At 63.0% G+C, this 112,610-nt stretch carries 113 protein-coding genes and 2 pseudogenes (2 of these 115 cut by a window edge); 58 read left to right on the forward strand and 57 right to left on the reverse strand.

Features of this window, described 5'->3' with window-relative positions; all coding sequences use genetic code 11:
- The 5 genes from NATTI_RS0110980 to NATTI_RS0111010 form a co-directional block, all read left to right on the forward strand.
- A protein-coding gene (locus tag NATTI_RS0110980) for a phosphate signaling complex PhoU family protein (RefSeq protein ID WP_006089488.1) crosses the window boundary here: on the forward strand, positions 1-65 show its final stretch. The gene continues 940 nt to the left of window position 1, outside the view; 65 of the gene's 1,005 nt are visible here — the last part of the coding sequence; its start codon lies off the left edge, out of view; its stop codon occupies positions 63-65.
- Positions 66-171: 106 nt separating this feature from the next.
- Positions 172-864: a metallophosphoesterase family protein gene (locus NATTI_RS0110985; protein ID WP_006089489.1), complete on the forward strand. Its 693-nt coding sequence runs from the start codon at positions 172-174 to the stop codon at positions 862-864.
- 11 nt (positions 865-875) lie between these two features.
- Positions 876-3,137 (forward strand): polyphosphate kinase 1, encoded by a 2,262-nt coding sequence (ppk1, locus tag NATTI_RS0110990; RefSeq protein WP_006089490.1) that lies wholly within the window; start codon positions 876-878, stop codon positions 3,135-3,137.
- 300 nt (positions 3,138-3,437) lie between these two features.
- A complete protein-coding gene (locus NATTI_RS0111000) occupies positions 3,438-3,656 on the forward strand; it encodes a hypothetical protein (RefSeq protein WP_006089491.1) in 219 nt (72 codons plus the stop codon).
- Positions 3,657-4,277: 621 nt separating this feature from the next.
- The gene (locus NATTI_RS0111010; protein ID WP_006089492.1) at positions 4,278-4,505 is read left to right on the forward strand and encodes a DUF7511 domain-containing protein; all 228 of its coding nucleotides are present in this window, start codon (positions 4,278-4,280) and stop codon (positions 4,503-4,505) included.
- Between the two features lie 128 nt (positions 4,506-4,633).
- Here the strand turns inward: NATTI_RS0111010 and NATTI_RS0111020 are convergent, their stop codons facing one another.
- The 12 genes from NATTI_RS0111020 to NATTI_RS27485 form a co-directional block, all read right to left on the reverse strand.
- Complete coding sequence (locus NATTI_RS0111020; RefSeq protein ID WP_006089493.1) at positions 4,634-5,728, reverse strand: ABC transporter permease; 1,095 nt, start codon at positions 5,726-5,728, stop codon at positions 4,634-4,636.
- A 1-nt stretch (position 5,729) separates the two neighbouring features.
- The gene (locus NATTI_RS0111025) at positions 5,730-6,725 is read right to left on the reverse strand and encodes an ABC transporter permease (RefSeq protein ID WP_006089494.1); all 996 of its coding nucleotides are present in this window, start codon (positions 6,723-6,725) and stop codon (positions 5,730-5,732) included.
- A 61-nt stretch (positions 6,726-6,786) separates the two neighbouring features.
- Positions 6,787-8,613, reverse strand: coding sequence for an ABC transporter substrate-binding protein (locus tag NATTI_RS0111030; RefSeq protein ID WP_241434291.1), 1,827 nt, complete (start codon positions 8,611-8,613; stop codon positions 6,787-6,789).
- A gap of 174 nt (positions 8,614-8,787) precedes the next feature.
- Complete coding sequence (locus NATTI_RS0111035; RefSeq protein ID WP_006089496.1) at positions 8,788-9,849, reverse strand: PHP domain-containing protein; 1,062 nt, start codon at positions 9,847-9,849, stop codon at positions 8,788-8,790.
- Between the two features lie 276 nt (positions 9,850-10,125).
- Entirely contained in the window at positions 10,126-10,380 is a 255-nt protein-coding gene (locus NATTI_RS0111040) for a hypothetical protein (RefSeq protein ID WP_006089497.1), read from the reverse strand.
- Entirely contained in the window at positions 10,377-12,668 is a 2,292-nt protein-coding gene (locus tag NATTI_RS0111045) for an ABC transporter ATP-binding protein (RefSeq protein WP_006089498.1), read from the reverse strand. The genes NATTI_RS0111040 and NATTI_RS0111045 overlap by 4 nt, the downstream gene beginning before the upstream one ends.
- Before the next feature lie 174 nt (positions 12,669-12,842).
- Positions 12,843-13,478, reverse strand: coding sequence for a YIP1 family protein (locus NATTI_RS0111055; protein ID WP_006089499.1), 636 nt, complete (start codon positions 13,476-13,478; stop codon positions 12,843-12,845).
- A 28-nt stretch (positions 13,479-13,506) separates the two neighbouring features.
- On the reverse strand, positions 13,507-13,716 hold the full coding sequence (locus NATTI_RS0111060) for a hypothetical protein (RefSeq protein WP_006089500.1): 210 nt from the start codon (positions 13,714-13,716) through the stop codon (positions 13,507-13,509).
- Between the two features lie 9 nt (positions 13,717-13,725).
- A complete protein-coding gene (locus NATTI_RS0111065) occupies positions 13,726-14,514 on the reverse strand; it encodes a PHP domain-containing protein (protein ID WP_006089501.1) in 789 nt (262 codons plus the stop codon).
- A gap of 16 nt (positions 14,515-14,530) precedes the next feature.
- The gene (locus NATTI_RS0111070; protein WP_006089502.1) at positions 14,531-15,262 is read right to left on the reverse strand and encodes a 2-phosphosulfolactate phosphatase; all 732 of its coding nucleotides are present in this window, start codon (positions 15,260-15,262) and stop codon (positions 14,531-14,533) included.
- Between the two features lie 107 nt (positions 15,263-15,369).
- On the reverse strand, positions 15,370-16,197 hold the full coding sequence (locus tag NATTI_RS0111075; RefSeq protein ID WP_006089503.1) for a DUF7260 family protein: 828 nt from the start codon (positions 16,195-16,197) through the stop codon (positions 15,370-15,372).
- 360 nt (positions 16,198-16,557) lie between these two features.
- On the reverse strand, positions 16,558-16,770 hold the full coding sequence (locus NATTI_RS27485; RefSeq protein WP_161606821.1) for a TOBE domain-containing protein: 213 nt from the start codon (positions 16,768-16,770) through the stop codon (positions 16,558-16,560).
- Positions 16,771-17,096: 326 nt separating this feature from the next.
- On the opposite strand from NATTI_RS27485, the gene NATTI_RS0111080 reads away from it, so the two are divergent.
- From NATTI_RS0111080 to NATTI_RS0111140, 13 genes are all read left to right on the forward strand, one after another.
- Positions 17,097-17,744, forward strand: coding sequence for a hypothetical protein (locus tag NATTI_RS0111080; RefSeq protein ID WP_241434294.1), 648 nt, complete (start codon positions 17,097-17,099; stop codon positions 17,742-17,744).
- Positions 17,745-18,076: 332 nt separating this feature from the next.
- Positions 18,077-18,466, forward strand: a complete 390-nt coding sequence (locus NATTI_RS0111085; protein ID WP_006089505.1) for an ArsR/SmtB family transcription factor — start codon at positions 18,077-18,079, stop codon at positions 18,464-18,466.
- A gap of 97 nt (positions 18,467-18,563) precedes the next feature.
- The gene (locus NATTI_RS27325; protein ID WP_006089506.1) at positions 18,564-19,019 is read left to right on the forward strand and encodes a RidA family protein; all 456 of its coding nucleotides are present in this window, start codon (positions 18,564-18,566) and stop codon (positions 19,017-19,019) included.
- A gap of 66 nt (positions 19,020-19,085) precedes the next feature.
- Positions 19,086-20,297 (forward strand): ACR3 family arsenite efflux transporter, encoded by a 1,212-nt coding sequence (arsB, locus tag NATTI_RS0111095; RefSeq protein ID WP_006089507.1) that lies wholly within the window; start codon positions 19,086-19,088, stop codon positions 20,295-20,297.
- 6 nt (positions 20,298-20,303) lie between these two features.
- The gene (locus NATTI_RS0111100) at positions 20,304-21,215 is read left to right on the forward strand and encodes a universal stress protein (RefSeq protein ID WP_006089508.1); all 912 of its coding nucleotides are present in this window, start codon (positions 20,304-20,306) and stop codon (positions 21,213-21,215) included.
- 149 nt (positions 21,216-21,364) lie between these two features.
- Positions 21,365-21,742, forward strand: coding sequence for an ArsR/SmtB family transcription factor (locus NATTI_RS0111105; RefSeq protein ID WP_006089509.1), 378 nt, complete (start codon positions 21,365-21,367; stop codon positions 21,740-21,742).
- Between the two features lie 264 nt (positions 21,743-22,006).
- A complete protein-coding gene (locus NATTI_RS0111110; protein ID WP_006089510.1) occupies positions 22,007-24,826 on the forward strand; it encodes a molybdopterin-containing oxidoreductase family protein in 2,820 nt (939 codons plus the stop codon).
- On the forward strand, positions 24,823-25,686 hold the full coding sequence (locus NATTI_RS0111115; RefSeq protein WP_006089511.1) for a 4Fe-4S dicluster domain-containing protein: 864 nt from the start codon (positions 24,823-24,825) through the stop codon (positions 25,684-25,686). Before NATTI_RS0111110 ends, NATTI_RS0111115 begins: the two co-directional genes overlap by 4 nt.
- The gene (nrfD, locus tag NATTI_RS0111120) at positions 25,683-27,044 is read left to right on the forward strand and encodes an NrfD/PsrC family molybdoenzyme membrane anchor subunit (protein ID WP_006089512.1); all 1,362 of its coding nucleotides are present in this window, start codon (positions 25,683-25,685) and stop codon (positions 27,042-27,044) included. Before NATTI_RS0111115 ends, nrfD begins: the two co-directional genes overlap by 4 nt.
- Complete coding sequence (locus NATTI_RS0111125; RefSeq protein ID WP_006089513.1) at positions 27,041-27,235, forward strand: hypothetical protein; 195 nt, start codon at positions 27,041-27,043, stop codon at positions 27,233-27,235. Before nrfD ends, NATTI_RS0111125 begins: the two co-directional genes overlap by 4 nt.
- A gap of 109 nt (positions 27,236-27,344) precedes the next feature.
- A complete protein-coding gene (locus NATTI_RS0111130) occupies positions 27,345-27,974 on the forward strand; it encodes a TorD/DmsD family molecular chaperone (protein ID WP_006089514.1) in 630 nt (209 codons plus the stop codon).
- On the forward strand, positions 27,967-30,078 hold the full coding sequence (locus tag NATTI_RS0111135; RefSeq protein WP_006089515.1) for a hydrogenase iron-sulfur subunit: 2,112 nt from the start codon (positions 27,967-27,969) through the stop codon (positions 30,076-30,078). The genes NATTI_RS0111130 and NATTI_RS0111135 overlap by 8 nt, the downstream gene beginning before the upstream one ends.
- 85 nt (positions 30,079-30,163) lie before the next feature.
- Positions 30,164-31,447: an Mrp/NBP35 family ATP-binding protein gene (locus NATTI_RS0111140; protein WP_006089516.1), complete on the forward strand. Its 1,284-nt coding sequence runs from the start codon at positions 30,164-30,166 to the stop codon at positions 31,445-31,447.
- 103 nt (positions 31,448-31,550) lie between these two features.
- Here the strand turns inward: NATTI_RS0111140 and NATTI_RS0111145 are convergent.
- Positions 31,551-31,978: pseudogene (locus tag NATTI_RS0111145) on the reverse strand (arsenate-mycothiol transferase ArsC).
- 285 nt (positions 31,979-32,263) lie between these two features.
- Here NATTI_RS0111145 and NATTI_RS0111155 point away from each other — a divergent pair.
- The 5 genes from NATTI_RS0111155 to NATTI_RS0111175 are packed head-to-tail and all read left to right on the forward strand — an operon-like array spanning position 32,264 to position 35,277.
- The gene (locus NATTI_RS0111155) at positions 32,264-33,496 is read left to right on the forward strand and encodes a translation initiation factor IF-2 subunit gamma (RefSeq protein ID WP_006089518.1); all 1,233 of its coding nucleotides are present in this window, start codon (positions 32,264-32,266) and stop codon (positions 33,494-33,496) included.
- Between the two features lie 16 nt (positions 33,497-33,512).
- Positions 33,513-33,905 carry a PIN domain-containing protein gene (locus NATTI_RS0111160; protein ID WP_006089519.1) on the forward strand — a complete coding sequence of 131 codons (393 nt, stop codon included), beginning with the start codon at positions 33,513-33,515 and terminating at the stop codon, positions 33,903-33,905.
- Positions 33,906-34,475 carry a DNA-directed RNA polymerase gene (locus tag NATTI_RS0111165; protein WP_006089520.1) on the forward strand — a complete coding sequence of 190 codons (570 nt, stop codon included), beginning with the start codon at positions 33,906-33,908 and terminating at the stop codon, positions 34,473-34,475.
- A gap of 2 nt (positions 34,476-34,477) precedes the next feature.
- Positions 34,478-34,675, forward strand: a complete 198-nt coding sequence (spt4, locus tag NATTI_RS0111170; RefSeq protein ID WP_006089521.1) for a transcription elongation factor subunit Spt4 — start codon at positions 34,478-34,480, stop codon at positions 34,673-34,675.
- Positions 34,676-34,677: 2 nt separating this feature from the next.
- Complete coding sequence (locus NATTI_RS0111175) at positions 34,678-35,277, forward strand: GTP-dependent dephospho-CoA kinase family protein (RefSeq protein WP_006089522.1); 600 nt, start codon at positions 34,678-34,680, stop codon at positions 35,275-35,277.
- Between the two features lie 33 nt (positions 35,278-35,310).
- Here the strand turns inward: NATTI_RS0111175 and NATTI_RS0111180 are convergent, their stop codons facing one another.
- From NATTI_RS0111180 to NATTI_RS0111190, 3 genes are all read right to left on the reverse strand, one after another.
- Positions 35,311-36,696, reverse strand: coding sequence for a cryptochrome/photolyase family protein (locus NATTI_RS0111180; RefSeq protein ID WP_006089523.1), 1,386 nt, complete (start codon positions 36,694-36,696; stop codon positions 35,311-35,313).
- A gap of 150 nt (positions 36,697-36,846) precedes the next feature.
- On the reverse strand, positions 36,847-37,842 hold the full coding sequence (locus tag NATTI_RS0111185) for a fumarylacetoacetate hydrolase family protein (RefSeq protein ID WP_006089524.1): 996 nt from the start codon (positions 37,840-37,842) through the stop codon (positions 36,847-36,849).
- The gene (locus tag NATTI_RS0111190; RefSeq protein ID WP_006089525.1) at positions 37,839-38,663 is read right to left on the reverse strand and encodes a cyclase family protein; all 825 of its coding nucleotides are present in this window, start codon (positions 38,661-38,663) and stop codon (positions 37,839-37,841) included. Before NATTI_RS0111190 ends, NATTI_RS0111185 begins: the two co-directional genes overlap by 4 nt.
- 126 nt (positions 38,664-38,789) lie before the next feature.
- Between NATTI_RS0111190 and lrp the strand changes: the two genes are divergently transcribed.
- The 3 genes from lrp to NATTI_RS0111205 all read left to right on the forward strand — a co-directional run bounded on the left by lrp (position 38,790) and on the right by NATTI_RS0111205 (position 42,155).
- Positions 38,790-39,251, forward strand: a complete 462-nt coding sequence (lrp, locus tag NATTI_RS0111195) for an HTH-type transcriptional regulator Lrp (protein ID WP_006089526.1) — start codon at positions 38,790-38,792, stop codon at positions 39,249-39,251.
- Between the two features lie 276 nt (positions 39,252-39,527).
- Positions 39,528-40,616: a geranylgeranyl reductase family protein gene (locus NATTI_RS0111200; protein WP_006089527.1), complete on the forward strand. Its 1,089-nt coding sequence runs from the start codon at positions 39,528-39,530 to the stop codon at positions 40,614-40,616.
- Positions 40,617-40,721: 105 nt separating this feature from the next.
- Positions 40,722-42,155, forward strand: coding sequence for an MATE family efflux transporter (locus NATTI_RS0111205; protein ID WP_006089528.1), 1,434 nt, complete (start codon positions 40,722-40,724; stop codon positions 42,153-42,155).
- Here NATTI_RS0111205 and NATTI_RS0111210 read toward each other — a convergent pair whose 3' ends face one another.
- Complete coding sequence (locus NATTI_RS0111210) at positions 42,156-43,367, reverse strand: NAD(P)/FAD-dependent oxidoreductase (RefSeq protein ID WP_006089529.1); 1,212 nt, start codon at positions 43,365-43,367, stop codon at positions 42,156-42,158. It lies immediately after the preceding gene.
- A 250-nt stretch (positions 43,368-43,617) separates the two neighbouring features.
- On the reverse strand, positions 43,618-44,895 hold the full coding sequence (locus tag NATTI_RS0111215) for an FAD-binding oxidoreductase (RefSeq protein WP_006089530.1): 1,278 nt from the start codon (positions 44,893-44,895) through the stop codon (positions 43,618-43,620).
- A 354-nt stretch (positions 44,896-45,249) separates the two neighbouring features.
- On the opposite strand from NATTI_RS0111215, the gene NATTI_RS0111220 reads away from it, so the two are divergent.
- Positions 45,250-45,441, forward strand: coding sequence for a hypothetical protein (locus tag NATTI_RS0111220; protein ID WP_006089531.1), 192 nt, complete (start codon positions 45,250-45,252; stop codon positions 45,439-45,441).
- 7 nt (positions 45,442-45,448) lie between these two features.
- Here the strand turns inward: NATTI_RS0111220 and NATTI_RS0111225 are convergent, their stop codons facing one another.
- Entirely contained in the window at positions 45,449-46,789 is a 1,341-nt protein-coding gene (locus NATTI_RS0111225; RefSeq protein WP_006089532.1) for a TIGR00341 family protein, read from the reverse strand.
- A gap of 81 nt (positions 46,790-46,870) precedes the next feature.
- Positions 46,871-47,290, reverse strand: a complete 420-nt coding sequence (locus tag NATTI_RS0111230; RefSeq protein ID WP_006089533.1) for a hypothetical protein — start codon at positions 47,288-47,290, stop codon at positions 46,871-46,873.
- A gap of 112 nt (positions 47,291-47,402) precedes the next feature.
- On the opposite strand from NATTI_RS0111230, the gene NATTI_RS0111235 reads away from it, so the two are divergent.
- A complete protein-coding gene (locus NATTI_RS0111235) occupies positions 47,403-48,221 on the forward strand; it encodes a helix-turn-helix transcriptional regulator (protein ID WP_006089534.1) in 819 nt (272 codons plus the stop codon).
- A gap of 114 nt (positions 48,222-48,335) precedes the next feature.
- Positions 48,336-49,166, forward strand: a complete 831-nt coding sequence (locus NATTI_RS0111240; protein WP_006089535.1) for a methyltransferase domain-containing protein — start codon at positions 48,336-48,338, stop codon at positions 49,164-49,166.
- A gap of 75 nt (positions 49,167-49,241) precedes the next feature.
- Here NATTI_RS0111240 and NATTI_RS0111245 read toward each other — a convergent pair whose 3' ends face one another.
- The 4 genes from NATTI_RS0111245 to NATTI_RS0111260 all read right to left on the reverse strand — a co-directional run bounded on the left by NATTI_RS0111245 (position 49,242) and on the right by NATTI_RS0111260 (position 51,512).
- Entirely contained in the window at positions 49,242-49,577 is a 336-nt protein-coding gene (locus NATTI_RS0111245) for a hypothetical protein (RefSeq protein WP_006089536.1), read from the reverse strand.
- A 158-nt stretch (positions 49,578-49,735) separates the two neighbouring features.
- Positions 49,736-49,978, reverse strand: coding sequence for a hypothetical protein (locus NATTI_RS0111250; RefSeq protein ID WP_006089537.1), 243 nt, complete (start codon positions 49,976-49,978; stop codon positions 49,736-49,738).
- A gap of 103 nt (positions 49,979-50,081) precedes the next feature.
- Complete coding sequence (gene ygfZ / locus NATTI_RS0111255) at positions 50,082-51,173, reverse strand: CAF17-like 4Fe-4S cluster assembly/insertion protein YgfZ (protein WP_006089538.1); 1,092 nt, start codon at positions 51,171-51,173, stop codon at positions 50,082-50,084.
- Positions 51,174-51,212: 39 nt separating this feature from the next.
- Positions 51,213-51,512: a DUF6432 family protein gene (locus tag NATTI_RS0111260; protein WP_006089539.1), complete on the reverse strand. Its 300-nt coding sequence runs from the start codon at positions 51,510-51,512 to the stop codon at positions 51,213-51,215.
- A gap of 138 nt (positions 51,513-51,650) precedes the next feature.
- Here NATTI_RS0111260 and NATTI_RS0111265 point away from each other — a divergent pair, with 138 nt between their 5' ends.
- Together NATTI_RS0111265 and NATTI_RS0111270 are read left to right on the forward strand one after the other, a co-directional pair.
- Positions 51,651-52,688 carry a DUF7093 family protein gene (locus NATTI_RS0111265; RefSeq protein WP_006089540.1) on the forward strand — a complete coding sequence of 346 codons (1,038 nt, stop codon included), beginning with the start codon at positions 51,651-51,653 and terminating at the stop codon, positions 52,686-52,688.
- Between the two features lie 179 nt (positions 52,689-52,867).
- Complete coding sequence (locus NATTI_RS0111270; RefSeq protein WP_006089541.1) at positions 52,868-53,257, forward strand: DUF5611 family protein; 390 nt, start codon at positions 52,868-52,870, stop codon at positions 53,255-53,257.
- Between the two features lie 168 nt (positions 53,258-53,425).
- Here NATTI_RS0111270 and NATTI_RS0111275 read toward each other — a convergent pair whose 3' ends face one another.
- Positions 53,426-53,881, reverse strand: coding sequence for a hypothetical protein (locus NATTI_RS0111275; RefSeq protein WP_019991822.1), 456 nt, complete (start codon positions 53,879-53,881; stop codon positions 53,426-53,428).
- An 85-nt stretch (positions 53,882-53,966) separates the two neighbouring features.
- On the opposite strand from NATTI_RS0111275, the gene NATTI_RS26530 reads away from it, so the two are divergent.
- The gene (locus NATTI_RS26530) at positions 53,967-54,134 is read left to right on the forward strand and encodes a hypothetical protein (RefSeq protein ID WP_006089543.1); all 168 of its coding nucleotides are present in this window, start codon (positions 53,967-53,969) and stop codon (positions 54,132-54,134) included.
- Between the two features lie 712 nt (positions 54,135-54,846).
- On the opposite strand, the gene NATTI_RS0111285 is transcribed toward NATTI_RS26530, so the two are convergent.
- Complete coding sequence (locus NATTI_RS0111285) at positions 54,847-56,382, reverse strand: heme-binding protein (protein ID WP_006089544.1); 1,536 nt, start codon at positions 56,380-56,382, stop codon at positions 54,847-54,849.
- 170 nt (positions 56,383-56,552) lie between these two features.
- Between NATTI_RS0111285 and NATTI_RS0111290 the strand changes: the two genes are divergently transcribed.
- Positions 56,553-57,191 (forward strand): PadR family transcriptional regulator, encoded by a 639-nt coding sequence (locus tag NATTI_RS0111290; protein WP_006089545.1) that lies wholly within the window; start codon positions 56,553-56,555, stop codon positions 57,189-57,191.
- 228 nt (positions 57,192-57,419) lie between these two features.
- Here NATTI_RS0111290 and NATTI_RS0111295 read toward each other — a convergent pair whose 3' ends face one another.
- The 3 genes from NATTI_RS0111295 to pyrH form a co-directional block, all read right to left on the reverse strand.
- On the reverse strand, positions 57,420-59,249 hold the full coding sequence (locus tag NATTI_RS0111295) for a site-2 protease family protein (protein WP_006089546.1): 1,830 nt from the start codon (positions 59,247-59,249) through the stop codon (positions 57,420-57,422).
- A gap of 71 nt (positions 59,250-59,320) precedes the next feature.
- Entirely contained in the window at positions 59,321-60,985 is a 1,665-nt protein-coding gene (gene lysS / locus NATTI_RS0111300; RefSeq protein WP_006089547.1) for a lysine--tRNA ligase, read from the reverse strand.
- On the reverse strand, positions 60,982-61,707 hold the full coding sequence (pyrH, locus tag NATTI_RS0111305; protein WP_006089548.1) for a UMP kinase: 726 nt from the start codon (positions 61,705-61,707) through the stop codon (positions 60,982-60,984). The genes lysS and pyrH overlap by 4 nt, the downstream gene beginning before the upstream one ends.
- Positions 61,708-61,892: 185 nt before the next feature.
- Here pyrH and NATTI_RS0111310 point away from each other — a divergent pair, with 185 nt between their 5' ends.
- The 3 genes from NATTI_RS0111310 (at position 61,893) to NATTI_RS0111320 (ending at position 64,733) form a co-directional block, all read left to right on the forward strand.
- Positions 61,893-62,747, forward strand: coding sequence for a molybdopterin synthase (locus NATTI_RS0111310; RefSeq protein ID WP_006089549.1), 855 nt, complete (start codon positions 61,893-61,895; stop codon positions 62,745-62,747).
- 251 nt (positions 62,748-62,998) lie between these two features.
- Positions 62,999-63,244, forward strand: a complete 246-nt coding sequence (locus NATTI_RS0111315; protein ID WP_006089550.1) for a DUF7123 family protein — start codon at positions 62,999-63,001, stop codon at positions 63,242-63,244.
- Between the two features lie 325 nt (positions 63,245-63,569).
- Positions 63,570-64,733, forward strand: coding sequence for a site-2 protease family protein (locus tag NATTI_RS0111320; protein WP_006089551.1), 1,164 nt, complete (start codon positions 63,570-63,572; stop codon positions 64,731-64,733).
- An 18-nt stretch (positions 64,734-64,751) separates the two neighbouring features.
- Here the strand turns inward: NATTI_RS0111320 and thiL are convergent, their stop codons facing one another.
- Positions 64,752-65,648, reverse strand: a complete 897-nt coding sequence (gene thiL, locus NATTI_RS0111325) for a thiamine-phosphate kinase (protein WP_006089552.1) — start codon at positions 65,646-65,648, stop codon at positions 64,752-64,754.
- Positions 65,649-65,842: 194 nt separating this feature from the next.
- Between thiL and NATTI_RS0111330 the strand changes: the two genes are divergently transcribed.
- The 4 genes from NATTI_RS0111330 to NATTI_RS0111345 all read left to right on the forward strand — a co-directional run bounded on the left by NATTI_RS0111330 (position 65,843) and on the right by NATTI_RS0111345 (position 67,953).
- Entirely contained in the window at positions 65,843-66,295 is a 453-nt protein-coding gene (locus NATTI_RS0111330) for a 30S ribosomal protein S19e (protein WP_006089553.1), read from the forward strand.
- A gap of 104 nt (positions 66,296-66,399) precedes the next feature.
- Entirely contained in the window at positions 66,400-66,756 is a 357-nt protein-coding gene (locus tag NATTI_RS0111335; protein ID WP_006089554.1) for a DNA-binding protein, read from the forward strand.
- Positions 66,756-67,349: a DUF7411 family protein gene (locus NATTI_RS0111340; RefSeq protein ID WP_006089555.1), complete on the forward strand. Its 594-nt coding sequence runs from the start codon at positions 66,756-66,758 to the stop codon at positions 67,347-67,349. Before NATTI_RS0111335 ends, NATTI_RS0111340 begins: the two co-directional genes overlap by 1 nt.
- 217 nt (positions 67,350-67,566) lie before the next feature.
- On the forward strand, positions 67,567-67,953 hold the full coding sequence (locus NATTI_RS0111345) for a hypothetical protein (RefSeq protein WP_006089556.1): 387 nt from the start codon (positions 67,567-67,569) through the stop codon (positions 67,951-67,953).
- A gap of 44 nt (positions 67,954-67,997) precedes the next feature.
- On the opposite strand, the pseudogene NATTI_RS27410 reads toward NATTI_RS0111345, so the two are convergent.
- Both NATTI_RS27410 and NATTI_RS0111350 read right to left on the reverse strand, forming a co-directional pair.
- A pseudogene (locus NATTI_RS27410) lies at positions 67,998-68,144 on the reverse strand (ATP-binding protein); the annotation flags it as partial.
- Positions 68,096-68,668: an integral membrane sensor signal transduction histidine kinase gene (locus tag NATTI_RS0111350; protein WP_241434295.1), complete on the reverse strand. Its 573-nt coding sequence runs from the start codon at positions 68,666-68,668 to the stop codon at positions 68,096-68,098. The pseudogene NATTI_RS27410 and the gene NATTI_RS0111350, both read right to left, overlap by 49 nt.
- Positions 68,669-68,835: 167 nt before the next feature.
- On the opposite strand from NATTI_RS0111350, the gene hisS reads away from it, so the two are divergent.
- A complete protein-coding gene (gene hisS / locus NATTI_RS0111355; protein WP_006089558.1) occupies positions 68,836-70,134 on the forward strand; it encodes a histidine--tRNA ligase in 1,299 nt (432 codons plus the stop codon).
- A 220-nt stretch (positions 70,135-70,354) separates the two neighbouring features.
- On the opposite strand, the gene NATTI_RS26060 is transcribed toward hisS, so the two are convergent.
- On the reverse strand, positions 70,355-70,492 hold the full coding sequence (locus tag NATTI_RS26060; RefSeq protein WP_019991824.1) for a hypothetical protein: 138 nt from the start codon (positions 70,490-70,492) through the stop codon (positions 70,355-70,357).
- Between the two features lie 96 nt (positions 70,493-70,588).
- On the opposite strand from NATTI_RS26060, the gene NATTI_RS0111365 reads away from it, so the two are divergent.
- Positions 70,589-72,094 (forward strand): sulfatase-like hydrolase/transferase, encoded by a 1,506-nt coding sequence (locus NATTI_RS0111365; protein WP_006089559.1) that lies wholly within the window; start codon positions 70,589-70,591, stop codon positions 72,092-72,094.
- 276 nt (positions 72,095-72,370) lie between these two features.
- Here the strand turns inward: NATTI_RS0111365 and NATTI_RS0111370 are convergent, their stop codons facing one another.
- A complete protein-coding gene (locus NATTI_RS0111370; protein ID WP_006089560.1) occupies positions 72,371-72,814 on the reverse strand; it encodes a desampylase in 444 nt (147 codons plus the stop codon).
- The gene (locus NATTI_RS0111375) at positions 72,811-73,770 is read right to left on the reverse strand and encodes a cobalamin-binding protein (protein ID WP_006089561.1); all 960 of its coding nucleotides are present in this window, start codon (positions 73,768-73,770) and stop codon (positions 72,811-72,813) included. Before NATTI_RS0111375 ends, NATTI_RS0111370 begins: the two co-directional genes overlap by 4 nt.
- Before the next feature lie 153 nt (positions 73,771-73,923).
- Here NATTI_RS0111375 and NATTI_RS0111380 point away from each other — a divergent pair, with 153 nt between their 5' ends.
- Positions 73,924-74,139: a hypothetical protein gene (locus NATTI_RS0111380; protein WP_006089562.1), complete on the forward strand. Its 216-nt coding sequence runs from the start codon at positions 73,924-73,926 to the stop codon at positions 74,137-74,139.
- On the opposite strand, the gene NATTI_RS0111385 is transcribed toward NATTI_RS0111380, so the two are convergent.
- A complete protein-coding gene (locus NATTI_RS0111385; protein WP_006089563.1) occupies positions 74,123-74,431 on the reverse strand; it encodes a hypothetical protein in 309 nt (102 codons plus the stop codon). The genes NATTI_RS0111380 and NATTI_RS0111385 overlap by 17 nt on opposite strands.
- A gap of 30 nt (positions 74,432-74,461) precedes the next feature.
- Here NATTI_RS0111385 and NATTI_RS0111390 point away from each other — a divergent pair, with 30 nt between their 5' ends.
- A complete protein-coding gene (locus NATTI_RS0111390; protein ID WP_006089564.1) occupies positions 74,462-75,181 on the forward strand; it encodes a YIP1 family protein in 720 nt (239 codons plus the stop codon).
- Positions 75,182-75,280: 99 nt separating this feature from the next.
- On the opposite strand, the gene npdG is transcribed toward NATTI_RS0111390, so the two are convergent.
- Positions 75,281-75,949: an NADPH-dependent F420 reductase gene (gene npdG / locus NATTI_RS0111395; protein WP_006089565.1), complete on the reverse strand. Its 669-nt coding sequence runs from the start codon at positions 75,947-75,949 to the stop codon at positions 75,281-75,283.
- A 113-nt stretch (positions 75,950-76,062) separates the two neighbouring features.
- The gene (locus NATTI_RS0111400) at positions 76,063-76,320 is read right to left on the reverse strand and encodes a hypothetical protein (protein WP_006089566.1); all 258 of its coding nucleotides are present in this window, start codon (positions 76,318-76,320) and stop codon (positions 76,063-76,065) included.
- Between the two features lie 142 nt (positions 76,321-76,462).
- Between NATTI_RS0111400 and NATTI_RS0111405 the strand changes: the two genes are divergently transcribed.
- The 3 genes from NATTI_RS0111405 to NATTI_RS0111415 all read left to right on the forward strand — a co-directional run bounded on the left by NATTI_RS0111405 (position 76,463) and on the right by NATTI_RS0111415 (position 79,406).
- Positions 76,463-77,500, forward strand: a complete 1,038-nt coding sequence (locus NATTI_RS0111405; RefSeq protein WP_006089567.1) for an LLM class flavin-dependent oxidoreductase — start codon at positions 76,463-76,465, stop codon at positions 77,498-77,500.
- 83 nt (positions 77,501-77,583) lie between these two features.
- Positions 77,584-78,492: a hypothetical protein gene (locus NATTI_RS0111410; protein WP_006089568.1), complete on the forward strand. Its 909-nt coding sequence runs from the start codon at positions 77,584-77,586 to the stop codon at positions 78,490-78,492.
- Between the two features lie 80 nt (positions 78,493-78,572).
- Positions 78,573-79,406 (forward strand): glycerophosphodiester phosphodiesterase, encoded by an 834-nt coding sequence (locus NATTI_RS0111415; RefSeq protein ID WP_006089569.1) that lies wholly within the window; start codon positions 78,573-78,575, stop codon positions 79,404-79,406.
- A gap of 12 nt (positions 79,407-79,418) precedes the next feature.
- On the opposite strand, the gene NATTI_RS0111420 is transcribed toward NATTI_RS0111415, so the two are convergent.
- The gene (locus NATTI_RS0111420) at positions 79,419-80,024 is read right to left on the reverse strand and encodes a hypothetical protein (RefSeq protein WP_006089570.1); all 606 of its coding nucleotides are present in this window, start codon (positions 80,022-80,024) and stop codon (positions 79,419-79,421) included.
- Positions 80,025-80,129: 105 nt separating this feature from the next.
- Positions 80,130-81,740: an FAD-dependent oxidoreductase gene (locus tag NATTI_RS0111425; protein ID WP_006089571.1), complete on the reverse strand. Its 1,611-nt coding sequence runs from the start codon at positions 81,738-81,740 to the stop codon at positions 80,130-80,132.
- 152 nt (positions 81,741-81,892) lie between these two features.
- Here NATTI_RS0111425 and NATTI_RS0111430 point away from each other — a divergent pair, with 152 nt between their 5' ends.
- Positions 81,893-82,339 carry a response regulator gene (locus tag NATTI_RS0111430; RefSeq protein ID WP_019991826.1) on the forward strand — a complete coding sequence of 149 codons (447 nt, stop codon included), beginning with the start codon at positions 81,893-81,895 and terminating at the stop codon, positions 82,337-82,339.
- Positions 82,340-82,478: 139 nt separating this feature from the next.
- On the opposite strand, the gene NATTI_RS0111435 is transcribed toward NATTI_RS0111430, so the two are convergent.
- The 3 genes from NATTI_RS0111435 to NATTI_RS0111445 all read right to left on the reverse strand — a co-directional run bounded on the left by NATTI_RS0111435 (position 82,479) and on the right by NATTI_RS0111445 (position 84,863).
- Entirely contained in the window at positions 82,479-83,354 is an 876-nt protein-coding gene (locus tag NATTI_RS0111435) for a TIGR01548 family HAD-type hydrolase (RefSeq protein ID WP_006089573.1), read from the reverse strand.
- 371 nt (positions 83,355-83,725) lie between these two features.
- Positions 83,726-84,385, reverse strand: a complete 660-nt coding sequence (locus NATTI_RS0111440; RefSeq protein ID WP_006089574.1) for a metalloprotease family protein — start codon at positions 84,383-84,385, stop codon at positions 83,726-83,728.
- 70 nt (positions 84,386-84,455) lie between these two features.
- On the reverse strand, positions 84,456-84,863 hold the full coding sequence (locus tag NATTI_RS0111445) for a UPF0146 family protein (RefSeq protein WP_006089575.1): 408 nt from the start codon (positions 84,861-84,863) through the stop codon (positions 84,456-84,458).
- A gap of 39 nt (positions 84,864-84,902) precedes the next feature.
- Between NATTI_RS0111445 and NATTI_RS0111450 the strand changes: the two genes are divergently transcribed.
- The gene (locus NATTI_RS0111450) at positions 84,903-85,424 is read left to right on the forward strand and encodes an archaemetzincin family Zn-dependent metalloprotease (RefSeq protein ID WP_006089576.1); all 522 of its coding nucleotides are present in this window, start codon (positions 84,903-84,905) and stop codon (positions 85,422-85,424) included.
- A 39-nt stretch (positions 85,425-85,463) separates the two neighbouring features.
- On the opposite strand, the gene NATTI_RS26970 is transcribed toward NATTI_RS0111450, so the two are convergent.
- The 9 genes from NATTI_RS26970 to NATTI_RS0111500 all read right to left on the reverse strand — a co-directional run bounded on the left by NATTI_RS26970 (position 85,464) and on the right by NATTI_RS0111500 (position 95,003).
- The gene (locus tag NATTI_RS26970; protein WP_019991827.1) at positions 85,464-86,201 is read right to left on the reverse strand and encodes a response regulator transcription factor; all 738 of its coding nucleotides are present in this window, start codon (positions 86,199-86,201) and stop codon (positions 85,464-85,466) included.
- Positions 86,198-86,398, reverse strand: a complete 201-nt coding sequence (locus tag NATTI_RS0111460; protein ID WP_006089578.1) for a hypothetical protein — start codon at positions 86,396-86,398, stop codon at positions 86,198-86,200. The genes NATTI_RS26970 and NATTI_RS0111460 overlap by 4 nt, the downstream gene beginning before the upstream one ends.
- Before the next feature lie 93 nt (positions 86,399-86,491).
- Complete coding sequence (locus NATTI_RS0111465) at positions 86,492-88,306, reverse strand: ribosome biogenesis/translation initiation ATPase RLI (RefSeq protein ID WP_006089579.1); 1,815 nt, start codon at positions 88,304-88,306, stop codon at positions 86,492-86,494.
- Positions 88,307-88,308: 2 nt separating this feature from the next.
- On the reverse strand, positions 88,309-88,638 hold the full coding sequence (locus NATTI_RS0111470) for an EMC6-like membrane protein (protein ID WP_006089580.1): 330 nt from the start codon (positions 88,636-88,638) through the stop codon (positions 88,309-88,311).
- Positions 88,639-88,718: 80 nt separating this feature from the next.
- Positions 88,719-88,865, reverse strand: a complete 147-nt coding sequence (locus NATTI_RS26975) for a hypothetical protein (protein WP_241434296.1) — start codon at positions 88,863-88,865, stop codon at positions 88,719-88,721.
- Between the two features lie 166 nt (positions 88,866-89,031).
- Positions 89,032-89,706 (reverse strand): hypothetical protein, encoded by a 675-nt coding sequence (locus NATTI_RS27635; protein WP_241434297.1) that lies wholly within the window; start codon positions 89,704-89,706, stop codon positions 89,032-89,034.
- An 84-nt stretch (positions 89,707-89,790) separates the two neighbouring features.
- Positions 89,791-90,315: a DUF7344 domain-containing protein gene (locus NATTI_RS0111485; RefSeq protein ID WP_006089583.1), complete on the reverse strand. Its 525-nt coding sequence runs from the start codon at positions 90,313-90,315 to the stop codon at positions 89,791-89,793.
- Between the two features lie 804 nt (positions 90,316-91,119).
- Positions 91,120-94,245, reverse strand: coding sequence for a DUF7289 family protein (locus NATTI_RS0111495; RefSeq protein WP_161606823.1), 3,126 nt, complete (start codon positions 94,243-94,245; stop codon positions 91,120-91,122).
- A 167-nt stretch (positions 94,246-94,412) separates the two neighbouring features.
- Complete coding sequence (locus NATTI_RS0111500; RefSeq protein WP_006089586.1) at positions 94,413-95,003, reverse strand: hypothetical protein; 591 nt, start codon at positions 95,001-95,003, stop codon at positions 94,413-94,415.
- Positions 95,004-95,406: 403 nt separating this feature from the next.
- Between NATTI_RS0111500 and NATTI_RS0111505 the strand changes: the two genes are divergently transcribed.
- From NATTI_RS0111505 to NATTI_RS0111525, 5 genes are all read left to right on the forward strand, one after another.
- Positions 95,407-95,931, forward strand: a complete 525-nt coding sequence (locus NATTI_RS0111505; RefSeq protein WP_241434298.1) for a hypothetical protein — start codon at positions 95,407-95,409, stop codon at positions 95,929-95,931.
- Between the two features lie 190 nt (positions 95,932-96,121).
- On the forward strand, positions 96,122-96,904 hold the full coding sequence (locus NATTI_RS0111510) for a hypothetical protein (protein ID WP_241434299.1): 783 nt from the start codon (positions 96,122-96,124) through the stop codon (positions 96,902-96,904).
- Between the two features lie 341 nt (positions 96,905-97,245).
- Positions 97,246-98,391 (forward strand): hypothetical protein, encoded by a 1,146-nt coding sequence (locus NATTI_RS0111515; RefSeq protein WP_006089589.1) that lies wholly within the window; start codon positions 97,246-97,248, stop codon positions 98,389-98,391.
- Positions 98,392-98,515: 124 nt separating this feature from the next.
- A complete protein-coding gene (locus NATTI_RS0111520) occupies positions 98,516-99,685 on the forward strand; it encodes a signal peptidase I (RefSeq protein ID WP_006089590.1) in 1,170 nt (389 codons plus the stop codon).
- Positions 99,686-99,868: 183 nt separating this feature from the next.
- Positions 99,869-101,044: a DUF5305 domain-containing protein gene (locus NATTI_RS0111525; RefSeq protein ID WP_027119129.1), complete on the forward strand. Its 1,176-nt coding sequence runs from the start codon at positions 99,869-99,871 to the stop codon at positions 101,042-101,044.
- A gap of 13 nt (positions 101,045-101,057) precedes the next feature.
- Here NATTI_RS0111525 and NATTI_RS0111530 read toward each other — a convergent pair whose 3' ends face one another.
- Positions 101,058-102,287 carry an RNA-guided endonuclease InsQ/TnpB family protein gene (locus tag NATTI_RS0111530; RefSeq protein ID WP_006089592.1) on the reverse strand — a complete coding sequence of 410 codons (1,230 nt, stop codon included), beginning with the start codon at positions 102,285-102,287 and terminating at the stop codon, positions 101,058-101,060.
- A 3-nt stretch (positions 102,288-102,290) separates the two neighbouring features.
- A complete protein-coding gene (locus NATTI_RS26075; protein WP_006089593.1) occupies positions 102,291-102,449 on the reverse strand; it encodes a DUF2080 family transposase-associated protein in 159 nt (52 codons plus the stop codon).
- A gap of 479 nt (positions 102,450-102,928) precedes the next feature.
- Here NATTI_RS26075 and NATTI_RS0111540 point away from each other — a divergent pair, with 479 nt between their 5' ends.
- Positions 102,929-103,222, forward strand: coding sequence for a MarR family transcriptional regulator (locus NATTI_RS0111540; protein ID WP_006089594.1), 294 nt, complete (start codon positions 102,929-102,931; stop codon positions 103,220-103,222).
- Positions 103,223-103,270: 48 nt separating this feature from the next.
- The gene (locus NATTI_RS0111545) at positions 103,271-103,675 is read left to right on the forward strand and encodes a hypothetical protein (RefSeq protein ID WP_027119130.1); all 405 of its coding nucleotides are present in this window, start codon (positions 103,271-103,273) and stop codon (positions 103,673-103,675) included.
- Between the two features lie 146 nt (positions 103,676-103,821).
- On the opposite strand, the gene NATTI_RS0111550 is transcribed toward NATTI_RS0111545, so the two are convergent.
- Together NATTI_RS0111550 and NATTI_RS0111555 are read right to left on the reverse strand one after the other, a co-directional pair.
- The gene (locus NATTI_RS0111550) at positions 103,822-104,718 is read right to left on the reverse strand and encodes an NAD+ synthase (RefSeq protein WP_006089596.1); all 897 of its coding nucleotides are present in this window, start codon (positions 104,716-104,718) and stop codon (positions 103,822-103,824) included.
- A 230-nt stretch (positions 104,719-104,948) separates the two neighbouring features.
- Positions 104,949-106,826: a PINc/VapC family ATPase gene (locus NATTI_RS0111555; RefSeq protein ID WP_006089597.1), complete on the reverse strand. Its 1,878-nt coding sequence runs from the start codon at positions 106,824-106,826 to the stop codon at positions 104,949-104,951.
- A gap of 194 nt (positions 106,827-107,020) precedes the next feature.
- On the opposite strand from NATTI_RS0111555, the gene NATTI_RS0111560 reads away from it, so the two are divergent.
- Both NATTI_RS0111560 and NATTI_RS0111565 read left to right on the forward strand, forming a co-directional pair.
- Positions 107,021-108,658 (forward strand): globin-coupled sensor protein, encoded by a 1,638-nt coding sequence (locus NATTI_RS0111560; RefSeq protein WP_006089598.1) that lies wholly within the window; start codon positions 107,021-107,023, stop codon positions 108,656-108,658.
- Between the two features lie 87 nt (positions 108,659-108,745).
- The gene (locus NATTI_RS0111565) at positions 108,746-109,861 is read left to right on the forward strand and encodes a PAS domain-containing sensor histidine kinase (protein WP_006089599.1); all 1,116 of its coding nucleotides are present in this window, start codon (positions 108,746-108,748) and stop codon (positions 109,859-109,861) included.
- On the opposite strand, the gene NATTI_RS0111570 is transcribed toward NATTI_RS0111565, so the two are convergent.
- On the reverse strand, positions 109,808-112,610 hold the 3' portion of the coding sequence (locus tag NATTI_RS0111570) for an ATP-binding protein (protein WP_006089600.1). 551 nt of this gene lie beyond the right edge of the window; the window shows 2,803 of its 3,354 coding nt (coding positions 552-3,354); its start codon lies off the right edge, out of view; the stop codon is at positions 109,808-109,810. The two genes, NATTI_RS0111565 and NATTI_RS0111570, sit on opposite strands and share 54 nt — an antisense overlap.

Genomic DNA, 112,610 nt, shown 5'->3' on the forward strand with positions numbered 1-112,610 from the left:
GCCAACTGGCCGAGATCGGACTCACGATCGGCGAGACCGGGATCGAAACGGGACTCGAGTCGTGACGTGCCGGGACGGCGAGACACAGTCGGTACACAGTTCTCTATAGTGCTACTGAGTGATCATATAAACGGTTTATTTCTCATTTCGTGATCGGACTAGCGAGAACACGTGACGGTCACCAACCCACCGTCGGAAACGCAGGTATCGTTCGATCATCGCCGGATCGATCTCGAGGCGTACGACAGCGTCTACGTCGTCGGTGACGTCCACGGCTGCCTCGATGCGCTCGAAACGCTTCTTTCGACGCTCGATCTCGGCGAGAACGATCTTGCAATTTTCGTCGGCGACCTGGTTCGGAAGGGACCGGAGAGCGAGGCGGTCGTCGATCGAATCCGAGCGTCGCCACAGCTGATGTCGGTCCGTGGTAACAACGAGCAGAAACTCATCGACGGAACCGCGACGCTGGAAGAATTCGGTCCGTCTGCGCAGGCCTATATCGAATCGCTTCCAGTTGCAATCTCTTGGGACGGCGGACTCGTCGTTCACGGCGGCATCGAACCGAGTCGACCGTTCACGGCTCACTCGAGCGAGGAGCTCCTTACGATGCGAGCTCCCGACGGCGACGGTTACGATGGACCGTTCTGGTTCGATGAGTACGATGGCAATCCGCGGGTGTTCTTCGGTCACACGGTTCTCGAACAGCCGCTGGACGGCGAACGGACAGTGGGTCTCGATACGGGCTGTGTCTACGGCGGAAGTCTGACCGCGTACGACGTTCGACGCGAGGTGTTCGTGAGCGTGCCGGCGGACGAACACGTAAACCGAGACGAGGAGAAAATCGTCGCTACCGGAGGGCGTTGATCGAGAGAAAAATGTCAGACAACGAGTCAGGCGGGAGGTCCGAAGACGGTAGCGAGACCGAATCGCATCCGCAAACCGAGGATTACGGCGGCTCCGGCGGCGACGAACTCATGTTTCGGCAGTCTGAAGATGCGATCGAAGCGGTACTCGGCGCGCAGACCGAAATACGCGAGCACGCCGAACTGCTGATCGACGGCCAGGGGGAAGCTTCTGACATCGATCTTACGGCATCAGAGTACTACCTCAACCGTGAACTCAGCGAACTCGCGTTTCAACGGCGCGTTCTTCACGAAGCGCTCGATCCGGAGCAGCCGTTGTTAGAGCGGGTGAAGTTTCTCGCAATCGTCACGACCAACCTCGACGAGTTCTTCCGCAAGCGAATCGGCGGACTGAAACAACAGATTGCAGCGGGAGTTTCCGAGAAAACACCGGACGGCCGTACACCGATCGACCAATGGACGGCGGCCCTCGAGGAGTCGCGACGGATACTCGAGCGACAGAGTCGGTGTTATCGCGAGGAGATCCGTCCTGCACTGAACGACGCCGGAATCGAGATCATCGAGATCGAATCGCTGACCGCCTCCGAACGAACCGAACTGCGTGCGTACTTCGAGCGATCGATCCTGCCGACGCTGACGCCGTTGACGTTCGACCCTGCCCAGTCGTTCCCGTTTATCTCGAACCAGAGCCTCTCACTCGCCGTTTTGACTCAAGAACAACCGGATGCCGACTGCACCTTCTCCAGAGTGAAGATCCCGCGGAACCAGGTCCGGTTCGTCCGGTTCGAGGGAGAATCTCGGTACGTTCCGCTCGAGGAGATCGTCCGGTCGAACCTCGATCTCCTCTTTCCGAACGTCGAAATCGTCGACTCTGCACTGTTTCGAGTCACCCGAAACGCCGAAGTTCGACGCAACGAGGAGGTCGCCGAAGACCTGATCGAGATGGTCGAGGAGGTCCTTGAGGAACGGCGATTCGCGACTGCAGTTCGACTCGAGATCGAGCGTGACGCACCAGAGCAGATCCTCGATATCGTCACGCGAGAACTCGATCTCGATGACCGTGAGGTGTTCGAACTCGACGGACCCCTCGACTACCGAGACTTCACGGAACTCGTGGACCTGGATCGGAGCGATCTGAAGCTTCCCGACTGGACTCCACAGATCCATCCACGGTTCGATAACTGTAGCGACGAGACGAGCGTCTTCGACGTGATTCGCGAACGCGACGTCCTCGTCCACCACCCCTATCACGCGTTCGAGGGCACCGTCCAACGGTTTCTCGAGGCGGCGGCGCACGATCCCAACGTGTTAGCGATCAAGGCCGTGATCTACCGGACCGCGAGCGACTCACAGATCATCGAGAGCCTTCTCGAGGCCGCTCGAAACGGCAAACAGGTCGCCGTTATGGTTGAGCTCAAAGCTCGGTTCGACGAGAAGAACAATCTCGAGTGGGCGAAGAAACTCGAGGAGGAAGGTATTCACGTCGCCTACGGGACGATCGGCTACAAAACGCACGCGAAGACGTCACTCGTCGTGAGGCGGGAAGACGACGACGTTCGACTCTACTCCCACATCGGGACCGGTAACTACCACTCCGAGACGGCCAAGCGCTACGAGGACCTCGGACTGTTGACGGCCGACCGAGACATCGGTCAGGACCTCGTCAAGCTTTTCAACTACTTTACGGGTCACTCGATGCACAGCGAATATCGGACGCTGCTCATCGCCCCCGGGAACATGCGCGACCGGTTTACCGAACTACTCCGGGACGCAACCCAGCACGCGCTCCAGGGGGGCGACGTTCGTCTCGTCGCCAAAATGAACCGCCTCGAGGATCCCGCGCTCGTCCGAGCGCTCTACCGAGCCTCGATTGCCGGCGTCGATATCGACCTTATTGTCCGAGACGTCTGTCGGCTCCGTCCCGGTCTTGAGGAGGTCAGCGAGACGATCAACGTTTACAGTATCGTCGGTCGGTTCCTCGAGCACTCGCGGCTGTTCTACTTTCAGACAGGCGACGACGAACGCTACTACATCGGCTCGGCCGATTGGATGACGCGTAACCTCGACAGCCGCGTCGAAACCGTGGCGCCAATTGAGGAACTACGCCTGCAGAACAGGCTTCAGTCGATACTCGAGACGCTGCTGTCGGACACCCAAAACCGGTGGAAGATGCAGTCTGACGGCACCTACGAACGGTGTCGGTCGTCCGACAGCGAGAACAGAACGGACGCTCACGAGACGTTCATGCGAAGTTCGCGGGACGCAGTTCGTTGACTTCCCATGATAATTCCACAGCAACGACGGAGTATCCACTCTACCCGGCCGGTTCCGGGGACTAGAGACGGTGTTTGCAGACGATCGAGGTACGGTGTGCTACACCCGGCTCGGGAACGCTCCGTACCGCTCCTAGAAATTTCCTTATAGCGACACGTGGTCGAGACGGATGCGTGGTGTCTTACCGGACGAACGAGTCGGCGGCCAGCGATTTCCGCCCGGCGGAGTCGTCGATCCCGAAGTGTTCGATACGCCCGCGAACCGAGAGCCACGCCATCCCCTCCAGCGGTCCACTCCACAATGTCTGAACGCTCCACGACGGCAGATCGGGTGACAGCGATCGACCCGTCCACGACGGCCAGCCGATCCACACCGGTCGATGAGACGACGGCCTGTCCGCTGTGTGCGTACACCGCCGACAGCCGGAAAGATGTCTACACGCACCTGCTGACCGGCCACCGAAAGAGTGCGATCAGCGACCTGCTCCTCGAGTCCCGCTCGGCGGAGACGACTCGCTGATCCGCTTACGCGATACGCTGCCCCTTCCTGACGTGACGCGTCGCGGATCGACGCGTCACGCGCTGATCCATGGCGACTGAACAGCGTTTCGGTCGCCACTCACTTTCGAGGCTCAGTCGCTCGAGGATCGGAGTCGGAGACGACGGCTGTTCGCGCTCACTCGTAGATCGAAAACTCGCCGGAGCCACACGGACTCGTTTTTCACGAACCGATCGGCCTGAGAGTATCGTCCGGCAGTTCGCGCGACCAGCGGGCTCCGACAGCGATCACAGACGACCAACAGTCGCGGGTACTCGTGTATGGTAGGTATCCGTACCGGAGCGATGGATGGAACCGGGCATAAATCGAACTAGGAGTCGACCAGAGGGCTACGGAGCGCTACGGATCGAGTCGACTGTTCGAGGGGGATCGCCGCGTCCTCGCGACCACCCGCTCACGCGGTACCGGAGTGCTCTCGAGCGGCGGACGGTGGGCCGGCGTTTGTCCCGTCCGATCGTACCGGTGGAGTACCGGGTTGTACGAATCCCTCGACACCGATACGGAGTGCTCGGTACGGCAACTAGCAGCGGTTTTGTACGTTCTGACAGTACCGCTAGATACTCGGTCGAGGTTACAATTCCAATGAGCAATTCATCACGCGGCTGCGACGACCGAACAGTGCGACAGCGACTCGAGGCAGCCGCAATCGATGCGGATCACGTTCCCGCGCTCGAGTGCGTCATCGTTCGATACCGAACTCAGGCGGATCGGTGTACGATCACGCCGCGGGAGTGTCCCGAAGACGAACAGACGACCACTTGGCTGTCTACCGATCTGTCGGCCGTCGTCGACCTCGATAGCATGCGGTAGCGATCGGTTTCTGGGTGGCTCGAGGCGCACTCGTCCGCGACGGTTCGTTGATCGGGACCGTCCATCGGACCTCACAGCCGTTTCGTGTCTCACGATCGGTCGATACGCAGTTCCGGCAGTGACGACGGTCAGTTGAAACCGGTTCCGGTCTCGTTTACTCGTTCATTCTGTGCCCCTTCCGTTCGTTCGGTTCGATGTTTCTCGCGGACGCGAGGGTTGAACACGCGGTCGGACGACTGCGCAAGCAGGATGAGCCCCATCGAGAGTACGATGATGGCGAGCGTCGGAACGAGTATCCAGTGGAGAAGCCCGACGCGGTACATGGCTCCGCCATCGTAGGCCGCCCGAAGCGTGATCCCCCAGTTCGTGTCCTCGAAAGGGAGGACCCCGATGAAGTACAGTCCGGCGGCCGAGAAGATCACGTTCCGCATCGCACTGACGAAGTTGACGGCGATGTACGGCAACAGTGCGGGGAGGACGTCCTTGAGAACGATCGGTCCCGTTGGGATGCCGATCGTCCGCGAGGCCTCGATGAACGATTCGTGACGGAGCTGTAAGACCTGCGAGCGGACCGCTCGAGCGAGGCCGGCCCAGGCCGCGACGGTCAACAGTACGCCGAGCGTGAACGGGTTCGACGGTTGGAAGATGACCGCCAGAACGATCACGAGCGGAAGACCAGGGATGTTGATGAAGATATCGGTGACGCCGCTGAGGACGGTATCGACGGTACCGCCCTTGTAGCCGGCGACGGTCCCGAACGCCGTCCCGACGACGATCGTAAACAGGCCGCCGGTAAGCATCATCTGTAGCATCGGCCGCGTCGAGTGAACCATCTCGGAGAACAGGTCGCGTCCCATCGGATCGGTCCCGAGTGGGTGTTCGAGGCTCTGGAACCAGGCTACTCGGTGCGGTGCGTCGTTCACCGACGTCGGTTCGACGAGGAGGGGACCGACGAGACCGACGAGGAGGTACGTGGAAACGATCGCGAGACCGGTGACCGCTCGCCAGTCACGTCGCATCGTCTCCCAGGGCTCGAGGACGAACGTACGGAGGTGTCTGCCGGCGGCCCGTCTCTTCGCCGGAGAGCTGTCGTCGGCGGGCGTGGCCGCCAGCACGTCGAGCGGATCGCTCGCGCCGTCGATCGCTCCGGAGCCGTCGGTCACAACGGGTTCCGAAGCAGAACGGTTCGACTGGTTGTGATCGGAATCTTCGTTTGCGCGCATGTTAGAGCTCCTCTCCGGAGGCGTCGATTCGCGGATCCAGTTTCGGATAGGTGAGGTCGGCGATCAGCAGTGCGACGACGACGGCAACCGTAATGACCATGAACACGCCCATCATCAGCGGATAATCGCGCGTGTTCACCGATTCGGCCATGTAGTAGCCCATCCCCTGATAGCCGAAGACCATCTCGAGGATGATGACGCCGCCGAAGATGTTCCCGATGGAGATCATGAATCCCGTGTACATCGGGAGGACGGCGTTTCGAACAACGTACTGGGTAATGATCGTCCGATCGGGGAGTCCGCGGAGTCGAGCGACCCGGATGTAGTCCGCGCCGAGGACGCGGATACTGTTCCCGCGCATGGAAAACGAGGCGATCGACCCCGAGAGCACGATCGAGAGCGTCGGCAGGGTGGCGTGGTGGATAACGCTCCTGATGAACGGCCAGTTGAACCCCGGCGTGAGTCCCGATCCGACGCGGCCCGACGTCGGAAAGTAGCCGGTTCGGTACGAGAGCGCGATGAGCAGGAAGATCGCGAAAACGTAGTAGGGAATCGAGCCGGCGAGCATGCCGTAAGACGTGAGCCCCACGTCGATCTTCGATCCCTCGTAGTACGCCATCACCGAGCCGAGCACGATTCCGACGAAGAAGCTGAAGAACAGTCCCCAGCTGACGATAAAGAGCGTCCACGGGAGCGACACCGCGATCAGCTCGTTGACGCTCTGGCCGTACCAGATCGACTGCCCGAGGTCCAACTGGTGGACGTTGATCATGTAGTCGACGAACGCGACGTGAATTGGGTCATCCGGATGCATGTTCATGAACCGCTCGACCTGCCGGTCGATCTCCGCGGACGACATGCCGCCCTCGTCTTCAAGCCGCGCACGAAGGATGTCTCCCGCGTTCCCCGGAAGGACTCGAGTGAACACGAACGACAGCACCAGAACGGCATACACCGTCAGAATCGCCTGTAAAACCCGTCTACTGTACCAGTTCATAGCGTACCTCGTGTGAATATCATCGGGGACTGCGTATCGGATCGGTACAATTGGGTGTGGGTTACTCGACGGACCAGACGATCTCCTCCGGCAATCGGAACCACTCACCCTGGTGGGCCAACCGGACCGAGGGGTGGTCGTAGTCGACGTCGAATCGATCGGTTGCCAGCGCCTCGACGTCCTGTAACGAGGCGATGAGGATGCTCGGCACGGTCTGGTTCCAGACCCAGGCGGCTTCGATCAGGTACTCGCCCCAGTCCTCGTCCGACGCGTCGGCCGGCGTCGAGAGGAACCGACTGTACGCGTCCCGGTGATCCCAGTCGTGACTGTCGCCGTCGGCGTCTCCAGGCGGCCACGGTACCTCGAACGTTCGCGGCGTGTGCTGTCTGTCCTCGAGCCGCACCCAGTCGTTGAGGTGGCTCGGCAGCGTACGGACGCCGGTCGTGTCCGTCTTGAAGTCGTACTCGCCGCCGCGTCGTCGCTCGCTTTCGGCACCGCTGTCGACGGCGTTGATCGTCACGTCCCAGCCGAACGCCGACAGTTCACTCTCACAGATCTGCGCGATGTCGAGGCGGATGTCCTGCCGAGAGAGGATCTGGATCGTCGCCTGCTCGCCGGGATCGCTGTTGGCATCGCCGTTCTCGCAAACGACAATCTCCTCGCTCTCGTCGTAGCTGTAATTCTCTGAGGCGTCGATGAGTTCCTTAGCTCGGTCTTCGTCGTGATCTCGGGTCTCGAAGTCGACGTCGTCGAGCATCGCGAGGAACTCGTCGGACTGGCCCTCGACGATCTCGTCCGGAAGGCCGTCCCAGGGGAACTCGAGCGGTTCGTAGCCGTAGGGCATCGCCGAAGTGAATGCGTCGCGATCGAACGTGTACTCGATGGCTTTCCGGATGTTAACGTCCCACGTCGGACGGGTGTCGCCGTGCAGGTCGTGACCGTTGTTGAACTTGAGGACAGCTTGTCGGAGCTGGTCCTGCCCGTAGTAGTCGTAGTCGTCAGGCATGAGGCCCTCGTCCTCCGGCTCGACCGGCATTCCCACGTCGGTGTAGTCGATCTGTCCCTCGATGAACGCCAGAAACTCGTCCTCGTGGTAGTCGAGGCGCATCCCCGTGAAATCGAGCGTTTCGGCCGCGAAGTGATCGTCGAATCGCTCGAGGGTCAACGACGTATCGGAGTGTTCGACGTACTCGACCGGTCCGTTTCCGACCGGCGGGTAGAACTGATCTTCGTCGTTGGTAAACTCCTCCCACAGTTCGAGCCACTCGTCGCTCGTCGCGTCGACCGACCCGAGCTCGTCGTGCCAGTCGGCGTGCCGGGTTCGGTTGGCGGCGTACGGTTCGCGGACCAGCGAATCAGTCGCCCAGAACCGGCTCTGCGGGATGTCGTCGCGGAACACCATCGTCGCGGTCTTGTCGCTCTCGACGACGAACCCGTCGTCCTCGAGCAGCCCGCTCTCGCGGGCACCGTCGGCTTCCTGTAGCCAGAAGTGATAGTCGAAGCCGATCGAGACGTCTTCGGTCGTCACCTCGTCGCCGTTGTGCCAGTACCAGTCGTCGCGGTACTCGAGCCAGAGCTCGTTGCCGTCGATATCGTAGTCCGCGACGCCTTCCGCGTGGAGTTCGTCGGTGTTCGGCGTGTAGACGAACGCGCTCGAGTAGAGGAAGTCGTCGGCAGCGACCGAGAGGACGTCGTTGTAATAGTTCCAGCTGTAGTCCGCAGAGAGCGGCTCGTTGATTGCGCTCACGATCGTTCCCTCGTCGTCGTCGAGGTGTGGGTCGTCCGTGCTGTCAGCACAGCCTGCAAGCATCGCGAGTCCGCCGGCAGCGAATCCAGTCTTTGCAACCAGCTCCCGACGGGTGTACCGCCGATTTGCGTTAGGAGACACAGGCTGAGATTCGCGAACTGCATAAAGAGAGCTTATATGATATGTCTGGATCTCTCGGGAGACGACCGGCTGTCCGCATAGCACTGTATAGCCCCCTCCCTGACACTCGTGTGTACGTATCCCACGGGTGGCTATAGTGAGGCGGGCTCCGCTTGGACAGTCCTCGAGACCGACTCAAAGTCGACAGTCGTGGGCGGCGTCGAGGAAGAACGGCTGCGTACAGGTAACGGCGCCGTTAGCCGCCGAGACCTCCGCTCGGATCGACGATGCGTCGACGTCACCGGCGGTGGTCTCGGATCCTCGGTCGACGGAGGCGCCATCCGCGATCCAGGTGATCGACTCGGCGGCGGGCGCGCGAATGCGAATGCGATCGTCGTCGACGTCGATCCGATCGATCGGCGGTGCCTCGCCGTCGCCGTCGTACTGGACGTAGCTGCGACCGGCACGGAGCGCATCGAGGACGCTGGTCGGCGAGCAGTCTTCAAGCACCAGTACCGTCCGCGAGCGGTCGAACCGTTCGGCACCCGCCGGGCGCCGTTTTGCGTGATAGTCATCGTTCGCGAACGCCCAGATCGGTCGCTCGGTACCGAGTTCGCAGAGGAGTTCATCCCAGATTGCCCGGCAGTTCGGGTAGCGATCGCGGGCGTTGAACGCCTCGAGTCCGAGCAGCCCGGCCGTCCGTGCGAAGAGGTCGACGTACGATTCCAGGTCGTCCGGATCCGCCGGATCAACGTACTTGCCCGGGTGGGGAAGGAAGGTGACGCCACCCCGTTCCTCCACGTCTGTCGCGACCGTCTCGAGCGGCTCCTCGTGGCCGTAGCCAAGCGCCGTCCCGAGGTTCACGATGTCGTGTAACCCCTCGAGTCCGCCAAACGACCCCCTGAGTTCGGCTCCTTCGAGTGCGGCCATTCCGAGTGCGTCGGGATCGACTCCCCACCGCGTCCACGGCCAACTCGTTTCCTCGAGACCGTCGAAGTAGGGCTCTCCTTTGTGTTTCGTTCCGTCAACGTAGTACTCGTGTTCGGTTACAGCGAGCACAGTGTACCCCGCGTTTCGGTACTTCTCTACGACAGTGGCCGGAGACGGTCGCGTCTCCTCGAGGACCGCGTCGTGGGCCGGCTCGTGGGCGTCGGAGTCGGAATCGATGCGATTCCGCGGTTCGTGCAGGTGAAGTTGGGCGCGGTGGTGGTCGGTTAGATTCCAGTCGATATCGTCGTACGGGCTCGTAACGCTCATCCACCGAAAGCTTCCGCTGCAGCGGTTAAATTCGACCGTTTTTGAATAGAAATAAGATCGTTTCTCACAGGAGATCGCTATAGTACTCTGTACTCGCTGTCCCCGCTGATCGTCGAGCGGTTTCCCCATCGCTCGCGCGTCGTCGTGCGTACGAACGATCGTTAGTGGTGAGTCGCACGCGTTGGTGCAGGTCGTCGTCGGTGGTTCCGGTACTGGCACACACTGCAGTTGGCCCCGGAATCCACCATCGGTCACCGATCAGCACCCGACGATGGCCTACGAACGAGACCAGCGGACGACCAGATACCACGTCGTTCCGAAAACGAGCAGAAAGGTTCCCCAGACGGCCATGAGGGCCGGCCAAACGCCGTACTGAAGCAGATACGCGACGGTCACGACACAGATTCCCGCGACGACCAGCAACAGGGAGACCGACGACGTAACCGGTTGTCCCACGCTTCGCAGCCGATCGCCAAGCCGTCGGATTCGCTCGAGGAGCCCGAGTGCACTCGACGGTAGTTCGATCCTCATCGCGGTTCCTCCGCGGTGCTGGCGCTGTCGCTATCGTCTGACTCCGTCTCCAGCGGCGGGCTGTCCCAGTAGTCGTGGTCGTCGATGGGCCTGAAACACCGCGTTGTGCCGCCGCACGCACCATCGGTTGCCTCGAGGGACGGCGTCCGTGCGGTACAGATTTCGCGGGCGTACTCACACCGGGTACGGTAGCGACAGCCGCTCGGCACGTTCGTCGCGTCCGGGACGTCGATGCCGCCGACCGGTGGGTCGGTGGGTTCGTCGTCCGGATACAGCTCTGGGGTCGCCCAGCGGAGCGCCTGCGTGTAAGGATGTTGTGGATTCTCGAGCACCTGATCGGGGGTTCCGATTTCGACGAGTTCGCCGAGGTACATTACGCCGATCCGGCCGCCGGTTTTTCCGGCCATGTAGCGGGCGTTCGCGAGATCGTGAGAGACCATCAGGAACGACGTCCCGAACAGGTCCTGGAGTCTGATCAGCAGGTCCATGATCTCGACGCGCAACGAAACGTCGAGCGCGCTGACCGGCTCGTCGGCGAATATCAGATCGGGGTTCGTGAGGAACGCCCGAACCAGCGCGACGCGCTGTTGCTCGCCGCCGCTCAACTGGTGTGGATACCGTTCGAGGTAATCCTCCGGCGGTGTGATCCCAACCTCCCGGAGCAGGGTCGTGAGTATCTGGCGTCGCTCGGTGGCGGTTTTGTCGCCGCGCCAGCGTTTCAACGGTTCAGCCAGGATTCCCGACATTTTCCGATTCGGATTGAGGGCGCTGCCGGGGTCCTGGTGGACAATCTGGAGATTTCGGCGGATCTCTCCCCACGGAATTTCGACGTCGCCGAACCGTCGCCGCGCGTTCCAGATATGCTGTCCCCGGTACTCGACTCGACCGGCCGTTGGCTCCTGGAGCCCGATCGCCGTCTTTCCCAGCGTGGACTTCCCGCAGCCGCTCTCGCCGACGATAACGAGTACATCGTCCGCATAGATGTCGAGCGAAACGCCGTCGACGGCGCGGACCGGAGACGAGGTCCCAAAAAATCGGTCCAACAGCCCTCGTTCGTCAGTCCGAAAGTGGACGTCGACGTCGTCGAGCGAGACGAGCGGCGTCTCGGAACGAGAGCCGGTCTCCGTCTCCGGACGGACAGCTCTCGCCGTCCCCTCGGCTCCCGGGGAGACCGACTCCGCGCCCGAACGGGTACCAGTCGGTTCGGTCCCGTCATCGATTCCGGCGAGCGAAACGACGTCCGCGGCGTCCTTCCAGTGATGGCACCCGACGCGGTGGTTCGCGTTGACCCGGTCGAACTGCGGCTCGTCGCGGCGACACTGCTCGCTCGCGAGCGGGCACCGCGGAGCGTACGAACAGCCTGCGGGCGATTCGACCGGATCGGGTGATCGTCCGTTGATCGGTGCCATCTCCTCGAGTGGAAGCGTCAGATTCGGCGACGCGGTGAGCAACGCTCGCGTGTAGGGATGACTCGCCGCCTTCAGGACCTCGTTCGTCGGCCCGAGTTCGACGATATCGAACGCGTACATGACGGCGAGTCGATCCGCGAACCCCGAGAGCAAAGCAATATCGTGCGTAATGAACACGATCGTGAGATCGTACGTCTCCTTCAGTTCGGACAGCAGTCTGATGATCGACTGCTGCATCAACAGATCGAGCGCCGCCGTCGGCTCGTCCATCACGAGCACGTCCGGCTCGAGGACGAGACTCAGCGCGATGAGGGCCCGCTGTTTCATCCCGCCGCTCAGTTCGTGGGGATGCGCATCGAACACCCGCTCAGGGTCGAGAGAGAGATCCTCGAGGATCCCCCGGGCACGCTCCATGCCGACCGAAACCGGGACGTCGTGGGCAACGAACGTCTCGACGAAGCTCGTCTCGATTTTCCGAACGGGGTTGAACGAACTCATCGCCCCCTGAAAGACCATCGAGACGGTGTCCCAGCGGAACGACCGGAGCGCAGTGTCGCTCAACTCGGTTACGTCGATCGCCTCTCCCTGTTCGGGATTGTAGCGTATCTCCCCCTCGAGGACGCCGGGTTCGGGGATCGCGTTCATGAGCGCCGACGCCAGCATCGACTTTCCGGACCCGCTCTCGCCGACGACGCCGAGGATCTCGTTTCGTTCGATTTCGAGAGTCACGCCGTCGAGCACTCGAGAGCGACCACGATCCATCTCGAAGGTGACCGTTGCGTCCCGAAGCTCCATGACGGGATCGGTGTCCGGATCGGACGACGCGGCGTTCTCGTCGACATCTCGCCCGTCGAACCGTTCGGTCCTGGTCTCGCTCACGACGCGAACACCCCCTGCCCCGTCGCGGTCGTTCGAACCGGTGCAACTCGTCGTGTCGATCTGTGTACGGTGAGTTCGATCATTGTCAGATCCGTCGCCCTCGAGCGCCCGATTCGCCCTGATCGTTCCGCCGTCCGTTCGGTGCCGGGCGATCGTTCGCGCGCGGTCATGGATTCATACCCCCAACGACCCCAGTAGCTGCCAGCAGATGTACAGTCCGAGCGGAATCGCGACGACGACGCTCGCCCGACGGCGGTCGAGATCGCACGCGGTCGTCACGCCGTTGACCCAGACGTGCGCACTCGCGAGCAGTACGCCACAGCCGAGAAGGGTAGTTCCAACCAGAATCGGGTCGCCGGCAGTTTGGCCGGTGTACTCCGTGAGTTTCGCCCACTCCTGTTCCATGCCGAACGGCTCCCAGTCGGGGTACGTGACGGCACGGAGCGCGTAGTATCGGCCCGCCGCCCAGATGATCGCGGCGGGAACGAACGGGAATAGTCCCCAGCCGACGACGCGAATGACGTGGCCGAACAGCGGCGTCCCGCCGAGCGGAATCGACACCAGATAGATCCCCGCTGCGAAGAATCCCCAGAGCAAGATGCCCTCGAGCAGCCGATACAGGCCGAAGATGATGAGCAGATCTATCTGCTCGAGATATGCGGGTCCGAGCGCGAGATAGAGCGCGTACGTCTGGGTCAGGTGGGCGACGCCGACCAGCAACGCAGCCAGCGTCGGTACGACCAGCGTTCCGACCGCCGCCTCGCGCTGCAGAAACGCTTTCAGGCCCGTTCGATTTGCCCCTCTCGTCATCTCCTCTCACCGTACTCGAGTCGTCCGTTCAATCCGCTGTTGGCCGCGACGGGTCCCACCCTGTAACGATCACGATCGCCGTTCCGAGCAGCGTCAGCGCGATCGGGATCAGCGAAAGCGTCGCGACGACAGCTTCGCCTGAATCGGGCTCGATGAACGGGGCGGCAAACGCGAGCAGCAGTAAGAGGAGGATGCTCGCGGTGAACAGAAACCGGACGAGTGACCGTGTGAGTAACATGTTCGAGGGTCATGAACGGAGTTCGGTCGTCGTTTCGAGGAAAGCGGGGGCGTCGACCGTGACTGCCTGGTTCGTCTCGACGAACTGTTCGAGAAACGGGACGCGCCGCCCGATTTCGTCGGGCGTGTGCGAATCCGATCCGAGAACGAACTCGATCTCTCGGTCGACGAAGACGTCCAGCAGCTCCGGGTTGGGGTGTACCCGACCGAGCGATCGAAAGACTCGACCGGCGTTTATCTCCGGTTTCGTCCGCGAGTCAGCGAGCGCCGCCGCGAGCGCTTCGTAGTGCGCCGCCGTCGTGACGCCGCGCAGCTGCGGGTGGCGCTCGGGGAGGTCAAGGTGGGCGGCGATATCGAACAGCTCCGACTCGATCAGTTCGATCACCGTCTCGTAGTACGTATCGACCGCTTCTCGACGGTCCGCCGGCGGGCACTCGGCGTACGGCGCGCCCGTTGCGTAGTCGTACGCTTCAGCGAAGTGAACAGCGCCGATGCTATAATCGAACGCCGCCTCCTCGAGGAACGCGCCGATTTGGTCGTCCGTCCCGCGGACGTAACTCAACTCGACGGCGTCGAACAGCCGCAGGTCGAATCGGTCCCGAGCGTCGTCGATCCGCTCGCGCCGCCGTTCGTACGTCTCGGCGAGATCGTACCGCTCGCGCCGGCTGAAGTCGTCGTCGACGAGGATGCAGTGATCCGCGAGACCGATCCCGGTACAGCCTGCGTCGGCGGCCGCGGTAACCATCGACTCCAGCGACGATCCGTCGGAGAACTGCGTGTGCGTGTGAAGGTCGTACATGTCTGGCTCGATACGCTCAGGTGTCTCCGGAGACGTCGACGAGTCGTTTCCCGTCCAGTTTCGGGAGCTCCGTTCGAGAGTCAAACGAGAGGCTGTACTCCAGAAGGTCACGACACCGAATATCGGCTTTCGCCGCGTACTTCGCGGCCTTCCCGGCGGTGAGTATCTCTCGGTAGCAGTCCAGTTCGGCTGTAGTCGGCTCGTCGCCCTCGAGGTAGCGGTGGATGAGGACCGCTCCGATGGTGTCCTCGGGGGTCGGTTTCCCCTTCGATCCCGCCGCGACGGTGATCGTCGATTTCTCGTCCTCGCGGAGGTGGGCCGCGAGCGCCTTCGCGTTCATCGTCGATCCGATATAGACGTCGACGTCACGCGTTCTCTCGGCTCGCTTCCGAAGATCCGTCACTGCGGCTCCGCCGTTCGACGAGGTGACGGCGGCCGGCCGTCCGTCGACGTCGATCCTCTGGACGTAGCTGGGCGAGTTGAAGAAATCGTACCCTTCCGTCGGCGTGTAGTTCTCGCTGCTTCCACCGCCGATCCGCGCGTCCGAATGTCGGTCTTTGAACGCGAACTCGTCGCCACGCTCGTCGGGAACGTGAACGAAGGTCGCGCCGGCCCGAAGCAGTTCGAGCACCGTGTTCGAGTAGTGGGTCACGTCGATGACGACGTAATTCGCCGTCTCGAGTTGCGCCGGAATCTGGGCACGCGAGGGAATCATCCGCTCCGTAAACCGCTCGTCGATCTGCGCCACTGCTGATGTCACAGCGTAACGTCATCGCGGACGGACTGATCAACGTGTATATGTTAGGTATAGTGTGGTACAGCGTTCTCCGTGACCGATCGTACTACTACTGCGGATCACGGGATGACCGGATTCGCGTCCGATTTCCGTCCGCGAACGTCGCCGCCGCATCGCCCGGCGTCCTCGACTACGACTGCCTCGAGCGACCGATCGACGGTCTCTAGCACCCGGGAAAGAGCCGCGCCGAGCGTCGCGATCGCGGCGAGGACCGGATACGTTCGCTCACACTCCTGGTAAAGGTACTGCTCGAGCGAACCGACCTCGGCCAGCGAGAACCGGCGCTCCCGTCGGATTTCCCGCTGGCGCTCGTCGGCGAGTTCGTCGCAGCGCTCTCGAAGTCCCTCCAGTCGCTCCCTGGTGAGCCAGAGCGCGTTGAACTCGAGCCGTTCCAGCGGTTGGTTCCGAAGAGCGGTGAGTTCCTCGAGGAGGGACGAACACTCCCGTTCGGCGGCGGCGACGCTCTCGCACTCCGTTTCGATCGACGACAGGAGTTGGGCTCGGTTCCTGACGGACTGGCGCGTCGCCGCGAGCAGCGACCGTTTCAGCTGCGGGGAGAGGATCTCGTGGTGGGCGAGCGCGGCCGCCAACTCGTCGCTGAACTCCTCGGCGATGCTCTCGAGCCACGTGTCGTCGTATCGCTCCGCGTAGTGTGGAACGCTCATCACGGTCTCGGCGTACGCCTTCCGAACCGATGTCAGCCCCGGTGGGGCTTCGTCACCGATGCGTCTCGCCGAATTCGAGACGCGTGGCACGGCCGTTTCGAACGCCGCGACGCGCTTTGCGAACCGTTCGAGCGCGCGTCGTTCCCTCGACAACTCCCGTTGCTCTCGCTCGAGCGCTCGCGTCGCCGCCTCGAGCGTGTCCGTTGGCGCGGTCGGCTCCATGGTGGCAACCGCGTCACCTCAGCACCGTAACGGTACCTAGTAGTACTCGATTCGCGTATGTTCGGGCATGTAGCGGCCTATAGGGGGCGGGGAGTCCAGTCCACCCGCCGCAGACGATATTGTGTTCTCGGTAAGTAGTCGAGGGACAACACCATCCAGACTGCTACAGGTAGGTACCAGCACCTCGCGGTGGCTCATTCATGTAGACGAGGCGACCACCGTCGAGGCGGAGAACCGTGAGCGAGTTCCGAACGACCGTCGAGACGCCATTAAACACAGACCATCGAGCGAGTACTCCACAACGCGGTACCCCTGCCCGTTATCGCTTCGGTTGTATCGCGACGGGGAGTCCTTGCAGCATCAACAGATAACATGTATTCCATCCGGATCGATGTTCAGAGGTATTGAATCCCCCTGTTTAACGGAATCTGCCGTACGTTCCATTCTCACTGTGACGCGCTCTTCGTTCGGGAGTTCCACGAACAACTGGACTTGATCCCCCAGATAAAATATGTCGAGAAGTTCTCCGTGGATTTGACCTTGTCTCACGCTGAAATTTTCTGACCGGACCACAGCGATTCCCCCGTAGAGCGGTGAGCGAGCAACGTCGTTCGAAAGACGTTGTACGTCTTTCGTGACTGAGCGAATCAAAGCTAAGCGGGAGCGAAACTCCCGCGAGGTCAGCGGGACTACGTCCCGCCAGAATTAGCGAGGTCAGCGAAACCAAAGGTTTCCCTTGATGACGAGAAACCTTCAGTTCCTCAAACCACGAATGAACCCGACGAGAAAAAGTACGTGGGAACTTGTAGTGAGCAGTAGTTCCACAAGAGTAGGGATATAAAGAAAAATATTTCGATAAATCCATTTATTTATATGTCTGTCGACCGTGTTTTTCTGGTATGGACAAACACCCCATCTCCCGGCGCGGCTACCTCGGTACGACTGGTGTCGTGTTAGGGACCGGTCTTGCAGGCTGTATTGACTCTAGTTCGGCGGCCAATTCAGATGCCTTCAATGTGGACGCTACGTTTGAACTCAGCGGCGACGGCCCGGGAGAACCTGTAACGGTGAGCCTGGTTCTCGACGATAACGAATTCGAGAGAACGTTCCAACCCGGCGAGAAATTTGAAACCGAACTTGACAGCCTCCATGGGGACGCGGAAATCGAGGTGGAATACGAGAAGAAGGTGAAGGCCGAACTAGAGTGGAGTGCGCCAGGAATCGAACTCAATGTCGACATCGAACAAGCACAGTGGGACCATACCACCGGAAATGTCGAAATCTCTCTCGAGAACGAGGAACTGACAACCGCGTTCGACGCCACGCTCACGCTTCCGGAGGCGACCACCGAAATCACTGGTACCGATACCCGGACCGTCCAAGCGGAAACGGAGTACGAAATCGATATCCCCCTCACAGTTGAGGATGACGAAGTTGAGGGGGGGCTTGAGATCGAGTGGGATGACGACGAGGACGACGATGCAGATGATGATGATGATGATGACTTAGATGATGAGGATGACGTCGAGGACGACGATGATGATTGAAGAGAGCTAACGGAATCCAGTTCCGGGCCGTTTTTGTCTACGTGATGAATTCTTGTGAGGTCCCCTCGGATATAGAATACAGGGTCTCAGTGGCTCAGTTGACGTTTAACAACTCCTTGGTAGTTTGACGCTGAGGAGGTCTATGGTCTGACCACGTCACACAGCTTTGATCATCTATTGACCGTAACCGAGTCAAACGTATCGCTCGATGAGAATTTAAACAAAGCCATACCAGTAGATGCTGAATGAGGATACCGCTTGTCCTATTGAAACTGCTCTCCGATCGGTTTCCGACGGAATCCTTATTTGAGCGACTTCACAACTATTGGCTAATGTCAGAAACGGACGAGCGACTCCGTCGCTACCTCGAGGACGAACTCGGCGAGTGTCGCAACGACGACCTCCAGAACCGACTCGCCGAACTCGACGAACTGGAGTCGGTACTCAGTGAGGAGGTCGTTTCGAGCGACGTTCGAACGCTCTCTGCGCTCGGGAACGAGACGCGATACCGACTTGTCCGACTCCTGGTCGAAGCCGACGAGGCGCTGTGCGTCTGTGAAATTACACCGCTTGTTACTGTGAGCGATAGCGCCGTCAGTCACGCGCTTTCCAATCTTACGGAGGCTGGCCTCGTAACCAAACAAAAAGAGGGACGCTGGCGGAAATATCAAGCCACCAGTCGAGCAAGCGCTCTTCTCACTGTTCTCGACGGATCTCGCTGATCTCGTTTTCGTTTGCTGGCTCGAGAGCACTGCGTATCACTCACACAGTTGCAACTCGTCCATTGCACTTATGTATGAGTGCTCGTTCAATTGAAGCATGGTTCAATCAAGTCGGGAAACTCAGTCGGGAGATGCTACAGTTCCCGAAGCTGAGGCGGTCGAGTTCGAAAAAACCAGCAGCAAAAGTAAGCGTCAGCGCGAGGGGGTCGGAAACGGATCGGCGTATGGCGTCCGAACCGGTGAGTCAGACCTACTCTTCTTCGAGGGAATCGTTCCCGAAGAATCGGGTGTTGTCATGAGCGAGTACTCAATTGAAGAGCAGACGGCTCTCTGTCTCGATCGACTCGAATCGCTGCTCTCGGCGCGGGATATGACGCTCGATGACGTGATGAAAATCGAGGTGCAGGTGACCGATATGGACTCTCGAGCGGCCGTCGATGACGTGTATCGGGCTCGATTCGACGGGACGTACCCGCCGCGTACGACCGTTGGCGTCTGCTCACTCCCCGGCAACGCTGCCGTGCAACTCGACGTCATCGCCGCTGATGAATAAGACTACGAGTAGCCAGATGAGCGGAGACAATTTCACGGTAGGGAGCGTGTCGAATCGGCACAGTGAATGGTCGCTATCGGCTGGGGGTCGGTTACGGTGAGCAGCCTCGAGCACGATCACGGGGCGGACTGCGGCTGTCCGGACTGTGGCGATCCACGATCGATGGACTTCCTCGATAAGTATCTCACCGTCTGGATTTTTCTCGCAATGGGAGTCGGCGTTGGCCTCGGCTACGTCGCGCCCGGAGTCGTCGACCCGATCCAGGACTACTACCTCGTCGAGATCGGACTGATCGCAATGATGTACCCGCCGCTGGCGAAAGTCAACTACGGACAACTCCCGCGGGTGTTCAGCGCGTGGCGCGTGCTCAGTTTGAGTCTCATCCAGAACTGGCTCATCGGGCCGACGCTGATGTTCCTGCTGGCGGTGGTTTTCTTCAGCGGGCTCGTCCCACCGTTCCCGGCTCACCCCGAGTACTTTCTCGGGCTGATCTTCATCGGGATGGCTCGCTGCATCGCGATGGTGCTCGTCTGGAACGACCTCGCCGACGGCTCGAGTGAGTACGCTGCCGGCCTTGTCGCGTTCAACAGCGTCTTCCAGATCATCACCTACGGGGTGTATATCTGGTTCTTCGCGCTGTTCCTGCCGCCGCTTTTAGGGATGGACGCGCTGGTTGCCGGCATCGGCACCTTCGACATCACCGTTACCCAGGTGTTCTGGGCGATCGCGATCTTCCTCGGGCTTCCGTTCGCCGGCGGGATCCTCACTCGCCTGGGCGGCGTTCGAGCCAAGGGTGAGGAATGGTACGAAGAGGAGTTCGTTCCGACGATCAGCCCAGTCACGCTGATCGCGCTGCTTTTCACTGTGGTCGTGATGTTCGCCACGCAGGGTGAGAATATCCTCGTCCAGCCGACCGACGTCGTCTGGATCGCCGTGCCGCTGACGATTTACTTCGTCATCATGTTCCTCGTGAGCTTCGCGATGGGCCGTGGCATCGGCGCGGACTACTCGACGACGACGGCTATCGGCTTCACCGCGGCGTCGAACAACTTCGAACTCGCGATCGCCGTCGCCGTCGCCGTCTTCGGCGTCGGCTCCGGTGTCGCGTTCGCGACCGTCATCGGCCCGCTGATCGAAGTACCGGTCCTGTTGGCGCTGGTCAACGTCGCCATCTACTTCCAGAGGAAGTTCGACTGGGCCGGCTACGAGACCGGCCAACTCGAGAGCACGAAGCCGACAACCAACGACGCGACGCCCTCGAAAACGGACGACGACTAACCACCCATGACAATCGACACAGTTCTGATCCCGACCGACGGCAGCGACCCGGCCGAAAACGCGGCTCGACGCGGGTTCGACCTTGCAGCACAGTGTACCGCGGACATCCACGTTCTTTCCGTGGCAGACAGCAGTATCGCCACCGGCGCGGGATACTCGGGAGATTCCCGATCGATTCGCCAACGCCTTCGGGAAACGGCGACCGCTCGAGCGACCTCGCTCAGAGACGAGGCCGCCGAACGCGGACTCGACGCCACTGCCGCGACCCGTGAGGGGATTCCCGCAAAAGAGATCGCCGACTACGCGGACGAACACGATATCGATACCATCGCCATCGGCACGTCCGGACGGGGCGGCGTCGCGCGCGCAGTGGTCGGCAGCGTCGCCGACAAAGTGGTCCGGACCGCATCGGTCCCCGTCCTGACGATCGGTCCCGAAGCGGCGGATATCACCGAGGGCGAATCGACCGTCGATTCGATCCTCCTCCCCACTGACGGCAGCGAGACTGCGATAGCCGCGGCGCGACTGGGTCTCGGGTTCGCGGCCGATCTCGAGGCGACCGTTCACCTCCTCACGGTGATCGACAGCGACCGCGATCGGGTTCTCTCGACGCTCCCGGGATCGGACGCGGGGGCCGACATCGATTCGGACGAGCGCCGTGAGGGGGCAAGCGACGTACTCGAGACGCTCGCAACCGATGCTCGTTCCCTCGGTCTCGACGTCGTCACGGAAACCAGCACCGGCCGGCCGGCCGACGAAATCGTCGACTACGCCGAATCGGCGTCGATCGATCTGATCGCAATGGGGACTGCCGGTCGCGGCGGCTTCGATCGGTACCTCCTCGGAAGCGTGACAGACGAGGTCGTGAGAACGGCGACGGTGCCGGCGTTGACGATCAGAGCGAACGAAGGCGAGTAGCGCCAGTCCACACGCAAGGATTCCCTATAGTAGCCACTGGAAGTCAATGCACACTCGACCGCAGGACGACGTTGCGATCGATGTGTAAATCGTTTCAGTGGCTACTATAATCCGATAGCTTATGGGTTTCTGGATCGCATAATTGAACGATGACTTCGGACGACAGCCAACGGAACGGGCCGGAGGGGTGTGAGTTGTCCATCGACGACGACACAATCGCCAGCGTAACGGACCGACCGCTCGAAACCCAAGTCGACCTGTTCTCGACGCTTGGCAACGAGACGCGGTACCGGATTCTACTCCTGCTCGCCGAAGCGGACGAGCCGGTCTGTGGCTGTGAAATCGAACCGCACCTCGACGTCGGCCAGAGCAGCATCAGCCAGTCTCTCTCTCGGCTCCGGAAAGCCGGACTGGTCTCGAGGACCAAAGACGGCCGTTGGCGATACTACGAACCGACGGAGATCGGTGAGACGCTCGCTGCACTTGTCGAATCGGACGTCGCCACGGAGCCGTTGATCGCTGACTGACCCGTCCGCCGGCCGTTGTCGATCGTCGTTTTGTCCGGTTCACCGACCCCGTCCGTACCCCTCGTTCGCTGAGTTGAGACGCTCTTACTGCAGCTATCGTCCGATAGTACGTGAACCGGTCTCTGAGTTTAGAGCGGTTTTATAATTTTCTGACACTCGTGTGGCGACTATATGAGGGAATTTTAATATTATGATTCAATAATATGGGGCCATGCCTGGGAGAGACATACTCAGCAGAGGGACGAACTGTGAGTGGTCCAGACCATGAGCCTGGATATTACGGAAAAGGTGGGCAAGCCGGCGGATGGCGTCTCGAGACGCACGGTCCTGAAATCGATCGGCCTCGCCGCCGCCGGGGCGGGTCTCGGCGGAACGTACTACTTTACAGATATCGGGAGCGCGGACGATCCGCTCGAGTACGATGTCGAGGAGGTATCGACCGCGTGCTGGATCGGCAAACAGGACTGTACGATGCGGGCGAAGGTCGTCAACGATCGCGTCGTCCAGCTCAGGCCGGATCCGAACGACGAGGTGATCGATGGACTCTGTCCGAAGGGCGTCTCGACGGTTGCGGACCTCTACGATCCGTACCGTATCAAACAGCCGCTCAAACGAGTCGACGGCGAGAAAGGCGAGGTCGGCGAGTTCGAGCCGATCTCCTGGGAGCAGGCTGCCGAAGAAATCGGCGAGGAACTCGCCCCGATGCTCGAGGACGATCCCCGTCGCGTCCACTTCCAGATCGGTCGCGTCAAAGGCGCGGAGTGGCACATGGACGGCTGGGTCGAAGCCCTCGAGGAGGAGTACGGCGAGGGGATCAACGTGCGCGGCCACGGAAACGTCTGTGCGACGGGGAACAAGATGGCGCTCAGTCGAATGGGTGCCGGCTTCTCGTCGCCAGAACCGGACTTCCACAACACCGAGTTCTTCCTGAACTGGGGCTGGAACGCGACTCAGGCCGGTGGGCCACACCTGTGTAACACGACCTACTCCCGGGAGATGTCCGAGGGGTACGAAAACGGGATGGACATCGCCGTGCTCGACCCGCAGCGACGAGGGGCGGGCCAGTGGTGCGACGAGTGGCTGCCGATCGAACCCGGTACCGATCTTGCCTTTTTCCTCGCGTTCAATCACGTGCTTCTCGAGGAGGAGTACATCGACGAGTGGTTCCTCACGAACACCACGAACGCGCCGTGTCTCGTCTACACCGAGGGCGACAACGAGGGCGAGGTCGTCCGTGCGGCCGACGTCGATGACCTCGACGAAGAGTCGGAGGATCCGCTCGAGTCCGACGCGGCGATCCTCTGGACCGAAGGCGAGGTCGTCTACGACGAGGACGCCGACGAACTCACGGTTCACGAGGAGACCCTGCCGGACGATCCCCACGACCCGACGGCGGTGGGGACGGCCGCGCTGCGCGTCGATGACGACCTCGAGGTCGACGGCGACGAGGTCCGGCCGGCGTTCGAACTGTTCGCGGAGTCCGTCGCAGAGTACGATCCCGAGTGGGCGGCCGAAATCACCGACCTCCCCGCCGAGCAGATCCGACGCGTCGCCGAAAAATGGGGCGAAGAGGCCCGAATCGGCTCGACGACGACGGTCGAGGTAAACGGCGAGCGTCGCCAGGTTCCCTACCGCCCGGTTTCGATGTCGCTGTATCACGTCAGCCAGCAGGAACTGGGGCCGACCGCGATGCAAGCGGGGATGATGCCACTGTTCCTCGTCGGGGCCGTCGAGACGGTCGGAAGCAGCCGAACCGGCTACGTGAACGCGCCGGATCCGTCCTCCCGGGAACACGTTCGTGAGCGAGCGTTCGATCCCGAGGAGACGCTGACCTGGGAGCCCGATGCGCCGGATCTCGAGGGTACCTACTTCCATCCGGACGCGAACGGCTCCTACGCCAAGGTCCCTCACGTGCTGAACAACCCCGACGAGTACAACCTCCCGCACGATCCGGAGGACATGGCCGTCGTCGTCTGTTATGCGAACCCGCTCGCGGGGGCGCCAAACCGAGAGCGGACACGAGAGGGCTACTCCCAGTACGGAACGGTCATCGCGGTCGATCCGGAGATGAGTGATACGGCGGCGTACACCGCCGACTACGTGTTGCCCACGACGACCGTCGACAAGTACGAGAACGCTAAAGACGGGATGAGCAACACCCACTACACGAGTTCGACGCGAACGGCCCCGATCCCGCAGTTGTGGGAGTGTCGCGACGAGGGAGACATCTTCAAGGACCTCGCCGCTGCGCTCGACGTCGGCGACAACTACGTCGACTACGTCAACGAGGCGTTCGAACTCGAGGACGGCGACGCATTCGACGATGTCGACGAACTCACGGTCGAGGAGTGTCTGGATCGGTCACCCAGGTACGGCGAAGAGTACCGCGAGGGTCCTCAAAGCGAGGAACGACCGCTCACCGAGCGCTACTGGGCGCTCATGCCCGAGTCCGACCATCTCGACGAGGACGTCCACCGGACCGAGTACAGCCCCTTCGGGTTCAAGTGGCAGTTCTACCTCGAGTCGTTCGAACTCCTCGGGGAGAACGTCCGCGAGGGCTTCGAGGACGAATACGGCGACGACCCCACCGAGCAGTTCCCGTACATACAGGACATCAACGGGTTCGCACAGTGGCGCGAGCCGACGATGTGGAACTCGCCCGACGAGTACGATCTGACGCTGTTCGACTACAAACAGATCGAACACAAGCAGTCCCGAACCGCACAGAACCCGCTTCTCAACGAACTCGCGCCGAACAACTACATCCGAATGAACTCGCGCGACGCAGCCGAGATCGGCGTCTCCGACGGCGACCGGGTCGTCGTCGAGAGCCACAACGCGGTCACCGGCGACACCTACCAACTCGAGGGCGACCTGATGGTACTCGAGGGGATCAAACCCGGAACGATCGCAATCCCGTACGGCAACGACACCCACACGCAACACCCGAACGTCAAGGCGCTCGACGAGGGCGCGAATCCGAACGATCTCTTCGATTCGACGGAGGGGTACTGTTCGTGGTCGGCCGATCAGTCGTTCCATATCCGCGTCACCGTCGAGCCCGCCGGGGGTGATGGCGCATGACCCAGATGGGGATGGCTATCGACTTAGAGCGCTGTCAGGGCTGTCGGGCCTGCGTACTGGCCTGCAAGACGGAAAACGACACGCCCCGCGGCGCGTTCTGGATGAACGTCTTCCGCCACGAGGAAGGCGAGTTCCCGGACGTAGACCAGGGCTTTACGCCGAACCCGTGTCATCACTGTTCGGAGCCGTCCTGTGCGGAGGTCTGTCCGACGACGGCCCGCTTCAAGCGGGAGTCGGACGGGATCGTCCTCACGGATTACGACACCTGTATCGGCTGTCGGTACTGCGAGGTCGGCTGTCCGTACGGCGTCAACTACTTCCAGTGGCGTGACTCCCCGGAGGGACAGTACGGCTTCGCAACTGGCGACGAACTCGTCGACGAGGTCCATCAGAACCTACAGGAACTCGACGACGAGTTCGAGGGCAGCGATCGACCGTGGGCCGACCACAGCCTGAGCGAGACCCAGGAGCCACGCGGAAACAAGCTGGGCGGCGGCGACCACAAGGTCGGCACGATGGGCAAGTGTACGTTCTGTGTTCACCGACAGGACGGCGACGACGAGGAGCTCCGGGGGACGACCGCCTGCGAGGAAGTCTGTCCGACCAACGTCATTCACTTCGGAGATATGGAGGATCCGGAGAGCAAGCCCCGCCAGCACCTCGAGGCCAAGGGACGTACACAGCAGTGGAAGATGCTCAAAGAGACCGGCAACGAGCCGAACGTCGTCTATCTCGGCGATCAGCCGACCAGCGACGCTCGAAACATGGAAGACGACTACAAGGATCCGGACGAGGCGATCGACGCCGAGACCGAGCGCGAACCCCAGTACCTCGCGGCCGACGGAGGTGAGATCCAATGAGTGCGATCGATGCGGATATCGAGCGACTCACGGAACCGCTCCGCGGAACCTCGACCAAGTTCTACGTCGCACTCGCCATTGCAGCGATCCTCTCGTTCGCGACGGCGGCCGCGTATTTCACCCAGCTCCGGTTCGGGATGGCCGTCACCGGCCTTCGCGGCTGGGGAACCCAGGGTGGCGTCCCGTGGGGGCTGTACATCGGGACGTTCATCTGGTGGATCGGGATCGCCCACGGCGGCGTTGCGATCTCCGCTGCAGTCAGGTTGTTCGATTTCGAGGAGTTCCTGCCGATCGCCCGAATCGCCGAAATCCTCACCCTGATCGCGCTCCCGATGGCAGCGACGAACATCCTGTTCGACATCGGCCGCCCCGACACGCTCTGGGTGATGATCGCCAACTGGCCCTCGACGGTCCAGAGTTCGCCGCTGACCTGGGATATGACGGCGACGTTCCTCTATTTCATTATGGCAGGAACGTACCTCATCATCACGCTGCGAAACGATATCTACGACTGTCGGCAACGCGATACGCTACCGTCGGCCTTTGAGCCACTCTACAAACTGTTGCTGGTCGGCTACCGACCCAGTGAGCGCGAAAAGACCCACCAGATGGCGTGGTGGATGGCGATCGGTATCCTGTTACTCGTCCCGTTGATGAGCGGTGGCGTGGTCCCGTGGCTGTTTGCAACGATGGGAATGCACCCCGGCTGGTTCGGTGCCTCCCACGGACCCGCGATGTTCGCGGAGTCGATGACCTCCGCCATCGCCGCCGTGGTGATCACTGCGGCCGTGTTCCGGTGGGCCTACGGCTGGGACGACGTGATCAGCGACGATATTTTCCGCGGCCTGAACAAGGCGCTGATCGTGCTCGTGCTTGTGACTCTGTGGTTCCTCGCTCAGAGTCTCGTCACCGGCTCCTACCCGGCTGCACCCGCCGACACAGGTCAGATCACCGAGTCGCTCGTGAGCGGCGGTATGGCGGTGCCGTTCTGGCTCTCCGTCGGCGGCCTGCTCATCGGACTGGGGTACTTCGTCGCGCAGGCGCTCCAACCGTCGCTGTTCAGCGTCGCAGCCTCGGTGGTCGCCGCCGTCCTCGTGACCACGGCGATCCTGCTGAAGAAGATCGTCTTCGTCGTCGAAGGGCTGCTTTACCCGACGCAAGAGCCACTCGCAAGTATGTTTACCGAAAACAGTTACTGGCCGACACTCACCGAATTGACGATGGCGTTCGGAACGATCGCCGTTGCCGTGCTCATCTTCCTCGTGGTCACGAAAATGATCCCGATCGTCGAACTCGAGCACGCCAGAGCGCCACCTGATGAGACCGAAGACGCCGACGCGGAGGTGACCGACGCATGAGCCTCGGTCTGTGGGTAATGTTCGGCCTTGTGCTCGTGCCGCTGTACGTGACGCTGCTCGGCTGGTTCCTCGGGGAGCCGCGAGATCACCGAACTGCCGGCATCGGCGTCGGGATCCTGGCAGGTCTGCTCCTGTTGATGATCCTCGGCGCGCTCATCCCGATCGGCTTCCAGGTGATCATCCCCGGATGATCACACCGCCGATCCCGTATCGACATGCAACCGCCGTTTCGTCGGAGTACCGGATGCGACGCCATCGTTCCGTTATGAAACTGCACCCTTCCGAACGACCACACGATCTATGAACCGAGACCCGCAGACAACTGAAGAGGCGGACCTGACTGAGATCGGTGCGCTGCTGGCACCGGCCTACCGAACGCTCGGACAGCTCTACCTCGAGCCACCCGCGGAGCCAACGGTCGACGCGATCCGAACGTGGTGTGAACGAGTCACTGACGGATCGCTTCCACCGGACATAGAGGAGGCCGTCGATACCATCGGAACAGCCGAAACCGACCCCGATACCCTCCGGTCTGCGTTTACGAGACTGTTACAGGGCGTCAGCTACGGCGAGTCGACGCCGCCGCCGTACGAATCGATGTACGTCGACGAGATGCTCAACGGCCCGAGCACGACCGAAGTCGAGGCGTTTTACTTCGAGATGGGAGTCGACCTCGCCGTCGAGGACGAACTGATCGATCACGCGGGTTACGAGCTGTCGTTCCTCGCCGAACTCTGTGAACGCGGCGACCGGGAGGCCCAACTCGGGTTCATCAGAACGCATCTCGGGGACTGGTTACCCGAATTTCACGAGGTCGCGATGGATGAACGCGGGGGCGGCGAGCCGCCGGCGTTCTACCGCGGCGTCTTCTCGCTGACCGAATCGCTGCTCGAGTTACACGCCGAAATGCTGGAGGAAGACGATGACTGACGACGCCGATGTTGGCGCGTTCGTCTGCTCGTGTGCCGACACCTGCGACATCGACCTCGAGACGGCTCGCGAGCGGGTCGACGGCGTCTCGATGGCGGCGAGCTCCGATCTCCTCTGTGAGGGAGACACCGTCCGTGACGTCTGCAGCGTCGTCGAGGATCGCGACCTCGAGGAGCTCATCCTCACCTGTCCCGCCGCAGCGGGACAGGAACGACTCGAGCGCATCGAACGGGAGACCGGGGCGACCGTCCACTTCGTCGACCAGCGCGAGGGGGCTGGCTGGGTCCACGACGAGCCGGCGGCCACGGAGAAGACGGCACGGCTAGTCAACGCCGCCCGTGCGGGACTCGACGTCGGCAGCGAGCCCACCCCGATCGGCGAAACCGTCGGGCGATCCGTCGCCGTCGTCGGCGACGCACAACTGGCCGCCGCCATGCCGGAATCCGCCGAGGTCTCGCTGATCGCAGACGGACGGGAGTTCGACGACGTTAGTACCGATCTCTCGGACGTCCGATTCGAGCGCGGCCGCGTCCTCGATGTCTCGGGCTCGCTCGGGGAGATCGAAGTCACGCTCGAGGCGCGAGTTACAGAGGACTGTATCGACTGCATGGACTGCGTCCGCGTCGATCCCGATGACGTGGTCACGCGGACACCGATCGACATCAGTCCGGACGCCTCGGGCGGCGAGTGGACCGACGTCTGCCCGACCGATGCGATCGATCTCGAGGGCGTCCGGCGAACCGTTTCGTTCGACCAGGTCGTCCACCCGGGGGGCGAGGACAACACCCCCGGAGGAACCACCGGCTACCACACCGACGCCGATCTCGGGACGATCGCGGCCGTCAGCGACCTGCTAGAGCCCGATCGGTCGTCGTTCCTCGATCTCGAGATGGACGTCTGTGCCTCGGGTGACTCCGGACAGGAGGGGTGTCGGGCCTGTTACGACGCCTGTCCCCACGATGCGGTGTCGAAGCCCGCACCGCACGAAGTGGAGTTCGATCTTTCGGCCTGCCAGAACTGCGGGGCCTGTACGAGTTCCTGTCCAACCGGGGCGGTCGACCTCGCGGACCGATCCAACGAGCGGATCGCTCGCGAGGTCGAAGCGCTCGTCGACGAGGAACCGAGCGGGGGGCTGCTCGACTGGTCGTCGACGACCGCAATCGACCCGCAAGTCGTCGCGTTTGTCTGTTCGGAGCGGGCCGAGACGGCGCTGTCGAGATACGGTCAGATGGCCGCAAGCGGCCGGGAAGACGTTTCCTACCCGCCGATCCTTCCCGTTCGCGTGAACTGTACCGACACGGTCGGGCAGGCCCACGTCCTGCACGCGCTCGCTGCCGGTGCCGACGGCGTGACGATCGTCGGCTGTGGCAACGACTGTGCGCACTCCGGTCCCGATCCGAAAGCCGAACTTGTCGAGCGGTTGAACGCCGCGACGACCGATCTCGGACTAGGCGAGCGCGTCAGGTTCCTCGCACCCAATTCCGAGACGTCTGGCGAGTTCGCCCACTCGCTGTCGGCGTTCGTCGAGGAACTGACGGAAACGCCGATCCCGCCGGGCGAACACGAGGCTTCGGGGACGTCCCTCACCGCCGAGGACGACCTGCCCGCCTACGGCAACCGTGTTTGGTCCCTCGAGAGCATCCGGACGATCCTCGAGTACGTCGACCCCGGACGGGAGCGGATCCGCGGCCTCGAAAACTTCGGGACGATGTCGGTCAGCGACGCCTGCGGCCTGACTCCGACCTGCGCGAACCTCTGTCCGACCGGCGCGATCCGCCGGGAGGACGGCGAGGGAACGCTCGAGTTCAGCCACGAGCGGTGCGTCGACTGCGGGCTCTGTGAGACCGGCTGTCCCGAGAGCGCGATCACGATGGAGACGGGCCTCGACATCGAACTCTTGCCGGAGGAAAACGGCGGCGACGCCTGGACGACCGTCCACGAAGCGGAGCTGTTCGAGTGTCGAAGCTGTGGCGCGGTCGTCGCCAGCGTCTCGACCGTCGAGGACCTGAAAGCCCAACTTCCGGACGGGCAGATGGACGGCGTCGAGGGCCACATGGCGGAGTACTGTAGCGACTGTAAGGGCGATCTTGCGTTCAAATTATGAACACGACCGACTCGACGACACGACTCACGACGGACCGACCGATGGCCGACAACCGACCGAGAAATCTTCCCGGGGTGACACGACCATGACCGTCACCGAATCACGGCTTCGCGAGCGACTCCGAGACGTCGAGGACCCTGCTCTCGGTATCGACATCGTCTCGTTGGGGCTGGTCACCGACCTCCGCATCGACGACGGCGTCGCCGAGATCACCCTCGCGTTCAACGCGCCCTACGCGACCGACGAGATGGAGATGGGTGACCGAATCCGAGAGGTCGCCGCCGACCTCGGCCTCGAGACCAGACTATCCGTGACCGTTCCTCAGCGCGATTCCGCGAACCCGCTTCCCGGTGTGCGAAACGTTATCGCCGTCTCCTCCGGGAAGGGTGGCGTCGGCAAGACGACCGTCGCGACGAACCTCGCGGCCGGACTCGCCGACGAGGGAGCACGTGTCGGCCTGCTCGACGGCGACATTTACGGCCCAAACGTCCCGAAGATGATCGGGATCGACGGCGAACCGGGGATGACCGACGACGGGAGCCTGGTACCGCCGGAGGCCTACGGCGTGAAGGTGATCAGCATGGCATTTCTGACTCGAGACGGCGACGATCCGGCCGTGTTGCGGGGGCCGATGGTCGACAAGATCCTCATCCGACTCATCGAGGACGTCGAGTGGGGCCGGCTCGATTACCTCGTGGTCGATCTCCCGCCGGGGACCGGCGACGCCCAGCTCACGCTGGTTCAGACGCTGCCGGTGGCCGGCTCCGTCGTCGTAACGACGCCCGAAGACGTCGCCCTCGACGACGTCCGAAAGGGGATCGAGATGTTCCGGAACCACGACACGCCCGTCCTCGGAATCGCCGAGAACATGAGTGCGTACCACTGTCCTGACTGCGGCGGCGAACACGCCCTGTTCGGCAGCGGCGGCGGCCGAGAGGTCGCCGAGACGTACGGCGTCCCGCTGCTCGAGGAGATTCCGATGAACCCCGAAATCAGGACCCGGAGCGATGACGGCGCCCCGGTCGTCTGTTGGGATACCGATGCTTCGGAGCCGTTCGAGGCCCTCGTCGAGTCGGTCGCCAACCGGGTCGGAGCGGTCAATCGGGCCGCCGTCGCCGGTATCGATCCTGACGATCCCGATCCCGACGATCTCTCGACGCCGGCGAGCTACGGCGGGCTCGAGAACGAGGCCGGGACCGACTCGACGACTGATCCCGACGGGACATCAGCCGAGGCCGACCCGGACATCTCGGTCGACGGCGACGCGTCGAGCGCCGAGACGACGAACGCGGACGAACGGGACACTGAGGACGATTCGGATGGAGCGGAACCTTCACTCGGCGGGCTGGACGTCTCCGATCGCGGCTAGCCCGTTACAGCGGTCGGAGCGGTCAGCAGTCAGCCTAGTTGATGGACGGTGGCTGCTGTTGACAACCGGGCGGTCGGTACCAACACGCTCCGAAAGCGAGCGCTTACGGTGTAGGCTTCCGCGTCGACTCGAGTTCGTCGAACAACTCGCACACTCGAGTCTCGATCTCGTCGCGGACCTCGCGCACCGTCTCGTGATCGCTTCCGTGTGGGTCCTCGAGCCCCGGTCGCGGTTCTCGCCGCTCCAGGTCGCCGGACAGACCCACTCGGCCGAACAGCCCATCGTCACGACGTACTCGCAGTCTTGCAGTTCCTTCTGGGTGATCTCACGGGGTGTCCGATCCCCGAGGTCGATCTCACGCGCGGCCATGACATTGACGACTTCTTCGTGGACCCGCTCGGCTGGCTGTATACCGCCGGTTACGACGGTGATCGTATCCTCGAGATTCCGGTTTGCGCGTTCGCGTTCGCCGAAGGCAGCAGCCATCTGACTTCGTTCAGCGTGCTGGACGCAGACAAACGCGACGTTCATGTGGTATGGGAGACGCACCCGGTGAAAACGCGTTCCGGTAGGGCTCGAGTCATTTTTCGGTCCGGCCTGAGAGAGTCGCTCGGCGGTCGAACGCCGCGCCCGGGAGTTGTTCGACGACCTCGAGACGGGCCGCTGAGAGGTACCACGATTCGGACACCGAGACGCAGATCCGGACACCGTGTGGTACACTCTCTCGCTGCGTATTCGGGGGTCGGAGCGCGAGTATAGCTCGCAACCTTTATCAAGCGCACGACGGAACCTCTACCTAAGATTACTTACCGTCTTATGGCAGGAACTCAACAACCGGAGGTGAACATCGGGCTCGTCGGTCACGTCGACCACGGCAAGACGACGCTAGTCCAGGCGCTCAGCGGCTCCTGGACCGACCAGCACTCAGAGGAGATGAAACGCGGGATCTCCATCAGGCTGGGCTACGCGGACGCGACGTTTCGTCACTGCGAGGGAGCCGAGGAACCCGAATGTTACACCGTCGAGGAGGAGTGTCCGGACGGCTCCGAAAGCGAGCCGCTTCGGACCGTGTCGTTCGTCGACGCCCCGGGTCACGAGACCCTGATGGCGACGATGCTCTCGGGTGCATCGCTGATGGACGGCGCCGTCCTGGTCGTCAGCGCCAGCGAGTCCGTCCCCCAGCCCCAGACCGAAGAGCACCTGATGGCGCTCGACATCATCGGCATCGACAACATCGTCATCGCTCAGAACAAGGTCGACCTCGTCGATAGCGAGACGGCTCGAGACAACTACGAACAGATCCAGGAGTTCGTCGAAGGGACGGTCGCCGAAGGCGCGCCAGTCGTTCCTGTCTCGGCCGGCCAGGAGGTCAACATAGACCTGCTGATTCAGGCGATCGAGGAGGAGATTCCGACGCCGGAGCGGGATCCCAACGCCGACCCACGGATGCACGTCGCCCGCAGTTTCGACATCAACAAACCGGGGACGACCTACGAGGATCTCGCCGGTGGTGTCCTCGGCGGCAGCCTGGTGCAGGGCGAGCTCTCGGTCGACGACGAGATCGAGATCAAGCCCGGTCGCGAGGTCGAAGAGGGTGGCCAAACCGAGTACGTCCCGATCGAGACGACGATCCGCTCGTTGCAAGCCGGCGGCGAGACGGTCGACACGGTCAGCCCGGGCGGCTTACTCGGCGTCGGTACCGGACTCGATCCGGCGCTGACGAAAGGCGACGCGCTGGCCGGCCGACTGGCCGGTCCGCCGGGCTCGCTCCCGCCGACGTGGCAGGAGTTCACGATGGAGGTCGACCTGCTCGAGCGCGTCGTCGGCGCGGAAAGCGGCGAGACGGTCGACGAGATCAGCACCGGCGAGCCCCTGATGATGACCGTCGGGACGGCGACGACCGTCGGCGCGGTCACCAGCGCTCGCGAGGGTGAGTGCGAGGTCAACCTCAAACGACCCGTCGCCGCCGAACCAGGGGCAAAGATCGCGATCAACCGCCGCATCGGCGCGCGCTGGCGGCTGATCGGGCTCGGAACGCTCACGGAGTAACGCCGACGGAAGACGAATGAGCACGCCGACGCGGGTCGCACTCGATACGAGTGCCCTCATGATGCCGGTCGAACTCGACGTCCGGTTGTTCGACGAACTCGATCGACTCGTCGACGCCTACGAGCCGACGATCCCACAGGCCGTCGTCGAAGAACTCCGCCGCCTCTCCGAGAAGGGCGGCACCGAGGGAACGGCCGCGAACGTCGGGCACGACCTGGCGACCGAACGCTGTCTCGTCGTCGACACGGAGGCGTCGTACGCCGACGACGCGCTGGTCGAACTCGCCCGCGAGGGAGGAGTCGACTACGTCGTCACGAACGACCGCCCGCTGGGCGACCGGATACTCGCGGCGAGCGTACCGGTAATTGCATTACGCGGGAGAAACAAGTTAGCGATCACTCAACCATAGATGTACAAGCGGGTCACCTTAACGGACACGGTAGAAGTACCGCCCGAGGAGCTCGGCGACGTCTCGCCGAACCTCGTGAAGCGACTGCTGCAGGACAAACTCGAGGGACGCATGGACGAACAGGTCGGCAGCGTCGTCTCGGTCACCAACGTCCACGACATCGGTGAAGGGACGGTGTTGCCGAACCGGCCGGGCGTCTACTACGAAGCGGAGTTCGACGCCGTCACGTTCGATCCACAGATGCAGGAAGTGGTCGACGGCACCGTCGTCGAAGTCGTCGAGTTCGGTGCTTTCGTCGGGATCGGTCCCGTCGACGGACTCCTCCACGTCTCCCAGATCAGCGACGAGTACCTCGCCTACGACGGCGAGAACCAGCAGCTCGCCTCGAACGAATCTAATCGGACGCTGGGCGTCGACGACGCCGTCCGCGCACGGATCGTCACCAAGAGCATCGACGAGCGCAACCCGCGCGACTCGAAGATCGGCCTGACGGCCAAACAGCCGGGGCTCGGCAAGCACGGCTGGCTCGAGGACGACCACGAGAAGCAAGAAGCGGCTGCGGGTGAATAACCATGGCATCGGATCGGCTCGTCTGTCGCGAGTGCCACCGGGTCAACGAACCGGACAACGAGACCTGCGACGCCTGTAACTCCTCGTCGCTGACCGAGGACTGGGCCGGCTACGTCGTTATCGCCCACCCCGAGGAGAGTCAGATCGCGACCGAGATGCAGGTCACCGAATCCGGCGCGTACGCGCTGAAAGTTCGGTAACCGTGACTCGCGACGACACCGCAGACTCCGGGTCCGCCGGTACCGGCCCGGAGTCAGATGATACCGGCGACCAGCTACTGGTTCTCCCCGACGACCTTCGGCACGAACTCAAAGAGCCGATGGGTCCGGTCGAAACCGACGCCGACGTGCTGCTCGAGGCCGTCGACGGCCCGTTGATCGCCGTCGGCGACGTCGTCACCTATCACTTCCTGCAGGCCGGCCGCGCGCCAGATGTCGCGGTGGTCGACGAACGAACCAAACGATCGGCCGTCGACGAGGAGATCCGGGAGACCGTCACCGAATCGACCAGCCTCGAGGCCGTAAACCCGCCCGCGGAGCTCTCGGCCGAGATGATCGAGGCACTTCGCGAGGCCATGACGAGCGACGAGCCGACGACCATTTTGGTCGACGGTGAAGAGGATCTGGTCGCCTTGCCCGCGATCGTCGCCGCGCCTGAGGGTGCGAGCGTCGTCTACGGCCAGCCCGACGAGGGGATGGTCCACGTGAAAGTGAGCGACGAGCACCGAACCGAGATGCGCGCGTTGCTCGAGCGTTTCGAGGGCGATACGGAGCGATTCTGGACGTTGCTCGAGGGCGACTGACCGACTGATTTTCGGCGTCCCGATTCTTACGGCTTATCCGCCGTTGCCGAGCGCCGCCTCGAACACGCGCTGAGCCCGGCCGTAGGCCGCGTTCCGATCCACGATCGGGTCCGGGTAGTCGGGCGCGAGGTCGGCCCGAACGTCGGCAGGAAGCGTCGGCCACTCGATCAGTTGGTCGGCTGGCACCGACTCGAGTTCCGGCACGTACTCGCGGATGAACGCGCCTTCGTCGTCGTACTTGGCGAGTTGGGCGACCGGATCGAAGATGCGAACGTCGACGGAGTCCGTGCCCGTGGAAGCGATCCATTGCCAGCTGCCGGCGTTCGTCGCCGGATCGTGGTCGACGAGTCGGTCACGGAAGTGGGCAGCACCGATCCGCCAGTCGATCAGGAGGTGTTTCGTCAGGAAGCTCGCGACGACCTGTCGGGGCCGGTTGTGGACGTATCCCTCGCGCTCGAGCTGGCGCATTCCGGCGTCGACGAGCGGGTACCCTGTTTCGCCGCGCTTCCAGGCCGCCAGCTCCGCGTCATCGTTGCGCCACGCAATCTCGTTCGGCGGGTCGTTGTAGTTCTCGCTCGCCAGCTCGGGGAATTCGTACAGGAGGAGGTAGTTCCACTCTCGCCAGGAGAGTTCGGAGCCGTATTTTTCGACGTTCCGTCGCTCGCGGCCGTCGACCGACTCGAAGACGTCGGTGACGGCCGCCCAGACCTCCCGGATGCCGATCGTCCCGCCGGCCAGATGCGGCGAGAGTCGGGAGACAGCGTCGGTTGGCTCTGCTACGGCCGCCTCGAGATCGTCTCGTCGGTCCTTGTATTGCGTGATGCCGGACGCACAGAAGGCGTCGAGTCGGTCCCGTGCTGCCGCGGTGCTGGCTTCGGGGAGGTCGATAGCTGTGTCGGTCACCGAGATCGGTTCGTCGTCGCTAATCGAGGCGAGGTCCTCAGCCGTCGGCTCGGCTGCCGGCTCCGGTTTCGGCCGTCGCTGCCAGTCGGCGTGGAACTGGCTGTAGGTCGGATAGCGCGACTCGAGCGTCGTTGGATCGACGAGGACGGAATCGACGTGCGAGGACGAGCCGACGTTCAGGGCGGATTCGACGGCGCGCGCCTGTTCTCGGCGGGTCGGTTCGAAACACTCGTTGGAGACAACGTGGTCGGCATCGTACGCCGCACTGAGGGAGGGGAGGACCTCGGCAGCGGAGCCGGTTCGAACAACGAGGTCGCTTCCACGGTCCCGGTACTGCTCTCTGAGCGTTCGAAGCGCGCGATCGACGAACGCTCGCTTGCGCTCGCCGAGGGTCGCGGTTACTATCGGGTCGATAACGAACACGGGGACCACGGGGCCGTCGTCTCGACTGGCCGCGGCGGCCAGCCCGCAGTTGTCGGCGAGCCGTCGGTCGCGCCGGTGCCAGAACAGATTCATGTCTCGGCTAGCGACTCGAGGAGGTATAGTAGCCACTGGAAGTCAGTGCACACCCGATCGCACGACCGCTATGCGATCGGTGTGTAAATAGTTGCAGTTGTTACTATAATGCCCTCGGCCACCGGAAGGGGTGGCCTGAATCGACCCTCGTTACTCGACGACCGTGTGCTCGAGGGTGCCGATCCCCTCGATTTCGAGTTCCACGGTCGAACCGTCCTCGAGCCACTTGCCCAGTTCCAACCCACAGCCCTCGCCGACGGTCCCGCTTCCGATAACGTCGCCGGGATGGAGTGTCTCGGACTGAGAAACGTGTTCGATGATGTCCGCAAAGGAATGGTACATCTCGTCGACCGTTCCTTCGGACCAGACCTCGCCGTCGATCCGGGCGGTCATGGGTGCCTCGAGGACGTCGATATCGTCCGCGGGGACGAAGTAGGGCCCCAGTCCGTTCGCGAAGTCTTTCCCCTTTGCCGGCCCGAGTCGTCCCTTCATCTCCCGGCCCTGGATGTCGCGGGCGCTGAAGTCGTTGAAGACGGTGTAGCCGGCGATGTACTCTTCGGCCTCGTCAGCGGGAATGTCCCGACCCCGTTTCCCGATCACGGCCGCGATCTCGAGTTCGTAGTCCATGATCGACGAATACGCGGGCCACTGGATCGTCTCGCCGGGCGCGACGACGCTGTCGGCGTTGCCCTTGTAGTACACTGGCAACTCGTACCAGACGTCGTCGATCTCGCCGTCCATGCTGTTCTGGACGTGCTCTTCGATAGCCATGAAGTCGCGCAGCGAGTTCGGTCGGGGAAGCGGCGCGAGCAGGTCGTACTCCCCGGGTTCGTACCGAATAATGGCCCCGCCGGGACCGCGCTTGGCGTCGGTTTCGGCCGCGTACTCGAGGGCGTCTCTCGCGTCATCGATCGCTCTATCGCCGCGCTCGAGGAAGGCGATCATCTCCGGCGGGACGCGGGCGCGGGCGAGGTCGGCGGGTTCGGGTTCGCCCTCGGCCTCGAGGGCCGCGCCGTAGGCTGCGGTGAGATCGACGAGGGTGGCCTGTCCAGCGGATGTGTCCTCGTCCTCGGCCGTCTCAGCGACGGCTCCGATACGTTCGACGGGTCCGACCGCCGTTTTGACTTCGAAGGTAGCGAGTTTCATGCGGTGTCACCTCCGGCGTCCGCCTCGATAAACGCAACCGGTCGAACCCAGCCCGCGCTGCCGTTCTCGATCGTGATCGGGAACGCGACGATCGGGATATCGGTCCTGCGTGGCAGTTCGTCGAGGTTCGCCATCTTCTCGATCTGGCAGTACTCGACCTCGCGACCGGCGAAGTGGGCCGGCCACAGCTCCTCCGACTCGCCCGATTCGACGTACCGCTCACCCATCGCGGTAAAGGGCTTGTCGAAGCCGTAGGCGTCCGTGCCGATCACTTTCACGCCCTGCTCGACGAGGAATTTGGTCCCTTCGGCGCTCATGCCGGGGAACTGGGTGAGATACTCCGGCTGACCCCACAGCTCGTCGGCCCCCGTCTGGATCAGGACGATCTCGCCGGGCGAGAGCTCGTGGTCCAGGTCGTCGAGAGCGTCCTCTATATCCGCCACCGAAATCTCCTCGCCGGGATCCATCCACCGGAAGTCGAGCACGACTGCGTTGCCGCGACACCACTCGAGTGGCACCTCCTCGATCGTCTTCGCCGGTTCGCCGTCGACCTCGGGTCCGTAGTGCCAGGGGGCGTCCATGTGGGTGCCGGCGTGGGGGATGACTGCGAGGTCCTCCCAGGCGAGTCCCATTTCGTCGGGGAAGTCGCTCGCCTCGACGTCGTGGCCGAGTCCGCTGAGGTTCTCCGCGAGGCGCTCGGCACCGGCTTCATGGTCGAACGCGTCGATCGACGGCGGCATCGGCTCGCTCGGCGGGTCGTCCTCGAGACCGATGCTCAGGTCGATCAGCGTCGCATCGTCGGCTGTCAACAGTCCGCTCATAGGGGCTACGTTTCGGGGCATCCATTTGAAACTGACTGCGGGGGCTGGCTGTGACGACGACACACCGTTGCGAATAGAACTGGATATTCGTAACCTCCTAATACAAAGAGTGATTGATATTGTACAATGACCTACGAAACACTGGATGACGATCTGGTAAACGAACTTCTCGACAACGGTCGCGCGAGTCTCCGCAGCCTCGCCGAAGAGCTCGACGTCTCGGTGACGACGGTCTCCAACCACCTTTCGGACCTCGAGGAGGAGGGCGTCATCGAGGGCTACACGCCGAAAGTCAACTACGACGAACTCGGCTACGACGTCACCGCGATCATGCAGCTCAAAGCCGAGGGCCATGCGCTGCCCGAAATCACCGAGACGCTTCAGGACCACCGACAGATGATCTCGGTCTACGAGGTCACGGGCGACTACGACGTGATCGCTATCGGCAAGTTCGAAGACACCGACGACATGAACGATCAGATCAAGACCCTGATCACCGATCCGGACATCAACCAGTCAAACACGAGCATCGTTCTCAACACCGTCGCCGAGAACGAACAGTTCGAACTCGAGACCGACGACGACTGAACGAGATCGCTCTCAACCGGGAGTAGATCGTTTTCGCGCGTCAGACCCCGATAGGGCGGCCGAAAACCCTTCTGTATCGGTAGCTACGGCATCGGAGCGCCGTTTCGAACGCGGCGTTGCCGAGCCGACGTTCCGGAACTGCTACCCGACAGAGTGACGTGCCGTCCCTGTGGGCGGTAAGAATTCGAGTCTCCCGGCGTCGCTTCGAGAGCCATCGCCGTCATGTTAGAGAGAATCTCGAGAAGGTATTTACACGCTCACGAGAACTCCATGTACATGTACGATTTCGTTGTTGTCGGCGTCGGACCGCCGGGAGCGCGCTTTGCCCGCCGGGCCGCCGAAGACGGCTACGACGTGCTCGCCGTAGAAAAGGGGACGATCGGCGAGCCGCTGGCCTGCTCGGGGCACGTGAGCACGGACATCTGGGAGTTCACCGGCGAGGGCGCTCGCGAGGAGCTGTTCCAGAACGAAATTTACGGCGCGCGATTCCACGTCGGCGGACCACACAGCGAGGCCTACCCCTTCTACAAGAGCGAGGTCGCGTCGAACGTCATCGACCGCGTCGGACTGGATCGCCACCTCGCTGATCTCGCACGCGAGGCAGGCGCGGACGTCCGCGAGGAACACACCGTCACGGCGGTTACCGAACGCCGCGACCGCGTCGAGGTCGTCGCGAACGGTCCCGACGGAGTCGTCGAGTTCGAAGCGAAGATGCTCGCCGGCTGCGACGGGGCTCGATCGCGAGTGCGGGACGAACTCGACCTCCCCGAGCCTGACGAACTCCTCCACGGTGTGCTCGCGTTCTCCGAGGAGGAGGACCACGAGAACTTCGTCGACGTCCACCTCACCGCACCGACCTTTTTTGCCTGGCGGATTCCCCGCGGCGATGCCGGCGTCGAGTACGGGCTCGCGGCGCCGCCGGGCGTCCAGGTCACCAAACACTTCGAGGAACTGATCGACGGCTACGAGATCGACGTCTCGCACCGCTGCTCGGGCCCGATCCCGATCGGGCCGCCGGACCGCGTCACAACCCGCCGCGCGTTCCTGATCGGCGATGCGGCCGCCCAGACCAAGCCGTTCACCGGCGGGGGGATCCTCTATAGCATGACCAGTGCCGATCACGCCGCCCGCGAGATCGATCCCGACCGGCCGACCACGCTCGCGGCCTACGAACACGCCTGGCGCAACGATCTCGAGCGGGAGCAAACGCTCGGTCACTACCTCCGTCGAGCCTATTCGCTTCCTGAGCCCGTTCAGCACGTCGGACTCGGCGCGCTCTCGGGCGAGATTGGTGTCCACATGGATCGACCGACCTCGCTCGTTTCGCCGTCGCACCTCAAAACGCTGCTCTCGAGACTCCGATAGCCGTCCGTCGTCGCCCCGGCGATGTTTCCCCGCCACCGGAGTCCCGTCCACCGACGGAACCCGCAGCCGACAGACCGAAGGCGTCAGTCCCGAAACGGACAGTAGATGACTGGCCGGCAGCGCGCTGCAGTCGAGTTCGTCGCGCGGAGCCTCGAGCGCCTCGGGATCATCGACGCCGAGCGGTTCCATCCGACCGCAGATCTGGCGTGGCCACGGATCGTGACGGGGTTTGCGATCATGTCCAAGCAGACGGCCGATCTCGCGATGGTCGGCATCGCGGTCGGGACGGCGGGAACCGCGGGGCTGGCGTACGCGCTCGCATTCTGGGAGATCGTCACGATGATCGGGCTGGGGCTGGCCGGCGGCACCGTCAGTCTGGTCTCCCAGAACTACGGCGGCGAGGAGACCGACCGCGCCTCGCTCGTGGTGAAACAGAGCGTTCTGCTCGCGACTGCGATCGCCCTGCCGATTGTCGCCGTTTTCCTGCTCTTTGCCGACTCGCTGATCGGCCTCTTCGGCGCCCGACCGGCGTCGCTCGAGCACGGGAGCACCTACCTCGTTTTCGTCGCGCCGGCCGTCCTGTTCGAACTGCTGAACCTGATCGCCAGCCGAACCTACACCGGCGTCGGTGACACGTTCACGGAGATGATCGCTCGCGCGGGCGGCGCGGTCCTCAACATCGTCCTGAGCGCGGTTCTGATCTTCGGCTTCGATCTCGGCGTCGCCGGTGCGGCGATCGGCACGACGCTTTCGACCGGCTTCGTCACCGTCGTCCTCGGCTGGGGCATGGTGGGTCGATCCTACGGCGCGCTCGGCATGGAGCCGAGTCCCGTCCCGATCACGCTCTCCGGGGGCTGGCTCGAGCCGACGATGCTTCGGCAGGTAATCGAGATCTCGACGCCCGAGATCGGTCGGAAACTCGCCCAGGGGATCGTCGTCTTTCCGCTGCTGTGGATCGCCGCGACGTTCGGCCCCGTGGTCGTCACGGCCCTCGAGGTCGGCCGCCGCGTCCGCAGCCTGATTAACAGCGTCAACTGGGGGCTGTCGCTGGCCTCGAGTTCGCTCGTGGGCCAGCGGCTCGGCTCGAACGAGGAGGACGAGGCGGGCGCCTACGGCGCGGCGATCATCCGGCTCTCAGTGGTGTGTTTCACCGGACTGGCCGCGCTCGTCGTCGTCTTCGCGGAGCCGATCGCGGGCCTGTTCGTCGGGGGCGAGGAGGTCGCGCTGGCGGCCACGTTCGTCGCCGTCGGCGCAATCAGTTCGATCGGGTTCGGAATCGACGGGGCCGCGGCGGGAGCGCTGCTCGGCGCGGGCGACACCCGCTGGCCGTTCGTCGCCTCGCTGGTCGGCCGCTACGGCTTCGCGGTTCCGGCGGCTGCGCTGGGGCTGGTCACGCCGCTCGGCGTTGCCGCGCTCTACCTCGCCCTGTTGCTCGAGACGTTCGTCCCGGGCGGGATCAACTACTGGCTGTTTCGAAGCGGCCGCTGGAAGGTCGTGAGTCGGCGGTATCGCCCGTCGTCGGATTCGGAATCGGGCTAACTACCCCACTCGGATGTGCCGAAGCAGGGTCGGCGCCTTCGTAATATCTTTCGGCGCAAACGGGTACAGAGACAGCAGGTCGAAAAGCGTTAGTTCGTACCGTTGCAGTCGCGCTGCTTGCTCGCCTGATAGTTGACCTACGTTCCGAACGAACCGATTCTGCTGGCTGGCGTCGAAGTCGTACAACAACTCCCCTACTATCCGTTGGATCTTCCATCTCGAACCCCGTTTCCGGTTCCATCGGTCCTCGTACGCTGAAAGAATCCTTCGAGAGATGTTCCCCTTCCGAAGCGCATCCAGTACGACGTCGGCCGCCATTTCGGCGGACTCCATTCCGGGTCGAATTCCTTCTCCGAACATCGGATTGAGGCTCGAAACTGCATCGCCGACCGCAACGATGCCGTCCCCGACTCGCTGATTGATCGAATTGTCGGACGCGACTTCGCCCGCGTGCACACCGCGAATCTCCTCGACGTCCCATCGCGAATCGCTTTCGATCCACCGGCGGACGTACGCGTCTATGTTGTCACCGCTCGGACGCCGGTGGCGCTCGTAGAAATCGTCCACCCAGCAGACGCCGATTTTGAACACCCCGTCGCCCGCCGGGAAGACCCAGGCGTAGCCACCGGGGGCGTACTCGTGATCGAACCGGAACAGCATCGAGTTACGGTCGAACGACCCGCACACCTCGAACTCCTTTCCGATCCCTCGTTGTGCGGCCTCCGGATCCCACATCCCGAGTTCGCTCGTCAGTACGCCGGCGGGTCCGGTTGCATCGACGACGACATCAGCGTAGAACTCCCTGACGCCACCGTTCTGCCGTGCGACAACGCCGGCTACGGTTTCGTCCTCCAAAATCGGCCCGGAGACGCGCGACCCGGTGAAAACATCGACACCGCGTTCTGCGGCATCTTCGCCGAGATACGCCAGGAACGCGGGAAAGTCGAGAACGTAATTCGGAATCTCGAGCCGCTCGCTCGCTTCGGGTCCCTCGAAAATGACACCGGGATTGGAACTCATTATCACGCGTTCCGGAATATCGTATCCCGCTACGACCTGGTGGAAGGTACCGCCGGTCGATTTGTCGTTGTCGCGGAGGGTTTCGTTTCTCTCGAGGACCGCGACCGAATGCGCTGAGCGGTGGCTGATCTCCCTCGCGAACTGGAGCCCCGCCGGTCCACCTCCGGCGACGACGATATCGTACTCTGCCATTCGACGGTCGAACTACAGCGCCGATCCAAATAATAGGCCCCGGCCGCCTGACTCGCGGCATGCGGCCGGCAAGGCTCGAAAGTGTGCACGCGACGCGTACCGATTGCGCAATCGCGGCCGTGTCGAACGGCTCGAGGGTGCAGTCCTTTCAGACGCCGGAACGGAGTCCCGGACGAGTCGTTCCGGATGGCATTCGCCCTCGTGAAGGGGCGAGCAGTGCGACCGATATCCGCCGTCCGTGGACTCCCGATCAGTTGCTATCGGAGCGCGGAGCGACTGGCCCGGTCGAGCCGAACAGGTTCTCCGGATCGAACTCGGTTTTGAGATCGACCATCCGCTCGTAGTTGTCGCCGAAGCGGAGTTTCGCGGGATCCTCGTTCAGTCCCGGGAAGTTACCGTAGCTCCCTCCACCGACCGCCAGTTCGCTCGCGTCAGCGATCGCTTCGCGAGCCCAGGTTACGTTCGCGTCGTCGTCGTCGCGATCCTCCCAGTTGGCTTCGACGGTGAGCATGTAGGGCTTGTCCCGGTGAAAGAACGCGGTCGCGTCGTTCGGGACCTCCTCGACCGCGCCGCCGAGACACCAGAGGTCGATCGTAGAGAGCTTCGAGGGGGCCGACTCGGTGTACCGAACCATGATATCGACGACGTCGTCGGTGACCTCGGTGAGGTAGACCGCCTTCCAGTAGTACCGGAGTCCGTCGGGGTAGTCCTCGTCGAGCATCGACTGCAGGGAGACGTAGTCCATCGATCCGCTGAGATCCACGATCGGCGTCGCACTCGTCCGTAGCGGGTCGAACACGTCGGCGGCCGTCTCGAGATCACCCCGGTAGGAGCCGAGCATCGCGACGGCGGGGTCGCCCCACGCCTCCGCGGGAAACTCCTCGAGGTCGGGAACGTGCGCGGCGAAGGCGAGCACGCCCGCCTCTCGCGGCGCGTCGACGGTCCACTCGAGGGTCCGCTCCATCACCGCGGCCGCATCGTCGGCGCGGAACCACGCGAAGAACGCATACACCTCGACCTCGTGGAGGTCGAACTCGAACGACGTGACGATGCCGAGGGAGCCGCCGCCGCGGATCCCCCAGAACAGGTCCGCGTTCCGGTCAGCGCTTGCGGTGTGGACCTTCTCGTCCGCGGTGACGACGTCGACGCTCCGAAGGTTGTCCAGCGCGAGTCCGTACTGCCGACTCAGGTGACCGTAGCCCCCGTTGAGGGTCAACCCGGCGACGCCCGTCTCAGAAACCACGCCGAGGGCCGTCGCGAGGCCGAACAGTTGCGTTTCGCGGTCGACGTCCCCGAGGGTCGCGCCGCCCTCGACGCGAGCGGTTCGTCGGTCCGGATCGACCCGGACGCTCCGCATCGCCGAGAGGTCGACGACGAGGCCGCCGTCGCAGACGGCCGTCCCGGCGACGTTGTGTCCGCCGCTCCGAACCGCGAGCGGCAGGTCGTGCTCTCGAGCGAACGTCACCGACGCGACGACGTCGGCGACGCCGGCACAGCGGGCGACGATCGCCGGATACCGGTCTATCATTCCGTTCCAGACCTGCCGAACCCGTTCGTACTCCGGATCCGACGGACGGACGACGTCGCCGGAGACGTCGGCTTCGAACGCCCGAACGTCGCTGCTCGGAAGGTCGGCGAGCGCCTTCTCACCTGCTGTCTGCCTACCGTTGCCATGGATCGAACTACGCCACCAGCGGCGATAGACTAGTTTGGCGATTTATACGATGATCAACCGTGTAGATACGACGGCGTCGACGATCGAGCGTCCGGAATCGGCCAAGTCGGCGAGCGACGACGGCACTCGGTCCAGTGGTCGGAGCGTCCAGTCGTCGGCCGACTCGAGCGCCGGAGATAGTTATCACTCCGAGCACTATAATCCGGTATGGCTGACCCAGCAGCGCCGAAATCCGAATCGGACGATAGCGACGGGTTCGACGAGACGGGCCTCGGCGCCGGAATCGCGATCGGAATGGCGATCGGCGTTTCGATCGGTATCGGGACGGACAACCTGGCGCTGTGGCTCCCGATCGGCGTGGCTATCGGCGTTGCTCTCGGCGCCGGAATAAATCAGTGAGCGTCGCTTAGGTCCCGTTCGAGGGTCGAACCGTCACCCGCTGCGTCTCGGTTTCCTCACCGCGTTGTTCGGCGACCACGTACTGCACTTCGACGACCAGCGACTCGTCGCCGTGCGGTTCGATCGCCTCGTAGAGCCGATCGGCGAGCCCCGACTCGGGTCCCGGCTCTTCGCCGCCGACGGTAACAATGACTCGATCGATCGACTGAATCGGGTAGTTGCCGTCGAGTTCGACCGCGACGTCTTCGTTTTGGAGGTGCTCGTACTCGGACTCGTTGAGCACCGCCTCGACCTCGTTCTCGGCCGACGATTCGAGTTCGGTCGTGTGGAAATCGAGGAGCGTGACGCCGGCCAGCGGCGCGGCGAGCACCAGCAGTCCGACGCCGAATATCGTCGCGTAGGTGTACGTCGGTTTGCGGGTCGGTGAGACCTCGAACAGCCCCTGCGGGCGGTAGCCGGCGATCCACAGCGTCGCCAGCGCGGCGAGGTTGATCGAGAGGAGGTTGACGACGACGAGGACGGCAGCACCGATCGCCGCGCCGTACATCCCCCAGGCGACGGTGATGCCGACCGCGGCGGAGGGCGGGATCAGCGCCGCGGCGATCATCACGCCGACGATGGCCTCCGAGAAGCCCCGCGTCAGACTCAGGATGCCGGCGATCCCGGCTCCCAACGCCACCGCGAGCGAGAACAGGTTCGGCGAGACGCGCTCCTCGAGTTCGGTCGCGACGACGATGTCGACCCCCGCGGGCTCGAGGCCGGCGAACCGAGCGAGGGTGGCGAGGACGATCGACGCCCCGACGACGATCGTCACGCCGACGAACTGGTAGCGAAAACCGGTCGCCTTGAGCCGGTTGTCACCGGTGACGATGCCGACGTTGGCCGCGAGCGCGGGCCCGAGAAGCGGGGCGATGACCATCGCGCCGATGACGACCGCCGGCGAGTCGGCCAGCAGGCCCGCGGTGGCGACGACGGCGCTGATGAGCAACATGACGGCGTAGATGGTAAACGGCGGCGTGAGTTCGTCGGCTTTCGTCCGGAGGACTTGCCTCGAGGTGCGAGCCCCCTTCCCACCCTGGCTGTACTGGTCACGAAGCGTCGAGAACTGTTCTGAGAGGACCGTCTCGGCGTTGATTACGACGACGCTGGAGTCGTCGCTGATACCGGCTCGGCGCAGTCGGTCGAGCACCGGTTCGACGGCCCGCGTCGGCAGCGGGAACCGGACGACGGCCGTGTACCCCCGGCCGCTGGTTTCGTCGCTGACGACGTAGTCGACTCCCTCCTCCTCTAAGATGTCGAGCACGGCCCGACGTTTTCCATCCGGGACCGTAATCTCGAGATAGCGCATACGGGACCCACAATCGAGCCGTGGATAATTTCGGGGTCGGCAGGAGACGGGTAGTAACGAGACGAGGGCGCGCGAACAGCGTCAGTCGTCGGTGCCGACGATCCCGCAGGCGATGGCGTCGGGGTTGCGAATCTCCTCGCCGTCGACGGCGTCGGGATCCAATAGCAGGACCGTGTCGTCGGGCATCTCGGCTTCGATCTGTACCGGCCGACCCAGAACGTCCTCGAGTTCGTCCGCGTCGTCGATGTCGAACGCCCGCTCGAGCAGGAGCTCGGCGTTCGCTCGCGAGAGCACGAAAACGAGGCCTGACGGATCGGCGGCGTCGTTTGCACCCGCCTCGAGCAACTCGGAGAGCGAGTCGGCGCTGATCTCGTCGAACGAGCGAATCGTCACGCGCGCGGTATCGGAGCCGGGGGCGTCGCTCGACTGCGTGCGCAGTCGCGCGGACAGTTCCTCGAAATCCGTGGTGGTCTCGATCGGGGTGTCGTGACTCGAACCCATGGCGGGAGTCGACCGTCGGTGTGCTTGACGCTACGGCCGGCCAGTTCCGGGATGGGACCGTGCGACGGCGCTCTACCTGCACGATTATTGTGTGCCACTTCGTACCACGACTATGGGAGAGACACTCGACGATATCGACTTTCTCGCCCGCTCCGACCACCGCGTCGGGGTACTCGAGACGCTGGCCGAACGCCCGTGTGACCGGGGCGACCTGCGCGCCGCGACCGGGGCCTCCTCGCCGACGTTGGGGCGAATCCTCACCGACTTTCAGGATCGCCACTGGATCGAACGGGACGGACGAACGTACCGGCTGACCGAACTGGGCGAATTCGTCGCGGATCGATTCGGGACCTTCGTCGACGCGATGGCGCTCGAGCGACGACTCCGAACGGTCTGGCCGTGGCTGCCACACGAGGTCGACGGGTTCAGCGTCGACCTGTTCACCGACGTAGTCGTCTCCGTTCCGGGTCCCGGATACCCCTATCAGCCCGTCGAACGCCTCACGGATCTACTCGCAGAGACGACGACAATGTACGGATTCGGGATGGCGATGCTCAAGTCGAGTAATTTGGAACCCTTCTTCGACCGCGCCCTGGACGATCTGGTGTGTGAATATATCTATCCGCCTGCCGTCTTCGAGGAACTCCTGTCGTGGGACGGCAAAACCGTCGCGGAGGCGACCACGCGACCCAACTACACCGTCCTGTTGCACGACGACCTCCCGGTGGACGAACGGTGTGGGATCTGCCTCTTCGACGACCGGGTCAGCATCTGTTGTTTCGATCACGAAACCGGAACGCTCCGCTCGCTCGTCGACACGGGGAGCGACGAGATGCACGGGTGGGCGGCGTCGTACTACGAGCGGTTCCGGGCGGAAGCCAGCCCGCTCGAGGCGGCAGACGACCTCCTTTCGGTCGAATCGTTTCCGTGAGCGGTCTATCCGGTTCGAACCTCCCTCTGTCGACCGCTGCGTTCACGTCGTGAAATATTTCACTAGGAAATTATACATTCGCCTGCCGCGTACTCGCGTTCGTGGTGAACTGTCATGAGCGATCAGGAATACCAATCCGCCGGCTGGCAGCTCGAACAATCCGCTTCCGAGGCCTACGAACGGTACTTGGTCCCACCGCTGTTCGCCCCGTGGGCCGAACGGCTCCTCGATGCCGCCGATCCGCGTGAGGGTGATCGTCTCCTAGATGTCGCGTGCGGGACCGGCATCGTGGCGCGCAGAGCCGCCTCTCGGGTTGATGAGCACGGAGCCGTCGTGGGCCTCGACACCAACGAGGGAATGCTCGCGGTGGCGGCGGAGACGACCGACGACGAACGCCGACCCACGATCGAGTGGCGACGGGGGGACGCGACAGATCTCCCGTTTCCCGAGGGACGATTCGATGTTGCCTGCTGCCAACAGGCCCTCCAGTTCGTCGACGAACCGTCCGTTGCACTCGAGGAGATGCACCGCGTCCTCGAACCGGGCGGACGCGTGGCGCTCAGCGTCTGGCGACCGTTGGAGTACCAGCCCGGCTACGTCGTCGCGGCCGACGCGCTGGAGAGCCACATCGGTGATGAGGCCGGGGCGATGATGCGCTCTCCGTTCCCCGCGTGGGACGGGGATACCCTCCGAACACTCGCCCGCGAGGCGGGGTTCGACGACGTATCGGTCACCATCGAGATCGGCTCGATGCGCTATCCATCGGTGGCGGAGTTCGTGCGTCGGGAAGCTGCAAGCTCACCGCTGGCCGAGCCCATCGCAGCCGCCGAGCGGACGGTTCGAGACGAGCTGATTCAAGCGGTTGGGGACGGGATCGACGCGTATATCGACGACGAGGGAGTCGTCTTCCCGATGGAATCGTACTGCTTCACTGCGCGCGGATAGCAACGGAGGGCGGTCGCCAGCGCTCGTCGAGCGGAGAGGTCTCCTATCCTCGACGAACCCGAATCAGACCGAGAGCTACGAATCACTCGAGCCGCGACCGGAGAGCCACTCGTCCATCCAGCCCGCAAACTCCATGCGCTCTTGCATGCGCCACTGAACGAGGGCCACGGGCAGCGGGACGGCCGTCAGCGCGGTAAAGAGCCAGACCGTTGGCAGTCCCCGCGTCAGGACCCAAATCAAACAGACGAGTCCGACGACGCTTTCGAGGACCGACAGCGCGATCCAGACCCGCCAGAGCCGGTTCGCTCTGGCCCGCTGTTCCGCCGTATAGATCCGATAACCGTTGGCGACGCCGAGCGGTCCGCCGACCAGAAAGACGACCGAGAGAACGATCGTCATCGTTTCGAACATACGGCTCTCTCGGACGGAAACATCAAAAATCCATCTACTCTTCTGGGGTGGACTACAGGCAGTCGGACAGTCGATCCGACCGATTCGAGCCCGTAGCGACCTCCAGTAGCGCTATCCGTGATACCGGCTGGCGGGTTCCAGCAACGGGCTCGAGGCCATCAGGCGCGTTCGGTTTCGGATGGTCGCCCGTCGTCCGACTCCGCGGCTCGCCGTGCGAGCATCCCTCGCTTGGACACGTAGTAAGCGAAGACGAGAAATCCGGCTGCCGGTAGTATGATCCCCAGATCGTACTGTTCGGGGTTCTCGAGTCCGAGTCGCCTCGCATCGATGTAGACGAGCACGGCCATCGGGATCTGGATGACGAAGAGACCGACCAGGAGGGCGAGGACCAGATCTGACATACCCGGTCGTTTGCTATCAATTGACGTAACTATGCCGAAGATTGTGAGTGTGAGACAGCGCGTGTCGGTGCGCCGTTCGACTGCCGGATGCCGAACGCGGGCGTTACTGATACGCCGGTAACCGGTCGGACGAGTCCGATCCCTCGAGGAATGGCAACTCGGTCACGGTCGCGGGCACTTCCTCACCGGCGACGCGAACCGTCAGTTCGTGGTTCTCGAGCCCGTAGTCGAGGAGCGCGAGCGCGATAGTCTGCTCGAGCAGCGGACTCTCTCCCGCGCGAGTGACCTCACCGACCGAGCTATCGCCGTCGAAGACGGCCGCGCCGGAGTCCGGAACTGCCTCATCCTCGAGCGTCAGTCCCACCAGCCGCCGGCTCGGCTGGCCGCGGTTCTCGACGCGGGAGACGACCTCCTGGCCGACGTAACAGCCCTTCTCGAAGTCGAGCGCGTTTCGCAGGCCGAGCACGTTCGGGAGCGTACCCTCGAGTTCGGTCTCGAACAGCGGCGAACCGGCCTCGAGCGCGAGACTCTCGAACGTTCGGTAGCCAAAGGGCGCGGCGTTGAGCCCCTGATTGAGGAGCGTGTCGTAGACGCCCTCGGCGTCGTCGGCCGCACAGATCACTTCGTAGCTCTCCTCGCCGGTGAGCGCGTCGGTGCGGATGACGGTCACGCCTTCGTCACCCATCGTCCCGCGGACGAACGAGTAGCGCTCGTCGGGCGACGCCGCGCCGTTGAGAACGCTGGCGATCTTCTCGGTGGCGTGGGGTCCGTGGATCCCGAAGATCGCGTACTCGTCGGTCGCGACGCGGATGTCGACGTCCTGGATAAACACCTTCTCGGACCAGTCCTCGGCCAGCGGCTCCGCCTCGGCGGGCGGCGTAAAGAGCAAGAGGCGCTCGCCTGCGTTGTAGATGTAGAGTTCGACGGCGATGCCGCCTTGGGGGTCGAGGACGAGCGCGTAACAGCCCTGCCCGTTTTCCGCCGGTACGCGGTTCGAGACGACGTTGTCGACGTACTCGAGTCGATCGTCACCCTCGACGACGACGACGCCGTAGGCCAGTTCGAGCAGGCCGACGCCGTTGCGGACCGCGCGGTGGGTTCGCTCGGGCCGGCCGAAGTGTTCGACGATCGTTCGGCCGTCACGCTCGCCGAACGTCGCGCCGTGATCGGTATGAATAGACTCGATGACGCTCATGCCTACTCTCAGGAGCCTGCACCCCACAGGCGTTTCGATTCAGAAGGGGAGGCGCTCGCGAATCCAGTCCCCGATCGTTTGCGCCTCGTCTTCGTCGGTCGGCGTTTCCGGAACGACCCGGTCGTCGGGCTTGATGACGGTCTCGCTGGTTCCGGATTCGACGGTGATCAGGCCGTCCTCCTTGAGCGTCGACAGCGCCATCTCGAGTTCGTCGATATCGACCTCGACGGCGGCGCGCAGTTCGAAGACGGTCATCCCGTCGTCGGTGCGATCGACGAGCGCGTCGAGTACCGCCACCTCCGTCGACTCCCGGTCCCGGTACTCCCGCTTTGCTCTCATCCGTTTCCGTATTCGACGACCGGGGATTTGACGTTTGTCGTTCACCGGGCAGGCAGCGACCGATCGTGACGTTCGTGATATAACTCGTGTCTCGAGAGGCAGTACGTTTTTTATGGTGTGACTGGGTACGGTGGGACAATGGTCCTGCGATGTTCGCTGCTCGGTCACGACTACGGTGACACCGACGTCGAACGCGAGCGCGAAGAACGGGGCAGTGAGGTCGTCGTAACCGTCCAGGAGTACGAGGAGTGTGAGCGCTGTGGCGATCGGAACGTCATTAGCGAGAACACCGAGGTAACGAGCCTCTCCGCCGAGACGGCCGCCGACGCGCTTCCCGACGAGTACGATCTCGAGTCCGACTCGACTGCACCGACCGACGGCGAGGCCGTCGAAACACCACCAGACGCGACCGCGGAGGCCGGCACCGAGGTCGAGTTCTCCGAAGGCGATGACGACGCTGCGTTGATCGACGCCGACGACGGTGATGCCGATCCGGCCGCGCCGGCTGCCGGTGCACCCGAAACCGAGCCGGCGGCCGGCTCCGACGAGGCCGAGGACGAGTTCGACGTTCCGACCGATGAGAACGGCGATCCCGTCACCGACGACGGCGAAATCCTCGAGGACGACGAACCGCCGGCCGATCGCGACCGCGAACACGGCGAGTGGCCCGACTCGGAGGACGTCGGGCCGCCCGTCGGCGCGGCAAACGAGCCAACCGAGTGGCCGGACAGCGACGACGCGGAGGCGGACGACGCTGATGCGGTGGCACCCGCCGAGACCGACGACGACGCCGAACTCGTCGACGCGGACACTGAGGTCACCGACGACGCTATGATCCTCGAGGACGACACCGACGCGACCAGCGACGGAGCCGAGTCACCCGCGGCGGCCGACGCTCGGTCGGTGACCACGACGGAACCGAACCCGTCTGACGCTCAGGGCGCGGACGAAGCGACGGCGCAGGCTGACACCAGCGGCAATTCGGGTTCCGGCATCGAGCGAGCAGCGACCGCGCCGACGCCCGGCCAGAGCGGCGGGACGGCTCGCGACGACATCCCCTCCGAGTTCTACTGTCCGCGATGTGAGTACGTTGCTGGCAGCGACCGGAGCTCGCTTCGCGCCGGCGACATCTGTCCCGAGTGCCGAAAGGGCTACCTCGGCGAACGCGAGCAGTAGCGCAGCCGACACGCGCGACCGAGCGGTCGCCGGACTCATCGGGAGGGACCGACTGACTTCGTACGACAGCAGAACTGCGCCGATACTCCCCCTCACCAGCCGCTGCTCGCGTCGTCTGTCGAATCGATGAGAGATCGGCTATGAAAAGAGGTAAACAGTCCGCCGTGTATTTCCGATTCATGAAGGAGTACAAGATGCGTCGCGGTGAGTACCTCGAGGAGCGAATCCCCGATATGGAGTCGACAGTCGTGGACTACTTCGGCCCCATCACCGACACGGAAGAGTACAAGGGAAGCGACCTCTTCGTGATCGGCGAACCCGACAACCCAGTCTTCGAAAAGGTCGTCGCCGGGACGATCGAGTACTCCGGCAAAAAGGACAAACTCGGCGTCGAGTTTTACGAACGCGATCCGACCGAACTCGGTCCCGACGAACTCGAGGCCGCAGCCGACGCCGTCGACGCGAAGAACGACTTCCTACTCGAGGCGACCGGCCGGGACGCCAAATCCCGCCGCGACTCGATGAAACGATCCGTCGAGGACGACCCGGACCACGACGTCGACGCCTGATCGGACGAGAACCGCAGTCACGCGCTTCTGCGACGAACAGCAGCCGAATAGCGTATCGTCCGGTCCGACGACCTGCGAGTCCCGCCGGTCGATAGCCGGCGAGTGTCTCGTTGCTCGATAATCAGCGAGCGGTCCGTTTTCGACACCCAGCGAGCACTCGTCCGTCGATCACTCGCGGTGGTCACGTCGCTCGTGGACGGAGACCAGTCCGCCGGAGCTGCGGAAGACAAAATCGGCGACGTCGCCGACCTCGATCTCGTTGAAATCTTCGCGGACGACCGCCGTCCGTCGACAGTCGTCGCTCTCGTCCATCTCGCAGGCGCGGATCCGATACTCGATGGTCTCGAACTCGCGCTCGAGTTCCGTGACGAGAGCATCCGAAAGCTTGAGCGGGTCATCCTCGCCGATCTCGTCAGCGAGAGCGTCGTGGATCTCGCCGTCGTAGAACGCCCCTTCGTCGGGATCGTATCGCCGCACGGCCGCGTCGATCGGATCGTCCGTCTCCGTCGGCTGGAGGCGAACGGACTTCCGGGCGATCTCGACGCGGTCGGCGAGACCGAGCCGCGTCAGACAGCCCGCGAGGGCGATCGACGGGACGAGGGCGACGAACGCGCGTCGGTTCACACGGTGACTATCGTGGACCGGCCTCGAGAACCTTTTCCTCGAGACTCCGAAACGGCTAATACCGGACCGTCAAATCACCCGAACGATGGATATCGCTGCGTTCCTGCTCGCGACGCTGGTCGCCCACATCGGCTTCGCTGTCTTCGTCGCCGGCCACGCCCACCTGACGGACACTGACGCCGGAAACTGGCCGTACATCACGCTCGCACTGGGTCTGGCGGGTCTCGCCGGCTACTTCTTCTACGACGAATGAGAGGAGTTGAACGCGACGGGCGGAGACGGCTGTGGGGTCGATTACACACCGCTATCGATCCGTTTTGACGCTACTCTGCCCTCGAGGCACGATCACGGGCTGAACACTGACTGTCGAAGATGGTTCGATAGGTGGCGGTAGTGTATTTCGATTAGTCATCTGGACAATCATGATGTTCTCGGGTGCTCACTGAGATGGTATCTTCTGAAGTGTGCTTGGCCCACGCACCAGCGTATATACATTCATAATCAGGTACTACGACCGACTCCCAAGTGCCGTCTATCCAAACACGGATAGTCAATTCATCACCAATATTTGCCGGCAACCCCTCGTCTATGACCAAGGTAGTTGCCCTATCCGTATCAGTCCCGTCGAGCTCGTACGAATCCCAGAATACGACTTCATTGTCGGTCTCGAAATATACTTGAAATCGGACTGTGCGAGAACGTTGATTTATCAACTCAACAATTGCTACAGAAGTAGGTCGTGCTGAAGTATCCTGAAGCCGTTGACATCCTGCAATACTCGTTGTGATTCCGACGGATGCTGAGGCTAACACGCACCGGCGATTCATTACAAAATCATTCGGAACTGCAACTAAATAGTTTCTGACCACCGCAGTATTGGTGAATCCTATGGGCGGCTCGAATTGAATCGGCCACAGGAGTTGGTGCGTCTTCGTGGTCCCCTCCCGTGACAACAGTCGACCCGATCAGGCCAGGAAGACGTGCCGAGGCCGGTCGGCGAGGATGTCGCGACCGAACTCGACCGTCTCGCCGAACGCGTCGCTGCGGAAGAACGCCATGGCGTCCTCGCGGGAGTCCCAGCGGCTGGCGATGAACATGTCGTTTTCGTCCTCTTGATTGACCAGCAGATCGGTCTTGCGGTGGCCGTCCATCTCTGCAAGCAGCCCACCGACGTCGCCGAAGGTCCCGACGAAGTCCTCGCGGTGGTCGGGTTTGACGGTGTAGAACATCCCCATCGTCCCCCAGGAATCGCTGTCGTCATCGCCGGCCTGCCGGACGATATCCGGCAGATCCGCGAGGAAGCCGGCAGCCGTGTTCGCGGCGCGTTCGGTCTCCCAGAGGCTGACGATGGCGTTCTCGGTGTCTCCGCTGCCAACGGTACTCGGCTCGTACACCGCCGTCTTCACGTGCGTATCGTAGTGATCGAAGTTCGTTCGAAGCCCGTCGACCTCGTCGAACAGTTCGTCGGCGTCGGCCTCGGAGTAGAGGACGACCGCGTGGACGTCCTCGCCGTGTGGCTGGCCCGCGTAGACGCCGATCTCCTCGAGTTCGCTGCGGACGTCCTCGTCGTCGGAGCCAGGTCGGCCGCCGCCGCTCGAGTCCCCGTGGTGACCACCCGAATCCCCGTGGTGACCGCCGGATTCCGAGTCACCGTGGTGGTGGCCGCTCGAGTCCGATCCGCCGTGGTGATGACCGCCGTGAGCGTCGCCACCCTCCTGTGGAACCCGGTCGCCCGCGAGGTACGCGCCGAGGTTCTCGGGCGGGAAGCGCCGAGCCGAGAGGAACCGACCGAACTCGGCGAAGCGGGAACTCGAGGGATCGAACCGCATCTCGTAGAGCAGTTCTTTCACGTCGGTCGGATCGTCGCCGAACAGGGTGATGCCCCACTCGAAGTCGTCCAGTCCGAGGCTGCCGGAGATGATCTGGGTGACGCGGCCGGCGTACCCCTTGCCGATTTCGCCGTGGTTCGAGAGGTACTCCGCGCGCTCGTCGAACGGCAGTTCGTACCAGTTGTGGTCGGGACCGCGGCGCTTGCTCATCGGGTAGAAGCTGAGGAACTCCGCGTCCGGAATCTCGGGTTTGAGCCGTGATTCGATGTAGCGGGCCATCCCGGTGTCGTCCATCTCGGCGTCGTCGTCGAAGTAGTCCTGGGACATGTAGCCCGAGACTTCCGTCACCGAGAGGTAGGAGTCGGCTCGCTCGGTGAACTCGGCGAGCGCCGTGTGCTCGAACTGACGCTCGAGGGCGTCGATATCGCCGAGCGTCGGCCGCAGGTGGAGCACGAGCAGGTCGGCTTTGTGGCCGAGAACGGCGAACGTCGCCGAGTCGCCCTCGTCGGCGTCGGCGACGCTCTCGGCGGCGGTGAGGTAGTCGATACCCTCGTCGATCGCCCGCGAGCGACGCCGTTCCGGCGCGTCGCGCCAGGCGTCCCAGTCGATCGACCGGAAATCGTGCAGGACGTACCAGCCCTCTTCGGTCTGTGGCGGCTGCCGTCGTTCCATGTGCGCGGGTTGGGCCGGCGACGCTAAGAAGGACCGGGTTTCGCGACGAGGGGATTCTCGCCGCTCGGAGTCGAGCCACCGAACGCCGAGACCGTCCGTCTCAGCCGCCGCTCGGCAGCAGTGGATCCGACCGAAACCCTTTACGTACGGCGGTTTAAATCACGGGCTACATGCGGAAAAGTGGGCCGCCGAAAGGACTCATCGCCTATCTCGTTCTCGAACTCCTCGAGGAGAAACCGCGTTATGGCTACGAGATCTTAAAGGAGATTCGCGATATCAGCGGCGGTCACTGGGAGCCGTCCTACGGCTCCGTCTACCCCATCCTCTACAAGTTCGAGGAGAAGGGGTGGACCGAACGGATCGAGCGTGCGGACGAACCCGACCGGAAGTATTTCGAGCTGACAGAGGAGGGGTACGCGGAGCTCGAGACGCGCCGCGAGAGCTGTACCGAGAAGGCCCGGGACTTCGCCGACGTCATCCTCGGCTTTTTCCACGTCTACGCGGCGTTCTCGACCGACGAGCGGTTCGAGATTCCCGAACCCGACGGCGAGTGGCGGTTCGACGAAACGTTCAGCGAGTGGATCGTCGAGCAGGTCGTCCGCCACCACGAACACTACTTCGACACCGAGTTCGAACGGGTCGAGGCGACGCCAGACGAGTTTTACGAGCGCCACGGCATCGACGAAGACGTCGAGGCGGCGAAATCGGACGCGGACGACGACACGGAGACGGACGACGACGAAGACGTCGAGGCGGCGAAATCGGACGCGGACGACGACACGGAGACGGACGACGACGAAGACGATTAGCGTTCGACGAGGTCGAATCGAACCGTCTTGTCGACAGTACAATATCGTGACGACCGATCGTCAGTTCGAACCGAAGCCGGCCCACTTTTCCCGCACCGCAATACGAGGAACGGAGTGACGAGTCTGCGGTGCAGGGAAATGCAGCCGCGGAGATTCGAAGTAGACCAGACGCGCGCACCGGAGTGAGCACGACTGGGCGTGGTTCGAACCGAAGCCGGCCGACCGATTCTAGAGGAGGAACGGCAGGAACAACATCGTGAGGAAGCTGATGAGCATCGTCAGTCCGACGGTCGTCGTCACCGTCCGCACATGCCCGCGAGTCGTCTCGACCGGGAGTCTCGAGACGACGGCCTCAGTGCTCGTCCGCAGGATGTGCCCGCCGTCGAGCGGGAACGCCGGAATGCAGTTGAAGAAGCCGAGCTGGACGTTGATCCAGCCGGTCCAGAACAGGATGTTCGCGAGGATGAACACGGTGCTATCTCCGAGTACCGCGAGCGATCCCTGCACCTCGTAGAAGTTCTCGACGCCGCCGGTGAAGCCGGCGAAATTGAACGGCAGCAAGCCGACGACTCCGATGACCGGGAGCAGTATCGAGAGCCCGATCTTTCCGAAGAAGGAGTCGGCGACGCCGCCGTAGCTGCTTCCCTCGTCGCTGCCGAGAATCGAGAGATACTCCTCGGCGGGATAGAGCTGGACGCCGATATCGCTCACTTCGAAGCCGGACGTGCCGGGTGTGGGGCTGACGCCGAGGAACCCGGAGTCCTCGCGGGGATGGTCGCCGAGGGTTACGTCGACCTCCTCGCGCTCGCCGTCCAGATAGCCGACGACGGTCGCCTCGTCACCCGCCTCGGTTTCCGAGAGCAACGCGTCGAGGTCGTCGTAGGAGTGCGTTCGCTCCCCTTCGAAGGACGTGATGACGAACGTCTCGTCGGTCGGGCCGAGTGCCTCCTCGAGCGGGCCGTCCTCGACGACCCCGACCGCGGCGCCGATCGGCACCTCGCGCTCGCTTCGGTCGCCGTCCGCAGTGGCGATCGTCAGCGTCACGACCTCGTCGTCGCCGACAGTGTCGAGGAACTCGCGCTCGGTCACGACCGTCTCGCCGTTTACCTCGACGATTGCGTCGCCGGCGTCGACGCCGGCGGGACCGTTCTCCATCGCGGCGGTCACGAGCAGTGACCGATCGACCATGACGGTCCGCTCCCCGTCGAGTTCAAGTTCGACCTGTTGCCCGTCGTGGGCCTCGAGTCGGTCGGCGAGGTCGTCGTTCGTCTCGACGGGGTCGCCGTCGACGGCGGTGATTCGGTCGTTCGGTTCGACGCCCGCGTCGGCGGCGGGCGAGTTCGGCGCGACGCCGCCGACCGCGGCACCGGGGGCGACGGCGATGGCCCCGACGATCGGACCGAAAAGAAGCGCGAAGACGATGATCGTGACCGCGAAGTTGTTCGTGACGCCCGCCGCGAACATCCGCGTCTGGGCCCCTCTCGAGGCCTTCTTGCTACTCTCCTGTTCGGGTTCGACGAACGCACCGAAGGGGATGATCGCGAGCATGGCGACGCCCATCGACTTGATGCCGATGTCCTCGACGCGACAGAGCAGGCCGTGGCCGCCCTCGTGGACGACCAGCCCGACGAGGAGCCCGATGACGATGCCGGGCGTCGCCGAGAGCGGCAGGAAGTCGTTGACGCCGGGGAACGGAACGACGTTTCGGGGCTGCTGGACGCCGCCGGTTGGCTGAGGTGACGTGATCGCGGAGATAGCGGCAAGCAGGAGGAGGACGAACATCGCCACCATCACGACGATAGCGATGCCGACGCCGAGGTTGGCCCAGGCCCGCCAGAACCGCTTGGGCTTCGACAGTCGGTCGAGGAACTCCCGGCCGCGTTTGGTGTGGAACGTGAGAATGGGTCCCTGCGTCCCGACGTACTCCGGCAGCAGATCCGCTCGTCGGAGGGCGATGATCCCGAACCAGTAGACGAGCAGGCCGGCGACGACCCACGTGAGCGTCTCCGAGCCGTAGAGTTCGGGAACCGAGACGACAGCAGGGAAACCGTGATCCATTGGTCCTACTTCGGGGAGGGGTTCTCAAAGGGCTTTTGTCTATTCGACCGACCGAACCGGGTCGGTCGGGCTCACCGCTCCCGGCGCAACCGGGCGACGACGAACTCGCGGTCGACCTTCGCGAGGAACGAGCCGAGTTTCGGCCCCTGCTCCTCGTCGAAAAAGAGCCGATAGCCCGCAGTGAAGAAGTCGCCAACATCGACGTCGTGACGGCGCGCCGTCTCGTAGATCTCGCCCTGAATCTCGTCGGGTTCGTGACCCCCCTCGATGAAGTCGGCGAGTTCCTCGAGTGCCGCTTCCGTCGCCGCGTCGAACTCGTGATCGGGGATTTCGCTTCGCTTGAGTTCGTAGTCGAACTCGTTTTCGGTGCGTCGCGCCCAGTTTCTGGCCTGCTCGACGCGCTGGAGTGCTCCCTCGATCGCCCACTCGGGCGCGTCGTCCGGAATGTGACCTTCGCGGCGGGCGATCTCCTCGCGCAGGTTGGGATCGTCCGTCATCCCGAGCACGGCGGCGAAGGTGTAGGGGAGTCGAACGCGCTCCGCTCTCGGCTCCTCGACGACGAACGGGTAGACGCGCTTCGCGAAGGCCGTCTCGTCTTCGTCCGCGTCGATCTCGTCGAAGTAGATCGCCTCGAGGCGGTCGAACTCGTCGACCAACTGGTCGAGCCGTTCGATGCTGAAGTCCCGCGCCTTCGCGGGGTCCTTCGCGAAAAAGTAGCGCAGCACTTCGGGCTCGAGTAGCTCGAGCACGTCCGAGACGAGGATGACGTTCCCCTCCGAGGAGGAGAAGGGCTCACCCTCGAGGGTGAACCACTCGTAGACCATCGGGACGGGCGGCTCGATCTCGAGGACGTTGCGCGCGACGTCCTGTCCGCTGGGCCAGGAGCCTTCGGCGTGGTCCTTGCCGAAGGGTTCGAAGTCGACGCTGAGGGTCTGCCACTGGGCTGGCCACTCGAAGCGCCAGGGCAGTTTGCCCTCACGCAGCGTCGCGGTGCCCTCGTGGCCACAGCCCTCGATCGTTCGGTCGCCGGCGTCCATGTCGGTACACGTGTAGTCCACGGTCGGCGGCTCAGCGTCCAAATCGACGCTCGTCACGGTCTCCGTCACCTTCCCACACTCCGCACAGATCGGGTTGAACGGGACGTAGTCCTCGTCGACCTTGTCCTGGTACTCGGCGAGGACTTCGCGTGCGCGCTCGCGATTTTCGAGCACGAATCGAGTGACATCCTCGAGATCGCCCGACTCGTACAGTTCGGTGTTCGAGAGCAGTTCGATCGGGACGTCGACGGCGTCTGCGCTGTCCTGGATGATCGCCGCAAAGTGATCGCCGTAGGAGTCACAGCAGCCGAATGGATCCGGGATGTCGGTGTACGGCGCGCCGAGATTGCGTCCGAGCGCCCCCGCGTCGACATCGCCGAGGTCGACGAGGTTCCCCTCGAGATCACAGAGGGTGCGGGGAAGCTTTCGCAGCGGGTCGCGGTCGTCCGCGGTAAAGACCTGCCTGACCTCGTGGCCGCGATCGCGGAGCACCTCGGCGACGAAGTAGCCCCGCAAGAGTTCGTTGACGTTGCCGAGGTGGGGAACGCCCGACGGCGAGATGCCGCCCTTGACGACGATTGGGTCATCACCGGGACGGTCGGCCACGCGCTCTTCCACTCGATCCGCGACCGCATCCGCCCAGAAGGCGTGCCGTTCTGCATCCTCACGCTGGAGGGTGTACGGACTCTCGTCGCTCATTGGTCGTCCTGCGCCCAGTAGGTCGGTTCTTCGCCCGCACCCTCGGGGATGACGTCGGTGCCGTCGTGCTCGCCGTAGCGGACCGCACGCGAGATGCGGTCCGGATCGGTACCGTCGAGAACGATCGTTCGCATACCCGAGCGCTGGATGATCTTCGCCGCCAGCAGGTCGACGGGTGCCGACGCGCCGGCGTTCATCTCGAGGCCGGCGATGACGTCAACGAGGTCCGCAGCGGAGAGGTGGTCGTACTTCGTCGCCTCGGCGTTCTCGTTGGGATCGTCGCTGTAGACGCCGGGGACGCTCGTCGCGTAGACGAGCAGATCGGCGTCGACGTACTCCGCGAGGGCGGCGCCGACAGCGTCGGTCGTCTGGGCCGGTGCGACCCCGCCCATGACCGAGATGCCGCCTCGCTGGAGGGCCTCGCCGGCCTCCTCGTAGTCTTTCGCCGGCGCCGTCACCGAATCGCCGCCCAGCGCGGCGATAAGCAGGCGCGCGTTGAGTCGGGTGACATCGATCCCCAACTGATCGAGCTCGATCTCGTTTGCCCCCAGGTCGCGAGCGGCGCTGATGTACTCGCGTGCGACGCCGCCGCCCCCGACGACGGCACCGACGCGACAGCCGTCCGCGACGAGGTCTTCGACGACGGCTGCGTGTTCGGCTACCCGATCCGTCCCGAGTTCGGGCACGAGAACGCTTCCGCCGATAGAGACGACCACTTTCATGCTATCCCGGTGTAACCGGGTTGCTATCTTAAGGGTTGCCAACTGGGTGGCAGCGCGCGTGTCTCACACGAACACGGGAGCGAATCCCGAAGTGAATGGGGCAACCCGATCACGAGCGGGCACACCTCCCCGCGACGTGAATCGGCGTCGACAGCTACAAAGTCAGAGGGCACCTCGTTTCGAACATGTACGTACTCGGCATTTGCGACCGCGGGGCCGGCGACGACGCACGCGAGCGGGTCGTCAACCGGCTCGTCGATCGACTCGAGCGGGAGGGACGCGTCGGCGTCGTCAGGTACGACGCGACGATCGCCGACGGGATGCAGGCCCACGACTCGCTGACCCTCGGCGGCGACGTCAGCTACGACCTCGGCGCTGACGGGGACTGGACGGCCTCCGGAACCGGAATGACGATCGACAGTGTCGTCGATCAACTCGCGACCGACTGCGACTACGCCGTCGTCGTCGGCGTCGACGGGCTCCGCCACCCCACCGTCGTCGTCGGTACGGACGGTGAGACGGCGGCCACTTCAGCGGACGACGAAGACGGCGACCGCGTGATCGCCGCCGTCGAGGCGCCCGGCGACCTCGATCCGGACGCCGTCCTGGCCGCGCTCGAGGACTGTGATCCCCACGAAACGCTTGAATCGCTCGTCGACCGCGTCAAACGCTCGCCGAAAGCTGAGCTATCCGGTGCGATCGCCACCTTCACCGGTCGCGTCCGGGCGAAAGACGACGCGGACGACGCGCGCACCCAGTACCTCGAGTTCGAGAAGTACGAGGGGATCGCCGAGGAGCGCATGGCCGCCCTCGAGACCGATCTCGAGTCCCGCGACGGCGTTCTCGAGGTCGAACTCTATCACCGAACCGGCGTCGTCGAGGACGGCGAGGATATCGTTTTCGTCGTGGTGCTAGCCGGCCACCGCGGCGAGGCGTTTCGGACCGTCGAAGACGGAATCAACCGGCTGAAAGACGAGGTGCCGCTATTCAAGAAGGAAGTGACGGTCGACGACGAGTTCTGGGTTCACGAGCAATCGTAAGAGTATTGATTCCGTGAATGATTCGTTCAAAATAGGTCAAGCCTCTCGAAAAAGGATATTCTAATACCCGTGAGTGTTTCGACGGCGATAATAGATTAGCGGCGGTTTTAAAACGTTTCGGACGATCTAGACGCTCGAGAGAAGTTATCATTACCGAGAATAAAACGTCGATTACCCCCCAAATCCCTGAACACAAACGAAACGCCGCTAACCATCCTCCCTTTATAACATATTCCCCCCACAAGTGGTTGATGTCGATGAGCACGACAGCCCAACCCTCCACGGAAAGCAAAGAACGTCGCCTCACGAACTACCTGCGCAACCGCGCGGAAGACGGCGAGCTGTACTTCAAAGGCAAGTTCATCGCAGACGACGTCGGCATGTCCCCCAAAGAGATCGGCGCGCTGATGGTCAAACTCTCCGACTCGGTCAGCGACCTCGAGATCGAGAAGTGGTCCTACACGAGCGCGACCACCTGGCGTGTCGCCCCCGCCTGACGCAGATCGTGTCGATCGGTCACTCCGACCCCCGACGCGACGGATCTCCCACGATCCCCGCTACGCCCACCCCCAACCACACCCTGCGTGCCGACGCGGTTCGACTGCGAACCGGCACGGTCCCTGAAGTCCCCGCAGCACCCTTTCGGGTCGGCCACACCCTTCCGTCCGACCCGTTCGTTTCGAACCCGTAGTGCAACCCACAGTAGCCACTAAAAGTCACGACGGCGTTTCAATCGGTGTGTGAATCGTTTCAGTTGTTACTATCCCAGTCGGCGCTGCCGACGACAGGCGATTTATACGAGGAGGCCCTGAACCATCGATGATGGACGACGTCGACTCGTCCGAGTTCGGATCGGCGCGGACGGACGGCTCGTCGCTCGACGCCGGGCCGCCGCTCGAGCGCATCGAGTCCGTGTTTACGATCTACGAGATCCGAACCGAGGGCGATCAGCTGATCTACTACGGCGATCCGCGGGTACATCCCGAGGAAGCGATGCGCGAGCTGTGGCCCGCGTTCCGAAAGGCGGGCTACGATCCGCAGCTGACCACCCGGTACGGCGAGTATGTGCTCGTCGCCGAGCCGATCGACCTCGGCATCAACGGGATCCCGTGGACGAACGTCCTGTTGTTGCTGGCGACGGTCGTCTCGACGCTGTTTGTCGGCGCACTTTGGTGGTACCCCCAGCTCGATCCGTTGTCGGATCCGATGGTAATGGTCCAGGCGTGGCCCTTCTCGCTCGCGATTCTTGGGGTACTCGGCGTCCACGAACTGGGCCACTACGTGATGAGCCGCTATCACGAGGTCGACGCCTCGTTACCGTACTTCATCCCCATCCCGACGATCATCGGGACGATGGGTGCGGTGATCAAACTGAAAGGACAGATGCCCGACCGGAAAGCGCTGTTCGATATCGGCGTCGCCGGCCCGCTCGCCGGACTGGTCGCGACGGTCGCCGTCGCGATTATCGGGCTGCACATGCCCCCCGTCACCGTTCCGGAACCGCTCCTCGAGGAGGCTGACGGGAGCGGGTTCCGACTCGGGATCCCGCCGATGCTCGAGTTGCTCGCGTGGGCGGTCGACCAGCCGATGTACGCCGACGACCCGACGCGAAACGTCAACCCGGTCGTCATCGGCGCCTGGGTCGGCATGTTCGTCACCTTCCTCAACCTAATTCCGGTGGGCCAACTCGACGGCGGGCACATCCTTCGAGCGATGGCCGGCGAGTTCCACGCGCTCGTCAGCACGATCGTTCCGACCGCACTGATCGCGCTCGCGGGCTACCTCTACTTCGTCGGCGGCTACGGGTTCCAGTCGGTGTTCATCTGGATTTTGTGGGGGATCCTGACCGCCCTCTTCGCCTCGGCGGGGGCGGCCCGTCCGGTCACCGACGAGCGACTGGACACCGGCCGACTCCTCGTCGGCATCCTCACGTTCGGACTCGGTGCGCTCTGTTTCATGCCCGTTCCCCTCGAGATCATCCAGTAGCGAACCCCAGCTCTGCTATCAGTGCGTGTAGCCGCGATCCTCGAGCGCCTCGCCGTCCATCGTGATTCCGCTCTCGCGCGCGGTGACGGTGCCGATCACCGATAGATCGACCGCGAGTGCCGACTGTACGGTCTCGACTGCGTCCTCGGGTAGCGTGACCACCAGCTCGAAGTCCTCGCCGAAGGTCGTCGCGCGCTCGAGCGCCTCGTCGTCGGTCGCGGCGACGTCGAGTAACGCATCGTCGATTGGAATCCGATCGGCGCCGATCTCGAATCCGCAGTCGCTAGCGTCGGCGAGTTGGTGCAACGAGCGGGCGAGTCCGTCGCTGGAGTCCATCATCGCGGTCGCGTGGGGCGCGAGCGTTCGGCCGGCCGCGACCCGCGGCTCGAACCGGAACAGGTCGTTCGCGCGCTCGAGCGCGTCCGGATCCTCGCGACGGGTCCCGCGCTCGAACAACTCGAGTGCGGCGGCGCTGCGGCCCAGCGTGCCGGTGACGCAGACGCGGTCGCCGGGGGTCGCACCGCTGCGGTAGACGGGGTCGTCGGTGCTGCCGATCGCGGTCGTCGTCACGGTGAACTCGTCGTGGCCGTCGAGGTCGCCGCCGACGTACTCGCTGCCGACGCGTTCGCAGACGTCGCTCGCGCCGCGTACGAACGCGAGTAGCTCCTCGGCGTCGAACTCGGGGGCCGCGTAGGCCGCGACGGCGGCGGTCGCTTCGGCACCCATCGCGGCGACGTCCGAGAGCGAGGCTCCGACGGCGCGCCAGCCCGCCGTGTAGCGGGTCGTGCCGGCCGGAAAGTCCGTCCGCTCGTGGAGCATGTCCGTCGTGATCACGAGCCCGTCGACGACGGCGGCGTCGTCGCCGGCAGCCTCGAGTTCGCGTTCTAGCAGCGCCAGCGCGGCGCGTTCGTCCATACCGTCCGTTTCGAGTCCAGCACGAAAAACGATCCGGGCTGGGGCCGTGAGAGTGAAACCGACCTCGGCCCGGGGGACGAGCCTAGACTCCGCCCCCGCGGAACCCGCAAAATCCGTGTACACACTCCGCACGCACCGCGACACACCGGCAGAATACGATGGCCTTAAATGCCGCGGACGGAAACCACACGCCAATGGCTACGATGTACGACGTTCCGGCGGACGACCTCATCGAGGCGCTCGCCGACGATCTCGAGGAACGGCTCGACGAACCCGACTGGGGTAAGTTCGTAAAGAGCGGTGTCGATCGCGAACTCCCACCGGAACAGGAACAGTTCTGGGCGACCCGCGCCGCGAGCCTCCTGCGCAAGGTCTCCGACCGCGGCCCCGTCGGCGTCGAGCGACTCTCGACGGAGTACGGCGGCGGCAAGACCTCGAACCGTTACCAGGTCGCCCCTGACAAACGCGCCGACGGCTCGAAGAACCTGATCCGCACCATCCTCCAGCAGTTAGAGGAAGAGGATCTCGTCGAGACCGCCGAGGGTGAGGGCCGACGCATCACGCCCGCGGGCCAGAGTCTCCTCGACGACACCGCCGGAAACGTCCTCGAAGAGCTCGACCGTCCGGAACTCGAGCGCTACGCGTAACGACGCACCCGAGACCGGCTTTTCTCACCGAACGTTCCCTCGAGCACCGGCAGTCGTGCATCTCCTCCGTAATCATTTTCCACCGTGGAACACAACAGTAGCCTATGAGTGGTTCACCCGACGAGGAGAAACTCGAGGAGCTCCGACAGAAGAAGATGGAGCAGCTACAGGAACAGGCCGAGGGCCAGCAAGGCCAGGCCGGCGCCTCGCAGGAAGCGGCCCAGCAGCAGGCCGAAGCCCAAAAGAAGGCCCTTCTGCGTCAGTACCTGACCGACGACGCCCGGAAACGGCTCAACACGGTCAAGATGAGCAAGCCCCAGTTCGGCGAGCAGGTCGAGCGACAGGTCGTTACGCTGGCCAAAAGCGGACGCATCCAGGGGAAAATTGACGACGACAAGATGAAGAAGCTCCTCCAGGAGTTAAAGCCCGACTCGAAGAGCTTCGACATCACGCGTCGCTGATGAAGCTCGGGGTTCTCTACAGCGGCGGCAAGGACTCGACGCTCGCGGCGCTGCTCTTAGCGGAGTTCTACGACGTCACCCTCGTCACGGCCCACTTCGGCGTCAGTGACGACTGGACTCACGCCCGGGAGACGGCCGCGGCCCTCGACTTCGAGTTCGAACGCCTCGAACTCGATCCCGACGTCGCCCGGGACGCCGCCGGGACGATCCGCGAGGACGGCTTCCCCCGAAACGGTATCCAGCAAGTTCACCTGCACGCCTTAGAGCGGCTGGCCGAACGGGAGTACGACGCCATCGCGGACGGCACCCGGCGCGACGACCGGGTCCCCACGGTCTCGAGGGCACAAGCCCAGAGCCTCGAAGACCGTCACGAGATCGATTACATTGCCCCCCTGTCGGGGTTCGGACGGACCGCGGTCGATCGGCTGGTCGAGACGGAACTCGAGGTCGTCGCCGGCCCGAGCGAGGAGATCGACCGAGCCGACTACGAGGCGGAGCTGCGGGCGATCATCGCCGACGAAGCCGGTCCCGGTGCCATCGCGGAGTGTTTCCCAGATCACACGCAGACGTACGTGACGGGCGTCCTCGAGTAGGCCTCGGTCGGTCAGGCCCGAGCGTTTCGACCACCCGCTCGGACTTCGACCACGCGTTCGAGCTTTGTTGGAGTGGTTTGGCCCACTCGAGTGGGTCAAGGCCCTGTTTCGTTTCCACGGAGCCGTCTCCGTGCACGCGACCGGCGGGCGAAGCGTGACAGTTCCTGTGGGAGTCGCCGATATTAATCTATTTGTGACTATCGGACGGTTTCGAAATATGCCCACGGAACAGTTGACGGCGACCGACAGCGAGTTTCTCACCGGGCGGCTGGCGACGACCGTGCTCGCAGTCGGATACCTGGCCGTCGGAATCGGGTTCTGGGTCGGGCTGCTAACGGGCTGGTTTCGTTTGCTCGTCGCCGTGCTCGCCGGGACGGTCGTCCTCGTGGCCGTCTCGCTGTATATCGCCGTCAAACGAGAGGGACTGGTAACCGCCGAAAACAAGCTCTTCGCCGCATTCGCTCTGCTTGCAACCGGGCTACTGGTCGCACTCCTCGAGTTCACCGCTGCCTCGGAAGGAGTCGTCTTCGCCCTCTGTCTCGCCGTCGCCACCGTTCCACCGTACCTGATTCTGCACTACACCGGTTACGGCCGATCGACGTGACGAACGGACCTGTAGAATGGCGGCGCGATTGACACACGATGGCGCTAGCGAGTGAACTCGAACCGCGCGCCGCCCGCCTCGCTCTCGGTGACCGCAATCGACCAGCCGTGAGCGTCGGCGATGGCGCGGACGATTGCCAGTCCTAGCCCCGAACCGTCCCTCGCGGTCGAGTACCCCTGCTCCAGAATTTTGGTTGGAGGGAGGCGTCGACTTCCTTCAGGTGGTCGGCGCTACCGGTCCGAAACGCCGCGTCGAGCCGACCGTGCGCGACGCTAAGCGGGTTCCGAAGGTCGTGGCTCACCACGCTCACGAACTCCTCGAGACGGTCGCTCTGGCGTCGCGCCTCGCGGGTCGCCGCCCGCTGTTTGCTATCGAAAACGCCGGCGACGGTGCCGGCACCGACGCCCATCGTCCCGCCCATCAACAGTAAGTACAGCGGCGCGTGAGCGCCGGTCCCCTCGAGGTAGGCGATGTAGAGGTGCAGCGCCGTTACGATGACGGCGGCGAGAAAGCCGCCGAGCGCGTAGGCGAGGACAACCGCCGTCGCGGTCACGAGCGGGAAAACGCTCTCGAGGAGCGCCTGGCTCGAGGCGCTCTCGCCGGCGATTCGGACGCCGATCGTGGCCGCGAGGACGAATCCGAGGGCCGACACCGGCGAAACCGGAAGCCAGTCGCCGATCTCGGCGACCCAGTCGTCGTCCGCGATACGTTGCACAAGGCCACTCTCCATCCAGAAAGATGTCAATTTACAGGGTGGCCTCAGCGCGTCCGGGGTGGAAATAACCGTCGGGAACGCCGTACGAAAGGGGTGGCTACCGCCATCGGCGCCCCAGCCGTTCGGGAATAACAGGATAGAAGTTCGCGGTGCCCGAACGGACGAGCATGTACGACCGGATCAAGGGCTTTCGTGACTTCTATCCCGGCGAGATGGCCGCCAGACGGGCGACCATCGACGTCGTAGAGGACACCGCTCGCGGCTACGGCTTCCGCGAGATCGGGACGCCGGCCTTAGAGCGCGCCGAGCTGTGGACCGACAAGAGCGGCGACGAGATCGTCGACGAACTCTATTCGTTCGAAGACCAGGGCGGTCGCCACGTCACGCTCACGCCGGAGTTGACGCCGACCGTCGCGCGGATGGTCGTCGCGAAACAACAGGCGCTCTCGAAGCCGATCAAGTGGTTCTCGACGCGGCCGTTCTGGCGCTACGAGCAGGTCCAGCAGGGCCGCCAGCGTGAGTTCTACCAGACCAACGTCGACATCTTCGGCTCCTCGGAGCCCGAAGCCGACGCCGAGATTCTGGCGTGGGCCGCCGACGCGCTGACCGGGCTCGGCCTGACGGGCGAGCAGTTCGAATTCCGCATCTCCCACCGGGACATTCTGGGCGGCGTCCTCGAGAGCTACGATACCGAGGTCGACACCGAAGCCGCGATCCGCGCGGTCGACAAATCGGACAAGATCTCGCAGGTGGAGTACCACGACCTGCTGATCGGCGCCGGGCTGACGGCCGACCAGGCCGCCGAGTTCGACGACCTGATCGCGGGCGGCGACCTCGAGGACGTCGAAGCGTTCGCCGACACCGAGCGCGTGACCGACGCCGTCGAGAACCTCCAAAACGTGCTCGCCGCCGCAGAGGACTTCGGCGCGCGGGAGTACTGTACGATCTCGCTCGAGACGGCGCGCGGACTCGACTACTACACCGGCGTCGTCTTCGAGTGCTTCGATTCGACCGGGGAGGTCTCGCGGTCGATCTTCGGCGGCGGCCGCTACGACGACCTGATCGAGAGCTTCGGCGGCCAGCCCACGCCCGCGGTCGGCGTCGCGCCCGGCCACGCCACGCTGTCGCTTTTGTGCCAGCGTGCGGGCGTCTGGCCCGAGGAGGAAGTGACCACGGACTACTACGTCCTCCAGATCGGTGACACGCGGACGGAGGCCGCTCGGATCTCCCGGGAGCTTCGTGAGGCGGGGCACGTCGTCGAGACCGACGTCGCCGGTCGATCCTTCGGCGCACAGTTGAATTACGCCGACTCGATCAATGCCGAAACCGTCGTCATCGTCGGCGAGCAGGACCTCGCAAACGACGAGGTCACGATCAAAGACATGGAGTCGGGCGACCAGACGCAGGTGCCGGTTGATTCCTTCCCCGGCGACCTCGAGCGGCCGACGTTCGACGATCTCGAGTAGGCACTCCCCGGCTGCCGGTCGCCGATCTCGAATAGGCACCCCTTTGTCAGTCGACAATTCCGAGCGGGCCTGGTCAGCTCGAGAGTCACGTGGGTGGAATCGTCCGCAGCCGATCCCTGTTCTTCGGCAGCGACTACCCGTGTTCGCGACGGTTCCAGAAGTCGTGACGCGCCGATAGCGTCGAGAGCGAGCCGTTCGATCGGGCCATGGCTGTCTCGACTTAGTGGTCGATCATCGCCCGGTTGAGATCGGTGCTCGAGTCCTCGTCCGCTCGTCGCTCCCACTCACACGCCGCACAGTACGCGATCGGCACGGTCGGTGATTCGGTGTCGATCGACTCAACGATGGGCCTTGACATAGACGGACGTTATGCTGCGAATCTCGCCTGCGGCGCTTCGCGTTCGGCTCCACTGCAGCCCCCAGCGTTAACTACGGCGTCGGCGTAGCACGCCCGATGGCCGACAGCCGACCGAACGTCCTCTTCGTCCTCACCGATCAGGAGCGATACGACTGTAGCGCCCCCGACGGGCCGCCGGTCGAGACGCCGACGTTGGACCGGCTCTCGAGCGAAGGCGTGCGCTTCTCGCAGGCGTTTACCCCGATCAGCATCTGTACGAGCGCCCGCGCGTCGCTCATGACCGGGCAGTTCCCCCACGGACACGGGATGCTCAACAACAGCCACGAGGCCGACGCGATTCGGCCGAATCTCCCACCCGAGATGGAGACGTTCTCCGAACTGCTGGCCGAGGGTGGTTACGACCTGAGTTACACTGGAAAGTGGCACGTCGGCCGCGATCAGACGCCCGAGGACTTCGGCTTCTCGTATCTCGGCGGCAGCGACACACACCACGACGACATCGACGACGCGTTCCGCGAGTACCGCGAGGAGCGCGGCGTGCCGCTCGGCGAGGTCGATCTCGAGGAAGAACTGTACACCGGAAGCGATCCTCGAGACGCCAGCGAGGGGACGTTCGTGGCCGCCAAAACACCGGTCGATGTCGAGGAGACCCGCGCGTACTTTCTCGCGGAGCGGACGATCGACGCGATCGAAGCCCACGCCGTGGGCGGTCGAGCGGACGGCGAAACCGACAGCGGGAGCGACGACGCACCCTTCTTCCACCGCGCGGACTTCTACGGCCCGCACCACCCCTACGTCGTCCCCGAACCCTACGCCTCGATGTACGATCTCGAGGCGATCGAACCGCCAGCAAGCTACGCCGAGACCTTCGAGGGCAAACCGCAGGTCCACGAGAACTACCTGCACTACCGCGGTGCAGACGGCTTCGACTGGGACCACTGGGCCGAAGCGACCGCGAAGTACTGGGGGTTCGTCACACTGATCGACGACCAACTCGAGCGGGTTCTCGAGGCGCTCGAGGAGTACGGACTCGCGGACGAGACGGTCGTCGTCCACGCCTCTGATCACGGCGACTTCGTCGGCGCTCACCGCCAGTTCAACAAAGGACCGCTGATGTACGATGACACCTATCGGATCCCATTACAGGTGCGCTGGCCCGGCGTCGTCGAGCCAGGAGCGGTCTGCGAGGCACCCGTCCACCTTCACGATCTGGCGGCGACGTTCCTCGAGATGGGGAATGTGGCGGTTCCGGACAACTTCGACTCGCGGAGTCTCGTACCGCTGCTCGAATCCGGCGGCGATCCGGACGCCGTCTCTGGGGGATGGCCCGACTCCGTTTTCGCGCAGTACCACGGCGACGAGTTCGGACTCTACACCCAGCGGATGGTCCGAACGCGGCGGTTCAAGTACGTCTACAACGGGCCGGATGTCGACGAACTGTACGATCTCGAGGGCGACCCCGCCGAACTGCAGAACCTGATCGACCACCCCGAGTACGGCGAGGTGCGCCGGAAGCTGCGCGAGCGATTGATCGAGTGGATGGAGAAGACAGAGGACCCGAACCAGGGCTGGGTGCCAGACGTGCTCAGAAACGCGTCGTGACGATATCCGGAGAAACGATCGTCCACGTCGATCACCGGCTATCCACGTCCATTACTGACTTTCCACATGTGGTGGCGCGCGCTGTCGACGGACCCGAACGCGGTGAGGGTCCGTCTACGATATTGCGCGAGGGATGAGCGAGTGCAACGAGCGAATCGGTTGGGGAGGACGTGGCGCTCATCGTTGCCAGTATGAGAGTCGTTCGAGTCCCTCGTCCGTTGCTCTAATCCGACTCGAGTCGTTACTAGCCGTTCCAAACCCAGCTGAGATGACCGTTCACTCGAGAAGGAGACGCTCCCGTTCGAACCGACCCGCACCCTCGTCCTCCCGCCAGCGCCACGACCCGACCGCTAACGGCTCGAGCGAGACGATCAGATACGATCGATCGGGCCAGGTCGCCTGCGCTTCGTCAGTCGCGCTGGGTCGCGATGGCCCCCGCGGATGGGAGTGATAGAAGCCGACGATCTCCTCGCCGCGGTCCTCGAGTTCCTCAAAAATCTCGAGTTGAGCCTCGGGATCGATCCGATACCGCGTGCGCGGCGTCTCGGCGACGTTTTCGGCGGTATACTGCGAACGAACGCGGCTCCGGCCGTCGGGGGCGGGGTCGTACTCGCCGCCGAAGATCCCGCAGATCTCCTCTGGCTGGCCCTCACGAGCACGCTCGAGGATCCGATTTCGAATCGCGGTCGGGACGACGAGTTCGTGTGGTGAACTGCTCACGGTTTCGGCTCTGCGTTCGCTCCGCGTCGGTCCGTCAGGGTCTCGAATGGGACGGCGACCTCCTCGAGCGCAACTGGCGGCGCTCCCTCGTCGAACAGTTCGGGCTGGACGATCGGTGCCAGCGCCTCGAGGGTGTCCACCAGCCGCGGCCCCGGCCGGTTCAGGTAGTGGTGACCGTCCATCGCCCAGACGCGGCCCTCCCGAACCGCTGTAAGGTCCTCCCAGCCCTCGCGCTCGGTGAGATCCGCCGCATTCTCGGCGGTCTGTGTGAGGCCGAAGCCACAGGGCGCGACGACGATCAGTTCGGGATCGTACTCGCGAATATCGGTCCACTCGCGAGGCCTCGAGCGCTCCCCCGGATCGGCCAATCCGTACGTCCCGCCGGCCCACTCGACCAGGTCGGCCGTCCAGTGGCCCGCGATCATGGCGGGGTCGGTCCAATCGAAGATGGCGACGCGCGGGCGTTCAGCGGGCTCGAGGTCGGCGGTTCGGTTTCGAACGGCGTCGATTCGCGACTCGAGGTCGGCACGGACCTCGCGGGCGCGGTCCTCGCGGCCCGTGGCGCGGCCGATTCGCTCGAGGTCGGAGAGCACGTCCGCGACGCTGTGGGGGTCGGTGGTGATGATTTCGGGGTTCGCGTCGATCTGCTCGACGGCGTTCTCGATGACCGCTTCGTCGACCGCACAGACGTCACACATCCCCTGGGTGACGATCAGGTCCGGCTCGAGGTCCTCGAGGAGTTCGGTGTCGACGCTGTAGACGCCCGCTTCGGAATTGTCGAGCACCTGCTGGTCGATCTCGCCACTCGAGGCCTCGGCGTCGATTCTCGAGGCGGTGACAGACGGGAGATCCTCGACACCGGGTGGGTAGTCACACTCGTGGGAAACGCCGACCGGCTCTATGCCGAGCGCGGCCACGGTCTCGGTCGCCGAAGGGAGCGTCGTGACGATTCGCATGGATTCACGGTAGGTCACGCACGGCAAAAAGGGCCCTCCCTCACTGCGATACGAGACCTGGTGGGGAGAGCGCACCGCGGACTGGTTTCGACCGGTACGAACGATTCGGATCTATTTTCAAACCCCTCTCTGATAGATAATACACTGAAAGCCATGGATACGATCGCAGAGCGGATTCGTCCGGAAGCGTCGCAGCGAGCAGTCGACAAAGCCGGTCACTATGCGTTCTGGCTGCTCCTCACCGTGGTCGGCGCGGACGCGATATTTGAGTTCGTTCCCGAGCAGTCAACGAGTACGATCTATCTGCTCGCTGGAACGGGCGTGTTCTGCGTATCGCTCCTCGTGGTTGGACTCATTGACAGCGATTGACGCAGCGGTCACTCGAGTCACGGTACACACATCGCACATTCCTTTGCGTGACAGTCAGGTTCGACTCGAGGGACTCGAGAAGATTCACGTCGACGTCGTAGACGTCCGCATCGTTTTCGGCGGTTTCGAGGTTCTGTTGGCCGATCTTGCCGCTCGATGCCTCGTCGTTGATTCTCGAGTCGATAACCGACGGGAAATGCTCGATACCGGGCTGGGCGGTCGCACTCGTTGTATGACCAAACGCAACGGACTCTCGATCGAAATCCTTCGGAATACTTGTGAAGAAAAACATTTACCGCTGTGATAAAAACATCCGGAGATAATGGTCCCCTCCGTTCGCAGTCTCAAACAGTTTCTCCTGTCGCCAGCGTCGTTCTTCGACGAACGACCCCCGGCCGAAACGCTTCCAGTTGCGGCGGGAATCGTCGTGTTGTTCGCTCTCTGTTTCGGTGGTTCGATTCTGCTTATCGGGACGATGCTCGCTGGTTCGGTGGACGGAACGGTCACCATGGATAACCCGGATCGACCGCCCGAACAGATTTGCAACACGCACGAGGGGATGATGAACAGCTGCAACGAACCCGAGACGATCGAACGCGATATGGGTACGATGGCACAGGAAGCGGTGCACGACTTCCTCTGGGTCGCACTGATCGGACCGTTCGTGCTCTGGCTCGTCGGCGGTGTGGTGCTGTTCGGAGCCGGGCGGCTCGCGAACGGCGATCCATCGTTCGCGGGCTCGCTGGCGCTCGCCGGCTGGGCGGCGCTCCCGGAGCTCTTCCGGCTCGCAGTCGGACTCGGCGGGTTATGGATCGCCCTCGAGAGCGTGACGATTACTGATCCAGACCGGGCAGCAACCGTACTGGAGTCGTCGCTGGCTCCGGTACAGCCCGTGCTCGTGCTGGCGTCGCTCGTCACACTCGGCTGGCAGTGGTACCTGCTCACCGGCGGACTGACTCGAGAAGCGGAGATCTCTCGAGTTGCTGCTGGAGTCTGCGTCGGCGTTCCGCTGGGACTCTTCGGCCTGTTCGCTCTCCTGTAGCGGCTCACCTATCCCAGTCGGATCAAGAGGCAGGATCGTGAATTCGAGGACTTTTCAGCCATCCGTCCGTATCAGCTACCGATAAGCGAATTCCGGATTTTAGTGGAACTTGACGCCGACGTCGTGCAGATCTTCGTTGTACTTCGCGATGTTGATGACGAGGGGGGTGACGCTCTCGACTTCGGCCGCGTTGGCGAGCGGGCCGACGTCGAGCGCACGCAGGCCGTCGATCTCGTTCGCGAGGTTGCGGACGGTCTCTTTCGCGTCGTCGTCGTTCGCGACGAGCAGCGTGTCGAGATCGAGGTCGTTGTCCAGATCCGAGAGCGCATGGGCCGCGAGGTTGTGGAACGCGCCGACGACGGGCACCTCGTCGGGTGCGCGCTCGGCGACGAGTTCGGTGACGCTGCCGGTCCCCGGCGGGTGGTAGTGCAGGCCGTCCTCGTCGCCCTGCATGCCGACCGCGGGGGTGACCAGGATCGTCTCCGAGTCGAGGACGTCTTCGACGGCCTCGACGGTGTCGCCGACGTGGTAGGGCGGCACGCTGAGGATGACGACGTCCGCGCGGTCGGCCGCCATCTCGTTCCCGAAGCCCTTGACGCTCGCGTCGACGCCGCGGTCCTCGAGTTCGTCCGTGTAGCTCTCGACCGCGTCCCGGGCCTTCTCCGGATCGCGCGAGCCGATGAGGACCTCGTGGTCCGTGTCGTGTGCAAAGCGCAGGGCCAGTCCCTGCCCGATGTCGCCGGTTCCGCCGAGTAGTGCGATTCGCATACGCGACTCTCGGGTCGGCATCCGAATAAAAGGGTGGGAGGTCGGCCGATCTCGCCGGGTTCTCGGATCTCCTCGAGAGTCCAAACGCAGCGACCGAGAGCCGTCCGAACTCCCTACGGCGCTTCGTCTTCGTCGGGATTCATCGACGCGCCCAGCCCGCTATCGTACGCGTCGCGCTCCTCGACCTGTCGAATGCGTTGATCGAGACGATCCTCGAGTTCCCGCCGTCGCTCCTCGTCGACGTCCGCGGCGGTGTCGAGATCCGCGAGGTCCTGGCGCGTCGTTCGCAGCACGGAGAGGGCCTCTTCTTCCTCGAGATCGGTCGCGCGGTCGAGGTTCCGTTCGACGTCCTCGAGCGTGGTGTCGGTCATGCCTACGGTTTCGACGGGGAACGTCGTGAATGCTGGGCCGTCAGTGGTCGGGCGGGGCGGCCGTCGATAGGTCGTGGTTATGCCGGTCGTCGCCGGAGTCCGAATGCGCAGACACTTCCCGGATCGAACCCCACGAAGCGGTATGGAACTCTCGATCGTCGATCTCGCACCGATACCGGAGGACGGCAGCGCGACGGAGGCGTTCGAGGGCACGGTCGAGCGTGCCCAGCAGGCCGAACGGCTCGGCTACTCGCGGTTCTGGGTCGCCGAACACCACGACTTCGCGCAGTCGATCGCGAGCACGACCCCGGAGGCGCTCATCCCGCACGTCGCCGCGAAGACGTCCGAGATCCAGGTCGGCTCCGGGACGGTGCTGCTCAACCACTACAGCCCGTACAAGGTCGCGGAGACGTTCAGCGTCCTCGACGCGCTCGCTCCCGGACGCATCGATCTCGGACTCGGGCGGGCAACGGGGAATCCCACGCGCGACTACGCCCTGCAGGTCGACCGCAGCGAGCGACGCCGCGGCGGGAGCGACCACCGAGCGAAGATCGACGAAGTCACGAAACACCTCTTCGACGGCTTCGCGGACGACCACCCGTTCAGCGGGCTGGATCTGCCCCGATCACAGGAGTCTGTCCCGGAGCCGTGGGTGCTGGGCTCGAGTCTCTCCAGCGCGAAGATCGCCGGCGAACTGGGGCTGCCGTACTGCTTCGCCGCGTTCATCAGGCCCGAACCTGCCGTGCGGGCGTTCGAGGTGTACCGGGAGCAGTTCGAACCGTCTTCCCACGGTGCCGGGCCGGAGGATCCACACGGCATGCTCGCGGTGAACGCTACCTGCGCCGAGACCGACGCGGAGGCCGCACGACTCCGCGCGACGACCGAAGCCTCCTCGCGGCTGCTCCGAAGCGGGCAAATGGATCGGCTACCGATCCGCTCCGTAGAGGAGGCGATCGACGTCCTCGGCGACGTTCCCGAGCCGACGCGGCTCCCGATCGAGCCCGGCGAGTGGCCGCGGGCGATCTCCGGGAGCCCGGAGACGATGCACGCGGTACTCGAGGAACTCACGGCACAGGTCGGCGTCGACGAGATCATCGTCCAGAACCAGATCGCCGATCCCGAGGATACGCTGCAGTCGCACGAATTGCTCGCCGACGCGGTCGGACTTTCCGCGCGGTGACGGCGAGACCGCAAGCGGCGAGGGCTCCGAGGCATCGACAGTCGCACGAAAAAATTTATTCTCTCACACAGGTTAGCGTCGGTATGGAACGACGTTCGTATCTGGCAGCCGTCGGCACGGTAACCGCGGCCGGATTCGCGGGCTGTGTCAGTGAGCTAGGTGCCGACGACGGTGGAAACGGCGACGACGACGACGGCGGAAACGACGACGACGGGAACGAAGACGAGACCGGAAACGGCAACGAGGAAAATGGAGCGCAAGATGACGAGCACGGCGCAGTGGAGGCGGTCGAGGCGTACATGGCGGCCGCAGCGGACGAGGACCTCGAGGCGATGGCCGACGCGATGCACACGCACCACCCGTTCGATCCGGCGGAGATGGCGGCGGAGGCAGAGGACGACGAAGACACCACGTTCGAGATGGACGACGTCGGCGAGTACACGGTCGAACTCGCCGACGAGGCGTACGAGACCGACGAGATTCACGATCTCCCGTACGCGGAGTTCTGGTTCCAGGACATCGACCTCGACGACGTGCTGGAAGGCGAAGACGCCGCGCTGGTGACGGTCGAGACCGAAACGACCATCGCCGGCGAGACGGTCACGGAGTCGGAGACACTCATCGCGCTCACCGAGGACGGCGAGTGGCGCGTGTTCCTCCCGTACGAAGAGTCGACCGAGCTTCCCGACAGCGACCCCGTCGACGATGAGACGTACCGCGTCGTCGACGAACTCGAGTTCGATGCCGACGACGAAATGGTGCGGGTAACCCTCATCGACTCGATCGACAGCAGTATCGAGGAGATCGTCGCGTACTCGGAGAGTCAGGGGCGAGGGAGCTCCGTCTACGAGCCCGAAGACAGCGACGACGACTACACGATTCCGGCGACCTGGTTCTCCTCGCCGTTCGATCCCGACGGCGACGAGATCGTCGTGACGGTGATTGTCGACGGCGAGGAACTCGTGGTCCACCGGGAGACGTACCAGCCCTGATCGGCCGCCACAGCGCGTTCGCCTCGGCCACCGTTCTCGACGAGCACAGCACCCAATAGCCTCGCCGCCGTCGTCCGACCATGACCACGCCAGCCGTCATCGCCCACCGCGGCTTCGCCGGCGTCGCCCCCGAGAACACCGTCGCGGCGGCGCTCGCCGCGGCCGAGTTCGACGAAACTGCCATGCTCGAGATCGATGTCCAACCCGCATCCTGTGGAACGCCAGTCGTCATCCACGACGAGCGATTGGACGGCACTCGAGACGGTCGCCCGCTCACCGACGCATCGGGGTTCGTCTGGGAGACCGACCTCGAGACCCTCCAGACGACTCGCGTGCTCGGCACCGATGCGACGATTCCGACGCTCGCCGAGTTCCTCGAGGCGATTCCCGAGACGCTCGGGGTCAACGTCGAATTGAAGAATCCGGGGACGACGGAGCTGCGATTCGCCGAGTCGCTCGCCCCGGACGAACGCGACGACCGACGGGGGATCTGGGAGCCGTTCGTCGAGCGCGTCGTCGAGGAGTGTCGCGCGTTCGACGGCGAAATTCTCTATTCCTCGTTCTGTGAGGGCGCGCTGGCTGCCGTCCGCGAGGCGGGCCCCACCTATCCGGCCGCGACGCTCGTCTGGGACGACCCCGAGGCGGGCCTCGAGATCGCGCGCCGGTACGACTGCGAGGCGATCCATCCGCCCAGAAACGCGATCGCCGGAACCGCACTGGCGACGACGCCGTACTACGGCCTGCCGGAGGCCGAACCGGAGATCGATATCGTCGCCGAAGCCCACGCGGAGGGACGAACGGTCAACGTCTGGACCGTCACGAACTGGCAGCAGTTCGCGCAACTCGCCGAGGCGGGGGTCGACGGCATTATCGCCGACTATCCGGGGCTGGGAACGGTCTCGCAGACGTCGTAACAACCCACTCGCTTAGAGAACGTCCGTCCGAAAGCCGAACCAGCAGGCCCCGGCTTGCACGCCCGCGGCGACTGTCGCGGCGGTGAGATCGGTCGCTAGCCATCCGATGTCGGCGAGAAGGACCGCCGCGACGGGGATCGAGCCGAGCGCGACGGCGAAGACGGCGACGCGAAGGAAATCGTCCGGAACGAGGGCCAGTCGCTCGAGGCCGTCGTAGAACGCGAGCCAGCCTGCAAACAGTGTCGTCGCCAGCACGAACAGGGCGTCGAGTACGCCGGGTTCGCCGACGAGGAATCCGAGCGCGAGCCGCGCCGGAAAAAAGGCAAGCGGGACGAACAGCACCGCCAGCCACGCGAACGTTGCGCCGCCGCTCGGATCGGCCCCGAGTCGCTCGTAGCCGCCGCCGACGAGCCAACTGGTGCCAACGAAGGCGACGGCGAGCACCCCGAACGCGACCAGTTCGGCCGGAACGGGGACGGCCGCCATCGACGTATCGGTGGCTCGAGCGAGGACGATCCCGGCGACGAAACAGAGCCACGAGAGACCGAAGAACGTCCCGATAGCGCGGCCGAGATCGACGATGATACCGCCGACGCTAGCACGTCGCGTGTTCGACATCGACCGAATTTCGAACGAGATGCCACATAACTGTTCGTATTATTGACTGGTTAGAACGGATGTAGTACGCGAAACTGTCGCCTCGAGTTCGGAACCGGTTCGGACTCACTCTAGACTCAGATCCGAATCCGACGTTGGCCGTCGCGTCGGTAACGGCTCGTTCGCCGGCCCCTCGAGTACCTCGCCGTCGGGCGAAAACCGCGAGCCGTGGCAGGGACAGTCCCAGCTGGCTTCGCCGTCGTTCCACTCGACGAGACAGTACAGGTGCGGACAGACCGCCGACGTCGCGTGGAGGTCGCCGTCGTCGTCGCGCGAGCAGGCGATCGGCTTCCCCCCGCGGCGGACGATCCGGCCCTCTCTTGGTTCGAGCGACTCGAGGTCGGGCGAGAGTAACGTCCGTGCCCAGTCGGTGACGAACTGGCTCGCCGCGTCGGCGTTCTCGGTGAGGGCCGTCCCGGCCGACGTCTTCGGCGTAAACCGCAGCGGCGAGAAGAGGTCGCGCTCCGGCGGCTCCTCGCCGGCAATGGTCGCGGCGAGCAGCTTTCCGGCGGCGACGCCGTTGGTCATCCCCCAGCCGCGAAAACCGGTCGCGACGAGGACGTTCTCGGCGGCCCCGATTCGACCGACGAGCGGCACCTTGTCGACCGACTTGTAGTCCTGCGTCGACCACCGATAGGCGATCTCGTCGACCGGAAACCGTTCGCGCGCCCAGCGCTCGAGTCGCCGGTACCGATCCGCGGTCGAGCCACCCTGACCCGTCTTGTGGTTCTCGCCGCCGACCAGCAGGAGGTCGCCCGCAGAATCGCGATGGGTTCGCACGGAGCGGTAGCTGCCGCTTGAGCGGTAGTACATCCCCTTTGGCGGCTCGCCGTCGAGGCGGATCCCGAGCACGTAGGAGCGTTTCGGGTGCATCCGCGCGAAGTAGCCCGCCCGGTCGAGGATGGGGAAGCCCGTCGCGATAACGACGCGCTGGGCCGTCACCGTTCCCTCGGGCGTCCGGACACGGCACGGGGATCCCGGCTCGACGTCCGTCACGCGGGTGTGTTCGTAGACTGCCGCCCCGTCGTCGTCCCGGAGCTCGTTCGTAATCCCGAGGAGGTACTTTCGCGGGTGGAACCAGGCCTGGTCGTCGAACCGAACGCCCGCTTCGGCGCGTTCGAACGGCGGAACCGAGGTTACGTAGGTTGGCTCGAGCCCCGCGGCCCGTGCGGCGTCGGCCTCGCGTCGCATCGCGTCGGTTTCGTTGCTGTAGAGGTAGGCCGGCTGGCGTTCGAACCCGCAGTCGATTCCCAACTCGTCGATCCGACGTTCGACTTCGTCGATTGCCTCCTCCTGGACCCGCGCGTACTGCCTCGCCTGCCGGCGACCGAACTCCCGGCGCAGGTGATCGTAGATCGTCCCGTGCTGGCTGGTCAGTTTCGCCGTCGACTTGCCCGTGATTCCCGTTCCCACTCGATCGCGCTCGAGGACGGCGACCGTCCGGCCCCGCTCGCGGAGTTCGATCGCCGTCGAGAGGCCGGCGATACCACCGCCGACGACGGCGACATCGACCGAGCGATCGCCCGCGAGCGTTTCGATCTCGCGTTCGTCGGCCGTCGATTCGTCACGCCCCGGGTCGGTTTCAGTTCGGTCTCCGTCGCCCTCGGACTCGAGCGTGCTCGCGAGCCAGGGCGAGGTCGGATCGCCGGGAAGGTCGCTGCGGGTGAACTCGGGCATTGATCTGGGGCGGGCTACGCTGACGGGAGGCAAAAAAGGGGCGGGCGGAGGTGCAAGTCGGCCGTTCGACCGAGAACCGTCCTCGATCTCGTGCTCTCGTGGTCGATCCCGAAAACCGCGCCATTCATGCTATCGACGTTCCTCTGCGAGCCATGACACCGTCGCCCGAGGATGTCGTTTCGATACTACTCGTGGAACCGGACTTCGAGGATGCGGGTCTATACGCCGATTCGTTCGCGGACATCCACACTCCAACTGAGATCCACACCGTCTCCAACGGCGCGACTGCACTCGAATACCTCCACCAGCGCGGCGAGTACGCCGACAGTCCTCGACCTGACCTCGTGTTGCTCCCGTTCCAGCTGCCGGCAGTTAGCGGCGAAGCCGTCCTCTCGGAGCTCAACGGAGACCCGGCGCTGAAATCGATCCCCGTGATCGTACTGACGGGCCCGGACGACGACGAGGTCCGTCGGGCGTACGATCTCCACGCAAACGCCGCCATCGAGGGGCCGAGCGGGACCGAAAAAGTCGACGTGCTCGTTCGCGCCATCGAGCACTTCTGGCTCGACTGCGTCAAATTTCCCGCCGTCGACCCGTGACCCGTCGCTCTCGGCTCGACACCATTGTTTCGACTCGAGCCGTCTCGGTTCCCTCCGACCGATCCCGATCCCACCGCTCCCTCGTCACTGCCTTCATCGCTCCCTCGTCACTGCCTTCATCGCTCCCTCGTCACTCCCCTCACTTCTCGAGCAGCGCCGGCAACTCGTCGATCGATTCGATGACCGCCGCCGCGTCTTCGGCGGCGTACTTCTCTCGGCCCGCCTCGCCGGTGAGTCCGCCGGTCAGTACTCCAACTCCGTAATAGTCGCTGTCGGGATCCGCATCGGCCGCATTCGTCGCCGTCCGAATATCGTCCAGCGTGTCGCCGACGAAGACCACGGTGTCCGCGTCGAACCGGTCGGCGAGCGTCGTGAGAGCTCGTGGGTGCGGTTTCCCTTCCTCCCAATCGTCCATCGTAAACCGGTGTTCGAGCGGGATCTCGCTCTCGAGTCCGACGCGCTCGAGGGCGATTTCGGCCTCGGCTTCCGGCCGACCGGTCACGACGCCGATATCGTGGTTCTCGAGCAAGTACTCGCGCGTCTCCTCTGCGAGCAGGATCGGTTCGTCGTGAATAAAGCCCCGGTTCTCGATATCGGGTTCGCCGCCCTCGAGACCGCGGTACAGGTCGGCCCCGAGGTACAGTTGCTGGAAGACGTCCCGAAGTCGCTCGCGATCCCAGCGATTCGTCACGCGCTGGGTCGCCTGCGCGCCGAGTTCGTCCCGAACCGCGTCTTCGGCGGCCTCGAGACCGCCGCCTCGAGTTGCGATTTCGTCGGTAAACTCGTCGATCGATTGGCCGTAGTTCTCGCTCGTCGCGAGCACGTACAGCGCGGCGGCATAGGTCAGCTCCCAGTCGTTGTTGAACCCGCCGGCGTCTTTGAACTGCTGGATGTCGGCCTTGCGGATCGTCCGGTCGTAGACGCGCTCGATGGACTCGAGGATCGCACGGCGATAGGAGTCTTCGACGTCGACGAGCACGCCGTCGATGTCGAGGACGACAGCATCTGCGTTCATGGGTAAATAGATGTGCCGGTGGGAATAAAGGCGGTCGGATTCCCTTCTCGATGGAATTTGTCAGGTTGGTTGCAACGGGTACTGGCTCACTCGAGCGTTCTGCTCGCGCTGGCGGCAGTGAGGTCCACGCCCTCCCCAACCGATTTCTGCTCACGGGTGCGGAGCACCCGTTTGCATGGTTCGCGGGACCTTTGGTCCCGCGCTAACGTTCGCCCACCCAGTTCGCTCACTCATCCATAGGAAGACGCTCCGCGTCTTCCACGCAGTCGCTCGTGGAACTCGCGACGACCTCGCGCAAATTCGAGTCGTGATTCGCTCGTCGCTCACCACGACTCAGCGCGCGCCACCGCACGTGGGTTGACGCACATCCGTCAGAATCCGAGCGCGCCGATCGCGTAGAACGCGGCGACGCCCAGCGCCAGCGCGTAGAGCACGTCGGCCCAGAGCCACGAGAGCAGGTTCGCGAGGTAGATGACGAGGACGACGGGAACTCCGAGCAACACGACCGGCGACTGTCGCCACTCCGCTCTCGAGCGAGCCCAGAGCGTGTTCGCGTCGCCGGTGCTCGGAAACGCCTGCATGCCGACGGAAAGGCCCCACCAGCCCCAGAGCCCTGCGAGCGCGAGGGTCTCGCGCGAGGCGGTCGAGAGGGTGTCGAGAACGGCGGCCGGCGACCCAGCGTCGCCCGTCGTACTCACGAGCCACGCGAGGCCGAGGAAGGCGACGAACGCGACGACGGTGTTCACCAGAAACGGGGCGACGCTGATGACAAACGACGTGCGATAGCGCTCGGGCTGGTGGTGCCGGACGTAGCCCGGCGGGTTTCTGAATCGGAAGTAGACGACCTCGACGACGGGGACGCCGACGAGGTCGCAGGCCTGCTTGTGGGCGAACTCGTGGACGACGACTCCGGGCGCGGTAAAGCAGACGAGCGCGAGCGTGAGCAGATAGCTGACGCCGACGATCGCGGCCGTCAGCACCACGAGCGCGACGACGGCCGCGGCCGCGATCAGCGCGTACTCGGCGGGCATCGATTTCCGGAACGGTTTGCATCCCGATAACTCGTTCGGACCGATTTGTCTCGGGAGCGGTTACGTCTGCTCACCCGTCCGCACCCATCGAGCGAGCCACGTACAGCGTCCCGGCGTCGATGGTCCGGCGCTCGACCGGCACCGCGGGCTGGTCGCCGCCGAGCGTCGTAAAGAGGAAGTCGGCATCAGCTCCGCGGGCGATATCGAGTGCCGGACGGTGGAGCTCCGGCGGGAGGTTCAGCGCGTAAATCGCGTCGGCGTCGGCGTAGAGCTCGCGGTCCGGGTCGACGACATTGTCGCGGACGAATCGCACGTTCGCCGGACTCTTGCGGTCGTGAACGTCGGTCGCGGTGACATCGACGCCGAGATCGGCGAGCGCCGCCGCGACGTCGGTTCGGCGGCCGATTCCGACCTCGACGACCCGGTTATAGTCTGAAAGCGTCTCGAGCAGGTCCGAGTTCCGGCGAGAGTGGGCCACGGCGGGACGTTTATGCCATCCGCGGCCATAGCCGTTTTCATGCTCGTCGATATCGTGCCGGTCGGCAACGTCCCCGCGAACGTCAAGCGGGCGGCTTCCTCCGCGTTGCGATCGGTGTACGACTGCGACGTCACGATCAACGACGCCCAGTCGGTACCGAACGGCGCGTACGACGCCGACCGGAACCAGTACGCCGCCGAAACGTTCATCCAGCTCGCCGAACGGATCGGCCGCGGAGAGAAAAACATCGCCGTTACCCCCCACGACCTCTTCTACCGGCGGCGCAACTACGTCTTCGGGCTCGCCTACCTCGACGGCAGCGGGAGCGTCGTCTCGACCTACCGGCTCCAGACCTCGAGCGACGGCGGCTTCTCGAACCAGAGCGCGAACGATATCTTTCAGGATCGCGTTCGCAAGGAGATCGTCCACGAGATCGGTCACACCTATGGGTTAGAACACTGTGACAACAATCGCTGCGTAATGAACTTCTCGCCGACCGTCCGCGAGGTCGACATCAAAGAGGAGAACCTCTGTGGCAGCTGTCAGCGACTGGTTCGGTAACGGGGACCGCCGTTTTTGGACCGTATTCGGACGGGTGAACTACGACAGGAGGCTTCGGACTTTGGCGACGAGCGCGGCCGGACTGAACGGTTTCGTCACGTAGTCCTCAGCTCCGAGATCGAATCCCCTGCGAACGTCCGCCTGCTGACCGCGGGATGACAGTACGATGATCGGGACGCCCTCGAGTCGGTCGTCGTTTCGAATCCGGCCGAGCACGCGAAAGCCGTCCAGTCCGGGGACCATGACGTCCAGCAGCACCAGGTCCGGCGGTTCCCCAGTCGCCAGAAACGACCAACACTCCCGCCCGTCGGCCAGCGCCGTCGTCTCGTAGCCGCTCGACTCGAGTTTATTTTCCAGCAGCTTCCGAAGCGAGTCGTCGTCCTCGAGGAGCAAGACGTGTGGCCTGTTGGCTGGTCGGTCGGCGGCGGTGTCGGCAGAACGGTCGGCAGTGGTGTCGGCAGAACGGTCGTCGGCGGTGTCAGCAGTGGTGTCGGCAGAACGGTCAGCGGTGGTGTCGGCAGAACGGTCGGCAGTGGTGTCGGCAGAACGGTCGTCGGCGGTGTCAGCAGTGGTGTCGGCAGAACGGTCAGCGGTGGTGTCGGCAGAACGGTCGGCAGTGGTGTCGGCAGAACGGTCGTCGGCGGTGTCAGCAGTGGTGTCGGCAGAACGGTCAGCGGTGGTGTCGGCCGGTTTACTAGCGTCGTCACTCGATCGGTCGGTCGACGTTTCACTCGCGTCGCCGTCGATCCCATCCAAGCGGTGCTTTGGTGCCGTCATAGACCGCTCGAAGACACCTCGAGTCGTCCGTCCACGCGTGGACGTGGCCCGCGGCGGAACTCGTTCTCGTCGACGAACGCGACAGCGAATCGACTCGTACCGGCGACGACGAGCCACCGGCGAGTTCGGTAGCGTCGGCTCTCCTCGCCGAGACCGCCCCCATCCGGGCGATCAGCAGTCAGCAGCCCCCAATCCATTCGACCGGACGTTCTGGCCGAACCACTATAGAAGTTGCTCAGCGAGTCGCGCGTGAAAACAAGCAGCCCGCGTTGGAGAACAGTCAGCGGGCCTCAGGGTGCGTAGTAGTATTCGCCTTCGCGCTTCTGTTCGCGGTCGAGCTGGGAGTCGGGTTTGTTGATCCGCGGGCGCGACGTGCGCTCGTCCCGACGGAAGGTGACCTCGAGGTTCGCGAGGAACTCGTTCATGCCGTCGCGCATCGGCTGTGGGTTGCCGGCGCGACCGTGGACGGCGGGCTCACCGTCGAAGACCATTAACCGATCTGCGAGCAGATCGATCATGTAGATGTCGTGGTCGATAACCAGGACGGTGGCGTCCTGCTGTTCGGCGTACCGACGGATCGCGCTCGTCGCCTGCACGCGCTGTTCGACGTCGAGGTGTGCGGAGGGTTCGTCGAGCAGGTAGAGATCCGCGGAGTCGGAGAGGCAGGCCGCGATGGCCACTCGCTGGCGTTCACCGCCGGAGAGATCCGCGAGGTTCTGTTCCATGATCCGCTCGAGTTGGAGCGGCTGGGCGATCTCCGTGTTCCAGTACGAGGAGCCGAACTGGTCCGTGATCGAAGAGAGGAAGGCGTCGACCCGCATATGCTGGTCGATGGTGACGTACTGCGGTTTGTAGGAGATATCTAGGTCCAGATCGGCGTCACCTTCGTCTGGCTCGAGGTTGCCGGTGAGGAGGTTCGCGAACGTCGACTTCCCGATCCCGTTCGGACCGACGATACCCAGCACCTCGTTTTGTCGGATTTCGCCGCCCTCAACCTCCAGACTGAACTCGCCGTCGCCGTAGCTCTTGGTGAGGTCGGGGTACTCGACGAGCGTCTCGCCGCGGACCGAGGTGCGTGGTGCGTGTTCTTCGAACTCGATTGGGTTCGGCCGAATCCGCATGTTCTCGTTGTCGAGGTAGCCCGAGAGATACTCGTTGATCCCGTTACGGACCGATTTCGGTGCCGTGACGACACCGTACGCGCCGGGTTCACCGTAGGCGACGTGGAGCGTATCCGCGAGCAGGTCGAGGATCGCCAGGTCGTGTTCGACCACGAGCATCGATCGGTTCTCCTCCTCGGCGAGCTCGCGGATGAGCCGCGCGACCGTTACTCGCTGGCCGATGTCGAGATACGGCGTGATCTCGTCGAGGAAGTAGAAGTCCGTATCGCGAGCCAGCGTCGCAGCGATCGCGACCCGCTGGAGTTCGCCGCCGGAGAGGTCGTCGATCGCCTGCTCCATGACGGGGCCGATCGAGAGCCGCTCGACCAGATAGTCGAGTTCGCCCCGCTCGTCCGTCCGCTCGAGCAGTTCGCGGGTGTTGCCGTCGAAGCTGTTCGGAATCTGGTCGACGTACTGGGGTTTTCGCGAGATGGTCATCTCGCCGTCGCGGACGTCCGCGATGTAGTCCTGAATCTCCGTCCCGCGATAGGCCTCGAGCACGTCGTCCCAATCGACGTCTTCGTCGTGACGGCCGAGGTTGGGCTCGAGTTCGCCCGCGAGGATGCGGACGGCGGTGGTCTTCCCGATCCCATTCGGACCGAGGATCCCGGTTACCTGCCCTTCCTGCGGTGCGGGCAGCCCGTACAGTGAGAACGCGTTCTCGCCGTAGCGGTGGGCCGGGTCGTCCTGCAACTCCTTGGGCAGGTTGATGATCTCGATGGCGTCGAATGGACACTTCTCGACGCAGATACCACAGGTTTCGCCGAGACAGATCTCTTCGGAGATGTGAATCTGTTCGGGCTGGCCTTCGTCGGCTTCGTCGCCCCGCAGCGTGATGCACTCCTTGCCCGTGCGGTTCGGCGGGCAGTAGTTCTTACACTCGTAGCTACAGCGGTCGGGCTGGCACCGATCCAAGTCTACGACGGCGATGCTGTCGTCCGCCATGGTTACGCCGCTGCCTCCGCCGTGGTCAGCAGGATGCCCCACGTCACGAACCAGAACGAGAACGTCATGAAGACGATGAACAGGTAGTGCTTTGCTCCGAACTCGTCGTCGCCGTAGATGCTCGTGACGTCGAAGAGGATGAACTGGGCGAGGATTGCCCCTGCGACGAGCATGAGCGCGCGGAGATCGCTCGCCGCCGCATCCAACGAGGCGGCATCGCCCGTGATGGACATCGAGGCGAGTGCCGCGGCGACGCCGAGCAGCGCTGACAGCGATGTCACGCTGATCGAGCGGATATGCTCGCGTCGGTCACTGATCGATTCGGTCGACATGAGAAAATCTCTGTCGTCGGGCGTAAAAAGGCGTTCGGGTTACGGACCAAAAATCTGTTTCAGTCGGCCATCCCTCCTATTTACGGCACCTCAAAAATTAGTTCCTGTTGTTCATCTCCGAACTCGAGTTCGAGGATGACGTGTTCTCCACTAAGCGAAGTGTCGCCGTCGTCGTTCTGGAAGCCGATAATCTCGAGCGCCACTGCTTCACCGCTCTCGATCGGCATCGAATCGTCGACGGGTTCGGATTCACCAATCTCCCAGAGGTTACCCTGTCCACGTGTATCAATTTCCCCCGCATCGCCATCGTTAAGGAGAGCTTCGGGTTGATTTCCGTTCTGTATCTCCGTCGCCGAACCGGCTTCGGTAACGGTGATCGCGTCGATAGTCTCGCTATAGTAACAACTGAAACGATTCACACACTGATCGCACAGCCGTCGTGCGATCAGGTGTGCATTGACTTTCAGTGGCTACTATAGTTTCGGCAGTGTTTGTCAACTCGATTTGTAGACTCGATCCGTCAACTCCCGTGTCGACATCGTCAACTCGGAACGTCCCTTCATTAGTTTCCTCGTCGTTGTCGGCTCCGTCAAACTCCTCGTCCTCGTCAAGGCAAACAACCGAGAGGTCACGCTCGAGTTCAACCGTTAGAGGACCGTCGTTTGTTTCGATTTCGATAGTAAAGCCAGTACTCGAACCAACTTGCTCAGCAGTCCACGATCCAAATTCGACGTCCGCGTCGCAGTTGATGTCAGCGTGAATGTCGACTTCATTGCCACTTTCTGTGAGAGTTATCGTCTCGTCTAAAAGCAATGGATAGTCCTCATTCCCGTTTTGAAGAGAGACCGATTCTTGGTCGAGTTGTATCTCTTCATCGCGACTCTGATCCGATATTGTTGCGAGGTGCTGGTCTTCGTACTCATACACACCATCAGTACAAAAACCCCAAAACCGCTGCTGGTACTCGAACGAACCGTCCTCGAGAATGACGTTATCTGGCATATCGATGCCGAGCAACGCGCTTTCCTCGTCGGTGACACCGACCCCAACGCCTCGGTCGGCAGTCAACGCGCTGAACGAACGCGCCGGTCGAAGCGAGCACTGCCCCAAGCCCAACGAGAACGAGTACAACACCAGCCGTTTTGAGTACCTTCATCGGGGTCGTTCCATCTCGCCGAGGCGCATCCGTCGGGCCTGCACCACGTGGATGACCGCCGAGACTGCAAACAGTGCGAATACCAGCGTCGCCCAGCCAAGTTCAGGTACCGTTTCGGTTGGTACCACTTCTAGCCACAGTCCGGCCATCACGATCGAACCGACTGCTGCAAGACCGAGATAGTATGTTCCCCACGGTACAGAGTCGCCAGGGACGATATCGAGGTAGACGTCTAACTCCGTCGCTTCGTCGGTGAGTTCGATCGTGCGATCGTCGAACTCGATCATGTCGGCTCGCTCGAGCGTCGGCAGGTGCGTCTGCTGTAAGGACGTGTAAACCCGCTTTCGCTCCGCGGAAGTGAGTTCCTGCACCTCCTTGTCGAGTTCCCAGGCAGCGACATGTTCGGCAAGGTCGCCCAGTGTTACTGGTTCGTCCTCGCGCTTGCAGTAGTGGATGGCGTACCGGCGACGGTGGTTACTCAACAGGTCGAAAATCTCCCCCCTGTTCGAGTCCTTCCCCATCTTGGCTGCCATCGAATACTTGTCTTGTAATGAAACAATGCCTTTCTGATATATAATCCTTCTCGCCGCAGAGTGGGTGTGTCTGCCTCACATCATGTTACACCCAAATCGACTAGTTGCCGACTCATAGATAGCGAGGAAACCGTCCGTCCAGTAACTGCGTGATCGACCGCTCGAGAACAGTTACGTCACAGGCGCGATTATCACGTCTGCCAGTCATCCTCAATACACTTGGTTTCTATACTAATCTTTTCGCCACTGGCCTCAGCATCGATCGTCACCGTCGCACTACGATGCTGTTGATCGCCACTGCCAAAGGCTCCTGCTGTGAGCACTGAAAATCACCGAGCACAACGCGTGATCCATCGTCAGTCGATTCGTGTCTAAGTTCTTTACCACCAACGATATCGTCATTATCAATATCGACTGCAAGTCATGCTCATCGATAGACAAATCACTGGGCGGTGTATTGTCTTCGAGAACGACGATCGGCATATCGTTATACGTGTACGGCAAATATAAACCAAGGAAACATCCGCCACCACCGTCGGCGTCATTACTATTTAGTTCGAGCGTTCTATCTTCCGACGGATATTCCAAACTAGGAAACGTATTTTCGTCGCTTGTCGCCTCGACGCCTACCTCTCTCTCTCTCTCCGCGTTAGACACATCGAAAGCGCCGCTCAAGGCCACAACAACGAATGCACCAACCATGAGAAATCTGATCCGGATCCAAATAATCGTACGCATCTATCTACAGTTACCGTTTTCTAGGTTATTCGATGGAGGGCGGTACGCCGGGAGTTAGCCGATTACGATGTAATCGGTATCGATGTCGATCCCCGTCTCAGTCGACTGATTATCTCCCGTACTGCCATCGGACTCCCCAGTTCCAACTGAAGGGGAGTTACCTGCACTGGAACTGCCTTCACCGAGGTCGACATCGACGTCACCGACCTCGCCGACACCGTCAGAGCCGCCGTGACTCACGTTAGTTTCGTCACCGCCACCGGGTATGATCGTAATACTCGGTGTGTCAGGATTGACGCCTGCACGTTCGACCTCAACGTAGACGATCAGGTCGTTGAAGTTCGGGTCGTACGTTTGATCGGGGTACTGCTCGTAGGTGTCGATCGCGTCGTCCCAGAGCGCGTCGATTCCCTCCTCCTCAGTCGAGATCGTGTTTTCGAAGAGGAACACGAACTCACCGGAATCGAGGTCGAGTTCGTCGCCACTCTCCGCGATCAGTCCCTGCTGTTCGAGCACCTCTGTCGCGCTCTGCTGTTGGTCGTTACCCGCGGGAAGGGCGGGAATCGTGTTGTTCTCCGCGCTCCGAACTCGGACGTTCTGCAAGTTCTCGCCTTGCGAGGCGTCAATCGGCCCGAACGCTTCGCCGTGTGGTGCATCGCTACACCACATGAAGTCCCGATCGGTCGGTCCCGAGTAGTGCGGGAGCGTATCCGGATCGGTGGACTGAGCTTGGCAAGTGTTGTGCCTCGTGTTCCGCAACGTGAGCTCGATCTCGTCGTCCACCGAGAAATTGTATTGATAACTGTCGTCGCTCTTGTCCTGCCACGTTGGGCCGGTGTTGATGTTATCTCCGCCGTCAGGGTTCTCGAAGGAGTGCACTGGGTCGTCATCCGCCAATACGTCAAGCGTCATGGGTGCTAAGTTGTGAACGTCGGGTTGCCACCACCCCCCGTCACCGGACACCTGCGAGCCGAGGACTTCGACGGTCACTTCTGCGTCTTCGACTGCGCCCAGTCCAACTCGTCCGGGATCGATTCCGGCGTCAACATCGAATTTGACACTGCCCGTGTTGTCATCTGTATGAAGTTTTGCCTCGTACTCCCCATCGATGAGGTTGCTCTCGTTGAGTTCCAGTTCGACGGTATCCGACTCGCCGAAGGATCGTTCGGTCGTGTTTTCACCGAGATAGCCGTAGGGATCCTCTCCCTCGAGCTCCTCCGGAAGCTCATCAAGATACTCAAGTTCGAAGCCGATGTCCTGAGAGCCGGATTCGACGCCGAGGTTCGTGATATTGGACGTGACTGTGACGTTCTCGTCGTCGTGTGTCGCGTTCGTCTCCGAGACCTCGAAGTACGTACCAGAGTTGCCAGCGTAGAACGTGCCGGGCGAGGTCATCGCACTGTCCTCCGTGGAGACGTTGTACTCGTACACCGAACCGGCCTCAAAGTCGTCGGTATCGATATCGAACTCAACCGTTTCGGATTCGTTCGACTCGAGCGTCACCGTTTCGGGTTCGGGTTCGCTACCCGCTTCGCCCGGAAGCGACAGCGCCACGTCCTGCGTTTCGGTGGTGAGATTCGTGTTCGTGACCTCCGTTTCGATCGTAAACGATGACTCTGTTACGTCGACGCGTTGATCGCCATTGTCCCCGGTTTCGTCGAGCACGCCGTGATCTGCAGTGACGACGACTCCGTCTCCCTCCTGACCACCGCCGATATAGAGGGTCCCGCTTGCGCTGTCGTTTTCAGTTTCGATAGTGAACGGATACGCCCCTCCTGGCCATGCGCTCTCGTTTATCGTCCACTCGACCGTCCCCTCGGCTCCGTAGTCGAGTTCGAGTTCCTCGTTGACGCCTTCGATGTCGGGGTGATCAAACTCAAGCGAGATATTCTGCGCGTTGGTCCCCGTCGCGTTCTCGACACCTTGGTTCCAGATGTCCGCACTAATCGTGATGTTTTCGCCGTCTGGTGTCGTTTTGATGTCGTCGTCGGTGACGTTGAAGTGCGTTCCTGGTTTTCCGAGGTAGAACTCACTGATGTTTTCGCCGTCTGGTGTTGTGTCGAGAAGTCTGGTACCGTCCCCGAGGGTATATTGATATGAGTACGAGTGACCAGGACTCAGATTGTAGTTTCCAACTCCAACGTTGAAAGATTCCGTGTCAATCTCACCCCCTTCGAGATCGACTTCTTCCGTATCAAGCGATTCACCGTCAACTTCGAGTACCAGACTCTGACTGACCGAATCACTGCCAGTGTTCTCCAGAACTGGTCCGAACTGAAGCGGATTATTTTCTTTGAGGCGGTACTCGCCAACCATCTGTGATTCGGGGTTTTCGAGGCCAGGGTCCTCATCGAGAACGATCGACGAACTGGATTGTGTTTCCCGAACACCCTCTATATTCGTTTTGACCACTCCATCAGTGGAGTCGTGAGAAACATTTGTATTTTCGTTGGTTTCAGGATCAAGTGTCGTTTCGAGATGCCGATTCCACCCGTCGTGATAGGAACTCTCGATTCGGATCGCGACATTATTTCCATCGGATTCGCTGGCTGCATTGGTGATGTTTTCGGCCAATTCGTCGCTTCGTTCGTGGTCCGCCCGCGCAACAGGATCAGAACTCGAGAGTTCGTCCTGATCGAGGAGCATAATATTGAATTGGACGGACCTGTTCTCCTCGTCGGACTCGTTATCGTAGCTGATTCCGGGCTCCGAGACGATCCGCGTCTCCGAACCGGTGTCCTCCCAGACAGCACCGCCCTGATGCGCGATCGTTCGGTCGTCGAGTTCGAACTCGAGAGCACCGAGCTCCGCGGACGCGGTTCGGTTATCCTCGTCCCACGGGATATCATCGGCCTCGCTGTCGTTGTACCAGACGAACTCGATCTGTCCTTCGTCGGCGACATTTATCTCGCACTCCGAGATATCGGTCGACGGCATCGATTGCTGCTCGCCAGTCGCGGCGACCGTCGCGAGTTGGTGATCCGTTTCGTCCATACAGAGATGGGCTCGTTCGCGCTCGCTCTCCGATTCGAACGCGTCGAGTACCGGCGAACCGATGAGAAACAGCAGTGCCGTTGCTGCAATCACCATCCCTATGAGGAGTACGAGACCGATGATGGGGCTGACGCCCCGTTTCTCTCGAGCGCAAGACTCCTGATTTTTCCCACCAGCACCAGTCATTGTATCCCACTAATAAGCTATCACTATAAATATATTCAGGAATGTTTACTGGTTGGTGATACCGTCTCTGCACGCTTTGAGAGTGCGATTTCAAGGTGGACTGATGGAACGTGGGTGCAGATATCGATAGGCGACGGCCAGACGCTGTCGGATGACGGAATTGATACCTAGTCGGGTTCGGTGACCGTTCCAGCCTCACATTCGACGTCAACTGTCCGGTCGAGGTCGACGGAAATCGTTTCGCCGTTCGCCTCGAGTTCGGCCGTAGCGGGTTGCTCATTAACCGGTTGCTCGGCAGTCCCGGATCCCAAAAAGCCCCTACATGCGCTGCCGGTAATCCCACCGGTACAGTCGGCGTCACATTGGACTGTCCCTTCGACTATGTGCTGATCATCTTTTGAGATCACTTCCACGGAAGTAACTGGCGGGTCACCGTCGGGAGTGGAAATACCCGCGACGTTTACGTCCTCGAGTTCGGTTTGTGTGCTCTGATCGGTAATGGTCAGTAGTACCTCGTCGTAATTGAAGTGGCCATCAAAACAATATGACCCAGAAGAATCGGTGCAAGTGAATTCGCCATCGTCGACCGATAAACTGAGTTCGGACCGGTCGACTCCGACAAGCGCATCCCCGTCGTCAGCAGTGTCGATACTGACGCCCCGATCGGCGAGCGTCGAATCGAATGCGCCGCTCGAGGCGACGAAAACGAGTGCCCCACAGACGAGCAGTCCCAATCCGAGATACGTTATCGTACGCATGCTACATTCCTTCGAGCAACCGTCCACAGCGGTCAGTTCGACTTCGACCAAAGCAGCGATGATCCAGTGCTAACTCACTGATTCCACTCAGTTGCTATCGGGATACATTCTGATTGGTTAATATATGTGCGTTCTGGCCCGGTGAATTCCGTCGGTCCCATCATCCCCGGCGAAACGATTTCGAGAACCTTGTTCTGCCTCGAATTTGATCATATCGCCTGCGAGCAGTCAGACACCGATACAGAGGTGTTCAGGACAGTCTTGAACGAGTGTATTGCACGGCTTTCGGTACTTCTGGCAAGCTAATACAAAGTGGTTAGCGTTTCTAGTATGGGGTAAGGACTGCGTTCCGAACCCGCCTCGAGATGGTGGATATCGGCGCGGTTGTACGGAGATCATAACCATGAGAATGAATCGACGCAATGTGTTAGTTGGACTGGGTACGATTGTCGCGGGTGGCGGAGCTGCACTCGGGACGGGCGCGTTTAGTAGTGTTGAAGCGGAACGAAATGTCGAGATTGAAGTGGCCGGTGACCAGAGCGCAGTGCTCGGTCTTGAAATTACTAACGACACGCTGAGTGGCGGTGAAAGTGGTGACGGCAGCGATGACCAAATTAAGTTCGATCCCGAAGAAAATCTCAATCAGAACTCAATTACCACATTTGACGATGCGCTCAAGATTACAAACAACGGTAGTGAGAACGTGAATGTCGATATACACGAGGCAGTTCTTGGTGAGGACTTAGATGATGGTAATAGTCTAGTCACTGATAATGGTACTGAAACTGGAATGAACTTTATAGACGATAGTAATGATCTAACTGAGCTTTCTGACACTGCAAGTTTAGACATTATATTTGACCTAGATGGTGAAGACGACGATAGTGCTATCCCAGATAATATTGTTATTGAAGCGACCACTGAATAGATAAGTTATAACAGTCTGTTATTTTGGACACCAAATACAATCAACTCTCAAACTATAAACTCCGCATTATATCAGGTGTGGCACAAAACTAACTAATCCTACAACATGAATACAGCTCGCAGAAATAATAAAACTCGAGAACACGTTGACTAATATGAAACGCCGAGCATTCATGGGACTGGGTGCGATGTTGGTCGGCGTCGGTGCGGTATACAGCACCGGCGCGTTCAGTTCCGTCAATGCCGGTCGCGGAGTTGGAGTCAGTGCTGCGGAGGCAGAAGACGAAGCGCTTCTCGGTATTAAAAATATTAACAGTACGGATGAGCCGGTATTCGAGAATAACACCTCTTTGCATATGGAGGTCGAACTGACTGATATAGACCCGGACACTACCGTTACGTTCGACCCGTCGGAATTTTCGTTATCGCCTGATGACGAGGAGACTGTTGCAATAGAAACTGAGGGAGATAGCACGAGTGCTGAAGTGGCGGTCACTGCGACCCTATTTGACGACGGAAACGAAACGGGACAGATAACGCTCCGGCGGGATTTTAGTGTTCCACAAGCTGAACAAACCGAACTAACTGGCGACGTGACCAGTACCGGCGGAAGTGGACGGTTCGCGTTCACGCTCACGAACGAAGGCGACACCGGAGTGGAGTTGGTAGCGATCGGGATCAGAGAGGCGACCGGTCCGCTCGAGCGCGTCGACGACGGCGATCTATTGCTGGATACAAGCGGAACCGGCCAAGGCGACCGCGTCGTCGACGATGCTGCTAACGAAATTCCGGTCGACGATGAAACATTCATCTCGTTCGACCCTACACAATCGCTCAGTCCCAGCGGGAGCCCTGACGACTCTATCGAACTCAGGTTCGACAAGTTCAACGATGATCCGCGGGGCGAGACGGTTACTATCGAGATCGAGTTCCCGGACGGTACCGGTGAATACGTGCTCGAGGTTCCGGAGTAGATCCAACCGAGTTACTATCAGTGAGCGCAAAAACGGAGTGTCACTGTGTTCTCGAGGTTAGCCACCTTTGTCCCGATAGACACTAAAATGACGTTCAGGCCGGACTTGAACGAGAGTATTGGTTACCGTTCGCCGGTTCTGGGACCCTAATACAAAGACCAAAGGGCACTAGGATCAGCATACCAGCGTCTACCGCGATGGAAACCGACGATCGCTGATGGAGGGCATGAGAGGACGCGCACCGGCCCAAAAGAGTGGGCGGAACGGGTACAGTCTTACTCGTTTGCGAAGACTGCCATCGGGCACCCAACTCGATCCGTCAGCGAACGATTGAAGCAAAAATGGTATCGACGAAAATCCTACTCACCGCCGCAGCAGCCTGCTTTCTCCTCGCGCTTGCAGTCCCAACAGTAGCAATTACGGTGGGTGAAGACACGGCATCCGACGATGTCGTCCTCGAGCCAACCTCCCAATACGCCTCACTCGACGACAACGACGAACTCCAACTCGACCTCGAGAAACTCAACAACCAGGCACACACCACGTTCGACGACGTCTTCTCGGTAACAGTCAACGACAATGCCGTCGAACGGGTCTGGATCGAGAACGACATCCGCGGCCTCGAGTTCTACCAGAATGGAGATCAATCGGACGTACTCGCGGAGTCCACTCCTCTCGAGCCATCAGCAGGCAAGACGACGAACGTCGGCGTCTCGGTCGACACGACCGAGAGCTACGAGGAGACGGAAACGTTCACAGTCCACGTCGAGTACGAGGACGAAGAAGTGGAAAACGAGGAGCATCCGGAGGGCGTCGAACTCACGAGCTTCGAGGTCGACCCGACCACGGTCGAAACGGGCGAGAACGTAACCGCAAACGCGACCTACGAGAACGTCGGTCAAACCACGGAAGAAACGACAGCGCAGCTCACCGTCGACGGCACCGTCGTCGACACGAAAACGCTCGAGATCGAACCCGGGGAAAACGAATCAGCCGTCTTCGAGCGACAGATGCAGTGGCCCGGGACGTACGAGGTCGGCGTCGGAAAGGGCGCAAGCGAGACGGTTACCGTCGAAGGGCCGCCGATCGACGTCCTCGAGGCATCCGTCACTACCACCGACATCACGGCCGGCGACAGGGCAACGATCGAGGCCACAGTGTCGAATCCGACCGAGCAGCGAGTTCAGCGCACGCTCGAGCTCGCGGTCGACGGTATCGTCGTCGACACGAGGACGGTATCCATCGCGCCGAACGGGGAAACCACAGTTACGTTCGAGCGGCAGTTCGACGACGCGGAGACGTACGACATCGCGATCAGTGGCGTGGAGGCGGGGTCGGTCACCGTCGCGGAGCGAGAGACCATCACGATTCGGGACCGCGAGCTGTCGGCGGCGGCGACGGCTGCCCTCGCGCCGCCGATGGCGATGGGCTTTCTGTTCCTGGGCATCGCCGCGAACCGGCGGTGGGTGTTCGTTCCGATGCGGTAGCGAATCGCCGGACGGCGATCCTGTCGGGCCAAACGCCGACTCTCGGGGAGTTTAAGGTGTTTGCTTCCAAAGTGAATCAGTAATCGAATAGTCGTCACAGAATGACATTCTCCGAACAAACACGATGACGTCGGCTACACTCCTCAAACGAGGGCTAGGGCTGGCCGTCGCCGTCTGCATCGTCCTCCTCCTGATTGGGCAACTACTGGGACAGCCGATCCTGCTCGGCTACGTCGCGACAGGCAGTATGGAGCCGACGATGAACGCCGGCGACGGCTTCGTCGCGATCCCGAGCGTCGCGACCGGCGATGTCGAGGAAGGAGATATCGTCGTCTTCGAGGCCCGAGAGTTACACGACGGCGAACTGACGACCCATCGCGTGGTCGGCGAAACCGACGAGGGGTACGTCACCAGAGGGGACGCCAACCCATTTACCGATCAGGACGGCGGCGAACCGCACGTCACGGACGGCCAGATCGTCGCCAAAGCCTGGCAGGTAAACGGCGAGGCCGTGACGCTTCCGTATCTCGGCACGGCGATCATGGGCGTCCAGGGCGTCGTGGAGTCGGCCTACGGAACGGTCGCATCGGTGCTCGGACTGACGACGGCAGGCGATTCGGAAGGACTCGGGTCGATGCTGGTCGCCGTCGGCGTCGCCCTGCTCGGCTTCGGGATGCTCCTCGAGCGACTCGGCCCCGGGCGACGCGAGACGCACCGTTCGCGCTCCCGCGAGAACGTCATCGCGTTCTGGACGGCGCTGGGGCTCGTTTTGCTCGTCTTCGTCACGTTCGCGACTGCGGCGATGGTCGTTCCCGCCGGCACCGCCGAGTACGAAGTCGTGAGCACGGATTCGCCGTCCGACGATCCGCAGGTGCTCGCCCCCGGGGAGACGGCGGAACTCACGCGGACCGTCGACAACGCGGGCTATCTCCCGATCGTGGCCGTCCACGACGCCGCGAGTCGAAATATCGCGGCGGATCCCGGATCCCAGACGGTTGGGATACGCTCGAGCGGGGAGACGACGGTCTCGCTCACCGCACCCGAAGAGACCGGCGAGTACACGCGACATCTCGGCGAGTACCGATATCTCGCCGTGCTTCCGCCGTCCGTGATCGTCTGGCTTCACGGGCTGCACCCGCTCGCGGCGATTGCCGCGGTCAACGGCGTCATCGTCGGCGTTACCGTCGCGGTCGTGCTCGTGGTCTTCGGCTACAACGACCTGCGCGTTCGATCCGCGGGATCGCACGTCTCGCTGTCGACTCGGCTCCACCGAAAACTCCGGGAGTGGCTGTGAGAGGGCGTAACACGGGCGTGTGGCCAGTAAATTAAAATAGACGCCATCGTCAGCCAGTATCGTTATAATGGTTGCCTCGCATGAATGTACGCATACGCGTCTTCCGATCAGTCCGGGAACGGATCGAATCGGCCGGTGCGGGGAACGGACGCCAGCGGAACTGGCTCCGGGGGAATCTACACTGTGATCGATAATCCGCGTCTCGACCTGCTGTTCGCCGAATACGGTCGTCTGATCGTGATCGCGCTGGTCATTGTCGGCGCGCTCGCGCTCGTCGCTACCGGCTGGGCCGTCGCGAACCCGTCGACGACGACCGAGACGCAGTACGGCGAAGAACGCGTCTCGAGCGACTTGCAGACGAGCGCCGTCGTTGTCCAGGACGGACCCCTCTGGAACGAGGGCGATCGACTCGAGAACAGCGAGGTCTACATGCTGAACGCCTCGCCGGAACTGACGCTTGAGGCCGAGACCGAACTGCGAAACGAGAGCGACGGGACGCCGATCAACGGCGGCGAAGTGAGCCACGAACTCGAGGTGCGGTACGAAGCGACTCGAAACGACCAGTCGTTCTGGAACGAGAGCCACACCGTGATCGACGGTTCGCCGGCGCTCGAGGACGGCGTCGCAACGTCCGAAACGACGGTCGACGTCGAGTCGTACCGCGACCGGCAGCAGGAACTCGAGAGCGAACTGACCGGTGTCGGCGACGTCGACATGGCGTTCGTTCTCCACGTCGAGTACGACACTGGGACCAATCAGGGTACCCAGCGCGAGTCGACCACGTTTCGCGTGACCGACACCGCCTACTGGCTCGAGGAGTCGGTGTCCGCGTCCGACACGCACACGCACCGGACGGGAACGCTAGAGACGACCGAGTCACAGAATCTCGCGGCTATCGCGGGGCTCTCGCTGCTCGGTACGCTTTCGCTCGCGGCCGGTGCGTTCGTCGCCAGGCGATCGCCAATCGACGAGGACGCTGCCCGGCGTGCGGTCCACGAACGGCGTTACGCCGAGTGGATTTCGCGCGGCTCGATTCCGATGTGGATCGGCGACTATCACGTTTCGCTCGACACCTTGGAGGACGTCGTCGACGTCGCGATCGACACGAACGAGCGCGTCGTTCACGACACGCAACGCGGCCTGTTCGCCGTCGTCAACGACGGCGTCGTCTACTACTACAGCGAACGCGGACTCTGGGAGGAGACCGCCTGGCCGGAGATGAATTTAGAGGAACAGCCGGCGGTCGTCGACGGCGAGCCGGCACTTTCCCCCGACGAGATGGAACTCCAGGGCAACGAGGAGTTCGCTGATCCCGACGACGGGTTCGACGACGACGAGGACGTCTGGCAGAAGCTGTGACTTCCTCCCCACTCTACTCGCTCACGGCTGACGCCGTTTGCTCCTTGAGGGTGGGGCTTCCTGTTTCGATGACGCGCTTTGCAGGAACCGAATCGGTTCCCGTAGGGAGCGCAGTCTCCGCAGGCGTTGATTCGGGACAGTCCATCCCTACTTGATTCAGACCGCGTACCAAGATGTTGTAGGCCGCGTTCCAGTCCCTGTCTGCCGTGAAGCCGCACGACGGACACGAGTGTTCGCGGACCCATAGCGGTTTGTTCGACTCGGCACCGCAGGCTGCACACTCTTTGGTCGTTCCGGTCGGATCGACAGCAACGAAGTGCGTACCTTCGCGTTCGCACTTGTATCCGAGCATTCGCAGGAACGTTCCCCACGCCGCTCCGGCGCGGTTGCGGCTGTTCGACGGGAGTTCCATCAATCCCTTGGCGTCGAGGTCTTCGACCGCCACAAGGTCGTACTCTCGAGCGTAGTGGTTCGAAAGCTTGTGCAAGAAGTCCCGACGCTTTCGCATCAGGTCGGCGTAACGTTTGGCGACTACTCGCTGTTGCTTGCGGTAGTTCGCCGATCCGTGCTCTTTCCGAGAGAGTTTCCGTTGCTCTCGTTCCAGCCGTTCGCGTTCGTCGGAAAGGTCCGGTGACTCGACGGCTGTTCCGTCGCTGTCGTGGGCGTACTTCAGGAGACCCACGTCGATTCCGACACAGTTCTTGAGTGTCTTGGGCTTCGGCGGCGCGTCGTCTTTGGTTTCGATCCCGAGAACAGCGAACCACTCGCCGGTCGGTTCCTGCTTGACGACGACCTCTTTGATCGTGGCGTCGTCGGGAACGTTGCGGTGGTAGACCATCGGAATATCGCCAATTTTGGAAAGAGAAAGTACAGTGCGGCCACTCGTGTTGTTGAGTTCGAAGCCGGTTTGACTGTACTTGACCGAACGATATTCCTGTGGGCCTTTCCACTTGAGTTCGCCGACGCGGTGGCCGTTGTCCTTCCGACCTTTCAGCGTCGAGAGGTTGTCGTACAGTCGTTGTACGACCTTCTGCAACACCTTCGAGTGGACTTGTTTCAGGTCGGTCCACTCGCGTTTGAGGTCAGGAAGGACCGACTGTTCGGAGTACGCCGATGTGTCGTCCTCTCGGTTGAGCCGGTGCAGGAAGTGGTTGTAGAGCTGTCGGCAGGTATCGACAGTCCACGCTAACCGGTCGAGGAGTTCGTCGGTTGGGTTGAGCCGATACCTGTAGTTGTAGCGCATGATCTACCCGCCAGAATCGGCGTCGGGTTCGGGTTCGGAAACGCGGACGACCTTCACGTCCGCTCCAGTCCACCGTTTCGGGACGAGAACGTGTGCGCCGTTTCCGACCGGGCGAACGTCTCGATCGAGGACTTCGTAGCCCTCGATTTCGTGCCGATCCATTAACTATGTATATACTCTGTTATAACATAACGCTATCGATAGCGTGGGCTTGCGGGCCTGCAACAGTCCAGTGCAAGAAACACGAGCAGCGCTGTATCCCCTCCCTGATCGCGCCTCCCCTTCGGTTGGCGCTCCCTGGGGAAGGAGCAGTAGCGCCTCGATTTAGGTAAGCGGTCGGCGCCGAATCAGGTTGCACACGTTTGGGACGTGGAGACGATTGCAACACGGCCACTGACGATTCACGGTCCCCGAGTTACGCGGAGTGAGACCACGACCACCGAGTGATTGACAATATGACGTACGGTCACTCGCGACTCCCGCAAGCTACGCCAGAACCTGACTATCCGGTCAAATCGATATCTCGGGAGGTACGGCCCGTCTAAATATACTTTACAGCCAATATTATATCGTAATCTTTCACGATAGTCACGACTCGTAAGGCTCAACTTTTATGCTGCTGGGTGCTTTCGATTCGTAGTATGGCAGAGACCGACGGGGAGGACATCGAAGATTTGCCACCGAGTGCCAAACTCGTTTTCAAGGTACTCGAGTACGATGGGCCGTTGACCCAGAAACAGATCGTCGAGGAGTCGATGCTGTCGGCTCGGACGGTCCGATACGCCCTCGAGCGACTCGAGGAGATCGGGACCGTCGACGAGGATATCTACTTTGCTGACGCACGTCAGAGTCTCTACCGGATCGAAGAGCCTGTCGCGGCCGACGGCAACGGGGTCGAAGAGTCACCGAAAAAGGACGCCTGCTGTGCCGAATAGCGGGCGACAAACGGGAGGATTCTTTTAACGGCGTAACCGTCCCCCTGCATGGACAAAGAGAGGCTCCCGCGGTGGGGATGGCTGCTGATCGGTCTGTTCGCAATGGCGATCATCGCCAACACGCTCAACATTGCCGTTCTCGGACCGGCGGGACTACCCGATGAGTATCAGGTTATCACCGTCATCACCTCGATGGCTCCGGTGTTGATCTACATCGGGGTCTGGTACGACGAGGAGCGACAGGAGTACTGGGAACAGACGCGAGAACACATCGCTGCCGATCTGGTGTTCGTCGTCACGGGGGCCGCGATCGGGTCGGCGATCGTCCTCGTCCCGATCGTCGAATTCGGCCTCCCGCGTATCGTCCAGGACATCATCGCGATGGCGGCCGGATTCATGCTCTCGTGGGGGTTGTTTTGGTGGCGCAACACGGAGGTCTACAGCGGTCTCTGATTCGCTGCCAGTCGTGCGTAACACCCCGATACTGACGGCCGCGCGTGACAGCTCGGTACTGGCGGTCGTCCGTGACAGCTCGGTACTGGCGAACAGGGCCGTAATCGCCTCGAGCGACGTATCCGGAAGTGGGAACTGACTGTCAGTCAGGAACCATCGGTTCGGCCGGCGATCCCCGGCGTCGGCGGCGTGGTCCGTTTGTGCTTCGTTTCGGCACACAGCCACGCGAGCGAGCGGGCCGTCTCGCGGTCGATACCGAGTGCATCCGCCGCGTCGTCGATCGGTTCGTTCAGTTCGACGAGTCGCTGGAGGAGCGGGTCGATGACGTCGTAGGGCGCACCGAGTTCGTCGGCGTCGGTCTGGTCCGCCCAGAACCCCGCCGTTGGCTCCTTGCTGACGATTCGTTTCGGGACCCCGATCCGTTTGGCGAGCGCGCGCACCTCCGTCTTGTAGAGGTCGCCGATCGGATACGTGTCGGCCGCACCATCGCCGTACTTGGTGAAGTAGCCGAGCAACCATTCGGAGCGGTTCGCCGTCCCGAGGACGAGCCGACGCTGGCGGTTCGCCGCGTAGTACGCACAAATCATCCGCAGGCGCGCGATGACGTTGCCGGTCGCGTGGGTGCGCTCGTGTGGGCGGTCCTCGTCGTGCTCGATAGTATCGGACTCGAGCGACTCCACGACCGTCCCCTCGAACGCCTCGAGGATGGGACGGAGTTGGATCTCTTCGAACTCGATCCCCAGCCCTTCAGCGATGGTCCGAGCCTCGCTGACGCCCGTCTGTTCGGCTTTGTGGCAGGGGAGGCCGAGTCCGAGGACGCGGTCGCTGCCGAGCGCTTCGACGGCCAGCGCCGCCGTGACGGTCGAGTCGATCCCGCCGCTCATCGCGACGACGGCACCCTCGGCGCTCGCGTCCTCGACGGTCGACCGAATGTCGCTGACGATCCGCGAGCGCACGGTCTCGAGCCCCGGTCGACCCGTAATGAACGATCTGTCCGGTTGTCCGATGCCCGAGTAGACGACTGTCTTCCTATCTGCTCCCATAGAGGTCAAACACCATGTTGTGTGATGCTCTACTCAACATTCGTCTCGTATAAATGCTTGATCCTTAAACAGCTAGTAGTGGTGGGTTAGATTGGACGACACTCGACCAGCTCATGGGTCGTTTCATGCTAGTATGGACCTTTTTGCGCTCGGGTCGCCACCACGACCACTCGCGCAAAAATCTCCTCCAAAAAGCCGTTCACTCACTCCGTTCGTTCACGGTTCGCTCCTTACGACGGCACGACCGTCACCGGCTCCTTCCGATCGACCGCCTGCTCTAATTCGTCCGCAATCGCACTTCCGCGCGACACCTGAATCTCGCCGCCACGACTGACCGTCGCGGTAAAGAGGTAGTCGCCACCGGCCTGCACTTCGACCGTCTCGCCGTGGTTGCCGTCGACGGGGATGACAATGTGCCTCGAGGTGATTTCGGGCGTGACCATCTGGCCGGCGGCCTGTCCGCCGCCGCTTCCGCCGTCGGCGCTGGCGCTGCCGCCACCGCCGCCGGCACCGTAGTTGGGATTTTCGTCGTGGGTTCGGACGTCGATATCGATGCCGAGGCGGTTCTCGACATCGGTGATTCGACCGCCGCCCTTGCCGATGACCGTCGAGATGTCGTCGTCTTCGACGTAGACGACGGCCTTGTCCTGGCTCCTGAGTTCGACATCGACGTAGCCGCGAGCGATCGAGCGGATCTCCCGTTCGATCTCCTGTTTGGCGATCCGGTCGACGCCGGACTCGTTTGCGGGACCGCCATCCTCGTCTTTGAGCGGGACGGTGACGACCTGGCGGTTGAACGTGTAGATTTCGTACTCGGGCTCGCCGGTCCGGAAGTTCGTGATCTGGATGACCGGTCGGGCGAGATCCTCTTCCGTGAGTCCGGCGGGCACCTTGACCTCCGTCTTCACGTCGTAGACGGTGTGAACCTCACCGGCTTCGATGTAAACGACGGTGTCGACGACTTGGGGAATCATCCCCAGTTCGACCCGGCCGACGAGTCGCTGGAGGGCGTCGATCGCCCGCGTCGCGTGGACGACGCCGATCATGCCGACGCCGGCCAGTCGCATGTCCGCGAAGACCTCGAAGTCGTTGGTCTTGCGGACCTCGTCGTAGATCGTGTAGTCGGGTCGAACCATCAGGAGGGCGTCAGCCGTGTTGGCCATGTCGCCCGCCAGTTCGGTGTACTGGGTAATCTCGGGGCCGACCTGCAGGTCCCGCGGCTTCTCCATCGTCTTGACCGAGTAGTCGTGATCCGAAATGTAGCGGGCAACCGCCTGCGCAAAGGTCGACTTCCCGGCCCCGGGGGCTCCCGAAATCAGGACCCCGCGCTGGTGCTCGAGCAGCCGTTCTTTCAACTCGTCGGCGTGCTCGTAGTCGTCGATGTCGGTCTGGGCGATCGGGCGGACGGCCGTGATCTCGATACCGTCCGAGAAGGGAGGTCGGCCGATGGCGATCCGGTAATCGCGGAACTGGACGATCTTCATCCCCGGTTCCGAGAGTTCGATGAAGCCCTCGGGTGCCTCCTTGGCACCGTCGACGACTTCGCGGGCGTACTCGTCCATCGTCGCCTCATCGAGCGGTTCGTCGGCAATCGGCTCGTAGCGCATCTCGCCGAGCGTGCCCCGCTTGGCCTTCGGCACGGCACCCGTTCTGAGGTGGACGCTCATCGTTTGATCGTCGAAGTAGTTCTCGACGGTGAGCTTGCCGACATCGCGGACCTCGGGCGAGACGTGCTCGACCGTGAGCCCCTTCGCTTCGGCGACCTCGGCCTGAACGATGTCGCTGGTGAGGAAGGTCGCATCGAGATCCTCGGCTAGATCGCGGATCAGCGCGTCGATCTCGCCCTCGGAGGCGTGGCCCCGCTCGATGGCGCTGGGTCGCTCGCCGATGTACTCGAGATCGATGACGCCCTCGTCGGCGAGATCGGCGAGCCGCTGGAGTTCCTCCAGACCGTCCCAGCCGCTGTCGATCCCGTCGTTCGCCTGCGCCTCGAGTTCCGCGACGACGGCTTCCGGCACCGAAATCGTCGCTCCCTCGAACTGCCCGTCTTCGATCGTCGCCGAGACGCGGCCGTCGATGACCACGCTCGTATCCGGCACGACGTGCATACAATAGCTGGTCGACGGACACGTATAAGGGTGTTCCACCGCCGGAACGGTTGCTGTGGAGGGTTGTCACGGATCGTGACTTGCGACCGCCGTCGCCCGCCAGATCGACCGAACACATTCGAAATGCAGATTGTATTCCCAGCAGATGGGAAGACGCGCCGTCCCTTCAATCCCGGACCGAACACGTTCACGCAATGAATCCGGAGCAATCGTTCGGGCAGGGTGGACTCAACGGGTTTCTCGACGTCGACGATCTCGTCGACCGTATCGGGCTGGACGACGACGACATCGCCTGGCGAAAGGCCTATATCGGCTTCGACGCGGAAGACGAGCGACGGTTGAGCGACCTCGAGTCGCTGTTGCGCGAGAATCAACACCAGATCGCGGACGACTTCTACGACAACGTGTTTCAGTACAGCGAAACTCGGGCGATCGTCGACCGCTCGCCGAAGGGCGTCGACGCGCTCAAGGAAACCCAACGTGCGTATCTGGTTTCGCTCGCGACGGGCGACTACGACCAGCAGTTCTTCGCGAACCGCGCACGGATCGGAAAGCTTCACGAACTGCTCGATATGCCGTTAAAGCAGTACGTGGGTCAGTACGGCGTCTACTACGAGTTACTCCTTGAGCGACTCGACGAGCGCGTCCAGCAACAGGTGGTCGACGCGATCGAGGCGTGGGCCGAGGAGCAACAGGACGACGGCGGACTCGGTGGTCTCGTCTCGGCCCTCGGATTCAGCGGTGACGACGAGGCGGGAACTCTCGACGAATCGTTCGAGGAGACCGTCAGAGCAGCCGTCGACGACGGCATGATGGACGTCCTCGCGCTGTTGCGACTCATCAATCTCGACATGCAGATCGCGACCGAGACGTACGTCGACTCCTACGCACAGCGCCTCGAGGAGTCGATCGAGCGCCGCAAGCGACTCGCACGCGAGGTCGAGGCCGACGTCCAGCAGCCGATCGAGGAGCTACACGAGGCGAGCGAGGCGGTCGCAACCCGCGCGGAGACCATTAGCAGCCACACCGCGACGCAGGCAACGAAGACGAATCGGGCCGCGACCGAACTCGGCGAACTGAGCGCCGCGGTCGAGGAAGTCGCGAGCGTCACCGACGAGGTTCGCCAAGAGAGCGAACGGACCGAGCGACTCACCGCCGAGGGAGTCGAGGCCGCCGACGGCGCACTGTCGGAACTCGAGGCCATCGAGGATGCGACGACGGCCGTCTCCCAATCTGTCGCCGATCTCGAGGAGCGAACGCGGGAAATCGACGCGGTCGTCGATCGCCTCGATGCGCTCGCCGAGCGAACGACCGTGCTGGCAAAGAACGCGAAGATCGAGGCCGCCCGGACGGGTGGGCAAGGGACCAGTTCGCAAACGATGGGCGTCATCGCCGACGAGGTCGAATCTTTCGCCGAGCGGACGAAACGCGACCTCGCGGCGATCGAAACCGCCGTCGAGGGGGTTCGCGAGGATGCGATCGAGACGGTCGAAACGACCGAGGAAACCGTCGATCGGATCGACGACGGCACGGATCGCGTTCGCGAGACGATGGCCTCGCTCGAGGAGATCCACGAGTCGGCGGAGACGACGGCCGTGCGGATGGAGGACGTTGCAGCGGCGACCGATCAGCAGGCGCGCAACGTCGAGACGACGGCGACGACCGTCGAGGAGATCGCCGGAACGGCCGATCGGGTCGCCAGCGCCGCGGAGTCGGCCGCCGCGGCGAGCCAAGAACAGACAGCGAGCCTGCGCAACGTCGGCGAGACGGTCTCGAGGCTCACCGACGACGACGGTCAGGACCGGGAACCGGTGTACGAACGGGCCGAGTGATTCCGGAGCTAGCCCTCGCACCGAGAGCCGACGCGAGTCGGCGAACTGCCACGATACTTAACTAATGGGCCCTCGATTGCATCGGTGATGGACGGTCCCGGGCTCGACGGCGGTGACGAACTCACGATCCTCTCTCGAGGGGAACTCGAGGAGCGCGTTCGCCAGCGGACGGCGGACCTCGAGAACGTCATGGACACGATGGTCGATGTGCTGGTGAAAGTCGGCCCCGACGGACGCATTCGGATGACGAATGCGGCCGCGGCAGACGTGCTCGGCTACGACCGGGACGTGCTCGTCGGGAAACCGATCGACCACGTGCTCGCGGACGGTCCGCGCGGGCCGTCCGCGTCCTCGACCGTCAGCACCGGGGAGTTCGTCGAGACGCTGGTCCGGCAGGATCGGATCACCGAGTACGAGACCGCGCTCGTGACCGCCGAGGGCGAGGAGATTCCGACGAGTCTGTCGGCGTCGGTTCTCCGGGACGATGACGGCGTCATCGAGGGTGTCGTCTGCGTCGCCACCGATATCAGTGAACGGACGGAAGCTGAGGAGCGCGCCGCCTTTCTCCACTCGCTGTTGCGCCACGATCTGGGGAACAAGCTCACGGTCACCTACGGCTATCTGGAACTGCTCGCGGAGTCGGCCACGGACCTCACCGAGGAGGAACGCCAGTACTGTACCTACGCTCGCGAGGGCGTTGAGGAGGCGATGAACCTCGTCGAGAACGTCCGAACGCTCAACCGCCTCGAGGAGGATGAATCGATCACTGCGGTCGATCTCCGTCCCGTCCTCGAGGAGAGCGTCGCCCGCCACACTGACCTGGCGGACAGACAGGACGTGGACATCCACATCGACGCGAACGCGGATGTCGCCGTGCTGGGCGGCGCCCTGCTCAAGGAGCTCTTTGCTAACCTGCTCGAGAACGCGCTGATCCACGCCGACGCCTCGGAGATCCGTATTACGACGGTGGCTCATGAGTCGACGGTCCGCGTCCACGTCGACGACGACGGCCGGGGCGTGCCGCCGGACCGACGGGAGGAGATCCTGGAGCGCGGCGAGACCGACGGAGAGGCGGGTGGAACCGGGCTCGGAACGTATCTCGCCGCCAGGATCGCGCACAGCTACGGCGGCGACCTCGCGGTCGACGACTCACCGATCGGCGGGGCCCGCTTTACCGTCACGCTCGGAACGCCGACGGAATGAACCGCTCGTTTCCTCGGACGCCGCGTCGGCTGGCCGGTCCTCGAGACGATCTTCGAACCGGTCGGTGTACAGCGTCGCGCCGGTTTCGTTGGCGAGATCGCGTCCCACTGCTAATCGCTCGCGACGCAGTCGTTCGTCGCCACTGACTCGGTCACACGCGGCGAGTTCCAGGAGACAGCGAAGCGTGGCTTCGTTCGACATTCCCGATGCGTCTTCGAGGGCCTCCCCGAGGAGCTCTCGAGCCGCGTTTCGCTCCCCGCTGCGGCGAAGTGCCCCAGCGCGGACGATCCGGGCGGTAACGTCGATCGGCCGATAGCCGTCGGGGACGCTCTCAAGCGCGCGTCGACTCTGCTCGAGCGCCCGGTCGATCTCGCCGTCGATCCGAACCAGCGTCGCGGCGAGTTCGGTCCGGTGGGTCGCGATGTCACTGTCGCTGTCGAGTCCGCTCGCGAGGTCGAGTCCCGCCCGCTGGTCCTCCAGTGCTGCCTCGAGATTCCCGCGCTCGCGTTCGAGCACGCCCCGGGCTAGCAATCCGTTTGCGTGTAGCTTCGTGAACTCGCGGTCGATCGCTAACTCGAGGCCGGATTCGATTCGGTCGGCTGCCCGATCGAACGCGCCACGCTGGAGATGGACCGTCCCGAGGACGATCCGGTACTTGGCGCGGTGATAGCTGCTCTGGACCCCGCCAAGCATCTCGAGCCCTCGCTCGAGTCCGTTAGTCGCCGCCTCGAGATCGCCGGTCGCTCGCTCGACGAGCGCCAGTTTCGCGTGGGTGATCGCTTCGATCTCGTCGTTGCCGACCCGTGTCGCGATATCGAAGACCTGCTCGAGGACGGGTCGGGCCTCGTCCCATTGGGCCCGCGTCACGGTGACCATTGCCAGGTTGTTCAGCGCGAGCACTTTCACGCGCGAACTACCGGTTTTCGCGGCCAGATCGCGACAGCGTTCGAACGTCTCCGTCGCACGTTGGAGTCGGTCGTCGCGGAGATAGGCGATCCCGAGATCGTTCAGACAGCGAGCGAGTTCGCGGTCGTCGCCGGCGCGCTCGAGCAGCGAGACTCCTCGATCGAAGCATTCGACGGCGCGGTCGGCGTCGCCCTGTCGCATGTAACACGTCCCCATGTTCTGGTGCGCGCGGCCGAGCAGGAGGTCGTCGTCGATCCGCGCCGCCAGCTCCCGCTGGGTCCGAAACCCCTCGAGCGCCGCCTCGATGTGGCCGCGTTTCATGTCCGCTCCCGCGCGGTAGTCGTGCAGCCAGCAGACTTCGCGCGTCACGTCGTCACCGCCGACATCGAGTCCGGCCGTCGCGTACCGTTCGGTCGCCTCGTACTCGCTCCGTTCGAACCGAACCCGGGCCTGATAGCGGTAGGTCCGACGGACTCGGTCGGGATCGGTCGTTCGATCGCGAACGTACCGGAACTGCTTGTCCGCCGTCTCGTACTCCCCGCGCGTGTAGTGGACGTCGCCGAGGGACTCGAGCACCGTGAGGATCGTCTCGTCGCGTCCGCGCTCGTGGGCGAGCCGGAGCGCCCGCTCGTACCACGTGACGGCGTCTTCGTGCGCGTAGAGCGTCGTCGCGTGGTCGGCGGCGGCGATCCAGTGTTCGAGCGCGTGGTCGGGTTCGTCGGCGCGGCTGTAGTGGTGGGCGATCGTGGCGTCGATCTCCCGACGGTCGTCGTCGGCCATCGCATCCGCGATTCGTCGGTGGAGTCGCGTGGCGCGATCCTCGTCGACCGCGTCGCGAACGACCGACCGAACGACGTCGCTCTCGAACCGAACCGTCGTCTCGTCCGTCCGCTGCCAGAGCCCCGACTCGACCAGCCGATCGACGTACTCCCGACAGGTCGACGCGGCGTGACGGGTCACCGTCTGCAGCAGGGAAAGCGGGACGATGTCGCCGATGACAGCGCCGGTCTCGAGCACCGCGCGGGTCGCCGCGTCGAGGCGCTCGAGTCGAGCCCCGACCGTCGTCTGGACGATGTCGGCGACGGCAATCTTGTCGGGCCGTTCGGGGTAGTAGTCGTGAGTCGGGTCGATCCGTTCCGTCTCGAGCATGTGTTCGACGGTTTCGACCACGAACAGCGGATTACCACCCGTCTCCTCGGCGATCGCATCGACGAACGTGGGGGGTACGTCGCGGTCGCCGACGTGTCGTCCGACGAGTTCGGTGATCGGCTCGCGATCGAGCGGCTCCAGTTCCAGTCGGACGGCCGACGCACGGCGACCGACGGCCTCGGAGATCCACACCAGTTGACCGTCGGTCTCGGGCCCCTCCGGTCGTCCGGTACAGATCACGGCGAGTGGCGCGTCGTCGACCGTCTCGAGGACGTGCGTGAGCAACTCGACCGTCGCCGTGTCGGCCCACTGAAGATCGTCGATTGCGAGCACGAGCGGACGCTCGGCTGCTCGGTCTTCGAGCCAGGCGGCCGTCCGGTCGTAGACGGCCTCGAGTCGTGCGTCGTAGGTCGCGTCGTCGTGGACCGGCGGCGAGGGTGAGTCGACGAACGGGAGCGGCTCCGCGTCGTCTCGGTCGTCGAACGCGTCGCGGAACGGATGGTACGGAGCGCCGCCGTCCCGTCGGCAGCGACCGATCGCCGTCTCGAAGCCTCGGTCGCTCGCGTCCGCACAGAGCCGTTCGACCAGCGCTGTCTTCCCGATACCGGGCCCACCCGCGAGGAGCGCGACTGACGACTGTCCGTCGCGAGCGCGCTCGAGCAGTGCCGCGAGACGATCGCGTTCGGACTCGCGG

It is taken from the genome of Natronorubrum tibetense GA33, assembly GCF_000383975.1.
Classification (GTDB): domain Archaea; phylum Halobacteriota; class Halobacteria; order Halobacteriales; family Natrialbaceae; genus Natronorubrum; species Natronorubrum tibetense.

Excerpts from the sequence above, each read along its gene's own strand:
- NATTI_RS0111460 (WP_006089578.1), bottom strand. The coding sequence starts at position 86,398 with ATGGATTGGGGGCTGCTGACTGCTGATCGCCCGGATGGGGGCGGTCTC.
- NATTI_RS0111135 (WP_006089515.1), top strand. The coding sequence starts at position 27,967 with ATGACTGACGACGCCGATGTTGGCGCGTTCGTCTGCTCGTGTGCCGAC.
- NATTI_RS0111310 (WP_006089549.1), top strand. The coding sequence starts at position 61,893 with ATGTACGTACTCGGCATTTGCGACCGCGGGGCCGGCGACGACGCACGC.
- NATTI_RS0111380 (WP_006089562.1), top strand. The coding sequence starts at position 73,924 with ATGGATACGATCGCAGAGCGGATTCGTCCGGAAGCGTCGCAGCGAGCA.
- NATTI_RS0111430 (WP_019991826.1), top strand. The coding sequence starts at position 81,893 with ATGACACCGTCGCCCGAGGATGTCGTTTCGATACTACTCGTGGAACCG.
- NATTI_RS0111545 (WP_027119130.1), top strand. The coding sequence starts at position 103,271 with ATGGACAAAGAGAGGCTCCCGCGGTGGGGATGGCTGCTGATCGGTCTG.
- NATTI_RS0111340 (WP_006089555.1), top strand. The coding sequence starts at position 66,756 with ATGAAGCTCGGGGTTCTCTACAGCGGCGGCAAGGACTCGACGCTCGCG.
- NATTI_RS0111405 (WP_006089567.1), top strand. The coding sequence starts at position 76,463 with ATGGAACTCTCGATCGTCGATCTCGCACCGATACCGGAGGACGGCAGC.
- ppk1 (WP_006089490.1), top strand. The coding sequence starts at position 876 with ATGTCAGACAACGAGTCAGGCGGGAGGTCCGAAGACGGTAGCGAGACC.
- NATTI_RS0111140 (WP_006089516.1), top strand. The coding sequence starts at position 30,164 with ATGACCGTCACCGAATCACGGCTTCGCGAGCGACTCCGAGACGTCGAG.
- NATTI_RS0111330 (WP_006089553.1), top strand. The coding sequence starts at position 65,843 with ATGGCTACGATGTACGACGTTCCGGCGGACGACCTCATCGAGGCGCTC.
- NATTI_RS0111365 (WP_006089559.1), top strand. The coding sequence starts at position 70,589 with ATGGCCGACAGCCGACCGAACGTCCTCTTCGTCCTCACCGATCAGGAG.
- spt4 (WP_006089521.1), top strand. The coding sequence starts at position 34,478 with ATGGCATCGGATCGGCTCGTCTGTCGCGAGTGCCACCGGGTCAACGAA.
- NATTI_RS0111390 (WP_006089564.1), top strand. The coding sequence starts at position 74,462 with ATGGTCCCCTCCGTTCGCAGTCTCAAACAGTTTCTCCTGTCGCCAGCG.
- NATTI_RS0111055 (WP_006089499.1), bottom strand. The coding sequence starts at position 13,478 with ATGACGAGAGGGGCAAATCGAACGGGCCTGAAAGCGTTTCTGCAGCGC.
- NATTI_RS0111315 (WP_006089550.1), top strand. The coding sequence starts at position 62,999 with ATGTCGATGAGCACGACAGCCCAACCCTCCACGGAAAGCAAAGAACGT.
- NATTI_RS0111440 (WP_006089574.1), bottom strand. The coding sequence starts at position 84,385 with ATGCCCGCCGAGTACGCGCTGATCGCGGCCGCGGCCGTCGTCGCGCTC.
- hisS (WP_006089558.1), top strand. The coding sequence starts at position 68,836 with ATGTACGACCGGATCAAGGGCTTTCGTGACTTCTATCCCGGCGAGATG.
- NATTI_RS0111400 (WP_006089566.1), bottom strand. The coding sequence starts at position 76,320 with ATGACCGACACCACGCTCGAGGACGTCGAACGGAACCTCGACCGCGCG.
- NATTI_RS0111245 (WP_006089536.1), bottom strand. The coding sequence starts at position 49,577 with ATGTTCGAAACGATGACGATCGTTCTCTCGGTCGTCTTTCTGGTCGGC.
- NATTI_RS0111165 (WP_006089520.1), top strand. The coding sequence starts at position 33,906 with ATGTACAAGCGGGTCACCTTAACGGACACGGTAGAAGTACCGCCCGAG.
- NATTI_RS26060 (WP_019991824.1), bottom strand. The coding sequence starts at position 70,492 with ATGTCAAGGCCCATCGTTGAGTCGATCGACACCGAATCACCGACCGTG.
- NATTI_RS0111210 (WP_006089529.1), bottom strand. The coding sequence starts at position 43,367 with ATGGCAGAGTACGATATCGTCGTCGCCGGAGGTGGACCGGCGGGGCTC.
- NATTI_RS26075 (WP_006089593.1), bottom strand. The coding sequence starts at position 102,449 with ATGGATCGGCACGAAATCGAGGGCTACGAAGTCCTCGATCGAGACGTT.
- lysS (WP_006089547.1), bottom strand. The coding sequence starts at position 60,985 with ATGAGCGACGAGAGTCCGTACACCCTCCAGCGTGAGGATGCAGAACGG.
- NATTI_RS0111540 (WP_006089594.1), top strand. The coding sequence starts at position 102,929 with ATGGCAGAGACCGACGGGGAGGACATCGAAGATTTGCCACCGAGTGCC.
- arsB (WP_006089507.1), top strand. The coding sequence starts at position 19,086 with ATGGTCGCTATCGGCTGGGGGTCGGTTACGGTGAGCAGCCTCGAGCAC.
- NATTI_RS0111500 (WP_006089586.1), bottom strand. The coding sequence starts at position 95,003 with ATGCGTACGATAACGTATCTCGGATTGGGACTGCTCGTCTGTGGGGCA.
- NATTI_RS0111555 (WP_006089597.1), bottom strand. The coding sequence starts at position 106,826 with ATGCACGTCGTGCCGGATACGAGCGTGGTCATCGACGGCCGCGTCTCG.
- NATTI_RS0111295 (WP_006089546.1), bottom strand. The coding sequence starts at position 59,249 with ATGGATCACGGTTTCCCTGCTGTCGTCTCGGTTCCCGAACTCTACGGC.
- NATTI_RS0111000 (WP_006089491.1), top strand. The coding sequence starts at position 3,438 with ATGTCTGAACGCTCCACGACGGCAGATCGGGTGACAGCGATCGACCCG.
- NATTI_RS0111385 (WP_006089563.1), bottom strand. The coding sequence starts at position 74,431 with ATGTTTTTCTTCACAAGTATTCCGAAGGATTTCGATCGAGAGTCCGTT.
- NATTI_RS0111240 (WP_006089535.1), top strand. The coding sequence starts at position 48,336 with ATGAGCGATCAGGAATACCAATCCGCCGGCTGGCAGCTCGAACAATCC.
- NATTI_RS0111020 (WP_006089493.1), bottom strand. The coding sequence starts at position 5,728 with ATGCGCGCAAACGAAGATTCCGATCACAACCAGTCGAACCGTTCTGCT.
- NATTI_RS0111130 (WP_006089514.1), top strand. The coding sequence starts at position 27,345 with ATGAACCGAGACCCGCAGACAACTGAAGAGGCGGACCTGACTGAGATC.
- NATTI_RS0111205 (WP_006089528.1), top strand. The coding sequence starts at position 40,722 with ATGACTGGCCGGCAGCGCGCTGCAGTCGAGTTCGTCGCGCGGAGCCTC.
- NATTI_RS0111110 (WP_006089510.1), top strand. The coding sequence starts at position 22,007 with ATGAGCCTGGATATTACGGAAAAGGTGGGCAAGCCGGCGGATGGCGTC.
- NATTI_RS0111420 (WP_006089570.1), bottom strand. The coding sequence starts at position 80,024 with ATGTCGAACACGCGACGTGCTAGCGTCGGCGGTATCATCGTCGATCTC.
- NATTI_RS0111235 (WP_006089534.1), top strand. The coding sequence starts at position 47,403 with ATGGGAGAGACACTCGACGATATCGACTTTCTCGCCCGCTCCGACCAC.
- NATTI_RS0111215 (WP_006089530.1), bottom strand. The coding sequence starts at position 44,895 with ATGATAGACCGGTATCCGGCGATCGTCGCCCGCTGTGCCGGCGTCGCC.
- NATTI_RS0111435 (WP_006089573.1), bottom strand. The coding sequence starts at position 83,354 with ATGAACGCAGATGCTGTCGTCCTCGACATCGACGGCGTGCTCGTCGAC.
- NATTI_RS0111180 (WP_006089523.1), bottom strand. The coding sequence starts at position 36,696 with ATGAATCTGTTCTGGCACCGGCGCGACCGACGGCTCGCCGACAACTGC.
- NATTI_RS0111115 (WP_006089511.1), top strand. The coding sequence starts at position 24,823 with ATGACCCAGATGGGGATGGCTATCGACTTAGAGCGCTGTCAGGGCTGT.
- NATTI_RS0111470 (WP_006089580.1), bottom strand. The coding sequence starts at position 88,638 with ATGTCGACCGAATCGATCAGTGACCGACGCGAGCATATCCGCTCGATC.
- NATTI_RS0111040 (WP_006089497.1), bottom strand. The coding sequence starts at position 10,380 with ATGAGGATCGAACTACCGTCGAGTGCACTCGGGCTCCTCGAGCGAATC.
- NATTI_RS0111065 (WP_006089501.1), bottom strand. The coding sequence starts at position 14,514 with ATGTACGACCTTCACACGCACACGCAGTTCTCCGACGGATCGTCGCTG.
- NATTI_RS0111155 (WP_006089518.1), top strand. The coding sequence starts at position 32,264 with ATGGCAGGAACTCAACAACCGGAGGTGAACATCGGGCTCGTCGGTCAC.
- NATTI_RS26530 (WP_006089543.1), top strand. The coding sequence starts at position 53,967 with ATGGATATCGCTGCGTTCCTGCTCGCGACGCTGGTCGCCCACATCGGC.
- NATTI_RS0111290 (WP_006089545.1), top strand. The coding sequence starts at position 56,553 with ATGCGGAAAAGTGGGCCGCCGAAAGGACTCATCGCCTATCTCGTTCTC.
- lrp (WP_006089526.1), top strand. The coding sequence starts at position 38,790 with ATGACCTACGAAACACTGGATGACGATCTGGTAAACGAACTTCTCGAC.
- NATTI_RS0111160 (WP_006089519.1), top strand. The coding sequence starts at position 33,513 with ATGAGCACGCCGACGCGGGTCGCACTCGATACGAGTGCCCTCATGATG.
- NATTI_RS0111565 (WP_006089599.1), top strand. The coding sequence starts at position 108,746 with ATGGACGGTCCCGGGCTCGACGGCGGTGACGAACTCACGATCCTCTCT.
- nrfD (WP_006089512.1), top strand. The coding sequence starts at position 25,683 with ATGAGTGCGATCGATGCGGATATCGAGCGACTCACGGAACCGCTCCGC.
- NATTI_RS0111465 (WP_006089579.1), bottom strand. The coding sequence starts at position 88,306 with ATGGCGGACGACAGCATCGCCGTCGTAGACTTGGATCGGTGCCAGCCC.
- NATTI_RS0111220 (WP_006089531.1), top strand. The coding sequence starts at position 45,250 with ATGGCTGACCCAGCAGCGCCGAAATCCGAATCGGACGATAGCGACGGG.
- NATTI_RS0111225 (WP_006089532.1), bottom strand. The coding sequence starts at position 46,789 with ATGCGCTATCTCGAGATTACGGTCCCGGATGGAAAACGTCGGGCCGTG.
- ygfZ (WP_006089538.1), bottom strand. The coding sequence starts at position 51,173 with ATGAGCGTCATCGAGTCTATTCATACCGATCACGGCGCGACGTTCGGC.
- NATTI_RS27325 (WP_006089506.1), top strand. The coding sequence starts at position 18,564 with ATGGTTCAATCAAGTCGGGAAACTCAGTCGGGAGATGCTACAGTTCCC.
- NATTI_RS0111035 (WP_006089496.1), bottom strand. The coding sequence starts at position 9,849 with ATGAGCGTTACGAGCCCGTACGACGATATCGACTGGAATCTAACCGAC.
- NATTI_RS0111025 (WP_006089494.1), bottom strand. The coding sequence starts at position 6,725 with ATGAACTGGTACAGTAGACGGGTTTTACAGGCGATTCTGACGGTGTAT.
- NATTI_RS0111285 (WP_006089544.1), bottom strand. The coding sequence starts at position 56,382 with ATGGAACGACGGCAGCCGCCACAGACCGAAGAGGGCTGGTACGTCCTG.
- NATTI_RS0111260 (WP_006089539.1), bottom strand. The coding sequence starts at position 51,512 with ATGAGAGCAAAGCGGGAGTACCGGGACCGGGAGTCGACGGAGGTGGCG.
- NATTI_RS0111425 (WP_006089571.1), bottom strand. The coding sequence starts at position 81,740 with ATGCCCGAGTTCACCCGCAGCGACCTTCCCGGCGATCCGACCTCGCCC.
- NATTI_RS0111125 (WP_006089513.1), top strand. The coding sequence starts at position 27,041 with ATGAGCCTCGGTCTGTGGGTAATGTTCGGCCTTGTGCTCGTGCCGCTG.
- NATTI_RS26970 (WP_019991827.1), bottom strand. The coding sequence starts at position 86,201 with ATGACGGCACCAAAGCACCGCTTGGATGGGATCGACGGCGACGCGAGT.
- thiL (WP_006089552.1), bottom strand. The coding sequence starts at position 65,648 with ATGGACGAACGCGCCGCGCTGGCGCTGCTAGAACGCGAACTCGAGGCT.
- NATTI_RS0111560 (WP_006089598.1), top strand. The coding sequence starts at position 107,021 with ATGAATCCGGAGCAATCGTTCGGGCAGGGTGGACTCAACGGGTTTCTC.
- NATTI_RS0111105 (WP_006089509.1), top strand. The coding sequence starts at position 21,365 with ATGACTTCGGACGACAGCCAACGGAACGGGCCGGAGGGGTGTGAGTTG.
- NATTI_RS0111200 (WP_006089527.1), top strand. The coding sequence starts at position 39,528 with ATGTACGATTTCGTTGTTGTCGGCGTCGGACCGCCGGGAGCGCGCTTT.
- NATTI_RS0111450 (WP_006089576.1), top strand. The coding sequence starts at position 84,903 with ATGCTCGTCGATATCGTGCCGGTCGGCAACGTCCCCGCGAACGTCAAG.
- NATTI_RS0111530 (WP_006089592.1), bottom strand. The coding sequence starts at position 102,287 with ATGCGCTACAACTACAGGTATCGGCTCAACCCAACCGACGAACTCCTC.
- NATTI_RS0111190 (WP_006089525.1), bottom strand. The coding sequence starts at position 38,663 with ATGAGCGGACTGTTGACAGCCGACGATGCGACGCTGATCGACCTGAGC.
- NATTI_RS0111230 (WP_006089533.1), bottom strand. The coding sequence starts at position 47,290 with ATGGGTTCGAGTCACGACACCCCGATCGAGACCACCACGGATTTCGAG.
- npdG (WP_006089565.1), bottom strand. The coding sequence starts at position 75,949 with ATGCGAATCGCACTACTCGGCGGAACCGGCGACATCGGGCAGGGACTG.
- NATTI_RS0111485 (WP_006089583.1), bottom strand. The coding sequence starts at position 90,315 with ATGGGGAAGGACTCGAACAGGGGGGAGATTTTCGACCTGTTGAGTAAC.
- NATTI_RS0111265 (WP_006089540.1), top strand. The coding sequence starts at position 51,651 with ATGGTCCTGCGATGTTCGCTGCTCGGTCACGACTACGGTGACACCGAC.
- NATTI_RS0111495 (WP_161606823.1), bottom strand. The coding sequence starts at position 94,245 with ATGACTGGTGCTGGTGGGAAAAATCAGGAGTCTTGCGCTCGAGAGAAA.
- NATTI_RS0111010 (WP_006089492.1), top strand. The coding sequence starts at position 4,278 with ATGAGCAATTCATCACGCGGCTGCGACGACCGAACAGTGCGACAGCGA.
- NATTI_RS0111075 (WP_006089503.1), bottom strand. The coding sequence starts at position 16,197 with ATGGAGCCGACCGCGCCAACGGACACGCTCGAGGCGGCGACGCGAGCG.
- NATTI_RS0111060 (WP_006089500.1), bottom strand. The coding sequence starts at position 13,716 with ATGTTACTCACACGGTCACTCGTCCGGTTTCTGTTCACCGCGAGCATC.
- NATTI_RS0111250 (WP_006089537.1), bottom strand. The coding sequence starts at position 49,978 with ATGTCAGATCTGGTCCTCGCCCTCCTGGTCGGTCTCTTCGTCATCCAG.
- NATTI_RS0111185 (WP_006089524.1), bottom strand. The coding sequence starts at position 37,842 with ATGAAACTCGCTACCTTCGAAGTCAAAACGGCGGTCGGACCCGTCGAA.
- NATTI_RS0111415 (WP_006089569.1), top strand. The coding sequence starts at position 78,573 with ATGACCACGCCAGCCGTCATCGCCCACCGCGGCTTCGCCGGCGTCGCC.
- NATTI_RS0111505 (WP_241434298.1), top strand. The coding sequence starts at position 95,407 with ATGAGAATGAATCGACGCAATGTGTTAGTTGGACTGGGTACGATTGTC.
- NATTI_RS0111085 (WP_006089505.1), top strand. The coding sequence starts at position 18,077 with ATGTCAGAAACGGACGAGCGACTCCGTCGCTACCTCGAGGACGAACTC.
- NATTI_RS0111335 (WP_006089554.1), top strand. The coding sequence starts at position 66,400 with ATGAGTGGTTCACCCGACGAGGAGAAACTCGAGGAGCTCCGACAGAAG.
- NATTI_RS0111345 (WP_006089556.1), top strand. The coding sequence starts at position 67,567 with ATGCCCACGGAACAGTTGACGGCGACCGACAGCGAGTTTCTCACCGGG.
- NATTI_RS0111100 (WP_006089508.1), top strand. The coding sequence starts at position 20,304 with ATGACAATCGACACAGTTCTGATCCCGACCGACGGCAGCGACCCGGCC.
- NATTI_RS0111515 (WP_006089589.1), top strand. The coding sequence starts at position 97,246 with ATGGTATCGACGAAAATCCTACTCACCGCCGCAGCAGCCTGCTTTCTC.
- NATTI_RS0111410 (WP_006089568.1), top strand. The coding sequence starts at position 77,584 with ATGGAACGACGTTCGTATCTGGCAGCCGTCGGCACGGTAACCGCGGCC.
- NATTI_RS0111375 (WP_006089561.1), bottom strand. The coding sequence starts at position 73,770 with ATGCGAATCGTCACGACGCTCCCTTCGGCGACCGAGACCGTGGCCGCG.
- pyrH (WP_006089548.1), bottom strand. The coding sequence starts at position 61,707 with ATGAAAGTGGTCGTCTCTATCGGCGGAAGCGTTCTCGTGCCCGAACTC.
- NATTI_RS0111270 (WP_006089541.1), top strand. The coding sequence starts at position 52,868 with ATGAAGGAGTACAAGATGCGTCGCGGTGAGTACCTCGAGGAGCGAATC.
- NATTI_RS0111080 (WP_241434294.1), top strand. The coding sequence starts at position 17,097 with ATGGACAAACACCCCATCTCCCGGCGCGGCTACCTCGGTACGACTGGT.
- NATTI_RS26975 (WP_241434296.1), bottom strand. The coding sequence starts at position 88,865 with ATGCCGATCGAGAGCGGTGAAGCAGTGGCGCTCGAGATTATCGGCTTC.
- NATTI_RS0111520 (WP_006089590.1), top strand. The coding sequence starts at position 98,516 with ATGACGTCGGCTACACTCCTCAAACGAGGGCTAGGGCTGGCCGTCGCC.
- NATTI_RS0111320 (WP_006089551.1), top strand. The coding sequence starts at position 63,570 with ATGGACGACGTCGACTCGTCCGAGTTCGGATCGGCGCGGACGGACGGC.
- NATTI_RS0111550 (WP_006089596.1), bottom strand. The coding sequence starts at position 104,718 with ATGGGAGCAGATAGGAAGACAGTCGTCTACTCGGGCATCGGACAACCG.